The organism is Bowmanella sp. JS7-9 (assembly GCF_004329715.1).
Classification (GTDB): domain Bacteria; phylum Pseudomonadota; class Gammaproteobacteria; order Enterobacterales; family Alteromonadaceae; genus Pseudobowmanella; species Pseudobowmanella zhangzhouensis.
In genome coordinates, this window is the sequence record NZ_JXSY01000013.1 from 1 (window position 1) to 115,343 (window position 115,343).

111 protein-coding genes and 3 tRNA genes (1 of these 114 running past the window's edge) are annotated in these 115,343 nt (G+C 50.0%); 48 read left to right on the forward strand and 66 right to left on the reverse strand.

All coding sequences use genetic code 11. The features are described 5' to 3' along the window. Positions 1–22 precede the first annotated feature (22 nt). The 16 genes from TK45_RS07275 to htpX form a co-directional block, all read right to left on the reverse strand. A complete protein-coding gene (locus TK45_RS07275; protein ID WP_131257987.1) occupies positions 23–1,327 on the reverse strand; it encodes an ATP-binding protein in 1,305 nt (434 codons plus the stop codon). 7 nt (positions 1,328–1,334) lie between these two features. Further along, entirely contained in the window at positions 1,335–2,063 is a 729-nt protein-coding gene (locus tag TK45_RS07280) for a response regulator (protein WP_131257988.1), read from the reverse strand. A 51-nt stretch (positions 2,064–2,114) separates the two neighbouring features. Beyond that, on the reverse strand, positions 2,115–2,816 hold the full coding sequence (locus tag TK45_RS07285) for a porin (protein ID WP_165490728.1): 702 nt from the start codon (positions 2,814–2,816) through the stop codon (positions 2,115–2,117). Between the two features lie 155 nt (positions 2,817–2,971). Next, entirely contained in the window at positions 2,972–3,376 is a 405-nt protein-coding gene (locus TK45_RS07290) for a DUF3019 domain-containing protein (protein WP_165490729.1), read from the reverse strand. A gap of 7 nt (positions 3,377–3,383) precedes the next feature. Then, positions 3,384–4,193 carry a MipA/OmpV family protein gene (locus TK45_RS07295; RefSeq protein WP_131257991.1) on the reverse strand — a complete coding sequence of 270 codons (810 nt, stop codon included), beginning with the start codon at positions 4,191–4,193 and terminating at the stop codon, positions 3,384–3,386. A gap of 139 nt (positions 4,194–4,332) precedes the next feature. Next, positions 4,333–5,529 (reverse strand): hypothetical protein, encoded by a 1,197-nt coding sequence (locus tag TK45_RS07300; RefSeq protein WP_131257992.1) that lies wholly within the window; start codon positions 5,527–5,529, stop codon positions 4,333–4,335. Positions 5,530–5,613: 84 nt separating this feature from the next. Next, a complete protein-coding gene (locus tag TK45_RS07305) occupies positions 5,614–6,861 on the reverse strand; it encodes a hypothetical protein (RefSeq protein WP_131257993.1) in 1,248 nt (415 codons plus the stop codon). Continuing rightward, the gene (locus tag TK45_RS07310; protein WP_131257994.1) at positions 6,858–7,697 is read right to left on the reverse strand and encodes a hypothetical protein; all 840 of its coding nucleotides are present in this window, start codon (positions 7,695–7,697) and stop codon (positions 6,858–6,860) included. Before TK45_RS07310 ends, TK45_RS07305 begins: the two co-directional genes overlap by 4 nt. Continuing rightward, positions 7,690–8,364, reverse strand: coding sequence for an iron-containing redox enzyme family protein (locus tag TK45_RS16225; protein WP_165490730.1), 675 nt, complete (start codon positions 8,362–8,364; stop codon positions 7,690–7,692). Before TK45_RS16225 ends, TK45_RS07310 begins: the two co-directional genes overlap by 8 nt. Continuing rightward, positions 8,361–9,473 carry a beta-ketoacyl-ACP synthase III gene (locus TK45_RS16230; RefSeq protein ID WP_165490731.1) on the reverse strand — a complete coding sequence of 371 codons (1,113 nt, stop codon included), beginning with the start codon at positions 9,471–9,473 and terminating at the stop codon, positions 8,361–8,363. Before TK45_RS16230 ends, TK45_RS16225 begins: the two co-directional genes overlap by 4 nt. Then, entirely contained in the window at positions 9,470–10,033 is a 564-nt protein-coding gene (locus TK45_RS07320) for a diguanylate cyclase (protein ID WP_131257995.1), read from the reverse strand. The genes TK45_RS16230 and TK45_RS07320 overlap by 4 nt, the downstream gene beginning before the upstream one ends. A 63-nt stretch (positions 10,034–10,096) precedes the next feature. Continuing rightward, positions 10,097–11,440 (reverse strand): class II 3-deoxy-7-phosphoheptulonate synthase, encoded by a 1,344-nt coding sequence (locus TK45_RS07325; RefSeq protein ID WP_131257996.1) that lies wholly within the window; start codon positions 11,438–11,440, stop codon positions 10,097–10,099. A gap of 87 nt (positions 11,441–11,527) precedes the next feature. After that, positions 11,528–12,262, reverse strand: a complete 735-nt coding sequence (locus TK45_RS07330) for an ATP-binding cassette domain-containing protein (protein ID WP_165490732.1) — start codon at positions 12,260–12,262, stop codon at positions 11,528–11,530. Next, entirely contained in the window at positions 12,246–13,235 is a 990-nt protein-coding gene (locus TK45_RS07335) for an iron ABC transporter permease (protein ID WP_131257998.1), read from the reverse strand. The genes TK45_RS07330 and TK45_RS07335 overlap by 17 nt, the downstream gene beginning before the upstream one ends. Next, on the reverse strand, positions 13,228–13,689 hold the full coding sequence (locus TK45_RS07340) for a low molecular weight protein-tyrosine-phosphatase (RefSeq protein ID WP_131257999.1): 462 nt from the start codon (positions 13,687–13,689) through the stop codon (positions 13,228–13,230). Before TK45_RS07340 ends, TK45_RS07335 begins: the two co-directional genes overlap by 8 nt. 73 nt (positions 13,690–13,762) lie before the next feature. Continuing rightward, a complete protein-coding gene (gene htpX, locus TK45_RS07345) occupies positions 13,763–14,638 on the reverse strand; it encodes a protease HtpX (RefSeq protein ID WP_131258000.1) in 876 nt (291 codons plus the stop codon). 133 nt (positions 14,639–14,771) lie between these two features. On the opposite strand from htpX, the gene pepE reads away from it, so the two are divergent. Then, on the forward strand, positions 14,772–15,467 hold the full coding sequence (gene pepE, locus TK45_RS07350; protein ID WP_131258001.1) for a dipeptidase PepE: 696 nt from the start codon (positions 14,772–14,774) through the stop codon (positions 15,465–15,467). A 1-nt stretch (position 15,468) separates the two neighbouring features. On the opposite strand, the gene bioD is transcribed toward pepE, so the two are convergent. From bioD to bioB, 4 genes are read right to left on the reverse strand one after another with little or no spacing between them, the layout of a single operon-like run. After that, positions 15,469–16,128, reverse strand: a complete 660-nt coding sequence (gene bioD, locus TK45_RS07355) for a dethiobiotin synthase (protein ID WP_131258002.1) — start codon at positions 16,126–16,128, stop codon at positions 15,469–15,471. Further along, positions 16,121–16,906: a methyltransferase domain-containing protein gene (locus TK45_RS07360; RefSeq protein ID WP_131258003.1), complete on the reverse strand. Its 786-nt coding sequence runs from the start codon at positions 16,904–16,906 to the stop codon at positions 16,121–16,123. The genes bioD and TK45_RS07360 overlap by 8 nt, the downstream gene beginning before the upstream one ends. Further along, positions 16,903–18,060 carry an 8-amino-7-oxononanoate synthase gene (locus TK45_RS07365; protein WP_131258004.1) on the reverse strand — a complete coding sequence of 386 codons (1,158 nt, stop codon included), beginning with the start codon at positions 18,058–18,060 and terminating at the stop codon, positions 16,903–16,905. Before TK45_RS07365 ends, TK45_RS07360 begins: the two co-directional genes overlap by 4 nt. After that, positions 18,060–19,112, reverse strand: a complete 1,053-nt coding sequence (gene bioB, locus TK45_RS07370; RefSeq protein WP_131258005.1) for a biotin synthase BioB — start codon at positions 19,110–19,112, stop codon at positions 18,060–18,062. Before bioB ends, TK45_RS07365 begins: the two co-directional genes overlap by 1 nt. Before the next feature lie 37 nt (positions 19,113–19,149). Between bioB and bioA the strand changes: the two genes are divergently transcribed. Next, positions 19,150–20,481, forward strand: a complete 1,332-nt coding sequence (gene bioA, locus TK45_RS07375; RefSeq protein WP_131258006.1) for an adenosylmethionine--8-amino-7-oxononanoate transaminase — start codon at positions 19,150–19,152, stop codon at positions 20,479–20,481. Between the two features lie 8 nt (positions 20,482–20,489). Here bioA and TK45_RS07380 read toward each other — a convergent pair whose 3' ends face one another. After that, the gene (locus TK45_RS07380) at positions 20,490–20,864 is read right to left on the reverse strand and encodes a hypothetical protein (RefSeq protein ID WP_131258007.1); all 375 of its coding nucleotides are present in this window, start codon (positions 20,862–20,864) and stop codon (positions 20,490–20,492) included. A gap of 195 nt (positions 20,865–21,059) precedes the next feature. On the opposite strand from TK45_RS07380, the gene asnS reads away from it, so the two are divergent. Next, positions 21,060–22,457: an asparagine--tRNA ligase gene (gene asnS, locus TK45_RS07385; protein WP_131258008.1), complete on the forward strand. Its 1,398-nt coding sequence runs from the start codon at positions 21,060–21,062 to the stop codon at positions 22,455–22,457. A 56-nt stretch (positions 22,458–22,513) separates the two neighbouring features. On the opposite strand, the gene TK45_RS07390 is transcribed toward asnS, so the two are convergent. From TK45_RS07390 to TK45_RS07400, 3 genes are all read right to left on the reverse strand, one after another. After that, positions 22,514–24,148 (reverse strand): HAD family acid phosphatase, encoded by a 1,635-nt coding sequence (locus TK45_RS07390; protein ID WP_131258009.1) that lies wholly within the window; start codon positions 24,146–24,148, stop codon positions 22,514–22,516. A gap of 106 nt (positions 24,149–24,254) precedes the next feature. Next, on the reverse strand, positions 24,255–24,806 hold the full coding sequence (locus TK45_RS07395; RefSeq protein WP_131258010.1) for a nitroreductase family protein: 552 nt from the start codon (positions 24,804–24,806) through the stop codon (positions 24,255–24,257). 62 nt (positions 24,807–24,868) lie between these two features. After that, complete coding sequence (locus TK45_RS07400; RefSeq protein ID WP_131258011.1) at positions 24,869–25,477, reverse strand: DoxX family protein; 609 nt, start codon at positions 25,475–25,477, stop codon at positions 24,869–24,871. Between the two features lie 60 nt (positions 25,478–25,537). Between TK45_RS07400 and TK45_RS07405 the strand changes: the two genes are divergently transcribed. Further along, the gene (locus TK45_RS07405; protein ID WP_131258012.1) at positions 25,538–25,717 is read left to right on the forward strand and encodes a hypothetical protein; all 180 of its coding nucleotides are present in this window, start codon (positions 25,538–25,540) and stop codon (positions 25,715–25,717) included. Here the strand turns inward: TK45_RS07405 and TK45_RS07410 are convergent. Beyond that, positions 25,710–27,737: an NADPH-dependent 2,4-dienoyl-CoA reductase gene (locus TK45_RS07410; protein ID WP_131258013.1), complete on the reverse strand. Its 2,028-nt coding sequence runs from the start codon at positions 27,735–27,737 to the stop codon at positions 25,710–25,712. The genes TK45_RS07405 and TK45_RS07410 overlap by 8 nt on opposite strands. Before the next feature lie 147 nt (positions 27,738–27,884). Here TK45_RS07410 and sppA point away from each other — a divergent pair, with 147 nt between their 5' ends. From sppA to TK45_RS07445, 7 genes are all read left to right on the forward strand, one after another. Beyond that, a complete protein-coding gene (gene sppA / locus TK45_RS07415; protein ID WP_131258014.1) occupies positions 27,885–29,741 on the forward strand; it encodes a signal peptide peptidase SppA in 1,857 nt (618 codons plus the stop codon). A 269-nt stretch (positions 29,742–30,010) separates the two neighbouring features. Further along, positions 30,011–30,220, forward strand: a complete 210-nt coding sequence (locus TK45_RS07420) for a cold-shock protein (protein ID WP_131258015.1) — start codon at positions 30,011–30,013, stop codon at positions 30,218–30,220. Between the two features lie 71 nt (positions 30,221–30,291). Continuing rightward, positions 30,292–30,849: a mechanosensitive ion channel domain-containing protein gene (locus TK45_RS07425; RefSeq protein WP_131258016.1), complete on the forward strand. Its 558-nt coding sequence runs from the start codon at positions 30,292–30,294 to the stop codon at positions 30,847–30,849. A gap of 321 nt (positions 30,850–31,170) precedes the next feature. Then, positions 31,171–32,238: an efflux RND transporter periplasmic adaptor subunit gene (locus TK45_RS07430; protein ID WP_131258017.1), complete on the forward strand. Its 1,068-nt coding sequence runs from the start codon at positions 31,171–31,173 to the stop codon at positions 32,236–32,238. A gap of 10 nt (positions 32,239–32,248) precedes the next feature. Beyond that, positions 32,249–35,551 carry an efflux RND transporter permease subunit gene (locus tag TK45_RS07435; RefSeq protein ID WP_131258018.1) on the forward strand — a complete coding sequence of 1,101 codons (3,303 nt, stop codon included), beginning with the start codon at positions 32,249–32,251 and terminating at the stop codon, positions 35,549–35,551. Next, on the forward strand, positions 35,538–38,615 hold the full coding sequence (locus TK45_RS07440) for an efflux RND transporter permease subunit (RefSeq protein ID WP_131258019.1): 3,078 nt from the start codon (positions 35,538–35,540) through the stop codon (positions 38,613–38,615). Before TK45_RS07435 ends, TK45_RS07440 begins: the two co-directional genes overlap by 14 nt. 34 nt (positions 38,616–38,649) lie before the next feature. Next, a complete protein-coding gene (locus TK45_RS07445) occupies positions 38,650–39,783 on the forward strand; it encodes a GGDEF domain-containing protein (protein WP_254426561.1) in 1,134 nt (377 codons plus the stop codon). Positions 39,784–39,786: 3 nt separating this feature from the next. Here TK45_RS07445 and TK45_RS07450 read toward each other — a convergent pair whose 3' ends face one another. Both TK45_RS07450 and TK45_RS07455 read right to left on the reverse strand, forming a co-directional pair. Further along, on the reverse strand, positions 39,787–40,941 hold the full coding sequence (locus TK45_RS07450) for a cation:proton antiporter (protein ID WP_131258020.1): 1,155 nt from the start codon (positions 40,939–40,941) through the stop codon (positions 39,787–39,789). A 74-nt stretch (positions 40,942–41,015) separates the two neighbouring features. Then, the gene (locus TK45_RS07455) at positions 41,016–41,993 is read right to left on the reverse strand and encodes an integron integrase (protein ID WP_131258169.1); all 978 of its coding nucleotides are present in this window, start codon (positions 41,991–41,993) and stop codon (positions 41,016–41,018) included. Positions 41,994–42,237: 244 nt separating this feature from the next. On the opposite strand from TK45_RS07455, the gene TK45_RS07460 reads away from it, so the two are divergent. The 11 genes from TK45_RS07460 (at position 42,238) to TK45_RS07510 (ending at position 48,691) form a co-directional block, all read left to right on the forward strand. Beyond that, positions 42,238–42,519 carry a hypothetical protein gene (locus TK45_RS07460; RefSeq protein ID WP_131258021.1) on the forward strand — a complete coding sequence of 94 codons (282 nt, stop codon included), beginning with the start codon at positions 42,238–42,240 and terminating at the stop codon, positions 42,517–42,519. A 108-nt stretch (positions 42,520–42,627) separates the two neighbouring features. Next, positions 42,628–43,389, forward strand: coding sequence for a cyclodeaminase/cyclohydrolase family protein (locus TK45_RS07465; RefSeq protein WP_131258022.1), 762 nt, complete (start codon positions 42,628–42,630; stop codon positions 43,387–43,389). A gap of 115 nt (positions 43,390–43,504) precedes the next feature. Further along, the gene (locus TK45_RS07470) at positions 43,505–43,915 is read left to right on the forward strand and encodes a hypothetical protein (protein WP_131258023.1); all 411 of its coding nucleotides are present in this window, start codon (positions 43,505–43,507) and stop codon (positions 43,913–43,915) included. A gap of 517 nt (positions 43,916–44,432) precedes the next feature. Further along, a complete protein-coding gene (locus tag TK45_RS07475; protein WP_131258024.1) occupies positions 44,433–44,861 on the forward strand; it encodes a hypothetical protein in 429 nt (142 codons plus the stop codon). A gap of 118 nt (positions 44,862–44,979) precedes the next feature. Next, a complete protein-coding gene (locus TK45_RS07480) occupies positions 44,980–45,486 on the forward strand; it encodes a DUF2199 domain-containing protein (protein ID WP_131258025.1) in 507 nt (168 codons plus the stop codon). Between the two features lie 90 nt (positions 45,487–45,576). Beyond that, positions 45,577–46,110, forward strand: a complete 534-nt coding sequence (locus tag TK45_RS07485) for a hypothetical protein (RefSeq protein ID WP_131258026.1) — start codon at positions 45,577–45,579, stop codon at positions 46,108–46,110. A 61-nt stretch (positions 46,111–46,171) separates the two neighbouring features. Continuing rightward, complete coding sequence (locus tag TK45_RS07490; protein ID WP_131258027.1) at positions 46,172–46,942, forward strand: nuclease-related domain-containing protein; 771 nt, start codon at positions 46,172–46,174, stop codon at positions 46,940–46,942. A 54-nt stretch (positions 46,943–46,996) separates the two neighbouring features. Continuing rightward, entirely contained in the window at positions 46,997–47,284 is a 288-nt protein-coding gene (locus TK45_RS07495) for a hypothetical protein (RefSeq protein ID WP_131258028.1), read from the forward strand. 82 nt (positions 47,285–47,366) lie between these two features. Further along, a complete protein-coding gene (locus tag TK45_RS07500) occupies positions 47,367–47,783 on the forward strand; it encodes a hypothetical protein (protein ID WP_131258029.1) in 417 nt (138 codons plus the stop codon). A gap of 29 nt (positions 47,784–47,812) precedes the next feature. Beyond that, positions 47,813–48,244, forward strand: a complete 432-nt coding sequence (locus TK45_RS07505) for an acetyltransferase (RefSeq protein ID WP_131258030.1) — start codon at positions 47,813–47,815, stop codon at positions 48,242–48,244. 12 nt (positions 48,245–48,256) lie between these two features. Next, the gene (locus TK45_RS07510; protein ID WP_131258031.1) at positions 48,257–48,691 is read left to right on the forward strand and encodes a GNAT family N-acetyltransferase; all 435 of its coding nucleotides are present in this window, start codon (positions 48,257–48,259) and stop codon (positions 48,689–48,691) included. A 104-nt stretch (positions 48,692–48,795) separates the two neighbouring features. Here TK45_RS07510 and TK45_RS07515 read toward each other — a convergent pair whose 3' ends face one another. Next, a complete protein-coding gene (locus TK45_RS07515; protein ID WP_131258032.1) occupies positions 48,796–49,347 on the reverse strand; it encodes a DUF2058 domain-containing protein in 552 nt (183 codons plus the stop codon). Positions 49,348–49,534: 187 nt separating this feature from the next. Here TK45_RS07515 and TK45_RS07520 point away from each other — a divergent pair, with 187 nt between their 5' ends. From TK45_RS07520 to TK45_RS07535, 4 genes are read left to right on the forward strand one after another with little or no spacing between them, the layout of a single operon-like run. Further along, positions 49,535–50,812 (forward strand): efflux RND transporter periplasmic adaptor subunit, encoded by a 1,278-nt coding sequence (locus TK45_RS07520; RefSeq protein WP_131258033.1) that lies wholly within the window; start codon positions 49,535–49,537, stop codon positions 50,810–50,812. 28 nt (positions 50,813–50,840) lie between these two features. Continuing rightward, on the forward strand, positions 50,841–51,542 hold the full coding sequence (locus TK45_RS07525; RefSeq protein WP_131258034.1) for an ABC transporter ATP-binding protein: 702 nt from the start codon (positions 50,841–50,843) through the stop codon (positions 51,540–51,542). 9 nt (positions 51,543–51,551) lie between these two features. Next, entirely contained in the window at positions 51,552–52,865 is a 1,314-nt protein-coding gene (locus TK45_RS07530) for an ABC transporter permease (RefSeq protein ID WP_131258035.1), read from the forward strand. A 10-nt stretch (positions 52,866–52,875) separates the two neighbouring features. Beyond that, the gene (locus tag TK45_RS07535; RefSeq protein ID WP_254426562.1) at positions 52,876–54,096 is read left to right on the forward strand and encodes an ABC transporter permease; all 1,221 of its coding nucleotides are present in this window, start codon (positions 52,876–52,878) and stop codon (positions 54,094–54,096) included. A 50-nt stretch (positions 54,097–54,146) separates the two neighbouring features. Here the strand turns inward: TK45_RS07535 and TK45_RS07540 are convergent, their stop codons facing one another. From TK45_RS07540 to TK45_RS07565, 6 genes are all read right to left on the reverse strand, one after another. Beyond that, complete coding sequence (locus TK45_RS07540; protein ID WP_131258036.1) at positions 54,147–54,767, reverse strand: trans-aconitate 2-methyltransferase; 621 nt, start codon at positions 54,765–54,767, stop codon at positions 54,147–54,149. 65 nt (positions 54,768–54,832) lie between these two features. After that, a complete protein-coding gene (locus tag TK45_RS07545; RefSeq protein WP_165490733.1) occupies positions 54,833–56,377 on the reverse strand; it encodes a PAS domain-containing methyl-accepting chemotaxis protein in 1,545 nt (514 codons plus the stop codon). Between the two features lie 22 nt (positions 56,378–56,399). Then, on the reverse strand, positions 56,400–56,708 hold the full coding sequence (locus TK45_RS07550) for a hypothetical protein (protein ID WP_131258038.1): 309 nt from the start codon (positions 56,706–56,708) through the stop codon (positions 56,400–56,402). Between the two features lie 5 nt (positions 56,709–56,713). After that, complete coding sequence (locus TK45_RS07555) at positions 56,714–57,214, reverse strand: hypothetical protein (RefSeq protein WP_131258039.1); 501 nt, start codon at positions 57,212–57,214, stop codon at positions 56,714–56,716. A 141-nt stretch (positions 57,215–57,355) separates the two neighbouring features. Continuing rightward, positions 57,356–58,345 (reverse strand): isoaspartyl peptidase/L-asparaginase family protein, encoded by a 990-nt coding sequence (locus tag TK45_RS07560; RefSeq protein ID WP_131258040.1) that lies wholly within the window; start codon positions 58,343–58,345, stop codon positions 57,356–57,358. A 95-nt stretch (positions 58,346–58,440) separates the two neighbouring features. Beyond that, positions 58,441–60,663: a carbohydrate binding family 9 domain-containing protein gene (locus tag TK45_RS07565; RefSeq protein ID WP_131258041.1), complete on the reverse strand. Its 2,223-nt coding sequence runs from the start codon at positions 60,661–60,663 to the stop codon at positions 58,441–58,443. 202 nt (positions 60,664–60,865) lie between these two features. Here TK45_RS07565 and TK45_RS07570 point away from each other — a divergent pair, with 202 nt between their 5' ends. Beyond that, positions 60,866–61,498: an OmpA family protein gene (locus TK45_RS07570; protein ID WP_131258042.1), complete on the forward strand. Its 633-nt coding sequence runs from the start codon at positions 60,866–60,868 to the stop codon at positions 61,496–61,498. 34 nt (positions 61,499–61,532) lie between these two features. Here the strand turns inward: TK45_RS07570 and TK45_RS07575 are convergent, their stop codons facing one another. The 14 genes from TK45_RS07575 to TK45_RS07640 form a co-directional block, all read right to left on the reverse strand. Further along, complete coding sequence (locus TK45_RS07575) at positions 61,533–62,537, reverse strand: succinylglutamate desuccinylase/aspartoacylase family protein (protein WP_165490734.1); 1,005 nt, start codon at positions 62,535–62,537, stop codon at positions 61,533–61,535. Next, on the reverse strand, positions 62,527–64,002 hold the full coding sequence (locus TK45_RS07580) for a glutamate-cysteine ligase family protein (protein ID WP_165490735.1): 1,476 nt from the start codon (positions 64,000–64,002) through the stop codon (positions 62,527–62,529). The genes TK45_RS07575 and TK45_RS07580 overlap by 11 nt, the downstream gene beginning before the upstream one ends. A 94-nt stretch (positions 64,003–64,096) precedes the next feature. After that, on the reverse strand, positions 64,097–64,789 hold the full coding sequence (locus TK45_RS07585; protein ID WP_131258045.1) for a hypothetical protein: 693 nt from the start codon (positions 64,787–64,789) through the stop codon (positions 64,097–64,099). Beyond that, the gene (locus TK45_RS07590; protein ID WP_165490736.1) at positions 64,786–65,544 is read right to left on the reverse strand and encodes a hypothetical protein; all 759 of its coding nucleotides are present in this window, start codon (positions 65,542–65,544) and stop codon (positions 64,786–64,788) included. The genes TK45_RS07585 and TK45_RS07590 overlap by 4 nt, the downstream gene beginning before the upstream one ends. After that, the gene (locus TK45_RS07595; RefSeq protein ID WP_254426570.1) at positions 65,528–65,860 is read right to left on the reverse strand and encodes a cupredoxin domain-containing protein; all 333 of its coding nucleotides are present in this window, start codon (positions 65,858–65,860) and stop codon (positions 65,528–65,530) included. The genes TK45_RS07590 and TK45_RS07595 overlap by 17 nt, the downstream gene beginning before the upstream one ends. A gap of 5 nt (positions 65,861–65,865) precedes the next feature. Continuing rightward, entirely contained in the window at positions 65,866–67,158 is a 1,293-nt protein-coding gene (locus tag TK45_RS07600) for an ATP-binding protein (RefSeq protein ID WP_131258048.1), read from the reverse strand. Then, a complete protein-coding gene (locus TK45_RS07605; protein ID WP_131258049.1) occupies positions 67,155–67,814 on the reverse strand; it encodes a response regulator transcription factor in 660 nt (219 codons plus the stop codon). Before TK45_RS07605 ends, TK45_RS07600 begins: the two co-directional genes overlap by 4 nt. Before the next feature lie 24 nt (positions 67,815–67,838). Beyond that, a complete protein-coding gene (locus tag TK45_RS07610) occupies positions 67,839–68,438 on the reverse strand; it encodes a hypothetical protein (protein ID WP_131258050.1) in 600 nt (199 codons plus the stop codon). A 58-nt stretch (positions 68,439–68,496) separates the two neighbouring features. Continuing rightward, the gene (gene proB, locus TK45_RS07615) at positions 68,497–69,558 is read right to left on the reverse strand and encodes a glutamate 5-kinase (RefSeq protein WP_131258051.1); all 1,062 of its coding nucleotides are present in this window, start codon (positions 69,556–69,558) and stop codon (positions 68,497–68,499) included. Continuing rightward, positions 69,555–71,066, reverse strand: coding sequence for a sodium/proline symporter PutP (gene putP / locus TK45_RS07620; RefSeq protein ID WP_131258052.1), 1,512 nt, complete (start codon positions 71,064–71,066; stop codon positions 69,555–69,557). The genes proB and putP overlap by 4 nt, the downstream gene beginning before the upstream one ends. A 15-nt stretch (positions 71,067–71,081) precedes the next feature. Continuing rightward, on the reverse strand, positions 71,082–71,270 hold the full coding sequence (locus TK45_RS07625; protein WP_131258053.1) for a hypothetical protein: 189 nt from the start codon (positions 71,268–71,270) through the stop codon (positions 71,082–71,084). A 197-nt stretch (positions 71,271–71,467) separates the two neighbouring features. Further along, positions 71,468–72,418 carry a zinc transporter ZntB gene (locus TK45_RS07630; RefSeq protein ID WP_165490737.1) on the reverse strand — a complete coding sequence of 317 codons (951 nt, stop codon included), beginning with the start codon at positions 72,416–72,418 and terminating at the stop codon, positions 71,468–71,470. A 124-nt stretch (positions 72,419–72,542) separates the two neighbouring features. Then, positions 72,543–74,870: an acyl-CoA dehydrogenase gene (locus tag TK45_RS07635; RefSeq protein ID WP_131258055.1), complete on the reverse strand. Its 2,328-nt coding sequence runs from the start codon at positions 74,868–74,870 to the stop codon at positions 72,543–72,545. A 12-nt stretch (positions 74,871–74,882) separates the two neighbouring features. Beyond that, positions 74,883–75,575, reverse strand: a complete 693-nt coding sequence (locus tag TK45_RS07640; RefSeq protein WP_254426563.1) for a TetR/AcrR family transcriptional regulator — start codon at positions 75,573–75,575, stop codon at positions 74,883–74,885. A 226-nt stretch (positions 75,576–75,801) separates the two neighbouring features. Between TK45_RS07640 and TK45_RS07645 the strand changes: the two genes are divergently transcribed. Beyond that, positions 75,802–77,622 (forward strand): M2 family metallopeptidase, encoded by a 1,821-nt coding sequence (locus tag TK45_RS07645; protein WP_131258057.1) that lies wholly within the window; start codon positions 75,802–75,804, stop codon positions 77,620–77,622. A gap of 43 nt (positions 77,623–77,665) precedes the next feature. Here TK45_RS07645 and TK45_RS07650 read toward each other — a convergent pair whose 3' ends face one another. After that, complete coding sequence (locus tag TK45_RS07650) at positions 77,666–78,115, reverse strand: histidine phosphatase family protein (protein WP_131258058.1); 450 nt, start codon at positions 78,113–78,115, stop codon at positions 77,666–77,668. 67 nt (positions 78,116–78,182) lie between these two features. Next, a complete protein-coding gene (locus TK45_RS07655) occupies positions 78,183–80,807 on the reverse strand; it encodes a TonB-dependent siderophore receptor (protein WP_131258059.1) in 2,625 nt (874 codons plus the stop codon). 405 nt (positions 80,808–81,212) lie between these two features. On the opposite strand from TK45_RS07655, the gene TK45_RS07660 reads away from it, so the two are divergent. The 9 genes from TK45_RS07660 (at position 81,213) to TK45_RS07700 (ending at position 90,524) form a co-directional block, all read left to right on the forward strand. Then, a complete protein-coding gene (locus tag TK45_RS07660) occupies positions 81,213–81,935 on the forward strand; it encodes a glycosyltransferase family 2 protein (protein WP_131258060.1) in 723 nt (240 codons plus the stop codon). After that, positions 81,932–82,633 carry a TVP38/TMEM64 family protein gene (locus TK45_RS07665; RefSeq protein ID WP_131258061.1) on the forward strand — a complete coding sequence of 234 codons (702 nt, stop codon included), beginning with the start codon at positions 81,932–81,934 and terminating at the stop codon, positions 82,631–82,633. The genes TK45_RS07660 and TK45_RS07665 overlap by 4 nt, the downstream gene beginning before the upstream one ends. Beyond that, positions 82,630–84,342: a glycosyltransferase family 39 protein gene (locus TK45_RS07670; protein ID WP_131258062.1), complete on the forward strand. Its 1,713-nt coding sequence runs from the start codon at positions 82,630–82,632 to the stop codon at positions 84,340–84,342. Before TK45_RS07665 ends, TK45_RS07670 begins: the two co-directional genes overlap by 4 nt. A gap of 61 nt (positions 84,343–84,403) precedes the next feature. Further along, positions 84,404–84,886 (forward strand): TlpA disulfide reductase family protein, encoded by a 483-nt coding sequence (locus TK45_RS07675; protein WP_131258063.1) that lies wholly within the window; start codon positions 84,404–84,406, stop codon positions 84,884–84,886. After that, complete coding sequence (locus TK45_RS07680; RefSeq protein ID WP_131258064.1) at positions 84,876–85,100, forward strand: DUF4266 domain-containing protein; 225 nt, start codon at positions 84,876–84,878, stop codon at positions 85,098–85,100. The genes TK45_RS07675 and TK45_RS07680 overlap by 11 nt, the downstream gene beginning before the upstream one ends. Next, on the forward strand, positions 85,091–86,407 hold the full coding sequence (locus TK45_RS07685) for a DUF3570 domain-containing protein (RefSeq protein ID WP_131258065.1): 1,317 nt from the start codon (positions 85,091–85,093) through the stop codon (positions 86,405–86,407). The genes TK45_RS07680 and TK45_RS07685 overlap by 10 nt, the downstream gene beginning before the upstream one ends. Continuing rightward, positions 86,407–87,297, forward strand: coding sequence for an FAD:protein FMN transferase (locus tag TK45_RS07690; RefSeq protein WP_254426564.1), 891 nt, complete (start codon positions 86,407–86,409; stop codon positions 87,295–87,297). Before TK45_RS07685 ends, TK45_RS07690 begins: the two co-directional genes overlap by 1 nt. A 79-nt stretch (positions 87,298–87,376) precedes the next feature. Next, complete coding sequence (locus tag TK45_RS07695) at positions 87,377–88,936, forward strand: ShlB/FhaC/HecB family hemolysin secretion/activation protein (RefSeq protein WP_131258066.1); 1,560 nt, start codon at positions 87,377–87,379, stop codon at positions 88,934–88,936. Further along, positions 88,926–90,524 (forward strand): phosphoethanolamine transferase, encoded by a 1,599-nt coding sequence (locus tag TK45_RS07700; RefSeq protein ID WP_131258067.1) that lies wholly within the window; start codon positions 88,926–88,928, stop codon positions 90,522–90,524. The genes TK45_RS07695 and TK45_RS07700 overlap by 11 nt, the downstream gene beginning before the upstream one ends. Before the next feature lie 54 nt (positions 90,525–90,578). On the opposite strand, the gene purC is transcribed toward TK45_RS07700, so the two are convergent. From purC to dapA, 3 genes are read right to left on the reverse strand one after another with little or no spacing between them, the layout of a single operon-like run. Continuing rightward, complete coding sequence (gene purC, locus TK45_RS07705) at positions 90,579–91,289, reverse strand: phosphoribosylaminoimidazolesuccinocarboxamide synthase (RefSeq protein ID WP_131258068.1); 711 nt, start codon at positions 91,287–91,289, stop codon at positions 90,579–90,581. Between the two features lie 16 nt (positions 91,290–91,305). Further along, on the reverse strand, positions 91,306–92,403 hold the full coding sequence (gene bamC / locus TK45_RS07710) for an outer membrane protein assembly factor BamC (RefSeq protein ID WP_131258069.1): 1,098 nt from the start codon (positions 92,401–92,403) through the stop codon (positions 91,306–91,308). A gap of 10 nt (positions 92,404–92,413) precedes the next feature. Beyond that, the gene (gene dapA, locus TK45_RS07715; RefSeq protein ID WP_131258070.1) at positions 92,414–93,295 is read right to left on the reverse strand and encodes a 4-hydroxy-tetrahydrodipicolinate synthase; all 882 of its coding nucleotides are present in this window, start codon (positions 93,293–93,295) and stop codon (positions 92,414–92,416) included. Positions 93,296–93,493: 198 nt separating this feature from the next. Here dapA and bcp point away from each other — a divergent pair, with 198 nt between their 5' ends. After that, on the forward strand, positions 93,494–93,958 hold the full coding sequence (bcp, locus tag TK45_RS07720) for a thioredoxin-dependent thiol peroxidase (protein WP_131258071.1): 465 nt from the start codon (positions 93,494–93,496) through the stop codon (positions 93,956–93,958). 16 nt (positions 93,959–93,974) lie between these two features. On the opposite strand, the gene TK45_RS07725 is transcribed toward bcp, so the two are convergent. Beyond that, the gene (locus tag TK45_RS07725) at positions 93,975–95,051 is read right to left on the reverse strand and encodes an AI-2E family transporter (protein WP_131258072.1); all 1,077 of its coding nucleotides are present in this window, start codon (positions 95,049–95,051) and stop codon (positions 93,975–93,977) included. Beyond that, positions 95,035–95,241: a hypothetical protein gene (locus TK45_RS07730; RefSeq protein ID WP_131258073.1), complete on the reverse strand. Its 207-nt coding sequence runs from the start codon at positions 95,239–95,241 to the stop codon at positions 95,035–95,037. The genes TK45_RS07725 and TK45_RS07730 overlap by 17 nt, the downstream gene beginning before the upstream one ends. Before the next feature lie 226 nt (positions 95,242–95,467). On the opposite strand from TK45_RS07730, the gene TK45_RS07735 reads away from it, so the two are divergent. After that, on the forward strand, positions 95,468–96,940 hold the full coding sequence (locus tag TK45_RS07735; RefSeq protein WP_131258074.1) for a M48 family metalloprotease: 1,473 nt from the start codon (positions 95,468–95,470) through the stop codon (positions 96,938–96,940). On the opposite strand, the gene TK45_RS07740 is transcribed toward TK45_RS07735, so the two are convergent. After that, complete coding sequence (locus TK45_RS07740) at positions 96,932–97,402, reverse strand: TlpA disulfide reductase family protein (protein WP_131258075.1); 471 nt, start codon at positions 97,400–97,402, stop codon at positions 96,932–96,934. The genes TK45_RS07735 and TK45_RS07740 overlap by 9 nt on opposite strands. Before the next feature lie 69 nt (positions 97,403–97,471). Between TK45_RS07740 and arsC the strand changes: the two genes are divergently transcribed. From arsC to TK45_RS07755, 3 genes are all read left to right on the forward strand, one after another. After that, positions 97,472–97,825, forward strand: a complete 354-nt coding sequence (arsC, locus tag TK45_RS07745; protein WP_131258076.1) for an arsenate reductase (glutaredoxin) — start codon at positions 97,472–97,474, stop codon at positions 97,823–97,825. 70 nt (positions 97,826–97,895) lie between these two features. After that, positions 97,896–98,282 carry a DUF2069 domain-containing protein gene (locus TK45_RS07750; RefSeq protein WP_131258077.1) on the forward strand — a complete coding sequence of 129 codons (387 nt, stop codon included), beginning with the start codon at positions 97,896–97,898 and terminating at the stop codon, positions 98,280–98,282. Between the two features lie 77 nt (positions 98,283–98,359). Next, the gene (locus TK45_RS07755) at positions 98,360–100,192 is read left to right on the forward strand and encodes a hypothetical protein (RefSeq protein ID WP_131258078.1); all 1,833 of its coding nucleotides are present in this window, start codon (positions 98,360–98,362) and stop codon (positions 100,190–100,192) included. Here TK45_RS07755 and hda read toward each other — a convergent pair. Both hda and TK45_RS07765 read right to left on the reverse strand, forming a co-directional pair. Continuing rightward, positions 100,184–100,885 (reverse strand): DnaA regulatory inactivator Hda, encoded by a 702-nt coding sequence (gene hda, locus TK45_RS07760; protein WP_131258079.1) that lies wholly within the window; start codon positions 100,883–100,885, stop codon positions 100,184–100,186. The genes TK45_RS07755 and hda overlap by 9 nt on opposite strands. Beyond that, positions 100,885–101,991, reverse strand: a complete 1,107-nt coding sequence (locus TK45_RS07765; RefSeq protein ID WP_131258080.1) for a DUF2066 domain-containing protein — start codon at positions 101,989–101,991, stop codon at positions 100,885–100,887. Before TK45_RS07765 ends, hda begins: the two co-directional genes overlap by 1 nt. 135 nt (positions 101,992–102,126) lie before the next feature. On the opposite strand from TK45_RS07765, the gene purM reads away from it, so the two are divergent. From purM to TK45_RS07790, 5 genes are all read left to right on the forward strand, one after another. Further along, positions 102,127–103,164: a phosphoribosylformylglycinamidine cyclo-ligase gene (purM, locus tag TK45_RS07770; RefSeq protein WP_131258081.1), complete on the forward strand. Its 1,038-nt coding sequence runs from the start codon at positions 102,127–102,129 to the stop codon at positions 103,162–103,164. Between the two features lie 2 nt (positions 103,165–103,166). Then, positions 103,167–103,805 (forward strand): phosphoribosylglycinamide formyltransferase, encoded by a 639-nt coding sequence (gene purN / locus TK45_RS07775; RefSeq protein WP_131258082.1) that lies wholly within the window; start codon positions 103,167–103,169, stop codon positions 103,803–103,805. Further along, a complete protein-coding gene (locus TK45_RS07780; RefSeq protein WP_165490738.1) occupies positions 103,753–104,514 on the forward strand; it encodes a DUF3108 domain-containing protein in 762 nt (253 codons plus the stop codon). The genes purN and TK45_RS07780 overlap by 53 nt, the downstream gene beginning before the upstream one ends. Before the next feature lie 137 nt (positions 104,515–104,651). After that, the gene (gene fadE / locus TK45_RS07785) at positions 104,652–107,135 is read left to right on the forward strand and encodes an acyl-CoA dehydrogenase FadE (protein WP_131258084.1); all 2,484 of its coding nucleotides are present in this window, start codon (positions 104,652–104,654) and stop codon (positions 107,133–107,135) included. A gap of 148 nt (positions 107,136–107,283) precedes the next feature. After that, positions 107,284–108,366 (forward strand): MBL fold metallo-hydrolase, encoded by a 1,083-nt coding sequence (locus TK45_RS07790; protein WP_131258085.1) that lies wholly within the window; start codon positions 107,284–107,286, stop codon positions 108,364–108,366. A 129-nt stretch (positions 108,367–108,495) separates the two neighbouring features. Here TK45_RS07790 and TK45_RS07795 read toward each other — a convergent pair whose 3' ends face one another. The 8 genes from TK45_RS07795 to dnaQ all read right to left on the reverse strand — a co-directional run bounded on the left by TK45_RS07795 (position 108,496) and on the right by dnaQ (position 115,155). Then, positions 108,496–109,149, reverse strand: a complete 654-nt coding sequence (locus TK45_RS07795) for a uracil-DNA glycosylase family protein (protein WP_131258086.1) — start codon at positions 109,147–109,149, stop codon at positions 108,496–108,498. Between the two features lie 89 nt (positions 109,150–109,238). After that, entirely contained in the window at positions 109,239–111,065 is a 1,827-nt protein-coding gene (locus TK45_RS07800) for an AAA family ATPase (protein WP_131258087.1), read from the reverse strand. Positions 111,066–111,478: 413 nt separating this feature from the next. After that, positions 111,479–112,525 carry a DUF3083 family protein gene (locus TK45_RS07805; protein ID WP_131258088.1) on the reverse strand — a complete coding sequence of 349 codons (1,047 nt, stop codon included), beginning with the start codon at positions 112,523–112,525 and terminating at the stop codon, positions 111,479–111,481. Positions 112,526–112,667: 142 nt separating this feature from the next. Continuing rightward, a tRNA-Asp gene (locus tag TK45_RS07810) sits at positions 112,668–112,744 on the reverse strand. A gap of 20 nt (positions 112,745–112,764) precedes the next feature. Then, positions 112,765–112,841 (reverse strand) — tRNA-Asp (locus TK45_RS07815). A gap of 26 nt (positions 112,842–112,867) precedes the next feature. After that, a tRNA-Asp gene (locus TK45_RS07820) sits at positions 112,868–112,944 on the reverse strand. A 164-nt stretch (positions 112,945–113,108) separates the two neighbouring features. Next, positions 113,109–114,440, reverse strand: a complete 1,332-nt coding sequence (locus TK45_RS07825) for a TIGR03503 family protein (protein ID WP_165490739.1) — start codon at positions 114,438–114,440, stop codon at positions 113,109–113,111. Positions 114,441–114,450: 10 nt separating this feature from the next. Next, positions 114,451–115,155 carry a DNA polymerase III subunit epsilon gene (gene dnaQ, locus TK45_RS07830; protein WP_131258090.1) on the reverse strand — a complete coding sequence of 235 codons (705 nt, stop codon included), beginning with the start codon at positions 115,153–115,155 and terminating at the stop codon, positions 114,451–114,453. A 73-nt stretch (positions 115,156–115,228) separates the two neighbouring features. On the opposite strand from dnaQ, the gene rnhA reads away from it, so the two are divergent. After that, positions 115,229–115,343, forward strand: the start of a protein-coding gene (rnhA, locus tag TK45_RS07835; RefSeq protein WP_131258091.1) for a ribonuclease HI. The gene runs 350 nt beyond the window's last position; only the first 115 of its 465 coding nucleotides appear in the window; it begins with the start codon at positions 115,229–115,231; its stop codon lies off the right edge, out of view.

Genomic DNA, 115,343 nt, shown 5'->3' on the forward strand with positions numbered 1-115,343 from the left:
CCTTCGGGTGCTTTTTTTTCGCCTAGTGAAAACGCAGCACGAATAACGCGCCGCCAAGCGGTGATTGAGAAATCGTGATACTGCCGCCTTGCAATTCTACATAGCGTTTTACAATGGATAACCCCAATCCAATGCCACCGGACGCGCGGTCACGACTTTTATCTAAGCGCACAAATGGCTCAAAGATCGCTTCCCGTTCCGCCTCCGGAATACCAATGCCATCATCGTGGACCTGAATTTCTACCCCTCGTTCAAACGGTAGCAGACGAATCTGCACCTCAGAACAGGCATAACGCACTGCGTTTCGGATCAGATTATCCAAAATCCGTAACATCGCCGACTTATCGGTATTAACTGTCGGGCAATCCGCCTCACAACGTAATTGATACCTTAACGCTGGGTGTGTCTCACGGTAGCGGGTCAATACCATCTCCGCTAACACGGCAAAATCATTCTGTTCACGATGTAACACCGGGGTTTCGCGATCGAATCTGGCATACACCAGTAATTCTTCCACCAGCGCGTTGAGTTCCTCGATACTTTCATCGATGCGCTGTAAATATCGCGTTCTATCCGATTCGTTTTCTGCATCTTTAAGCATTTCATGAGCAAAACGAATGCGTGCAATCGGCGTTTTTAACTCATGGGATACCGCATGGGATAAGGTTTTATGTGAGGTAATCAGCGCCTGAATACGCGCGGCCATGGCATTAAAGCGCTGTGCCAGGGGTTGCAGTGTACTGGTCAGGCGTCGCGGCGCTCTGGCATCCAGATTACCTTGTCCAAACTGTTCTGCCGCACGGTTGATCGTAATAATGCCGTGAGAAATGGGCCACGCCCACACAAACACCACCAACGCCAGACCGCCCAACACAAACAGCGACATCAGCGCTTCCACCCCGCTGCCCACATCATTAAAAATGGGCCCGAATACAATGAAATCGTCAGCATCCATTCGCTGCTGCAAATACCAGCTGGCACCATCGGTATCGCTAAATACACTGACGATCCCTCCTTCTTGCAGGTACTGTGTCTGCTCCACACTTAATTGCGCATCCTGCAGCAAGGCTGGCAATTGCGCTGCACTGGCCACATGAATGCCGTAGCCAAAGGAGCTGCTGAACGCATCTAAATAAATCTGTTGCTGCTCGGCCGGATAACGCGCGAGCTCGCGGTTAACCAGAAAAAACGTGCCGCGGTGCAGATCAACGTCACTGGTGTGTGCGGTTTGTTGGCTATAAACGTCATACAGTTTATCGATTGACCAACCCAGCGCGATGAAGGTTAACAGGGCAAACAGGTAAAAGCGGACAAACAAGGATTTCATTCAGGTGTTATTCCCAGGCATCTGCCACAAACAAATAGCCCTTTTTCCACACGGTTTTAATTTTCTGCGGATGATTACCATCGTCACCGAGCTTTTTGCGCAGACGCGACACCAGTGTATCCACCGTTCTGTCCAGACCGTCATAAGCGAACCCACGCAGGGCATTGGTCAGTTCATCACGACTGACAATTTGCCCGGCTTTTTCTGCCAGTAAAGTTAACAGGGCTAATTCACTGGTGGTCAGTTCCAGTGGTTGTCCGGCCAACTCTACTAACTGTCGGCTGTTATTGATCGCCAGTTGGCCAAATTGGATTATCTCCTGCGTGTTCTTGCTGTGCGCACCTGCATCATTGGCACTGAAACGGCGTAATATGGCTTTAACCCGAGCCAACAGGAGTCTGGGTTGCACCGGTTTGCAGATATAATCATCGGCTCCCACTTCCAGCCCGACAATCTGATCAACGTCATCGGTCAATGCGGTTAACATCAGTACGGGTATTTGGCTGTGATTGCGCAGTTCGCGACAAATATCCAGGCCGTTCTTGCCGGGTAACATCAGATCCAGCACCACAATATCCGGCTTAGCAGCAAGAATTTTCTGTGCAGCCTGCTCGCCATGATGCTCGACCGTGACGTGAAAACCGTGCATCTCAAAATATTCTTTCACCAGAGATGCCAGCCCCTGATCATCTTCCACTAAAAAGAGCTTTGCGCCGTCGATATTGTCCACTGACATCATTATTCCTTTAAAAAGCCGGCACACTGTGCCGGCGAATTTGCTTAGAGATTAAAAACGGTATTGCAAATACACATTGGCGCTACGTTTAAATTGCGCATCGGCTTTATAGCCGTTAGCCACTGCATCAAAATCGGTATACGTCAGGCCAATACCCACATCTATATGCCGCGCCACGTTGTAATTCAGCCCCAAAGACGCTTCATAGGCATGATTCTGGTTAAAATCATGCAGATCCCGGTAGGTATAATCGGCACTTAGCGTCCACTTATCCATCAGATTCTGCGCAACGCCCAATGTGTAGCGCATCTCCTTTTTGTTTTGCAGTACTTCTTCATTCCAGAAGGTGTAATCCACGCCAAAGTTAACTGCTGTGTCACGGTTTAACACGTATTTACCGTACACACCGGCACCGTAGCCCAGCGCATCGCCGTTTTGTCGCGACTCATAATAACCCCGTAAACCGGCATTCACGGCTAATTCCAGTCCCATACCATTGTCACTGCGCGGTAAAAAACGATAACTCATGCCACCCAGACCAATACTGAAATCATCGGTCAAGCCATAGCCCAGACCCAGATCCAGTTCCCAGTCGTGCTTACCATCGGTATTGCCATAACTCGCACCCGCGACCAGATTCAGTTCACCATCTTTTAGTGTTAACGGGCGCAAAATGGGATTGGCCGGACTCAGTTCATTGGCAACCGTGGTCGCAGATAACAATAACAGACTTAATGCAGCAAATTTTTTCATCAGAGTTTTCTCCATAGGTGTGTTCGACGGAGAAATACTAAAAACATTTGGCATTTCAATCTGTGCGCTTTGTGTAGCGTTGTGTCCGCGGATTGTGAAAAACTGTCAACCTAACTGGGTGGTTTATGTCAAAACATGTCTAGCGACATACTTTGTTAAAATACCCGCCAAAAACCGCTGCGCCGCCGGGCACGGATACGTTGTTCTAACTCACCGATTACCCGCACCTCTACTCTGCTGACCACTTCATTGGTCGAGGCAGTCATGATGAACTCGACCTGCCCTGCGCTTCTGAATGTCATTGAGTACACACCAGTCCAACTATCTTGCCAGCACTTAAGTGGCTCTGGCTGATCCGCAATCCAAATACAATAATTACCGGCTACTGGCGTTTCCCACAGCAAGGATAAGTTCATTTCACATACTTGCTGCTCATCACCGATAACACACACACCGGGGCTGGCCAACAGGCTGGTTACCGCACTTCTCTCTGGTGCGGTTTGTGCCAGTGCATGTGATGCACTGAGCAATGTGATTAGCAGGGAAATCCGTTTCAGCATGGGCAGCTCAGAATGACCAGACCGCACCGATGCCAATGTTAAACGCATCTTTATGAGGGTTAACTATGGGGCTGTCCGCAATAGCGGCATTGATTAAATTGTATGAGGCAAACCCCACCAGTGACCAGTTATCCCCCATCGGCCGCTCGGCGTATAAACGCACCGAGCCAATCATGCCACTGTCAGCCTGATAGGCTGGGCGCTGCTCTGTTACCTCATTGGCCCGCACACCAAAATAATAATCCGTGGCTTTGGACGAAATATACGTCAGGCCAACAGACGGCAGATAAAACACTTTACGGGTGAAAATGGGCCGCGCGATTTCCAGTGTGGCAACCGTGCCGTTATGGCGATCCAGCATGTCATGCAACAACCTGACCCGCACTTCATAGCTGTCAAACTCACGCAGATACTCAATGCCGCCCTCCAGCGACGCCAGGCGATCATCGATACCGTATAACTTGTCACCGGGACGGGATTCATTGTCAGTAACAGAGACAAAATAAGACTCAGCCACCAGACTTAGTTGGGATCGTTCCGAGGTTTGTAGCTTGTAACCCAACGTCAGCGGGTGACGGGTATGGGGGCTCAGTTCCAGATAAAAGTCATCATAATAGACACCGCCAATCAGCAGTACAGCAAGGTTAACCTCGCCTTTTTCATCATAACTATCATCGATAAATCCGCGTACATAATGGGCAGAGATGCCGAGATCCGCTTCCCAGCGCCAGCCTTCGGTTTCCTCTTGCTGCGCCTGAGCCCGCGAACACAGACTCAACAACACTAAGCTGGAAATAACTAAAATTACACTGCGCACCGGCCTGCCCCTGCTCTTTCATGCCTTATCATCTGCCTGATTTTGTTAGCTTTTTAGACAGACTGGCGATTAACCTCATTGTGCCGCCAGTGTAAGGTAATCACTACCGAAAAGTTGTGAAAATTTGTAAACGGCGCTCTCAGTGGTCCTGCTCGCGAAGACACACCGGCTCGTCATTGGGGATGAGATAACACAGTGTGCCATTGATTTGCTGTGGCATGCTGCCATCCAGCGGGGATGGGATGTGTTGCATATCAACATCCCGATTACTTCTCAGAAACTGTTTCAGCAATAACGACTTAAGCTTCACCCGTAGCAAATCGGGCTTGAAATCAACAAAATGCGGGGGCACTTCTGTTGCCAAAATATCAGAAAAAAGATTAACAAAATCATATTCATACCATGGTTTATTGGTTTTGAATTTTGCTCTTTCTCCGTCTCGGTCTAAAAATAAACGAACATAATCATTGGTTGCCCGGTTTGGTTTGTACACAAGTCTGTAAACCCACTTAGGGTATCCCGCAAATGCGTGCTCAATTGGCTCTCCCTGTCCAGCGATTAGATTCAAAAACTCGTGATGATAATTATTGTTTCTGACCAGTTCCCTTTCATGCATCCTCAACCAACCATATTCAGAAAAAGCACATTCGTAAGGTTGTTCAAATCCACTTTGTAGCACGTCAGCTTGCAGATAGTCGTTGGCAGATGCGACATACAATGTTTGGATGAGGCGTTCAGAAAGCATTAAGCCATAAATCAATGGCATCCATTCATCACTCTGACAGGTAAGACTGTTAACAAGCCGAGTCACGCCTTGCATGTGCGCGTTGAAACTTGCGTAATCATTTTTTAACAAATCAATGATAAGCAGGTTTGCATAAGCGCGGGGCAACGCTGACAGGCCCAGTTGTATATCGCGCCAGTCAGGTTTGCCTAGATGAAAAAATCCATCAGCCTTGTCAAGCTGGTACAATTGGTTCAACTGTTGCTCGTTGCGCTGCAACAATTGCTCAATATTTTCTAGTTCCCGCTCCACATTTTTAAAACAATCAATGTCTGCGACTTCACAAATATTCGCCAGTTCATCGAAAACACGGTTATATCCGGGCTCCCGCTCGCCAGATTCCAGCAAGTGTTGATACACACCTTTGCCCTCAACAAGTATGTCTTGAGCACTTGTGGACAACCCAAGCAACATAAAATAACCATCGGTACCACGACTTCTGGGTTGGTTATATTGTTCTACCAACTCTGCAACCTCGGGCAACAATTCATCATCGCTGAACAGACGCCAGCAAAACAGTGCCAACAGCGTGAGCACAATGGGAATAATCAAGTAAGAAATCCGTGTCTTTGTGTGCATTATCATCCTTAATGAGTTCAGCCCAGCCGGTTGCAAGCTTGAGCTTTTTGAAAATTGCTAAACGTTGTGCTCAGGCTTTGCAAGACACACCGGCTCGTCATTGGGGATGAGATAACACAGTGCGCCATTGATTTCCTGAGGCATGCTGCCATCCAGCGGGGATGGGATTTGCCAGTTATCTACGCCCTCGGTTTTCAACAGGGTTTGTTTAAATAACAAATACATCATGTGGTTGTTCCCAAGGTCATATTCGATTTCGATAATTCGCGGAAATGCAGTTACCAGCAGAATATCTCCCACAATATTTAATGGGTCGGCTTTGTACCATCGCCAATTTTTTAATTGTTCTCTCCGTGACTGTTGCTCCGTCTCGTCCGCAAACCAAAAGCGATAGGCTTTATTTTTGGTGCGGTTAACTTTGAACAGGATGGTATGCGACCATGATGGAAACCCTTGCAGACCCGAACCGACCATTGCTTCATTTTGAGAAGTTGTACGCTTAACCCAATCCATCATATTCAGGGTAATAACAAATTCACGCTCAACTATGCGCAGCCTGCCTGACGGTGCTAATGCGCAATCGACTTGCCAATTCTCGTCATTCAAAAATGAGGGATCGGGTGCCATGCCATGCTGGACGGCACGCTGTGCTGTTTGAATCAGGCGCATACGCAGGACAATCCCCATAATCAGTGAGATTGGTGTATCACTTTCACAGACTAACTTGCCGGCTAATTGTGCGGCCAGTGAAAAGTGATATTTAAACGCCTGGAAATTGTGCTCCGCAATATTGAACAATAACAAGTTACTGAAAGCCTTGTGTAACTCGGTAAAGGGCTGGATGTCTTCCTCAAAACTGGGGATGCCCGGATGAAAAAATCCTTCTGCGTTACTCAGTTGGATCAATTGCTCAATGTGCTGCTGACTGCTCGCCACTATCGCCCGTATTTCGTTTAGGTTAGTGCGAATATCCTGTAAACACGCCGCGTTGGATTCCTCGCAAATCGTGTTTAACCCTGCGCCGGTTAAATCTTCCAGTCGGGGCTTATTCGCTAATGTCTGTCGCTGCTGATACACCCGTTTGCCGGCCGCAAGCAAATCCTGCTCGTCCGTGGTCAAACCAAATAGCATATAAAACCCATCGGTACCGCTGCTTCCGGGCTGGTTATACTGGGCTTGTAATGCTGCCACTTCAGGCATCAGCGGATCATCGCTCAACAACCGCCACCACAATGCGCCAAACAGGCAAATAACGCCGCCAATAACTACCCAACGGAAAGTATTACGAGAAACCGGTAATGTCACACAGCCTCGCTGCTTTGGCGTTTCGTTTCGAGGGCGGCATACAGGTATTCGGTGAAAAAACCATGCATTAAAAAGCGCTGTCCCAGATTCCACGGGCCGACCAGATACAAGGGGAACTTGTTATAGGCCATTTCTGCCAGTGCCGGGGTGGCCAGAATATCACTCAGGCGTAACGCAATGGATTGGTCGAGATTAAAGCCATTGATAGCATCCCGGTATTCTTCCCGGGTCAGCAGCAAACAAAACAGGCACATAAACAGCGCATGTGCGCTTTCAAAATCAACCACCTGTGTCCAGCGTTTTTTGACCTGGAACTGTTGCATATCAATGGGTTGCCAGGCTTGCCAGTTTAACGAGTTGGCATGGGTAGCGTTGCCCTTGTCCCAGTAACCCAGCGCCTTAAACACCCGGAACAGTTCCTGATCATGTTTAACAAAGCTGTCTTCGCGCATATCGGCAATGGTTTTGGGATACAGGCGCAATAACTCAGGCGGTGTTTTGCCTGAATTAGTAGCAAGAAAATTCAGTAAATTTGACTCAGTGGCATAGTGTCGCAGGATCAGCAAATTCGCCTCGTAACTGACAAAGTGCTTACAGAACCAGCAAATCGTCCACTGTAATACTCCATGGGCTCGAAACTGGGGTAACGGCAGACGCTTAAAAAACCATGTCAGGTGCAACAATATGGCAAACAGAAACTGCAAAATGGGCCTGGCTGTCCAGCGAAACGGGTTATCCAGATCCTTCAGCCATAAATCGACGGCCGCTTGTTCGATAGGAAAACTGTTGTCATATTGCAGCGCCTGCAAGTAGGCACTGCGCTGCTGATTATTCATCGATATGCTCCAGTTGTAAGCAATACAAACGAGCGACGACTTGTGCGGTCATGGTGATATCCTCAGCTGCCTCCTCACTCACACATACCCTGTCTAACATGCTAAATAGCTTATCCATGTGTGCATCGTCATTGTCACCGTGGTACTGCATAAACGTGGTTGCATTCTCGATAGCCAACAACTCTGTAATACGTTGCGCCCAGCTTTCGGCCATTTTCTGGCCCAGCCCCTCAATGATCCACATGGCACCAATGAGTCCAATTGGATTTGGTTGTGATGCGCGATACATCATATATCCATGCAACGCCTCGCTACCCAGATTACGGGATTTGCTCTGAATCGCGGCCAGTTCGCCGCCAACCGCCTGATAATCCCGTTCAAGGAATTCATAGTCTCGGTGTTCTTCTTTGGCGTGACCAATCACCATAGAGCGCACATCGGCATAATCACGATCAAAACTGGATGCGCCGCGGCTAATCCAGCGTGAACCTTCGATAACCTGCTGACGCAGGTTCAATAACAGCGCCCGATAGTCATTCACATCAAACTGGCCCATTTCGAGGCGGCGAATAATCGGCACGCGGTTGAGATCCCGCTCAAATGCGAACCAGATCTGCATCAAATTTTGCAAACACTGCTGTGCATGCGGGTTTAGGGACTGCGTCATTCGTTCTCCACCACCGTCAGGTGCATATAAGCCACATTAAAACGCCCGCTTTCGGGCACCATACAGATAATGCGATCGCCAACCTGATAGGACTGAGTGCGCATAAACTCGTCCAGCATAATCAGGATAGATGCGCAGCCCGTGTTGCCGCGTTCATACAAATTGGTGTACCACTTTGACTCCGGGATAGCGACGCCAGCCATGCTCATCAGTTGAAATATGCGGCTCTTGAAGTAGGCCGATGAGAAGTGACACAACACATGATCGATATCCCCGGGTGCGGTCATCCCGTCGCGGATGAGACGTAAAAAGCCATCTACGCCCATCTTGACGATATTCTCTAATAGCCGCACATCCTGACGCAGTAACAGCGCGCCGGCTTTTTCCGCATCGGCATACTGCGGATAATCCTGCCAGGTGCGTGAGTCTGTGGCGTCGCGCCCCTGCCCGACACTCATACAGGTTGGGTAAGCATCGGCATGGGAATAACTTTTAATCCAGTCAATCCGAAAACAGCGACCGCGTGGTGCATTCTCCAGCAATATTGCACCGGCACCGTCGGATAACATCCAGCGCAGAAATTCGGCATTGAAGTCCACGCTTTCGTCACTCAGCACCTCATAACGCCCCGCTTTAAACAATCGCGACACCAACTCACTGCATACCACTAAGCCACGGCGATGCTCCCCACACTGAATTGCCATCCAGGCATACTTAACCGCCATCAGGCTGGACGAACAGATGCCATGGGCGCTGTTAATCTCGGCGTGTGGCAACGCCAATTCAGCCTGCACCAAACTGGCAAAGCCCGGCAACACCATATCCCCCTGACTGGTAGCACAACTGAGCAGTGGGATATCCGCGGGAGTAAAGGGGCTATGCTGCAAACAATCTCGCGCGGCTTCGGCGGCCATCGCCTGGTTGCTGATCAAGGTGTTGTGCGCAGCATCAATCGCATAATGGCGCTGTTTTATGCCGTTTGAACTGAGTATTTTGTTTTTAAGACGACTGGGCTTACCGTGCACCTTACCCAAAATCGTTTCCATCTCGTCGTTGTCCACGGCTGGGCCAGGCAAAAAATGCCCGCTACTGGTGATATACACCGTCATGCTGTGGCTCCTTGCCATTTGGCCCACAGACACCGCAGTATTTCCTCGCAATAAGGGATCACACAGACGATAGCCATAAAGCCCAGATAGACAGGCAAATAACTGTCCCCGCCCCAGGGTTGTTCAATCCTTTCAAAGGCAAAGGCGCCGGTAAAATCGAACTGGAATAATTTCAGCGCTACCGGCCAGTTAATAATAAAAATGATCGACAACATATACAGCGGCAAGGTGGCCAGATAACTATGAGCATGCATTTCCCAGATACTGATATGCCGTTTGGGCGCCGCATAATGCACATCATAATGAGCGACCGCTTCGTGCAATAACCACACGGCAATACAAATCAGTAAGATGCCCTGATCGATACGAAAAACCAGACAAAGAATGATTGGAATGGCAATTTGAATGCCCATTACTGAATGCAAAAAGGATTCAAACAGGCCGGAATTGTGTTCGATGTGGGTCGCCCGGTGACACAGCCAGTCAATAAAGCCAGCAATGCCCCATAAAGGCAGAAACAAAAATAACAGTAAATTGATCAGTAAATCGCTGGTATCCACGGCGCAACTCCTTATCACTGCGACGCTAAAAGGTGCCGGAGAGTTCCTCCGGCACTAGCTAACTTACTGATTTTTTAAATAATCCGCTACCAAAAATGCCAGCTCTAACACCTGGTCGGCGTTCAGACGCGGATCACACTGGGTTTTGTAGCACTCCATTAAATCAGACTCGCTGATTTTATACGCACCACCAACACATTCCGTCACGTGTTGCCCGGTCATTTCCAGATGGATCCCGCCGGCGTGAGAACTTTCCGCGCGGTGAATCTGGAAGAACTGCATGATTTCACGCAGGATGTCGTCAAAGTTACGGGTTTTCAGACCATTGGAAGCACTGCGGGTATTGCCGTGCATCGGATCCGAACTCCACACCACATGACGCCCTTCGGCCTGTACGCGACGAATCAAGCGCGGAAGATTTTCTGCCAGATTGTCCGCGCCCATGCGGGTAATCAGTGTCACTCTGCCCGCTTTGTTAGCTGGGTTAAGTGCATCAATCATGCGGATCAGGTCATCTTCCTGGATAGTCGGACCAATCTTCACCCCAATTGGGTTATTGATGCCGCGGAAAAACTCCACATGGGCATGATCCAACTGGCGGGTACGCTCACCAATCCACAGCATGTGCGCTGAGCAGTCATACCAGGTATCGGTCAGTGTATCCTTGCGCGTCAGTGCCTGTTCATAATTCAGCAACAGTGCCTCATGGGAGGTATACAGCGAAGTCTCACGAATGGCTGGATGGGTATCGGAATTAATCCCGACTACCGACATGAATTCCAGTGCATCGGTTAAACTGCTGGCCATGGCCTGATAGCGTTCTTTAAGCGGATTATTCTCCACAAACGCCATATTCCAGCGATTCACTTCGTGCAAATCAGCCAAACCACCCTGCGCAAAGGCGCGCAACAGGTTAAGGGTCGATGCACTGCGGTGGTACGCCTCAATCAGACGATTTGGATCCGGGCGCCGGGCTGCTTCGTTAAATTCAAAACTGTTAATGATATCGCCACGATAACTAGGCAATGAAATACCGTCGCGGGTTTCAAAGTCACCACTACGCGGTTTCGCATACTGCCCGGCCATCCGCGCCACTTTGGTCACATGGCACTTACCGGCGAAGGTCAGCACAATGGCCATTTGCAGAATAACTTTAAAGGTATCGCGAATCTTCGGCGCGTTGAATTCATCAAACGACTCTGCGCAGTCGCCGCCTTGTAATAAAAAGCCATTGCCATTGGCAATATTGGCCAGCTCCGCATGTAACTGCCGCGCTTCAGCAGCAAAGACCAGCGGAGGATACGATTTCAACCTGGCTTCAACGTCAGCCAATTGGGCCGCATCGTCATAGGTTGGTTGTTGCAGGATCGGCTTTTGCCGCCAGCTATCCGGTTGCCAGTCGTTCACGGGAAATTCCTCAGTTCGGTGATCCATCGGCGGGAAAAGGTGCCGATGACCAAACAATACGCACCTCGCAGGGCATTTTCAACGCTGTTAAGGCCGACTTTGGTCTATCTGTCGCACAACTGGTTGAAAAACATCCAGCGGGCAGGCAAACACCTCACTTAACAGGCTGGCATTGAGCGTATCAGCAGGCTTTCCCTGCTTCACCAGTTGCCCTTGATCAAGCAGCAACACCTCATCTGCAAATCGTGCCGACAGCGCCAAATCGTGGCAACTCATCACAATCAGGTTACCTCGTTTGGCAAAATACTGTAACAGTGCGAGCAAACTGTGCTGATGACGAATATCCAGTCCCTGCATGGGTTCATCCAGCAGCAATAATCCATTACCGGCATTAAGCTGCGTGAGTAACGGCGCGAGTGTCATCGCCAGATGCACACGACGCTGTTCGCCGCCGGATAATTGGTTAAAGGGTCGTGACCAGAATAAGTCGATTTCCAATGCCTGATTAAGCACATCCGGGCAGCGTTGTTGGCCGGCAAAAAACGCCATAACGTCGGCAACAGTCAGGCTAAATGCAGTGTGCAGACCCTGCGCCTGATAACCGCGGATGGCGGTCAAATCTGCCGGACTTAACGAATCAAGCGGGATCTGGTTATAACTTACCTGCCCGCTATCTGGCGTTAATACACCGGCCAGCACAGACAACAAACTGCTCTTGCCCGCGCCATTTGGCCCAATTAGGTGCACACACCGGCCACCGGCAAGGGTCAACGAGATCTCCCGCAGGCGCTGCGCCAGGCAGATGCTATCCGCGTGCAACAAGTGCCTGACTCCCACGATTGCGGTACAGCACCCAGATAAACCATGGGGCCCCTAAACTGGCAGTGATCAAACTCACCGGCAATGGCATACCCTGATTGAGTCGGCTACACCACAGCACGAATAACATCAGCGCTGCGCCACTCAGAGCACAAAACGGCAATAAATAACGATGATCGTGCCCGACCAACTGGCGTAAACCGTGGGGCACCAACAAACCAATAAACGCTACCGAACCGGCCAAAGACACCGCAATCCCGACCAATAATGCGCTGCACAGCAGCATGATTTTTTCAAATCGGGGCAGATTAATCCCATGAATTCGTGCCTGCAGTGGGCCAAGGTAGAGCAAATTAAAGGCGGCGCGGCGCCACATCACATATCCCAGCACCGGCAACATTACCCCTGCGGCCGCCAGCGTTAATGGCAGATCGGCCTGATCCAGACTGCCCATTAGCCAGAACGTCAGGTTACGTAGTGATTGTGCATCGGCAACCCAGAATAGCCAGGCAATGGCAGCACTGAGCAAGGTGGAAACCGCAATGCCAGCCAGAATTACCGCAGCCGGTGACAGATCGCCAATACGTCTGGCTAACAGGAAAATCACCAGGGTGCTGAACAATGCGCCGATAAAACATGCCAGTGGCAGCCAGTATACCGGCAGCGATATTCCCACACTGCCTAAGCCCAGCAGACATATCGCCGCCACAAAACTTGCGCCACTATTGATACCAATGATGCCGGGATCCGCTAACGGATTCGCCAGAATGATTTGCAGGGTTGCCGCGCTGGTGGTCAGTCCGGCACCGACCAATATGGCGGTCAGCACCTGTGGCAAACGCAGTTGCCAGATGATTTGGCCCTGAACGTCAGGGGCTAAGGAACCGGGTAATGCAGTAAACAGATAACTCAGTGCCAGCGCAACACATAGCCCGCATAGAAGCAGTAATGCCCTGGCATGGCGGTGTTCAGACACGGGTTAAATGCTGTATTAGGCCATCACTGGCCTGCTCAATTAAATCCAGCACGTATTCAAACCCGCCAGTGCCGCCGTAGTAAGGATCAGGCACATGCTGCTCTTCAGCGTCGGCAAAGCTCAGGAATAAACGGATTTTGTGTTGATGATCTGGCGGGCATTTACGCATTAGATCATCAAAATTTTGCTGGTCCATCGCCAGAATCAAATCGAAGCGATGAAAGTCATTGTCTTCCACACGGCGCGCATGCAGCCCGCTGAAATCATATCCGCGGCGTTGTCCCGCTTCTGCGGAGCGCGGATCGGGTTTCGCCCCACGGTGATAGCCTTGTGTGCCGGCAGAGTCAATATCCAGTTTTAGTCCCGCATCACGGGCTTTATGGGTAAAAACGGCTTCTGCGGTAGGAGAACGGCAAATATTGCCTAAACAAACAAACAAGACAGAACGAATCATGGTAGCTGGCTTCCCGCCGATTTATATTTCGAAAACCGGATAGTAACCAGCCACCAAGAGATTGAAAAGCCTGTTAATTTAAATTTTGCAGGGCGGCGATCCGCTTATCCAGCGGCGGGTGACTCATTAACAACTCGCTGATACTGCGTTTATTGATAATACCCAGTGCCATCATCGTGCCATCCAGTTGCGATTCCTGGCTCATTTTCAGGCGTTTCAGGGCACCAATCATCTTATTGCGCCCCACTAAGCGCGCAGAGCCTGCATCGGCGCGAAACTCGCGTTGACGGCTGAACCACATCAGAATAAAGCTGGCCAGGAAACCCAATACTAGTTCCAGCACCATCACAATCCCATAATACGCAAAGGTGCCGAGCCCTTCGCCACTATTGTTGTTGCCTCGGGTAGCGTTATTGATTGCACCAGCAATTAAACGGGCGGCAAAAATTACGAAGGTATTGATGATGCCCTGCAGCAAGGTCATGGTGACCATATCACCATTGGCAATGTGGCTGACTTCGTGGGCCAAAACCGCTTCCACTTCGTCGCGGCTCATATTGTCTAGCAGTCCGGTCGACACCGCGACCAGTGCATCATTACGGTTGGCGCCGGTGGCGAACGCATTCATATCCGGTGACTGATACATCGCCACTTCCGGCATACCAATGCCTGCTTGCTGCGCCTGACGGCGTACGGTATCGACTAACCAGCGCTCAGTGTCATTGCGCGGTGTCTCAATCACATACGCACCCACGCTGCGCTTGGCCATCCATTTCGACATCAACAGTGAGATAAACGCACCACCAAAACCAAAGATACTGGCAAAGACCAACAGGCCGCCGGTGTTGTCCATGCGCAAGCCGGTAAAGGCAAACACAATATTCATCACCATACTGAGTACCAGAATCACTGCCAGGTTAGTGGCAATAAATAACATCACGCGTTTCATAGATTCCTCGGTTAACAACGTCGTCTCGCCCTATTTTGTGGGCAATTTGCCAATTATCAAGGTGATAAACTGTCAACAAATGTGTCACCAAGTTGTTATACTCAGCCCACTGCTATTTCTATTTGCTAACCCCATGAATTTATTATTGTTAAGTAGCTCCCGCGCCGGTAACACCGGTTATCTGGAACATGCCCGCCCGCTGATCAACGACCATCTCAATGGCATCACCGATGTGTTGTTTATTCCTTTTGCCGGCGTCACCATTGACTGGGACACCTACACACTGACTGTGCAGGATGCTTTGCCCGAACTGACTATTCACGGTATTCATCAGTGTGAAGATGCCAAAACCGCCGTGCAGCAGGCTAAGGCCGTGCTAATTGGCGGCGGAAATACCTTCAATTTACTTAACGAACTGTATAAACAGGATTTGATTCAGGTATTGCGCGAGCGCTGCGCTGCCGGCATGCCTTATATCGGCTGGAGCGCGGGATCGAATGTAGCCGGGTTCAGCATTCGCACCACTAACGATATGCCGATTATCCAACCGCCGTCCTTCGATGCGCTGCAGTTTTTGCCGTTTCAGCTCAACCCACACTACAGCGATTATCAGCCTGAAGGTTTCCATGGTGAAACCCGCGCTCAGCGCCTTGCTGAATTTATGCGAGTCGATCCGGATATGCCCGTGGTTGCCATTCGTGAAGGCAGCGGCTTAAAACTGCACAAGGATCAGTTACGACTGGTGGGTGACAAACCCGGCGTGATTTTCCACGCTGGCCGTCAGTTAGACATCGAAGCAGGCTGCGATTTGTCAGAATTGCTCGGTTGACTTACAGCAGTGGTACGGTATCCAGATAAGGCAACGCCTCCGCCGGAGTCGCCACATTCGGCACTGTACCCAGCCTTGGCGCATTGAGTAACCGTTCCAGTGCGCGAATATTTTCCTCCACAAACGGCATATCTTTATCCAGCATATTCGCCACCCAGCCGCGTAGCCTGAGTCCATCATTGCGAATAGCTTCGGCCGTCAGGCGCGCGTGATTCAGACAACCGAGGCGCATCGACACGACCAGTACCACATCCATGTTTTCAGCAATCGCCAGATCGGATAAGAAACAATCATTGTTCAGCGGTGTTCGCCAGCCCCCTGCTCCTTCGGTCAGGATCACATCAGGTTGCATGGTGGTAAGCTGACTGTAGGCCGTGAGCAACGGCGTCAGGCCAAATTGCATACCGTGTTTTTGCGCCGCCAGATGCGGTGCCACGGCTTCATGTACAAACAACGGGTTCACCTGCTGGTAAGTCAGAGGGAGTGAGCTTTGCGCCATTAATTCCAGTGCATCCGGATTGCCGTTCGAATCGCCACCGGCGGCAACTGGCTTAAAGCCGACCACACTTAACCTGCGCTGACGCAGAGACTGCATAATCGCCGAACTGATAAAGGTTTTGCCCACTTCGGTATCCGTACCGGTAATAAATAGCTTACGCATCCTGATTGATTTCCATCTTGCTAAAGGTAAAAAAGCTCACTTCATAGGTGAGCGGTAAACGCCCATCCTGATCGCGCAGGCGCTCGTAACAACGCACAAACTCTTTTAATTCACTGCGCGATAGCGGCGCGACAGAGTCTCTGGTAGCGACCGCTCCAGCACCAATTTCTCTAATAGAATCAAACATTTCGCTCACTGACAAGTGATACGTGGTGTATTGGCGAATATCACAGTTAACCTCAAGCCCAACGCTCTGCAACGCCTGTTGCCAGCGACTGGCAGGCATAAAGCCAACCATACGCGCGGGACTGTTGCGCCAACAATGCTGCCATTGTGGGAAGGAACCGGCAGTCATAATCGTGACCACCCCACATCCACCCGGTGCCAGTATTCGCGCAATTTCAGCCGCAACGGTTTCAGGTTCACGGCTCCATTGCAGTACCATGGATGAAAACACCCTGGCACATTGCCCGCTCGCCAATGGCAGCGACTCGGCATCACCGCACAGCCAGCCAATCGTATCGCCATGTTGTTGCTTCGCGTAATCCAGCATACCCAACGCCAAATCCAGTCCAACCACACGACGGTGATGGCGACGCAATAATGCGGTAACACGGCCGGTCCCCGCGCCAATATCCAGCAAGACACCATCACTGACCGGTAACAGGCTGGCCGCCTGCTGCCCAATCAACCATTGCACCTGGGCTAATGCGTCGTAATCACCGGCGTGACGGCCAAATTGTTGGGCAATGCGCTGTTTCAACGCCACATCACTCATGCTGTCCACGCCTTACCAATCTTTTCAATTAACTGATTGATTTCATTATGGTTATGCAGCGCATTAAGCGTTATGCGTAACCTCTCCGTACCTTTTGACACGGTCGGAGAACGCATCGCGCCTACTAAAAACCCGTTCTGTTTGAGCATTGATGCGATTGTCATCACACGCTGATTGTCTCCAACCACAATCGGCTGAATTGCACTGTCTGATGGCATCAATTTAAGTCCGGCAAGCTCTGCTCGATGACGAAAGTGCGCAATATTTTGCTGTAATGCGGTACGCCGCCATGCATCACTTTTCACCAAATCGACAGCATGCAACGTGGCAAGCGCCTGATGCGCCGGCATGTGGGTACTGTAGATATAATGACGCGCACTGTTGCGGATAAAATCAATCACTTCGGCACTGGCGGCGACAAATGCACCCGAGGTGCCAAGCGCTTTGCCAAACGTGCCCATCAGGATAGCGACCTGTGAAGATGATAACCCTTGCTGATGACATGCACCGCGCCCCTGCTCACCACACACACCCAGACTGTGGGCTTCATCCACCACCAGCCAGGCGCCGTGATGACCGGTAACCTTGGCCAGTTCAGCTAACGGGGCTGTATCACCGTCCATGCTGAAAATCCCTTCGGTCAATACCAGCATATCTTCGCTCTGGGCGTTCAGCAGACGATTTAACTGCGCGGGATCGTTATGGGCAAAGCGGCGAAATGGCCGCCCGGACTGTTGCATCCCTTCAATACAGGATGCATGGATCAGTTTGTCCGCGAAAAAGCGAATATCGCCTTGCGCCAGTGCACTGCAAATGGCCTGATTAGCGGCAAACCCACTGTTAAACAACATTACAGATTCATAACCCAGCCACTGGGCAAGTGCCTGTTCCAGCGCAAGATGGGCATCGGTATAACCGCATACCAGCGGGCTGGCGCTGGCGCTGGGTGGAGTGTCGTTCAGCGCCTGTTGCCAGGCCTCACGTAACGACTCTGACTGGCCAATCCCCAAATAATCATTACTGGCAAAGTTGCACAGGCGGTGACCTTCAATTGCCAGCTGATTAGGCGCAAGCCACTTAACCGGCTGGGTTTGGCGATAAAGCCCATCTTCGCGGCGTTGCGCCAGCTGGCGGGCAATGAATTCAAACGCCATTAACGCCCTGCTGCGTCATAAAACAGCGCAGGCTCGCTTTGCTCGGCAATGGACTCACGGATCACCTGTTCATGCACCGCATCGTCGAAGCCACGATGTGGCTCTGGCGTGATCCCCAGGCGATTAAATAACTGTTGATCCTCATTGGCTTCCGGGTTCGGCGTGGTCAGCAATTTGCAGCCATAAAACACAGAATTCGCACCTGCCATAAAGCACAGCGCCTGCAGTTCGTCGCTCATGCCTTCACGCCCGGCTGACAAACGCACATGAGAGTGCGGCATCATGATGCGTGCCACCGCAATGGTGCGGACAAATTCAAACGGATCCAGATCTTTCTCAGACTCAAGAGGCGTACCGCCAACTTTAACCAGCATGTTGATGGGAACCGATTCAGGATGTGCCGGCAGATTAGCCAACTGCACCAGCAACCCGCTGCGATCGCTGGCGCTCTCACCCATTCCCACAATACCGCCGGAACACACTTTCATGCCCGCATCACGGACATTTTCAAGGGTGTTTAACCGATCCGCATAGGTACGGGTAGTAATAATCTCACCGTAGAATTCAGGCGAGGTATCCAGATTGTGATTGTAATAATCCAGTCCGGCCTGACTGAGCATGGCTGCCTGCTCTTTACTCAGCATACCGAGCGTCATGCATGTCTCCAGCCCAAGGGCTTTCACACCTTTGACCATCTCCAGAATGTAAGGCATGTCGCGATCTTTCGGGTTACGCCAGGCTGCGCCCATACAGAAACGGGTTGAACCCTGTGATTTAGCGCGCTCGGCCTCTTCCAGTACCTTTTGCACTTCCAGTAAACGCTCTTTTTCCAACCCGGTGTCGTAGCGCGCACTTTGCGGGCAATATTTGCAATCTTCCGGACAGGCGCCTGTTTTGATTGAAAGCAGTGTGCTGACCTGTACGTGGTTTGGATTAAAATGCTGACGATGCACAGTCTGCGCCTGAAATAACAAATCATTAAACGGCAGTGCGAAAAGTTGGTTTACTTCTGCCACTGTCCAGTCGTGGCGTACGGGGGATTGAGCTGTCATAGCAGGCCTTTACTTGGTGCGAATGCTGGCTTAGTCTATGGCCACCCTTAACGATGTCAACCTTGTAATTTTTCCAAGGTTTACATCTGACTATTATTTGAGCTTCGTGGATTTACAATTCGACCAACGCCACATCTGGCATCCCTATACCTCTGCCTTGTCTCCGCTACCCTGCTACGGCGTAACCCATGCCGATGGTGTGTATTTGCATCTTGAGGATGGGCGTCAACTGGTCGATGGTATGTCCTCCTGGTGGGCTGCCATTCATGGTTATAACCACCCCCGTCTGAACGCCGCAGTCAAAGCGCAGGTGGACAAAATGTCCCACGTGATGTTTGGCGGGTTAACCCACGAACCGGCCATTGAGTTATGCAAAAAATTGCTGGATATGGCGCCAAGCGGATTGAACCGGGTATTTTTAGCCGACTCTGGCTCGGTGGCGGTAGAAGTGGCGATGAAAATGGCTATTCAATACTGGGCTTGTCAGGGCAATACCAGTAAACATCGTTTTGTTACCGTCAGAAATGGTTACCACGGCGACACCTTCAACGCCATGTCGGTATGTGATCCGGTTAATGGCATGCACAGTTTGTTCAGCAAAGCGCTGAGTCCGCAACTGTTCGCCCCTGCACCGCAAACCCGCTTTGGCCATGCCTGGAATGAAGATGATTTCAGTCCCATGGTTGAGTTGGTCGAGCGCCACCACCATGAAATTGCCGCATTGATCATTGAACCTGTGGTGCAAGGGGCTGGTGGTATGCGGTTGTACCACCCCACGTATCTGCAGCGTTGCCGACAATTGTGTGATCAGTACGATATTTTGCTAATTGCTGATGAAATCGCCACCGGCTTTGGTCGCACCGGCGAATTGTTTGGCTGCGATCACGCGCAAATCAGTCCGGATATTATGTGTTTAGGCAAAGCACTGACCGGCGGGTATATGACGCTGGCGGCGACCCTGTGCAGTGAAGATGTGGCATCTGGCGTCTGTCAGGGGCAGCCCGGTGTCTTTATGCATGGCCCCACCTTTATGGGCAATCCACTGGCCTGTGCAGTGGCCTGCGCGAGTTTAGACATTCTTAATGAAAACCACTGGCAGCAACAGGTACAGCAGATTGAACAACAGCTAAAACATGAGCTCGCCCCGTGCAAAACGCTGCAAAGCGTTGCTGATGTGCGGGTGTTAGGGGCAATTGGTGTGGTGGAAACCCGTCAACCGGTGGATATGGCGAAAATTCAGCGTCAGTTTGTCGAATTGGGCGTGTGGCTCCGGCCCTTTGGCAAACTGGTGTATGTCATGCCGCCATACATCGTCACCCCGGCGCAACTCAGTCAGCTAACCAGTGCCATCTTTAAGGTATTAAGTTAACGCGGCGTTTACCTGGCCATCCAGATCAACATCAGGCCACTACCGGCAGCGAACAACAGAAACACCACATTACTCCAGCTTGAGTCGGTAGCTCGGCGTGCGCGGACACGGCGTAACACAGTGCCGGCGAGCGACAATAATACACAAATAGCAAGCAATCCTTGCAGGTAGGGTAACAAGGTGGCATTCCATTCTGCGCGGGTTTCAATCCCCCAGAAGCGCTGCACCCCGGTCTGCAACTCAGGCCGGGCGAAATGAAAAATAATTGAGGCGATAATAAACATTATCCAGCCGCCAATACTGGCTAGCTCTAAAAATCGGACCCCGGCATCCTTACCCTGGCGCCGCTCGTCTGCGGACGGTGAATTTATTGGCTTTTTCATATTATTTTTCTTGTTTCTGACAATTAGCTAAGTAACATAAGCGACCTGCTTTTATCCAGGCTGCCGCGCGCCTAACTGATTATTTTTTAGCTAGTGTGTCAAAGACGAGGTGCAATTGCATCCCCTGCGGTAAGCTTTCGAACAAAAATCATAACCTAAACAGGGATCACCTTGGGATGATCCACGGAGAAACACATGGCGCATGCCCCGGTAACTGATGTCTTAGCGGGTAAATTCCCGCTGGGTAGCGATGTAACCATCAAAGGTTGGATCCGCACCCGCCGCGATTCTAAAGCGGGCCTTTCATTTTTGGCTGTTCACGATGGTAGCTGCTTTGACCCTGTGCAGGTCATCGCATTGGATACCTTACCCAATTATGAAGACATCAAACGCCTGACCACCGCCTGCTCTGTGGTCGTCAGTGGTGTGGTAAAACCGTCTGAAGGTCAGGGTCAGGACTTCGAAATCGAAGCCACTGCAGTCGAGGTTATCGGCTGGGTAGAAAATCCGGATACCTACCCCATGGCACCAAAACGCCACAGCATGGAATACCTGCGTGAACACGCGCACCTGCGTCCACGCACTAACGTCATCGGCGCGGTTGCCCGCGTACGTAACTGTCTGTCACAAGCCATTCACCGCTTTTTCCACGAGCAAGGCTATTTCTGGGTCAGCACCCCGATCATGACCGCCAGCGATACTGAAGGTGCCGGTGAGATGTTCCGCGTGTCTACGCTGGATATGAACAACCTGCCCCGCACCGACAAAGGTGACGTGGATTACAGCCAGGACTTTTTTGGCAAAGAAACCTATCTGACGGTATCGGGTCAGTTAAACGGTGAAACCTACGCCTGTGCCCTGTCCAAAATCTACACCTTTGGCCCGACGTTCCGTGCGGAGAACTCCAACACCAGCCGTCACCTGGCGGAATTCTGGATGATTGAGCCAGAAGTGGCGTTTGCCGAGTTGAGCGATATCGCCCAGCTCGCCGAAGACATGCTCAAGTATGTGTTCAAAGCCGTACTGGCAGAGCGCCCGGATGATATGAAGTTCTTTGCCGAGCGCATCAACCCGGAAGCCATCTCACGTTTAGAAAAAGTGATCGGTCAGGACTTCGTACGCATGGATTACACCGATGCCATTGAGATCCTGCAGGCCAGCGGTAAAAAATTCGAATTCCCGGTTGAATGGGGTATGGATTTGGCGTCAGAACATGAGCGTTATCTGGCGGAAGAGCATGTTGGCGCCCCTATCATCATGCAGAACTATCCCAAAGACATTAAAGCATTCTATATGCGCTTAAATGACGATGGTAAAACTGTCGCCGCGATGGACGTGCTGGCGCCGGGCATTGGTGAAATCATCGGTGGTTCACAGCGTGAAGAGCGTCTGGATGTGTTCGATGCTCGTCTGGACGAGATGGGTCTGAGCAAAGAAGATTACAGCTGGTACCGTGACCTGCGCCGTTATGGCACCGTGCCGCACGCTGGTTTTGGTCTGGGTTTCGAGCGACTGGTCGCCTACGTGACTGGCATGGCCAACGTGCGAGACGTGATCCCGTTCCCACGTACCCCGGGCAACGCAAGCTTCTAAAGCATTACACATAAAAAAGCCGCGACGATTCGCGGCTTTTTTGTATCTGCAACTAACTACCAGGAGCCATACATAGGATTGGGCAGCACAATCACGTCCCCGCCCCAGCGTTTTAGCAACGCATCCACATCGGCATCTTCCTGCGTAATGAATTCCACATCTTCAATATTATCTCCCACCTGCATCAGAATTTGATGAGGTTGCTTCCAGCTTGCCGGCATTTGCTTATCTACGACTAAACAATCCGGGTTACCTTGCCTGATTTGCTGACGGCGCAGATCTTTATCATTAATAATGGTTTTATGGTCGATGGCCTGCTTATCTTGTGCACGACGCCCTACCAAACAGGTATTATCCGCAGATAAAGGTAAGCCCAGCGCCAGCAGGTTAGCCCAGGTATGGCTATCCAGCGATTTATCCCGGTTAGTGATCAGCATTAACTTACCGCCACCGGCCAGCACCGCATCAATAAAACCAGCCACCCCCGGCACCAGACTGGCTTTTTCACTGATTACCCAGTCTTTCCAGCTTTCGCGTGAATAGCCTTTACCCATGCGCTCACGCATCGCCTGATACGCACTGTTATCCAGCACGGTTTCATCGATATCCATCACCACCACCCACGGGTTTTGTGGCAGGCTGCGGGCGCGAACAGAGTCGGCAGCGCTTTGATAAATCGCGCTGGTGATCACGCGGTACTCTTTACTGGTGGTCTGCCATTTTACGGCGTTGCTCAGCGGTTTGGGCGCCGCTTTTAATGTCAATGATACCGGGCAATGGTCGCTCAGCATCGCTTTGCGCTGCATATTCTCATATACATGTATCTCGGCTGCAGGCACCTGCACATCACCGGCCCAGCCACCGGCAAGAATATGATCGATAGGTGCCGGATAACGGGCGTCGCAGCCAATCAGGTCACGGGTTGTTATCTGCAGGCTCGACGCAGAACCATCGCTATTTTGGGTTAATGTGCGGGTCATGCGGTTATAGCTGGCGGACAAACGATGGTTAAAATCGCCCAGCACCAGATACGGTTTGCCGGCCTTTTCACGCTGTTCTACCCAACTGTCCAGTACAGGAGCCTGTTGCGCATAGGTTTGGCAAGCCGGAGAGTCCGCCTGACTGAAGTCATCGACAAAACATCCACTTTTCATATGCACATTAAGCAATTCAACCTGACCCAGAGCAGTGCTAACGGTTAAGCCAAGGCCAAAACGCAGACCCGGATTATTTAATGCCAGCGCATCAAATTGCTCAACCTGTACAACCGGTACAGATTTTTTAACTGCATAGGCGACTTTCTGTGGAGTAGACAGGTTGCCACTGCCGCGGCATTCGTACGCAGGACTATCGGCGCGCGCTGACATAATTACCTGCCAGTCAGACTCAGGAAAGACCGCTTTTACTGCGTCGGCAGATGCCACTTCCTGCAGCGCAACGATATCGGCACGTAACCCCGCAGCGTAAGCGCGTAATCTATCAAAATCGGCGGCCTGGCGCGGACGGCAACCGCCCTCAGCCGGCAAAGCCAGATGTTCCATATTCCAGGTAACGACCGTTAACCCTGCCAGCGATTGCGCGGTTGCGACCGGTTCGTTAACCGGTGCCAACGGCTTGGGCTGGCTAACCGCACAGCCGACTGTGGCCAGTACGCAGCTGCTTAGTAAGGCTGCACGTACAATGTTTTGCATGTTGAGAATTCCAATTTCGAAAAGCGGCAGGCTATTACATTTTCAGTGTAAATTCACCGATATTCGCCGTTAATTAATCAAGATAAGATGAATTACAGCGGCGCGCCTAGCGCCACTGCTCGTAGGTAGGCAGGCTCACTTCGCGGCTGCGCTGAGGCGATTCCCCTTGGGCGGTACCCACATACAAAAAGCCTACGATATGTTCTGACTCGGCCACCCCTAATGCTTGTTTAACCTGATCAAAATGTGCGTAAGGGCCAGTGCGCCAGATGGAATCAAAACCTTTGGCTCTGGCAGCCAGTTGCATGGCATACACAGCGCAACTGGCAGCACTGAATTGTTCACTGGCGGGTACTTTGGGATGCTCTGTCAGACGTGTAGTAATCACAACGACCATAGGAGCACGTAACGGTAATTCTGGCGCGCGGGCAATATCACGCTCGGATAGGTCATTATCTATGGCCGCCTGTTCGAAGATATCGCCCAGACGTTTTAATCCAAGCCCTTCACAGACAATAAAATGCCAGGGTTTGAGGCCAGCGTGATCCGGCACACTGGCTGCGGCTTGCAACATGGTATTGAGGGTGTGTTGATCAGGTGCTGGGGCCTGTAAGCGTGGCATAGAAGAACGGGCCAATAAAAAATCTACAAAATCCATAGTGCCTCATAACAATGAAAAGATCGGACGTCCTGCCTAAAAATATCAGAACTGCCCACATTCTAAAGCGGTTCTGCAAAATTTTTATTCGACGCCATCAGCCGACGTTTAATCCAATAGTCGACACTGGTGTAGCGACCGCCGCCACTGAATAACAGCATCAGGAGCATTAAAAAGTAGGTAGCTGCGAACTCTATCCCATTGTTTAGGATGACAAAATTACCACTACTGGTGAGCCAGTCATAATGGCCATACTGTTGCAAAATATCGCGGGCCATGTTGAGTTTTTCAGCCGAACTGGCTATCGCCTCATTACCGCTGGCCAGCCAACTGGAAGGATCCGCGATGGCCAGCCAGCCATTCTGCCAGTGCACGATAAAGGCCGCGACCAGCATCGTCACCATCAAAGGAATGGCGCTTAACCGGGTGGCAAGCCCCAGCAGCAATAAAATAGCGCCGATAATTTCCGTGCCGGTCGCCAGCGCAGCCATCAGGCCCGGCAATGGCAGCTCTAACGGATGTTCAAACCAACTCACCGTATCGCCGAAATGCATGGCTTTGTTCCAGCCGGCCTGCAATAACACCGGCGCCAGATACAGACGTAGTAGTAATGGCCCGATGCCATCGAAATGTGAAAGCTTTTGCAGTGATTGCTGATATAAGGCGAACATAACGTCCCTGTGCTGTAATGAGTGTTTTGCATAGGAGCGTGTTGAGCGGGGATTTATTTCATGACAACACCAGAAAAACCGCATAACGCTGGTGCGTTAGCCCAATTACATCAGGCTAAACGCCAAAACGTCGCGCACCGCAGCGGCAGTGCGCGCTTTCTTGCTCGCCTGGCAGATGAAGACCATCAGCGAATCGCCTTATTAATTCGCAAATGGCTTGAACAGGACGCGCTTAAATAGCCGCCGCCAGTTCTGCGCCCTGACGAATCGCGCGCTTGGCATCCAGTTCAGCGGCCACATCGGCACCACCAATCAGATGCACTTTCACACCGGCATTGTTCAATCCGTCATATAAGGCACGCAGCGGTTCCTGACCGGCACAGACAATCACGTTATCGACTTCCAGCAGCATTGGCTTGTCGTTAACAGAAATATGCAGGCCCGCATCATCAATTTTGTGGTACTCAACACCCGGGATCATTTTCACCCCTTTGTGTTGCAGTGAGCTGCGATGGATCCAGCCAGTGGTTTTACCCAGCCCCGCGCCGACCTTAGTCGTTTTGCGTTGCAGCAACGTCACGTCACGGGCAGCAGGTGGATGCTCGGCTTTGGTCACCGCGCCGCGCTGCGCATATTCTTTATCAATGCCCCAGGCTTTCATCCACTGCTGGGGTTGCAGCGCCAGTGAATCTGGCTCTGTCAGATATTCAGCAATATCGAAGCCGATACCACCGGCACCGATTACCGCAACTTTTTGTCCGACCGGTTTATGATCACGCAGCACATCCAGATAGCTCAGCACTTTGGGATGATCCGCGCCTTCTAACTTCAATGCACGTGGCACGATCCCTGTTGCCAGAATGACTTCATCGAATTTGCCTTCCAATAAAGACTCAACGGTTTGTTCGGATTGCAAATGTACCTGTACGCCAGTGGCCTCAATTTCATATTTGAAATAGCGCAGGGTTTCGTAAAACTCTTCTTTGCCCGGCACCTGTTTGGCAAAGTTAAACTGCCCACCAATTTCACTTGCCTTATCAAATACATGCACTTCATGGCCACGACTGGCAGCGTAACAACTAAACGCCAGACCGGCTGGACCTGCCCCCACCACCGCCAGACGTTTCTTGTGATTGGTCAGGGTGAAGTTCAGTTCGGTTTCATAGCCCGCCCGTGGATTGACCAGACACGAGGCGCGCTTTCGCTCGAACACATGATCCAAACACGCCTGATTACACGCAATACAGGTATTGATACGCTCGGCCTGCCCCGCCGCCGCTTTATTAACAAAGTCCGGATCGGCCAGGAAGGGTCGGGCCATCGAGACCATATCAGCCTGACCGCTGGCCAGCACCTGCTCAGCCACGGCCGGATCATTGATTCGGTTAGTGGTAATCAATGGCAGTGACACTTCGCCTTTGAGCTTTTCCGTCACCCAGGTAAACGCCGCGCGAGGCACGGACGTCGCAATGGTAGGCACCCGCGCTTCGTGCCAGCCAATACCGGTGTTGATTATCGTGGCGCCGTCCTGTTCCAGCCATTTGGCCATTTGCACCACTTCTTCCCAGCGGTTACCACCGTCAACCAGATCCAACATGGATAAGCGGAAGATAATAATAAAGTCATGACCGACAGCGTCGCGCACGGCCTGCACGATTTCGCGCGCGAAGCGGGCGCGATTTTCAAACGAGCCACCATATTCATCGCTACGCTGGTTGGTGCGTGGACAAATAAACTGGTTAATCAAATACCCTTCTGAGCCCATAATCTCAACGCCGTCGTAACCGGCCTGGTGCGCCAGTTTGGCGCACTTGGCGTAGTCTTTGACTGTACTGCGGATCCCGAATTTGGACATAGCACGAGGTTTAAACGGGCTAATCGGCGCTTTAATAGCCGATGGCGCAACCGCCAACGGATGATAACCATAACGCCCGGTGTGCAGGATCTGCATACAAATTTTGCCATCGTGGGCGTGCACCGCGTCGGTAATCACCTCATGGGCTTTAGCGTGCTTACTTTTCGCCATTCGCGCGGCAAACGGCATAACCCAACCTTCGCGGTTAGGACTGATACCACCGGTAACGATAAGGCCAACACCTCCTGCTGCACGTTCGGCGTAAAAGGCAGCCATTTTTGCATGACCATCCTTTTCTTCCTCTAAGCCGATGTGCATCGAGCCCATCAGGGTGCGGTTTTTCAGTGTCGTAAAGCCTAAATCTAACGGCGCAAATAAATGTGGATACAGGGCATTTGTTGTCATAATTTTCTACTGGTCTTACCTGTGATTGTCTCAGTGTATCGAAAAAATCAGCAAAGCGGTAATTCATAATTGATTACATTTGATTGATTTCACTATGCAAAAAATTTGTTAGGATTCAAGGTCTGTAAAAAGAGGATACGTGCCCTTATGTCACAAAACAGTAGTTGGACGAAGCGAATTTTCGTGGGTTTATGGACGGCCCTGAACTTCTGCCGTAAAGCATTTTTCAATATTATCTTCCTGTTAATCGCCGGTTTTATCCTTATCAGTTTATTCAGCGGCGAAGAAAAAATGGTGGTACCGAAAGGCTCTGCTTTGGTGCTCAACCCCTACGGCAATCTGGTGATTCAGAAACGTTATGTGGATCCACTGGATAAATTCCTGCAAGAAGCGTTCAACCAACCTGAAGACGAGCCGGAAGTTCTGTTATCGGATGTCATCTTCGCCATCGACAATGCCCGAGAAGACAAGCGCATAAAAGCACTGATACTGGACTTAGGCGGTCTGGCCGGCGGTATGGATAAGCTGGAACAGGTTGCCCGCTCTATCGACAAGTTTAAAGAAAGCGGCAAACCAGTCTATGCCATCGGCGACTACTACAGCCAGGGTCAGTATTACATTGCGGCGCACGCCGACAAAGTGTATCTCAATCCCATGGGCGTGTTGCTGTTTGATGGCTACGGCAGCTACGGCATGTACTTCAAATCCATGTTGGAAAAAATCAAAGCCACCACCCACATTTTCCGCGTAGGTACCTACAAATCATTCGTTGAGCCATACATTCGTGACGATATGTCACCGGCCGCCAAAGAAGCAAATCAGGCCTGGTTAAGCGAGATGTGGAGCCTGTATAAAACCAATGTGGCCACTGCCCGTGGCTTAGACATTGCCCAGTTCGATGAAAAGATCGAATCCTTCCTGGCTAAATTTGATGAAGCCAACGGCAGCTTTGCCCAGTATGCGTTAGATAATGGCTGGGTAGACGCCCTCGCGACCCGTGATGAAGTGATTGCCAGCATTACCGAAGTCGTCGAACCGGCGGATAACAAGCGCGGTTACACCCACATTACCTATCACGATTATGATCAGGTGATTCGTTCTCCATTCCCAAAAGTACACGGTGACAACAATGTGGCGGTTATCGCGGCACGCGGCAATATTCTTGATGGTTTCCAACCAGAAGGCAGCATTGGCGGCGACTCTACCGCTATGTTACTGCGCAAAGCACGTCAGGACGACAGCGTTAAAGCTGTGGTGCTGTATGTGGACTCGCCGGGAGGCAGCGCGTTTGCCTCAGATATCATTCGCCGAGAAATCGATTTAATTAAAGCCGAAGGCAAGCCAGTGGTGGTTTCCATGGCCAGCGTGGCGGCCTCGGGTGGTTACTGGATTTCCTCCGGCGCAGACCAAATCTGGGCAGCCCCTTCGACCATTACCGGCTCAATTGGTGTGTTCGGCATGTTCCTGACATTTGAAAACTCGCTGGATTACCTGGGCGTTCACGCTGATGGCGTAGGCACTACGGATTTCTCTGGTATGAGCATCGCCCGCCCACTGGATCCGCGCATCGGTCAAATTTTCCAGCGCAGTGTCGAGCACACCTACCACAACTTTATCCAGATGGTTGGTCAGGATCGTGGCATGAGTCCGGAAGAAGTCGATCATATCGCTCAGGGACGCGTGTGGATTGGCAGTACGGCCAAAGAAATCGGCCTGGTTGATGAATTAGGTTATTTGCCGGATGCCATCAAAGCGGCGGCTGATTTGGCCAAACTGGATAAATTTGACACCAAATATATCCAGCGCGAGCTGAATGAACACGAAATCATGATGCAAAAGCTGTTTGGTAATGCCGCTGTTTGGCTGGATAAAGCCAATGTGACCACGCCACATACTGGTCTGCTCACTTTAGCCAGACAGGCACTGTCGCGTTTCGATTCGTTAACCCGCTTTAACGATCCGCAGGGCACCTACGCATTCTGCCTGCCCTGCAGCGCCGAATAAATTATCTGTATGACGCAAGGCAACCCCCGGGTTGCCTTTCTTTTACACAAAAAATAACAATTTTTAGCCTTTCTCAAACGGTTTAGAAATTTACACGAGATTTCAGGCTGTTATGATGCACCACAGGTATGATGTAAATGCCTGCTGTAGTTTTGCTTGGATATTGAAACAGATTTTGTCATCGCGACACACCTACCCCAATACCAGTAATTTTCGGTTCTCTACATCGACCTTACTCACTCAACGAAAAAATACATTTAGGAGATGTTATGTCCAAACAAACTGGCACCGTTAAATGGTTTAACGAAGCCAAGGGCTTTGGTTTTATTACCCAGGACAACGGCGGCGCAGACGTTTTTGTTCACTTCCGTGCTATCACCGGCGACGGTTTCCGCACTTTAGCGGAAGGGCAAAAAGTGTCGTATGATACTGAGCAAGGTCAGAAAGGCCTGCAGGCGGCTAACGTACAAGCACTGTAACAGCTGCTTTAAGGCTAAAAAGGATGCGCTGGCATCCTTTTTTTTTCCCCACAAATGAGGTGAGTTAAACGATGTCATCAACCGATTGGTTTCTGTTGCTGTTATTACTGTTGGTGTATGTGATTACCCGCAGCTGGATTGTCGATGCAATCGAGCGCATCGCTATCAGTAAAAATACCCCAATGCAGCGCAAACTGATGATTCGGCAAATCATGCATGTGGCCCATTCTGCATTGTTTATCTTTCTGGCCAGCGTGATTCTGGGAATTGATTACGGCAAATTCGTGGTATTTATGTCGTCCGCGTTTGCCATTTTAGGTGTCGCGCTATTTGCGCAGTGGTCGATTTTGTCGAATCTGACCGCAGGTGTGGTGATTTTCTTTAAATTTCCGTATCGGATCGGTGACCGCATCCGCATAGTTAACAAAGACTTTGATCTGACCGGCATGATTGAAGAAATCACCAGTTTTCATGTACTGATTCGTCACGCTAACGGTGAACTGATCACCTATCCGAATAATCTCATCCTGCAAACGCCGGTGATTAAATTAAGCAATACCCCTGACTCTACCTTGCAGCTAAACCCAGCCGATAACGAGAAAAAGCGTCCGGCTATTGAGTCTGATTAATTTTCATTCAAAATCAGTTGGTTATATCAAGATGTAACACGAGTTGTTACATCTTTGTTTACCTAAAAAGCATCATTACAAAAAATCTCTCCGTACAATTAAACCATTCGCGTTGGACAGACGACTTAGTGCTATCAGGGGATTGGTTGTTTTTGCTAATTAGTAGCGATAATCGCTAAAAATCTGCCTCATCCTCGCACAACATATTGTCCATAACAGTTTAACTTATTGTATTTATTGACTTTTTAAGTATGGCACACACTGTGCAATGAGTGGTGTAAACACACTAATCAGTGTCACGACTTAGATCAGGGGAAGAACATGCAACACAAATTCGTAAAATCACTGCTCGTTACCGCCATGCTGGCCAGTTCAGGATTATTAACCGGTTGCGGCGATGCCGAAGCGGTTAACACCACCGAATCCAAAAAAGAAGCCGTGCTGGCGATTCCGGTTGAAGTTGCCACCCTGAGTCGCGCGTCCATTTCGCAAAACTATGCCACCACAGCCGTGTTAGAAGCCAAAGAAGAAGCCTTCGTGGTCGCGCGTGCATCGGGCATCGTTGATCACATCATGGTGGAAGAAGGCGATTACGTAGAGCAGGGCCAGGTACTGGCGCAACTGGAAACCGAGCGCTACGAGCTGAATCTCAAGCGTGCCGATGCCAACCTGGTTGGGATCCAGAAAGAATTGCAAAAAGTGCGCGATATGCACAAAAAGAACCTGATTAGTGATGATGCGCTGGATAAACTGCAAGCCCAGTATGACGCGGCCAAAGCGGCACTGGAGTTGGCGAAACTGGATTTAGCCGAAACCACCATCAAAGCCCCAATCGCCGGTTTTATCGCCGAGCGTAACGCTAAAGTAGGCAACCTGACTGAGTCATTCCAACGGGAGCGTATGTTCCATATCGTGCAGCAAAAAGTGTTATACGGCATTGTGCATTTGCCTGAAAAAGAATTGGCCAGCGTGCACAAAGGTCAGCAAGCCACACTGCAACTGACTGCCCTGAATAACACCACGGTAGATGCGTTCGTCGAGCGCATCAGCCCGGTAATTGATGCGCAAACCGGCACCTTCAAAGTGACCCTGCGTGTACCGAACGATGATGCCAAGCTCAAATCCGGTATGTTTGCCGAAGTAAAGCTTAACTATGACACCCACCAAAACGCGCTGGTGATGCCCCGCGATGCGTTGCTGGATATCGACCAGACCCTGAACGTGTTTGTGGTGAAAGAAGGTGTAGCAACCAAGACCCCGGTTAAAGTTGGTTATCAGGAAAACGGTATGGTCGAGATTCTGGACGGTTTAAGCGACGGTGTGCAGGTCGTTATTACCGGTCAACACAACCTCAAGGACAACGCCCCGGTTGAAGTGGTAAAAGGCTAAGGAGTCAGCCATGAGCATCGTAGATATTTCGGTAAAACGTCCAGTCACCATCTGGATGTTTACCTTCGCCGTACTACTGTTCGGCTTCGTGTCGCTATCAAAACTGTCGATTAATCTGTTACCCGAGTTGTCATACCCTACCCTGACCATCCGCACCAATTACACCGGTGCAGCACCGGGTGAGGTGGAACAGCTGGTATCTAAACCCATTGAAGAAGCCATCGGCGTGGTAAAAGGCGTACGCCGCGTAGAGTCCACCTCAAAAGCCGGCCAGTCAGACGTGCTGCTGGAATTTGAATGGGGCACGGAAATGGATATGGCCAGCCTGGAAGTTCGTGAAAAGCTGGACATACTGCAACTCCCTCTGGATGTGGAACGCCCGGTGTTACTGCGTTTCAACCCTAATCTGGATCCTATTATTCGTTTTGGTCTGGGGCAAACCGCCGAAGATGGTGGTGCCAAAGCCATGGATATGGCTCAGTTAAAGGCCTTGCGTACCTACGCCGAGCAGCAACTTAAAATTAAGTTGGAATCTGTTTCCGGCGTCGCATCGGTGCAAATCGGTGGAGGTCTGGAAAACGAAATTCAGGTACTGTTTGACCAGCAGCGTATTGGCCAACTGGACATCAGTGCCAACGACATCGTTACCCGCCTGCGTGCTGAAAACATCAACAGTGCCGGTGGCCGTGTAGAAGATGGCAATCAGGAATATCTGGTGCGCACGCTCAACCAGTTTGAAAGCCTGGATGAAATGCGCGACTTGTTTATCGCCACCCGTAATGGTCGTCATATTCGCTTAGGTGACATTGCCGACGTGCACGATGCCCACAAAGAGCGCACCTCTGTCACCCGCTTTGAGGGGCTGGAAGGCATCGAAATTGCCATCTATAAAGAAGGCGATGCCAATACCGTGGAAGTGGCAGAGAACGTCGGCAAACGTTTGCAAGCCATCAATAAAGATTTGCCGGCGGGTTACAAAATTCAGTTGGTGTATGATCAATCAACTTTTATTGCCAATGCGATCAGCGAAGTAAAATCTGCCGGTATTGTTGGCGGTTTGCTGGCCATGCTGGTGCTGTATCTGTTCCTGCGTAATATCTGGCCAACCCTGATCATCTCGATCTCCATTCCGGTGTCTATCATCGCCACCTTTAACCTGATGTATGGTAACGATATCAGCCTGAACATTATGAGTCTCGGTGGTATTGCCCTGGCGATTGGTTTGCTGGTGGATAACAGCATCGTGGTATTGGAAAACATCGACCGTCTGAAAAAACGCGGTGTTTCGATTCAAACCGCGGCCAGTGAAGGTACCAAGGAAGTCTCAACGGCCATCGTTGCATCAACCCTGACCACCATTGCGGTGTTTTTCCCACTGGTGTTTGTGGAAGGGATTGCCGGCCAGTTATTCCGCGATCAGGCGCTGACGGTAACCTTCGCTCTGGCCGCGTCGCTGGTGGTGGCACTGACCATCATTCCTATGCTGGCAGCCCGTGAAATTGGCCAGCGTAAAAACGCTGAGCCTGACGCCCCCGTTGATTTAGGCAGCCGCTTTACTCTGGATAAAAATGTACAGCGTGGCTTTTTTGGCAAGTTGTTTTACTACCTGCGCCGCTTTATCAATGCGATTTTCTGGGCGATTGGTCAGGTGTTTAAATATGTCTTTATGGCTGTCAGCTTTGTTGTAGTCACGATTGCAGCCTTGATCAGCAAAGCGTTTGGTCTGGTATTCAAACCGTTCGCGGCGCTGTTTAACAAAATTTATGATGCACTGGAAGGTGTGTACCAAGGTGCCCTCAAACGTGCCATGCAAGCCCGTACCCTGGTATTTGGCGCGATTGTGGGCATCAGTGCCTTGTCGGTTACGTTACTGCCACAATTAGGCATGGAATTAATCCCGTCCATGGCACAGGGTGAGTTTTATGTGGAAGTCACCTTGCCATCCGGCGCCCGTTTAGAAAATACCGATGAGGTGTTAAGTGAACTGGCAGGCTTTACCCAAACATTACCTCAGGTTGCACGTACCTACTCTTTAGCCGGTACAGGTAGCCTGATGAATGCCAGCCCGGGTCAGGGCGGCGATTTCTGGGGCCGCTTAAATGTGGTGCTTAAGCCTGAACACAAAGATCAAACCACCGCGGTGATTGAAAAAATGCGTGGCTTCCTGCGCAATCAGGCCGGTATTAACGCCAAATTTGGCGAACCGGCGCTGTTTAGCTTCGCCACGCCGCTGGAAATTGAAATCGTCGGCTATGACCTAAACAGTCTGCGCCGCTACGGCGACCAGATGGTGTCATTGCTAGAACAAAATGACCGCTTTGCAGACGTAAAATCCAACCTGCAGGCCGGTCACCCCGAACTGCGTATCCATTTCGATCATGCCCGTCTGGCGCAGTTAGGTCTGGATGCACCCAGCGTATCTAAACTGATCGCCACCAAAGTTGGCGGTGAAGTAGCGAGTAAATTCTCACTGGATGACCGCAAAGTCGACATTCTGGTGCGCGCCGATGAAGCCCAGCGTGACTCCAGCAGCGACATTGGCAATATGATTGTTAATCCGGGTGGATTCCCTGCCGTACCGTTATCGGCGGTGGCTGATATTCAGGCCAGCGTTGGCCCGTCAGAAATCAGCCGCATTGGTCAACAACGTGTGGTCGTGGTGTCTGCCAATCTCGCCTACGGTGACTTAGGTGAAGCAGCCATTGAAGCCGATGCGCTGGTAAAACGTCTGAATCTGCCGGCCAGCATGTCTGCCCGCGTCGGTGGTCAGAATGAGGAAATGGAAAGTTCGTTTAACTCACTGTTGTTCGCGCTGGGACTGGCAATTTTCCTGGTCTACATCGTGATGGCGTCGCAGTTTGAGTCGCTGCTGCATCCGTTCCTGATCCTGTTCACTGTGCCGCTGGCCTGTGCCGGGTCGATTTACGGCTTGTTCCTGACCGGCGCTAATATCTCAGTGATTGTGTTTATCGGCCTGATAATGCTGGCGGGGATCGTGGTCAATAACGCGATTGTCCTCATTGACCGCATCAATCAGTTACGTGAACAAGGCATGGATAAAGCCGAGGCGATTTTCCAGGCTGCCAGTTCACGATTACGTCCGATTCTGATGACGACACTGACCACCACGTTAGGCTTATTACCAATGGCGATGGGCGTCGGTGAAGGGGCGGAAATTCGTGCGCCGATGGCCATTACCGTTATCTTCGGTCTGATGTTTGCTACCTTGCTGACCCTGTTCCTTATCCCGGTACTGTACAGCCTGTTTGACCGTAAAGCCTTTGCTGTGGAGGGTGCGTATGAACAAGCTTGAGTCTGTTAGCGCCGGGCTGGCCACGTTCGCCCTGCGCCGCCCTGTTACCATCGGCATGCTGTTTTTCTCACTGCTATTGCTCGGCATTGCGGCCAGCCGCCTGTTGCCACTGGAAAAATTTCCGGCCATCGATGTACCGTTTATTGTGGTGGTGACCCCCTACCCCAATGCCACCCCGGTGGAAATTGAGAAGATGATCACCAAACCGGTCGAAGAAGCACTGGCGACTATGTCCGGCATAGAGCGGATGCAATCGTTCTCATTCGAAGACCGCTCTGAGGTGATGATCGAATTCAAATGGGATGAAAACCTCAAAGCGAAAAGCGTTGAGGCCCGTGAAAAAATCGATGCGATCCGCCATTTACTGCCGGATGACGTGCAACGTGTGATGGTTTACAAATGGAACACCTCAGACGAACCCATCGTGCAGTTGCGCGTCTCGTCAGAGAAAGATCTGTCTAACGCCTACGACCTGCTGGATCGTAACCTGAAAATGCAGCTAGAGCGTGTGCCGGGTGTCGCGCGGGTAGAATTATACGGTGTGGATAAACGCCAGATCTCTATCCGCATCGACTCCGAGCGTATGGCGGCTTTGCATGTGAACCCCAACACGCTGGCGCAAACTCTGCGCAACGCCAACTTCTCGATGACGGCCGGGCATTTTTTCGATAACAACGAAAAAATCACCATCAACCCGCAGGGTGAATACCGCTCCATCGATGAAATCCGCGAACTGTTTGTGGCCAAAGGCATTCGTCTGCAGGATGTGGCAGACGTGCGTTTAGAAACGCCGGAGCGCACCGAAGGCCGCCATCTGGATCAAACCTATGCGGTGGGTTTTAACGTCTATCGTGAGTCTGGCAGTAATCTGGTCGAGGTCGCGGATCGAGTCATGGCCGTCATTGATGATGCCAAGACCAATCCAACCTTTGATGGCATTAACCTGTTTGTCATGCGCAATCAGGCCGATAACGTCACCCAATCGCTGAGCGATTTGCTGGATGCCGGTTTAATTGGTGCGCTGTTATCGGTGCTGGTGCTATATGCCTTCCTGCGTCAGTTCCGCGCCACCCTGATTGTGGTGCTGTCGGTGCCGTTCTCGGTGTGTATCACACTGGGCTTTATGTACTTCTTTGGCTACTCGCTGAATATTCTGTCGATGATGGGGCTGCTGCTGGCGGTCGGCATGCTGGTGGATAACGCGGTGGTAGTCACCGAGAGTATTTATCACGAGCGTGAAGGCAACCCGAATCCCCGTTCTGCGACACTGGCTGGCGTGAGCAAGGTGAGCCTGGCGATGATCGCCGGTACGGCCACCACTGCCATCGTGTTTTTACCGAATATCGTCGGGGAAAAAATGGAGATCACCATTTTCCTTGAACACGTGGCCATAGCGATTTGTATCTCGTTGTTCGCCTCGTTGCTGATTGCGCAAACGCTGATCCCGTTACTGTCGACCAAAATCACCTTCCGCCCCAAAGCCGAGCAAAAGCCATCACGGATGCTGGCCTGGTATAAATCAGCGGTGGAATGGACCTTGTTCTATCAGTACCGCGCCTTGTTTATCGCGATTTTGCTGGTTGCCGGCACCATTGTGTTACAAGGCATGGTGAAGTCAGATCAGGATGGCGATCACGGTAATAACCGGGTGTGGCTGAACTACAACATCAACGCCAGTTACTCGCTGGAAGAGGTGGAAAAAACAGTCAGTGCGGTTGAAAAGTACCTGTACGACAACCAGGAAAAATTCTTTATCACGCAGGTGTATAGCTGGTACACGCCGGGTCAGGCGGTATCGGGTATTTCCCTGCAAAAAGACCTACCCATTCCGCAAGCAGAGTTGCGTGACATGATCCTCAAAGACATGCCCAAACTGCCCCGCGCCAACCCCAGCTTTAAATGGGATGACAGCAACGGTGGCGGCGTGCGCCTGACCCTGCTGGGCACCTCATCTGACGTACTGATGAAAATCGCCGATAACCTGGTACCCGTTTTGGGCAATATCGAAGGCCTGCAGGACGTACGCACCGATATCGGTGAGAAAAAGTACGAACTACAACTGACCATCGACCGCCAAAAAGCCTATCGATTCGGGCTGGATGCACAAACTATTGGTTCAGTGGTGTCCACGGCGCTGCGGGGTTCCAACCTGCGTACGTTCCGCAACGATGAGCGTGGTGAAGTCAACATTCGCATGTTGTTTGATGAAAACCTGCAACATTCGGTGGCCTTGCTGAAAAACCTGCCGCTGACCCGCGTCGGCACCCAGAATGTCACGCTGGATATGGTGGCTAGCCTGACGGTGTCACCCCGTCTGTCGCAGGTTAATCGTTTCTATCGTCAAACGGCACTGAGCATCGGCGCCAACCTCAAGGAAGACTTTACCCTGGAGGAAGCGCGTAAGAGCATCGAAAACGTGATGCAACACATTGCCCTGCCCGATGGCTACAGCTGGACGCTGGATGGCAGCTTCCGCCGCCAGGAGCAGGCGGAGAACGTGATGCTGACCAATATGTTACTGGCGGTATGCATGATCTATGTTGTGATGGCGGCACTGTTCGAGTCCATTTTACTGCCCACCGCCGTGATCACCTCACTGGTATTCTCCTTCACCGGGGTATTCCTGGCATTTATTCTGACCGGCACCAACATGGGTGTGATGGGAATGATAGGCATGCTGATCCTGATGGGCATAGTGGTGAATAACGGCATTGTGCTGGTCGATCGCACCAATCAGTTGATTGACAGTGGCATGGATGTACGCACAGCCATCGTACAGGGCTGTTTGGATCGGGTTCGCCCGGTACTGATGACCGTTGGCACCACGGTGCTTGGGCTGGTGCCGCTGGCCATGGGGGGCACGCAAATCGGTGGCGATGGCCCACCCTATGCGCCAATGGCTATTGCGATTATCGGCGGCCTGATCGTTTCCACGGCAACCAGTTTGTTGCTGCTGCCACTGACCTATCTGTTGTTACTGAAGTTACGTCAGAAGACAGCAGGCGTATTGGGCTCGGTACGGCGTACCATTCGTCAACTGCCCGTGATTGGCACCCCACAGTAATAAATTAAAACAAGGCCACCATCAGGTGGCCTTTTTGTTTAATCCGGTTGTTACAACCCCCTATTTATTACTACGCTTTACCTATCTTCCCGCTACCGGAAAACCCAGTTTGGATTTGTCGTTCTGGCATCATTTTCAAGAATCTAATTCCGCATTAAATGCCGAAGAAAAGCGTCGCCGTCTGACGTTTTATTTTATTTCCTACGTGGGTGGCAGTTTTATGCTGCTATTCGCTATCAATGACTTCAGTAGCCACAACTGGCCGCTCCTGACGATGTTATTTGCGGGCGCTATTCTGGCGTTTGCCAATGCGGGGCTGTCGAATATCTACCAGCACAAACCGATTTTTTACTACATCGCAGCGGTGCTGGACTCGCTTATTGTACTGGGGCTGACATATTCAGGGGGGCATCAGAATACCGGCCTGTACTGGATATTCCCGTTAATACTGATTCAAGTTTTTATTGTCGGCTACAAAATCGGCATTGTGTTCGTTGCCCTGACAGTAGCGGGTATGCTGTATCTGATTGCTCATCAGGCAGATATTCCTGCCAGTTACCCGCCTGAGCACCTGAGCCGTTTTTTTGCGGCGTTTACAGCGTTCATATTTACCGCGTTTATTGGCGAATACTTTTGGCAGCGCAGCCATCATGAGCTCACTAAAGACAATCTGGAAAAGTTGCGTCAGGCCAATACCGATCCCCTCACCCGCCTGCCCAACCGGCGGTTTTTAGACTCGGTATATTTAGAACGCGCGATGGAAAACCCGGTGGATTATTTCCCGCTAAGCGCAGTGGTGGTCGATGCAGATCATTTCAAAGCAATTAATGACCAATTTGGCCATGACGTAGGCGATAACGTACTGATTTATCTTACAGAATTAATGAAAAACAACATTCGCCAATCGGATCTGGTAGCGCGCACCGGTGGTGAAGAATTTTTGATTTTGTACCCGAAAACTAGCTTAAGCACCGCAGTTAAACTGGCTGAGAATATCCGTCAGGAAATCGCCAATAAACCCTTCAAGCAAGGTGACATCAGCTTACCGCTTTCTGCCAGTTTTGGCGTAGCAACCGCGCTAACCGATACCAACATCAATGCCGCATTAAAACTGGCTGACGAGAATTTGTATCTGGCCAAACAGCGCGGCCGTAATCAGGTGGTGTAACCCCTACTGGCTGCGTTTAATACCTTGGTAGGTAAACAACGGCCCAATCAGCTCAAATAAAATCGTCGCCGCCACCGTAACGGTAATCAGCACATCCTGATGCTCGGGAAAATACTGGCCGGCCAGTAACGCCATGCCCAAGGCCACACCGGCCTGCGGCAAAAGAGACAAACCCAGCCAGGAACGCTGCACATGGCTCAACTCTGTATTTGGCGCAATCCATGCCGCAATCACCCGCGACGCAATCCGCAGCAGCACATAGGCCAGCAGAATATCCACCACCAGCCAAACCTGATCCAACGTGGCACTGGCACCGGCCAGAATAAAAAACAACACCAGTAAGGGCTGCTCGACGAATTCAATATCGTGCAAATGCTCCTGACTTTCCCGGGCGCGGTTAACCACGACCATGCCCATCACCATGGCAGACATCAGAAACGACACGTGCAGGTAAAACGCCAACCCGCCGCATAAAAAGATCAGGCCAAGTGACTCCACAAACACGTTATCACGATCATCCTTCATGCCCAGCAGATAAACCAATACCAGCCCCATCACAGCCCCCAGAGTTACCGCACCGCCTAATTCCCACAGCAAGGTAAGTAATGGCGAGCCGGTATCGTTTTGCCCCATCAGGCTCAAACCCGCCATCACCAGTGAGAAGAGAATCAGCCCGGCAGCATCGTCCAGCGCCACAATGCCCTGTAAAAGCCGGGTAAAACGGTTGTCGATGCCAGTTTGGCGAATTACATCATAGGTGGCGGCAGGATCGGTCGCGGCGGCCAGTACCGCAAAGATCGCCGCCATAGAAAAAGGTAAACCCAGCCAGTACAACCCAAGGGTAACGATAAAAAACGTGCCCAGCGTGACGCTCAGGGTAATCAGCGTCACACTGCGGGCATATTGCTGCAGGTAGTCCAGGGTAAGTTTGGTGCCGAGCAAGTAGCCGACAATCAGTAACGTTACCGAGCTGATACTGTCAAACCACAAGGTGGTATGGCCATTTAACGAGTCACCCGCAAGCTGCCCCACCAACATACCACTTAAGATAAACAGCGACGCCCGGGGAATATTAAATCGACGTGCCAGGGGACTGATCAGCAACGTAATCAGAAAAAATCCGCCTATCAACATCAACCAGCCAGCTTGTTTGTCCATCGGCCCTCCTCATTCACAACCATTAGAGCAGAATGTGCAACAAGGAGGTAGCATCAGGATCAAGTATTGTCGGGTTACGCCTGCACCAATCGGCTCAACGGGCTTACCACACCATTTGCTCCCTGCTGCAACACGTGGGTATAGATTTGCGTAGTTTTAACATCAGAGTGCCCCAACTGCGCCTGTACTGTCCTTATATCAGCGCCACTTTGCAGCAGGTGGGTGGCAAATGAATGCCTGAGCGTATGAGGCGTAACGGGCTTAACCAAACCCGCAGCTTCTACAGCACGCTTTATCGCTTTACGTACGCCGGTGGGATGAAAATGATGCCGCCTGATTTCTCCGGTTGCAGGGTCCGCGCTAAGATAATGGGAAGGAAATAAGTATTGCCAGGCAAGTGATTTATTTGCAGAGGGATACTTCTTCGCCAGTGCATGAGGCATCCATACACCTGCATAGCGTTTATTTTGAATATCCAGTTGCAGATACTCATTCACCTGAATGATTTGGTTTCTGATTAAGGGGACAAGTTCAACTGCCAAAGTAACGATGCGGTGCTTGTTGCCTTTACCATTCCAAACCCTGACACATTTGTAGTCAAAGTCGATATCCTGAACCCGCAGTTGGACTGCCTCCATACTGCGCAGACCGCTACCATACATGAGTGCGGCTATTAAATAGTAACGCTTACTCAATCTGGACATAAGCAACTTTACTTCATCCGGGGTGAGAACAATAGGTAGCTTTGGCTGGCGGCTGCACTTGGCAAAATTCAGACTCGGCGACAGCTCGTTTTTAATAATATGCTTGTACAGGAATGATAAAGAATTTAGCGCCGTGGCCTGGGTACGTGGTGGCACATTGGCGTTTAGAGCTAAATACTCTAAGTATTGCTCTACCTCATTATCCCCCATTGACGCTGGATGGCGTTTCCCATGAAAACAGATAAATGCCGAAATCCACTTTAAGTAGGTTGACACCGTCCTGATAGAATAATGCCTAAACAGCATGTACTCCGAGATGTGGTTTAAGAAAGGAGATCTTGAGTTCATGATCTTCATACATGCAACTGTACATATATACAGTTATAGTAGCATTTCCCCTATATTCAAGAAAACGACCCATTGGGTCGTTTTTGTCCCGTTGCAAATTGGCAACACAGATAAAAATTCACTGTATAGCAATCACTTACGGGATCTGTTAAAAATGGCGAAGGAGAAAAACGCGCGACGCGTCGGCAGAAAAACGACCCAATCGCGCACTATTAAATTGTTATAAATTGTTGAGGTAACGCGCTTGCGATGGATGATGATTTCACTATTAGTTGCTATTGGTACAGGGTGCTCAATGAACCCTCGAGTAGAGCAGCAAGACGATAGATTTAGTGTAGATATCTTTCGCTTCGATGGAGATCATCAGGCGATAGTAGAAGAGGAAGTTGATAAGGCCAAAATTTGCGAAAATGGATACGAAATCTTGTCTACAAAGCAGTTTGCCTTTGGTTGTCCTGTTTTTGGAATTCTGCCGGCAGATTGCGTCGGTACGAGTTACATCGGGCAGTGTAAAAATATTGAATAGAATTTATAACAAGGGTGGCCAATATGCGGCTATCGCCGCGGGACTCGCATTCGCTCGCCCTTGCCACCGGCGTTAAACGTCATTTCGATATCAGGATAAAGCGACAATATGGATAAAGGCCTAGTAACAACCAGCAGTCTTTTGGATAAATCAGTAAATGGCCTGTTGGACGACTTTGGCGCGGGAAACTCTGCACCGGGATCAGGAAGCGCAGCTGCGCTTATGGGAATATTGGCTGGAAAGCTAATAATTACAGTTTGCAGCCTGAGCATCAAAAAAGCCGCCCAAGAAAAACGCGCAATTGATGACGGTACTATTAAATCAAATCAATTAAAATTCATTCCTTTTGAGAATCAATTTCAATTCATAATTGATGACATTAAGAATAATATTGAGCCCGAGTTGAAATACCTTTTCGAAGAAGACTCTAAGGAATTTGAACAAGTCGTCGAGCTAAGAAAGCAGAGGATTCAGGCAGGAAATGACGGCAACAAAGAATTGCAATCAAAATATAGCAAAGAATCATTAGATAAGTTACAACATGTAACTGGCTTTGTTTTTCGAATTTCAGATCAGTGTTTTAAATTGATTGATCATGGAAATTTCATTTTCGATAAGGCCTATACTGCCGTGAGAGGAGACTCCGGTGCAGCAATCAGCGCGGCAATAGCCGGTGTTACGTCTTCGATATTTATCATCAATTTAAATCTCGTTTCACTTAGCCGAAGAAATTGGTCTAAAGATAAAAAGAAAGCTTGTGATGAAATGTACGAGAAGCTCCAGAAAAAGCAAATCGAAGCTTTCACAAGAGTAGGCGCACTAAGCTCTGAAGTTGTAGAAACAATGCAGTTTAATATAGATGACGTTTAACAAGCAGCAGCAACGGACTGTCAAACCTGTCACTCAAATTGCTGCGCAATTACGTGCCAGCTTTTCCAGCCGCTGTGCTGGGCGTTATATTTACTCTCAGACATTGGAGGTTTAAATGAGAATAGTGCTTTTCCTTAGTTGTTTCATTTTGCTTGCCGGATGCAATTCTTCAGACAATATTCATCCTGATTACACTTTTCAAAAAAGCTTGAATTATAGTGAGTTGGTCGAACGTCACTATAGCCAGTTAGCATCCACACAAGGCTATAAATATGAATCAAAGGCCTTAGTAACAGAGCACAATAAGCATTGGCCTCCACTAGCTAAAAAGTGCCGAGCTATGTTGGAAGATGAAGGCAAAGATGCATTTCAGTTCGTTTTTGTACTTGATAGCAAGGGGAACGTTATAGACTCTCGTTCTCCAACCTCAGGTAAAGCAGCGGCTTGCTTCTTAAATGGAATAAAGGAAATAAAATATCCATCACCTCCTTTTGAATACTGGTATGAACTCGTTAACGTTAAATAGTAAATATAACAAGTTAAATCAGCGGAAAACCACTCGCTACGCTCGCGTTTTCCGCTGTTTAAAGCGTTATACGGATTAGTATGAAAAAGCCAGAAAGTTACGAATTACGAAAATATGGCCGACTCCCCATAAATCTTATTGCGCATTTAAGTCTGAGCTACAGCTTTCTTTTTGATTGGGACTATAAATTATTCACATTTTTCTGCAGCCTATTGTTTATTTTATTCTCCGAACTAATTTTATTTAACAAAGAATGTAGGTCATACATGAAACATCTGAAAGAGGTTCGCTTGGAGGAATACAGAATTGCTACCGAAGAAAGATCTGTTTCAGAAAACATAGCAATTTACAGAGAGAGACAAAGAGAATTGCGCAATTCAAAAAAGTGGTGGCAGTTCTGGGTATAAATCCGTATAACAACGCCAGTCTAGCAAGGACTGCGCTACACTAAGTTTCGCTCCGCCCTTGCTGTCGGCGTTAGCTGCCCTCTAAACTCAGTCAATTTGGAAGACTAATTTTGAGCTTTGTTTTTCTTGCTACTTGCTTTGTAGCTCTATTTGCACTGACAAACTTTTTGCAAAGCTACCTTGGCCTTTTTCCTAAGATTGCTCGAACCTATAAAACAAGCATCAATGTGCCCGATGATTCCTTACTTAAAACGAGTAGTATTTACCTTTCCGACAATACTGCAATCCAAGACTCAGATAGCGAATATCGCCCCTGGTTAACAATAAAAGCAATTGAACAAGGCATTTTCATAGCGCAAAAGAAGTCTCTTATCCTTTTATTTCCCCAAAAATGCCTAATCCCTTGGAATAAAATGACTTTAGTCAATGAAAAACAATCTGCACTTAAAAAGCAGTACCTGTATAAGGTAGAGTGCGGAGAAAAGAACATATACATTCTCGCCAAGGAGAAATTTGAGAAGGGTGTATATGGCAGCTAACAATACACTATTGTCACTCACTTCGTTCGCTGGGACGCACACACAGGGCCGCTTCGCGATTATAGCCCCGTGCCTGCGCCCCAAAGCTTAGCGTTAGCCAGCAATAAGAGTCAGAGTTATGGCAGGAATATTTAGTTTTAAATGCTCATGTTGCGGTGAGCTTCACGAGGGTTCACCGAGCTTTGGATTCAAAGCCCCGGATCCTTGGCTTTGGCAACCCGACGAAGTAAAAGAGCAAGGAAAGATTAGTGATGACCTTTGTTTTTATACTGACGAAGACGGTACACACTATTTTGTGAGAGTAATAATTAAAATTCCTATTCACGGAGTTACCGAGCCGTTCATGTGGGGCGTATGGGTTTCTCTTAGTAAAGAAAGTTATGAGCATTACCTTGAAACTTGGGATGAACCTGATTTAGAACGTGGGTATTTTGGTTGGTTTTGCAGTGCACTACCATATTATAAGTCCACACACTTTCTAGCGACGGATGTGCATCCACAAGCAGATGGAGCTCGTCCATATCTTTGTCTGCAAGAAACTGGTCACGAGCTTTACCATGACCAAGTTAATGGAATCAGTATTGAAAAAGCGCAGAAAATTGCAGAGTCGGCAATGCATGGCTAACAAGGCGCATCACTCGCTCCCTTTGGTCGCTAGGACGTCAAACGCTAACGCGTTTTTACGCCCGATTGCTTTGCGTTAGCGAGTAGGTATATGCGTCGAATTTGGATCGTAGCTTTATTAACAGGCATTTTGGCTGGATGTGCCAATGTTTCCCGCTTTGAGAAAGACGCTTTAGTCGCCCATGGAGAACATCTTAATGACGCTCCTGAGACTCTTTATTACTCACTATTTATAGAAATTGGAAGGGTAGCTGACGCTAAAATAATGCAAGTGTTAGTGAAATTGACACCAGATGCGCCTCCCATATTGCTATCAGAAGTGAAACCAGAGTCAGCCGCCAAGTATTTGTCTAGATTTATACCCCCGCCACAATGGCCGGAGCATTTGAAGAAAAAAGCAACAGAATATCAGGCCTATGTGGGCGGCGGTTTCCACATCACATTTGACGATGGTCGGTTTATATCTATAGGAATATGTTCGCATTGTTCCGGAGGTCGTGAGTATCCCGTTATCGGAACTCCAAATGGAAATGACCTTTATACATTGCCACTTACAGAGCAGCAGCTTATAGATGTGTTTGGTTCGCCTAGCCGACTCTATAAGGTCAATGAAGTTAGGTATTGATGCTAACAAATGCATGCAGTGGGACGCGGCCACGCCGCTGATATGAGCATTAGGTGAAAAAATGGACTTCTCGCCAATTATCAATGAAGTGTTCAAGATGTGGTGGCTTATTCCCATCTTCCTTGTACTTACTATCATTAAAACCCCTTGGTTCAAAGGACTTTTCGGGGAAACATTCGTTAAGTTATCAGCGAAAATCTGTCTTCCAGCTTCAACTTATCATTTGGTTCACAACGTCACCTTACCCACTCCTGACGGAACGACGCAGATCGACCACATTATTGCGTCTCCCTACGGGATTTTCGTCGTTGAAACAAAGAACATCAAAGGTTGGATTTTTGGCGGGGAAAAACAGGCCCAGTGGACCCAGAAAATATTCAAAAACTCATTCAAGTTTCAGAATCCTTTGCGGCAAAACTACAAACATGTAAAAGCGCTGGAAAATGCGCTAAACATTGCGCCAGAATTGATTCACTCAGTTGTCGTTTTTACGGGTGAAAGTACTTTTAAAACAACTATGCCAGCAAACGTAACCCGCGGATTTGGCTACATTCGATACATCAAATCATTCAAAACGCCCGCATTATCAGAAACTGAGGTTCAGAATGCCTTGATGCAAATACTAGATGTTCGCCTTGCGCCATCGCTGGAAACGCATCGGAAGCATGTGCAACAGTTGAGAAAACGCGCCGATACTACAGCAGATCGGATATGCCCCAGGTGTGGTGAACAATTGGTGTCACGTACAGCCAAACGAGGAGCAAATGCTGGAAATCAATTCTGGGGTTGTTCTGCTTACCCGAAATGCAAGGCTATGCAGAGTGTTACCTAACAAAGCAATAAAATCCCGCCTTAGCGGGCATGAGTTAACTTTCGGAAAATTACAATGGATGAAATAACAAGGAAATCAATCATCAACACCAGTTGGGAGCTACATAGTGTTGTAGAAAGTAGCTACCTCAGCCACAACGCGCGCCAGGGTGATGACCAGTGGCTTGAGAAACAGCGCATTCTGTTAGCCGATATGGCCATTCATTTATTGCAAACCGCGTTAAAGCCTGGCGAGATAGAACTGGATAAGTTAAAAAACAATCTGAATGCGATTTTAACGATTACGGATCCGTTTTTACCTAACGCGGAGCTGAAAAAAGCAACCGATAAGCTTTACGAATAGCGGTATAACGGGGCTTCAAAGGCTTAGCTAAAGCCCTCCCCCTACACTAGAACAACTGAGTTTGATGCTTACAGGAAAAAACATGGATGTCATTTTTGACCTAGAAAAAGAGTCTACTGATTGGGCAGCTGAACTAAATACAGAGCTCGAATCGTCGTTTCCAGAATTTTTAGCAACAAGCCCCCGAATTGGGTCTTCGGCATGGTGGGCTGCGATGTCACCGGATATCTTAAAAGGCAAAATTACCCATGTTGGTCCTGTTATCGAAGATAACGAGCGTTACGACATAGTTGCCATCAAAGCATTAGACGAAGATTTACATGGTGATGAATTTGGCGGAAACGGCCAGCCGGAGTATTCGTTATTACAGGAAGATTATTGGCTGTCTGAGCATGTTCGCGAAGGTAAATTTGTTCAAATTGAATCGATTACCCTGCTGCCTACTGGTGAGCTGGACGAGCATTCAATCTACATCGAGACAAAGGTCACTGTTTGGTAAACAACATTTACTGCCACAACGATTGATTAATGAAATTAGAAAAAGCTACCAATGCGGACTACCTCTGCTTAATTGAAATCTGGGAGGCATCCGTCAGAGCTACCCATGATTTTTTAACAGAAGACGATCTCCAAGCGTTAAAGCCGTTGATTCTGGCGCACTATTTTGACGCCGTTGACTTATGGTGCGCCAAAACTAGTCAGGGTGAGATACTCGGTTTTTGCGGGGTGCATGAGGATAATATTGAGATGTTGTTTATCGCACCGCAAGCGCGTGGCAAAGGGGTTGGCAGCGTGTTAACCCAACATGCAATCACTGCGTTGGGCGCATCAAATGTCGATGTGAATGAGCAAAACACGCAGGCACTTGGCTTTTACCAGCATATTGGTTTTAACGTTATCGGCCGCTCGCCATTAGATGGGCAAGGCAAGCCCTACCCGCTTTTACATCTGGCTCTGTAGGAAAAGCCCGCGATGACCTTCTCTTTACGCCCTGCCACCCAGCAAGATTTACCTTTTTTGCTGAAGCTTCGCATCGACAGCATGGAATCCCATCTGCATACCGCGGGGATCTATTTAACTACTGCGCAGCATGAGGCGCGCATCTTACATCAGTTTGAACACGCTAATGTGGTGTTGTTGGCAGGTACGCCGATTGGATTACTTAAGTATGAATCGCGCCAGAACTGCGTGCATATTATGCAGTTTCAACTGGTACCAGCGTGTCAGGGCAAAGGTTACGGCCGCACGATTCTCTCGCAGGTCATCGCCGCAGCTGGGCAAAAGCCCGTGACCCTTAAGGTGTTGAAACAAAATCCGGCCAAGCGCCTGTATTTGTCGATGGGATTTGAACAGGTGGGTGAAGATGCGGATGAATATCACCTGCGCTACACGCCCGTGGAACAGTAAAATCCAATCATTGGCAACTCCCTGTCAATCACCACTGTGCACATTCAACGAACAGTACAAAAAAGCCCGCATTGCGCGGGCTCAAAAATTACAGCGTGTGTGCGTTACCACATCAAATCATCAGGGATTTGATAATCTGCGTACCAGTCGTCTTCTTCTTTAGGGGCTTCGCTGATGGTGAGCTGATCGGCGCGGTACAGCACAATGCTTTCGTCGCGCTGAGCAATCTTGTCTGCCACCGGCATCGGCACAATCTGGTAGCCATTTTCCGCTTTCACAATCGCCAGTTTGCCCTGGCTCAAACGGTTTTGAGTCTGTTTGTTTACCATCAGGCGTTTAATCGTGCTGCCGTCGGTAAAGTTAAACGCGATATCGCCATTATCTTTGGGCTGCGCATTTACCTCGATCAGCTGGCGAATTTGTGCCAACAGAGCTTTTTGATCCGCTTCGGCTTTTTGCGCGGCGTTTAGCTGGCGATCCTTTTCCGCTTTAGCCATGCGAGCCTGTTCAGCTGCTTGTTTCGCCTCATCCACGCTTTCAACTTTATGTTTTTGTTTTTGCTTAACTTGTTTGTGCTTTTCGCGCTTGATTTGGCCGGCCTTTTTTTTATCCGCCAACCCGGCTTTTAATAGCTGTTCCTGTAAGGACAATGCCATGGGGTGTCTCCTGAATCTGTCTGGGCGGTATTTTGCCACGCAGCGCCCGAAGTGCAATGCCTGTATCACCGACAAATATCATAACTGACACAACTGGTTACATTCCTCTGCCGTTGGCAAATAAACCTTTGCCACTTCGGTTTCGACTTACTCAGTGATTGTTTTGCAAAATTTTAGGGAAAGCACCATGAAAATAGCCGATACCAGCGGCCAGGATGTCGTGATCCAACGGCCCAAAAACACCACCAAACGCAATGTGTTGGTGATCAGTGGCGTGGCCGCCGCATTGTTACTGGGAGCCTGGGCCCTGCCCGGCATCAGCAGTTGGCAACAGGCCGAGATGAGCGTGAATATGTCGCGCTTGCGCTTAAGCACAGTTAGTCAGGGGGATTTTACCCGTGACTTATCAGTTCAGGGTCAGGTGGTGGCCGCCATCAGCCCCAGAATGTATAGCCCGGCGCAAGGCACCATTACCTTTGAGGTAGACGCCGGAGACAGCGTCAGCAAAGGTCAGGTGCTGGCGCATATCGACAGCCCCGAACTGACCAACGAGCACAAACAGGAAAGCTCTACCGCGATGCAAATGGCGCTGGAGTTAGATCGCCGTAAAATTCAGGCCAAAAAGCAGGCACTGGAAAACCAAAAGTCGGTAGATCTGGCCAAAGTGGCCCTGGTTGCCGCTGAGCGCGAGAAACGTCGCGCCGACAGTGCCTGGGAAAGCAAAGCGATAAGCCAAATCGACTTTGAAAAGGCGCAGGATGAGCTGGAAAACGCCAAACTGGTCTATCACCACGCAGTGGAAGATGCGGCGCTGAACAAAGAATCACTAGCGTTTGAAATTCAAACCCAGGAATTGATGTTAACCCGCCAAAATCTGCTGGTTGAAGAACTAACCCGCAAGGTAGACGAACTGACCCTGCGCTCACCGGTCGATGGCATCGTAGGCAATCTGGCGGTAGAGCAAAAGAATCAGGTCGCACAGAATCAGCCAATTTTATCTGTGGTGGATCTATCCGTATTTGAACTGGAAGTTGCGATCCCGGAAAGCTATGCCGACGACCTTGCCATTGGCATGCCGGCAGAAATAACCCTCAATGGCGAAACGCACCAGGCCACGCTGGTTACCATTTCCCCTGAAATTGAAAACAATCAGGTGACCGGTAGGGTGCGTTTCGCCGCCCAATCCCCCAGTGGTTTACGTCAGAACCAGCGGTTAAACACCCGTATCTTGCTAGAGCACAAAGAAGATGTGCTGATGGTACAGCGCGGCCAGTTTCTGGAAACCGGCAACGGCAGCATTGCTTATGTGGTTGATGGCAATCTGGCGCAAAAACGCACCATTCGCACCGGCGCACGCTCATTATCGAGCGTCGAGATCCTGGACGGATTGCGTCCTGGCGAACAAATCATTATTTCCGGCACTGATCAGTTTCAGGGTGCCGACACCATCATGTTAACTCAATAACGGCACATGCTGCTTTAAGGACATCATCATGCTAACCATGACCAATGTGAAAAAGATTTTCCGTACGGATTTAGTCGAAACCCATGCCCTGAAAGATTTCAGCCTGCAAGTCAATGAAGGCGAATTTGTCGCGGTGACCGGCCCATCCGGTAGCGGCAAAACTACCTTTCTAAATATCGCCGGCCTGTTGGAAACCTTTGAAAGCGGGCAATACATGCTCGATGGTAACGACGTCAGCCAGTTAAGTGACAACGCCCGCAGTAAGATCCGCAATCAAAAGATCGGCTTTATTTTTCAGGGTTTTAACCTGCTGCCGGATCTTAACCTGTTTGATAACGTTGATGTACCGCTGCGTTACCGTGGTTGGTCTGCCAGCGAGCGCAAACAGCGAATCGAGCATGCATTGGAAACCGTGGGCTTAGCCAGTCGTCAAAAGCACCTGCCCTCGCAGTTATCCGGTGGACAACAACAGCGCGTTGCAATTGCCCGTGCACTGGCCGGTGAGCCACGTTTTCTGCTGGCGGATGAACCAACCGGTAACCTAGACTCGAAAATGGCTCACAGCGTGATGGAACTGCTGCAGGACATTAATCAGCGCGGTACCACCATTGTCATGGTAACCCACGATCCATCACTGGCAGCCGAAGCAGGCCGCAATATCTTTGTACGCGACGGGCAAGTCAGTGAGTTACATGAGGTCAACACCTTCGCTGACGTGGTCAATGGCTAAGGAGGCCGTATGTTTCGTTACTATTTGCGCCTGGCGCTACTAAGTTACAAACGCAATCCGATTTTAAGCAGCCTGATGGTGCTGGCGATTGCCATGGGCATTGGCGCGTGTATGACCACCATTACCGTCAATTACATTATGTCCTCTGACCCGATCCCACAAAAAAGCGAACAGCTATTTTATGTGCAGTTAGACAGCTGGGATCCAAACTCCCCTGCCCGTGAACCAAACGATCCACCCGATCAGGTGACCTGGACAGATGCCACCAATCTGATGAAGGCCAAACAGGCGTTTCGTCAGTCTGCAATGGCAAGATCCGGGGGTGTGGTGGAGCCGGAAAATGGCGACAGCAAACCGTTTATGACGGATATTCGCCTCGCCTACAGCGACTTTTTCGCGATGTTCAATGTACCGTTTCAATACGGCAGTGGCTGGGACAGTCAAAGTGATGACAACCGCGATATGGTGGTGGTTATCAGCCGCGCCATGAACGATCAGTTGTTTGGCGGAGAAAATTCAGTAGGTAAAACCGTTCGCCTGGCGGGTCACAACTTCCGCGTCGTCGGCGTGTTAAAAGAATGGCGACTGGTGCCGCGTTTTTATGATGTGACGACCGGCGCATTCGATAACACCGAAGATTTCTATATGCCCATGCCGCTCAAAGAATCGCTGGAGCTGACCTCAAACGGCAATGTGAACTGCTGGAAACGCCCGGCGGAAGACGGTTTCCTCGGCTTTCTGTATTCCGAATGCGTGAACTTCCAGATGTGGGTTGAACTGCGTGACGACGCCGAAAAACAAGCCTATATGGCGTTTTTAAACAGCTATGCCGACGAGCAACGGGCGCTGGGGCGCTTTGAACGTCCGAATAACAACCGCCTGAGTAACGTTATGGAATGGATGGCCTACAACAATGTGGTGGCGGATGACGCCGAAATTATGTTGTGGCTGAGCCTGATGTTCCTGCTGGTGTGCCTGCTCAATACGATTGGTTTATTGCTGGCTAAATTCAGTGGTAAAGCTGGCGAGATCAGTCTGCGCCGCGCAGTAGGTGCCTCCCGTCGCGATGTGTTTATGCAGCATTTAGTCGAAACCGGTTTAATTGGCGTGATCGGCGGTATCGCGGGATTAGGTCTGGCGATGCTGGGGTTATCCGGCATCGGTGTGTTATATGGCGACCTGGCCAACGATCTGACCAGCATGGATCCAAAACTGGTGGCGATTGCCCTGGGCCTGGCGCTGGTATCCAGTATTCTGGCCGGCCTTTACCCCACCTGGCGCAGTACCCGTGTGGCACCTGCCAGCCAACTGAAGTCCCAATAAGGAGAGCGATATGAACTGGGAAATCGGTCCAATATTTCGCGCAGTCATGCGCAATAAGGTCGGGGCGGTACTGATCGCCCTGCAGGTGGCAGTGACCATGACAATCATCGTTAACGCCATTTTTATCATCAACGAGCGAAAAGAATTGCTGGCCAGAGAAAGTGGCATCGATGAAGCCAATACTTTTTATCTGTCCAGCAGCGGCTTTGGCGATAACTACAACGCGCAAGTCACAGTTGAGGAAGACCTAGCCAACCTACGTCAGATCCCGGGCGTGATTAATGCCACGCAGACCAATGCGATCCCCATCAGCGGTGGCGGTTGGTCAATGGGCTTGAAAACCGAGCCGGGCGTAGAAAACGAAGGTGTCGGAGTGGCGGTGTATTTTACCGATCAGCATGGCCTGCAAACCTACGATGTGGAACTGCTGGCCGGGCGTAATTTTACCGACGCGGATATTACCTGGCGTGATCCGGTCAAAGGCGACTGGCCGCAAATGACTATCCTGACCCAGGCCATGGCCAAAGATCTGTTCCCTGACCTGCCTTATCAGGACGTGGTGGGCAAAACCGTGTTTATTAACGATGATGAGCCAATTCAAATCATCGGCATTATCGATAAATTGCACGCGCCCTGGATTGGTTGGGATGGGCTGGAACGCGTAATGTTGGTGCCACAGCATCTGCTGTTCGACAGCTACCGCTACCTGATCCGTACTGAGCCTGGCCAACTGGATCGCCTGATGCCGGAAATTGAAGCTCTGCTGGCCGACAGCAACCGCAATCGCATTATCCGCAACATGAACTCCATGACGGATACCCGCGAGCGGACCTATCGCGGCCATTCCGCGATGGTAAGCATGCTGACTATCATCATTGTGGTACTGACCATAGTGACTGCGCTGGGGATTGTGGGGCTGGTAAGTTTCAGCGTGAATCGCCGTCGCAAGCAAATCGGTACCCGCCGGGCACTGGGCGCTACGCGCTTCGCCGTGATGCGCTATTTCCTGGTAGAGAATTTTATGATCACCAGCGTTGGCGTACTGTTAGGTGCAGCAATGACGGTGGGCCTGAATATCTGGCTGGTAAATAGCTTTGAAATGCAGCGTATAGACTGGTACTACATTCCCATTGGCATGTTGTGCTTGTGGCTGATTGGCTTGCTGGCGGTGTATGGGCCAGCACGCAAAGCGGCGTCTATTCCGCCTGCACTGGCCACCCGCACGGTATAACCCATCTGACTAAAAGCCCCATTTACAGGGGCTTTTTTATTGCCAATTTTTTAGCTGACTGGTTTGGTCGCAATCAAATAACAATGGGTGTCCGGCGCAATCGGCCGCTGCAGAAACACCAGATTGAGTTTATTGGCCGCCAGCACTGACAAATAGCCGGTAATACCTAATGTGGCGTAATACAATTGTGGCCCCATTGCGGCATTGCGATGTTCATCCGGGTGTTCTAATCCCCCAAATGAAAAGATCAATACACCACCGGGGTTAAGCCAATGACTCATGTTATTGATTAACTGGGTCTGTTGAATGGGTGACATATGCCACAGGCTGTCCCAGGCGCTGATAAAATCATACGTGCGTGGAGGCTGCCAGATCAGTACGTCCTGGTGGAAAAAGGACACATCGGGCAAGGCGGCGCGGGACAGACGAATCATTTCCGCTGATACATCGATACCATGGCACTCAAAACCGTGAGACTGCACCAGTGAGATCAAACGCCCATTACAGCCACACCCAATATCCAGCGCAGTTTTACCCTGCGTAACCGAATTCAGCGCCTGTTGGTGAGCGCTGATTCCATTGCTGCGGTCAAAGTCGTCCCGTAACCAAAGGTGGGTGATTTGATCATAAGCCTGGCCTATTTGCACTGGGGTCATGCTGATGGGCTGCATACTTTATTGAGATTCCTCATAAAAAAGGCCGCTGTCTCGCGGCCTTATCATAACGCTGCACGGGTCTAGCGTTTAAAGGTTTTACTGATCCCGGCAATTTTGTCGATGCTGACTTTAAGATTATCGGCGTTTTCGCGCATCTCACGCGCCACATCATTGTTCTGATCGGCCACCTGCACAATGTTATTGATATTGCGTTCAATCTCACTGCTGGCAAGTTTCTGTTCACTGGTGGCTGTTACGATCATGGAGGAAAACTCAGTGACTTTGTCGATCATGCTGTAGATATTTTCAATCTGCTGAGCTGACACTTCACTGTCCTCAGCACAGCTCAGCGCCCTGTCGCGACTTTCCTGCATCACCTTAACCCACTCCTGTAGCGTGCTGCGCATCTGTTGCAGGTTTTCTTTGATGGTCCCTGCCGATACCTGCGTGCGGGTCGATAATGCCCGTACTTCATCTGCCACCACCGAGAAGCCGCGGCCACTTTCACCCGCCCTTGCCGCCTCAATCGCAGCATTTAGCGCCAGCAGATTGGTTTGATCGGCTATCGCCTCGATTTCCGACATCGTACTGGAGACTTTATCCGCCTCGGCCATTAACGAATCAGCCGAGTTGGCGGCGGTACTAACTATGTCCGCTAACTGGTTCACCTTATCGCGACTTTCCAGCACACGACTCTTGGCCGTTTCACAAAACTTACCGGTTTCATGCACCTGACCCGCGGTTTGCTCGGCGTTTTGCGCCACCACCTCGCTGGTTTGCGCCAGTTCATCAATCGCCGCAGCAATGGACTCAACTTCGCTTTTTTGCTGGCGGATCCCTTCTGTGGTTTGTTTCACCAGTGCCACGGTATTGAACACGATATCCTGCAAGCTGTTTCCGGCATCTTGCGTGCGACCCAGTAAAGTGCGCTGCATGCCTTCCTGCATGGCCATATGGAAGCGAAACTGCCCTGCCGCGCCATGCCCGCCGTAAACCAAGCGGCTGACACTGTCGAATTGCTCACGCAATTTATTGGCAATGGCTGGGGTAACAAATAATTCATTGCGAAACAGCAATAACAAAGCCCCTGTGACCACTAAAAAGATCAAAGCAGGCAAGACATCCGCCATGGTCCATATCAATGCAAAACCAATCAGACCAATCACTGCGGCACTTAACTGTTTAACCGACTGACTAAACTCACGGCCTGGCGATTTACCACTATTGATGGCTTGGTACAGGCGCTGCGCCCGCGCTTTGACTTTGGCGTCCGGTTTGACCCGCACCGACTGGTAACCAACGAGTTTGTCACCAACAAAAATCGGCGTAACAAAGGCATCCACCCAGTAATAACTGCCGTCCTTACACAGGTTTTTCACAATTCCGCGCCAGCTATGACCCTTTTGCAGGTTGTCCCACATGTCTTTAAAGGCGGCTTTTGGCATATCAGGATGGCGCACCAGATTATGGTTCTTACCGACTAATTCTTCTGACGTGTAGCCCGCCACTTTGCAGAAAATGTCATTGGCGTAGGTGATCACGCCTCGGGTATCTGTGGTAGATACCAGTTCTTCATTTGCCGGGTAGGTTACTTCCCTATCGGTGACCGTTTGGCCTCGTCGCATTGCTATCTCCCAATTTAGCGCTTCAAATAAGCGCTTTAACGGCATTGAAAAACGCCGCTGTTGCAGCTTGTGAGGCTCGCTGAACAGCCGCTTTACTCATCACACTGACCGCCAGCATTTGTGCTTCAATGGTCAGGCGTTCATCCTCCAGTTCCATTTGTAATTCCTCGTCGGTGATCTCACCTCGCAATCGTTGCTCTGCAAGTTGTTGCAGCGCGGCGCGTTCTCCGGCGAGTATCTGTTGACCGTAACTGCCCAGTGCAGCGGCATCCTCGCGCAGCGAATGAACCATTGCCCCGAGCATTTGTTGAATCACTGCTTCCAAATCCATGTGCATCAACCCTGTTGTGGATTAAAAGACTTTTTCGCTTCCTCGCTTAATGCCATCGCAATAAACAAACGAAAAAAGCGTTGCCGATGGTTGCCGAGCAACGCATCTTTATACACCGCATCAGCCGCCAGCTTCTGTGGATCATCATCAAACAGAATATACCTGGCCCAGTTATCCTTATGGCGCTGCTGATAGCGTTCGAAAAACTGCAAAATCTGCTCACTGATGGCGATACTTTCACTGTTCATGGGTCGGATTTGGTTACGCATAACCAACATTCGTAACGCCACTGTGATTTCCCGGTAGCGGGGCTCCCACTGTGAATAAACCCGTTCAGGTGCCGGCGTTGCCAGCATATCGGCATAGAAGGTGTCCACCGCTGCCGCCACCTCGACGATTTGCTCAGCCCCTTTTTCATCATATGGTGCGACCGTGCTGATGCAGCCAGTCAGAACGGCGAATAGCCCTAATCCAGAAATTACACCTAACAACTTGTTTCGCATCATGTTTCCCTACTCATCGCCATCGTCAACCAAGCATAGACAAGGCTCTTATGGCTTGCCTGTGTTTTGTCCTTTTTTGGCAATTTCGCCAGGTAAAAATACAAAAGCCGGCAGTCAGCCGGCTTTGACGCGCCTTGGGAGAGCTTATCGGTAGATTTGTACCGAGACTTTACCGTTTTTATCGATGCTGGCCCGATACATGCCTTCGGAGTTGAATGGCATACTGATATTGCCCTTTGAATCGAGGATGATTACGCCGCCTTCGCCCGCATCGGCATTCAAGACCCCATTTATGACCTCATTACCAGCTTGCTCAATGGTTTTACCCTGATATTTCACGCGTGCGCAGATATCCGCCGCGACCTGATAACGTATAAAGTATTCACCATGCCCGGTAGCACTGACTGCGCAACTGGTATTGTCGGCGAAGGTACCCGCACCAATGATGGGTGCGTCGCCGATTCGCCCCCAGCGCTTGGCGGTCATCCCACCGGTTGAGGTGCCTGCAGCCAGGTTACCCTGTTTGTCCAACGCCACAGCCCCGACCGTACCCATTTTATAATCACGGTGTTGCTGCCACAGCGACGCATGGTCGTTTTTGATCATTTTCGCTTTGGCTTTTCGCAGTGCTTCACGCCGACGTGGCGTATCAAAATAACTGTTGTCGACCATGTCCAACCCCTGCTCGCGGGCAAACGCGTCGGCACCACTGCCTGACAGCATTACGTGCACCGATTGCTCCATTACCGCACGGGCCGCATTAATCGGGTTTTTAATTTGGGTAACACCTGCAACTGAGCCCGCGGCGCGGGTTCGGCCATCCATAATAGATGCGTCCAGCTCATGTATCTCATCCCAGGTAAACACGGCGCCCTTGCCAGCGTTAAACAGTTCGGAGTCTTCCATCACATTAATCGCGGTTTGGACTGCTTCGAGACTTGATGCGCCCTGCTGCAGGCGGGCGTAACCGGCTTTGACCGCCTCTTCCAGTTTGGCCCGGTAGGCCGCCTCCTGCTCTGCAGTCATACTCTGGCGCGTGATTGTGCCGGCTCCACCATGGATGGCGATGGCAATATCATTGGCGCTGACAATGGGTGTGATAAACAGTAATGCAGCTAACGAGAGTGGTTTCATGACGGAGTCCCTGTGATTTTTCAACGACCATAAACAACACAGCCGGACTAAGCTAGTCCGGCTGCGATAAAAGGTGGGCAAAAACTGCCGAAAAATCAGTATTGCCAGGCGTAACTAAACTTAGCGAAGACCTGACGATCGGTGCGGCGATAGCCATTTGACTCGGCGGTATCCAAACCAAAATCACCATAACCCACATAGATCAGGGTTTGTGGATTGACCTTGTAGGAGTACAACAACTGCGTTTGCACATAAGACTCGCTGTCAGCATAGTCCTCAGGCTGCAAATACAGGCCCGGGGTACGATTAATATGCGTGTACTGCACGTTTAAACGGATCTGATTGCGCATATCGAATTGATAAGACAGCACCGCATCGGCCAAATAGGCGTTATACAGATTGCTACCATCAATATCTAACGTATCGTAATAGTTACCTACCAGCAGCTCCCATTCATCGCTGATTTGCCAGTTGATCACAGACTCAACGTACCAGTTCTGACCCAGACGTACGTTGTCGTAATCAATGCTGTCACCATGGCTGACATACAGGCTCACATATAAATCGGCAATCGGACGACCTTCCAGCCAGGTACTGACCTTGTATTCGTCAAACAACTCACCCGCATAGTGACGCTCGCGCGCCAGCACACCGGCACTAACGAACGCTGAGTAGCTGTTAAACCACAGATTGATATACCCCTCGATTTCCTGTTCGAGCAACTGGTCATCACTGAGACGATAAGTTTTGTCCCAATCGCCGTTAATGCGTACCCGATTGACGGTTTTATTGTCTTTCAGGTACCAGTTGTGACCACCACCTACCACCAGCTTCTGATAATCAGATTGACCAACGAAGCCCATATCGGCACGAAAATCCTGACCTATGCGGTTGTACTCCACATAAATATTGTCATCGCCGGTAAAGTACTGGTAATTCAGCGACACCGCGTTGTCGGTTTGCTGTGCCGCCAGACTATAGTCTTGTTGTACCTGCAGCGGGTTGTCGCTTTCTGAGCGGGCCACCAGATAGGTAATCTGATGGGCATCATTGATGTTGTACACACCATCCACTGCCAGCATATCGTTGCGATAGTCATCGGCACTGCGGCTTGTCAATAACACGCCCGCACTGCTGCGTTCACCCACATCCGATTTGTATCGTCCGACAAAACTCTTTGAGGCGCTGTCCAGTTGCACAATATCGCTGCTTTCACTGAAGGGTAACAGGAAGTCGGTACGTTTATCGTCTGCCATCATCACCCCAAAGCTATGGGAATTAATTTTACCGGTGATCTTTGCGCCAACATCCGGATCGACAATATTACGGGTATGCACCAGATTCAGCTGGTTACTGCTGAAATAATCGCTGCCATCAAGGAAAAACGGGCGTTTTTCGTTGTAGAACAATGCGAAAGTTTTATTAATATCCAGTTGACCATCATCCGCTTCCACATTGGAGAAATCCGGGTTGATGGTGGCGTTTAGCACGATGTCCTGGGTCATCCCCCAACGAATGTCCAGACCAACATCGCTTTCCACATCGCCGTTTACCCAATCGCCCTGCGCGTTTTTGCTGTCGGCACGGCCTAGTGTCAAGGTTGGGGTCAACTGCAGGTTGTGGCCTTGCTTGATATTATTGAAACCGCGGATCTGATCGAACTGACAAATTGAACATTTGCTATCCCGATCACGCGGGAAATTCGTCGCAGAGGATTTTATATCGCGGGGATGGTTACGCCATAACGCGATATTCCAGGTTTGCGGCTGGCCGGTTTCCGGGAAACGCAGGGCTTTAAATGGGATCGCCACTTCGACCTGGTAACCAAACTCGGTGATTTGGCCGGCACTGTCCCATATAGCATCCCAGCTTTCGTCTTCTGCCCAACCATCGTTGTCGTCCATCAGCATATCTGCCTGCGCACCATATGGATTGACAAAAAATTCAAAACCCGTGCGCTGAGCGCCGAATGTGTCAATGATGATGCCGACGTTGTCATCCTGAAACAAACCATCGTGTGGACGGAATGCACTGCGAATCAACTCAGGATTATCATCATAAGCTTTAAATGCGATATACAGGTACTCACCATCTTCGTATAAAAACGCTTCAGTCCTGATACGCGCGGGATCACCGTGATTGGGATAGGCTTCATAAGCCAGATTGATTTGCGTGGCATGCTGCCACACGGCCTCATCTAGCTGACCATCTACTTTGATTTTGCTGCTGTCGTGTAACAGCTCATATTGTGCCGCTTGAGCAGGCACAGCCAAACAGGCTAATGCCAACAGCATTCCTGCTTTATTATGCTTTTCCATCTACGCTACTACTTGTTGTATTTCGTTATAGTTTTAGTCGCGACAGATGCTACCAAAGTTTGCCCAATTGCTTAAATAAAAATCATATTTTTTACGGACTTATTGGCGGGTAGTATTCACACCTTGGTACAAACTTTGCTCCCTTATTGTTTTTGGCTTCGTTGTTTCAGGCCATAACGACCATAGATAAAGTGAGAGGATCATGAAAAAACTGATTATTGCGACAACCATTGCAACTCTGATGATGACAGGTTGCGCCAATGATATGAGCAACGCGCAAAAAGGCGCAGGCATTGGCGCGGTACTGGGTGCCGTGTTGGGTAAAGCCACCGGCGATCATGATAAAAGCCGTCTGGCATGGGGCGCGGTTGTCGGCGCGATTGCCGGTGGTGCAATTGGCAATTACATGGATAAACAGGAAGAGGAGTTCCGCAAAGAATTGGCCGACAGTGGTGTCGAGGTGTATCGGGATGGCGACACCATTACTCTGCGGATGCCGGGCAACATTACTTTCGATACTGACAGCAACCGTATCGACCCACGCTTTTACCCGGTGCTGAACGATGTCGCGCTTGTGCTAAACAAGTATGAAAAGACGGTGCTAAAAATCACCGGGCACACCGACAGCACAGGGTCAGATGAATACAACCAGTCTTTGTCTGAACAACGTGCCGCCAGCGTGAAAAATTATCTGCTCAGTCAACAGGTGGATAATCGTCGTATCACCACAGTGGGCATGGGTGAATATGAGCCTTTGGTCAGCAACGATACAGCAGAACTGCGCCAGCAAAACCGTCGGGTGGAGCTGCAAGTTTTTCCATTAAAGAACAGCTAACCGGTAAAAATGACCGCCCCGCCTTGTCGGGGCGTTATTTTTTTACGCAGTAAAATAAACAATCCTCAGTCGCCGCTTTGACAGACGTAGTCGCCATAAAAATATGCAATGATTGATTAAAACGCACCTGATTATTGTCCAGCGTAAATAAGTCCAGGTGCAGGTCATTGCCCATTTCATCCCGCACCCGAAAAACGCTTAAATCTGCGCCATTGATCCACCCAAGTAAATCACCCTGTTCAACCCCGTCATAATTATATTGTGTGACCTGTTGGAGGATGCATACATCGGTCAGGTGCTGGCGCTGGTTGGCGTAGCTTAGCGACATGCCGGGGCGCAACTCTACCCGCATCGGATGACTCAGGACCTGAGCGGGAAACGCACATTCATCCAGGGTCTCGCTGATGGCCAATCGACATATTCCCTGATAAGCAATTTGGTGTGATTTGGCATCATCGCTGCCGCCGCACTCAATCGTCAGGGTTGGACAGTCAAATTCCTGCTCCATCAAAGAGCCCAGGCGCAAACCCGTATGAATTAAATAATCGCTCCATAGCCCTGCCAGTTTTCGCGTCGCGAGATCCTTTTGCAGTGCCACCGCAAATGCAGGTCCCTGACCTGAGGTATTGTGTAAATCAACCACGCATTCCGGGGTAACCTCGCGAATCGCCTTCACAATGCGCTGCGCACGCAGGGTATCCGCCTGATTGTCATCCAGGGCAAAGCAGCGGTTGAGATCCCTTTCCCCCTCAATATACCGTTGGCTAAACCATTTTGCTGTTTTGGCGGCAGACACGGATGCAACAATAAAACGTAAATTTACCGCAGGTATCACGGCTGAATGCCAATAGCGACACATGGCGTAAAAACCCGACGGTTCATTGCCATGGATCAGCACCGACACAGCGCGCCACCTGGTATTATCCTGACCGGCGACATCAAATACACTGACGTCCTGCAGGCGAGAAAGTACCTCTAATGGCTGGGCAAATTTCTGATGCCCCTGCAAATCCGCTCGATGTAATGCCTCAGCCCGCATGCCTGATACTCCATTCACTGACGGGCAAACCACTTTGTACCCAGTGGGCATATTGTTCAACTAACTGCGCTAATGCCTGTTGCTGAGGATATTGCTGGCGTAGCGCCTCCAATTGTTGTCGCTGCCAACGGGCGCCAGTCTGACCAACCTGCAAACGTTTCTCGATGATACTCAAAAAGCGTTTTTGCTCTAACTGGTCAACCCCCAGCATGGTCAGGCCCTGATACGCCTTGGGCAACACACTTTGCAGAATGTCGCTTATCGGCAACTCTTCAAGCACGCCGGTGACACCATTTGGCCATAACAATTTGGCATCCAGTCCCTGCTGCGCCGCACGATAAAAATTGTACTCAGCCAGCTTAAATGGCAAACGCGCGGTGAAATCTTCGATTTGGGAGGCCAATCCCATGGCCAGACCTATGCTGAGCGCAGCATTTGCCACCATATCCAATATCGACGGGCCAGCCGGTAACGCGCGAAATTCAATGCGCACGTGACCGTTTCCGGTATGACTGTAAACCGGCCGCAACCAGGGCCAGGTAGTACCCATATGCAGATTTAATTCTGTCAGGCGAGGTAAATCAGACGCACTCTCGTCACAGCACACAGGCAACAGTGGCGGAAACAGCGACACCACCTCAGCATAGAGCTCCCAGGCATCGCGTCTGACCCACCCCAGCCCAAATGACACGCGCGCAGGCTGTTGCCATTCAAATTCGGCGTCTTTACGCACATCCAGTGATTGTTTAAACAGTGCAACCCGGGTTTCATCCCATAATAATTTGCCCATTAAGGCGGGCGAATTGGCGCTGATCGCAATTACCAGGGGTAAGGTCAGCAAGGCTGCATTAAACACATTGGCGAATTGCTGGTTTGGCACCATCATATGCACCTGAAACGAGGTGTTAGCGCCTTCCGCGGTCACATCATCAATTTGCATATTTAACGATTCAACTCCATTGATACGCAGGTTAAAGGGTTCACCACGGCGGCGGCTAAGTTGCTCGACCAACGCTTGATATCGCATCAACGGGGTCATATTCGCTACGCCCAATTGTTCAACGCATAAAGTAGGTAAAATACCAATGGGGATGGCGCGGGTCTGCTGAGCGGCACACACTGTTTGCAAAAAGGCGAGTTTATCCTGCAGTTCTTTTTGCAAGGCCAGAAATGGCTGCCCGGCCAATGGCTGGGTGGATAAATTAAGTTCGAGATTGTAGCGATTAAGTTCGGGTTGAAACTGGGGATCATCCAACGCAGACAGAATGCTCTGGTTGTTCATCTGGCACTGGGCATGATCATTGATCAAATACATTTCCAGTTCGGCGCCCATACAAAGCGCCATCTGGCCAAAAGATGGCTGACGAATGATGTGCTTTAACTGCGCCAGTTGACTGGACAATCGTTGAGAAAACGCCTGATTGTCCTGCTCGGTAAAGCTGGTTTGACTGATGTTGCCACCCATTACCATCTCCCTTGCACGGTTTAGGACAGTATGGATCGAATCTCCCGCTTCGGGTTGACCTACATCAATCTAACTGTTTGTTTTATATGCAGTCTCAGAACTCCCACTCCAGTGCGAAGCGTAATGTATGATCCTTAGTATCGCCATTAATGCCGCTGATAAAGGCAATTTCATACTTGAGTTGTTTCTGTCCTTCGTAACGGTGCACCCCCATCAGCCCCGGCCCAATTCCAATAAAATCTTCGCCGGTATACAACTCAATGGCGGGCTGGAAGGCGGGGTGGAGACGGTAGCGGTATTGAGCGCGTAATTCCGTTTCAAATTCATCGCGGATCTGACTGCCAAACTCATACACAGTGAATAAATTCACCGTCAGACTGCTGCGGTAAAATTCCTTTTCCATCAGCAAGCCGACGTTTGCTTCCCACACTTCGGTTTGATGCTGTTTTTCCACCTCAAACAGCACACCCCAGTCTGCCCAGTTTTTACCCTGCTCGGATAATTGCCAGCGTACTTCTACCTCATAGGCGGCTAACCCAAAGTCGTCTGACGTATCTCGTTCAAAGGCTAAATAGCCCTCCATAATCAGGTTCTCACCCAGCGCCTGACCATAGGCAAGCCGCTGACCCAGCAAGTTACCATTATCACTTTGCCGCGACATAAAGCGCCATTCCAGTTTCCGCTCATTGGGCAGAATGTAAGGATGATAAACCTTATCCACCACAATGCCGTCTGCCATCGACAGACTGCTATACATAAGTGTCAGCAAGGCCAATAACTTTCTCATGAGTGAAATTTCCTTTTGAACCGACTCGCGCCCAACGCGCTCACGCACCCCAATAGCGCCGCAAAGTAACTAATAACCTGCCATTGCCCTGGTGTGTCCTGGTAACCCAGCAATACCGCCAAAAATTGTCCGATTAACGAGTTTTCCGGTAAAAATTCTGCTGTATTCCACCAGGGATCGCTCTGGCTTAACCAATCGATTTGCACAAGTAAATGCGAGGTATGCGCCAGTTGCCCGGCAATAAACAGACTCAACATCAGTGCAGCCACCAGCGGCAGATGTCGTCCGCCGAGCCAGCTTGCCAGCGCATACAGCAAAATTGCGGCACTGAGGGTGATACCCAGCCCAAGTAATGCACCAAGCACAATCGATTGCGACGAGGTGACGGCATACAAATAACCGGAAAGATAAAAAATGAGGTTGGCGCCATTGACCATTAATGCAATCGCCAGCGCCATCATCGTCACGCCGGTGCTCATCTGTTTAGGTTGCCACAAGGTCAGCAATACCATAACAAACAAGCCTAGTTGTAAGCCCACAAACACCAATTCCATGCCGGCGCCGTCGGCCAACTCAGTAATCACATCGGCATAAACGACCAACACTGCACTGCCAGCGACCCCACACAGTAACGCCAGCGACAAAGCTCGCCAACCGCCGGCCGCCGGCCTTAACAATAACAACCAGACCAATAACATCAGCACTGGCATCAAATCCCGTACAAACAACAATAGGGTATTAATCAACATGATCATTACCCTCCGCGACCGCTATAACACTGCCCTGCGCACTGTTGGGATTAAACTCGCCAAAAAAATGGTATTCGCCCGGCTTAAGCGGGCCGATGTAGATAATTGAGCGTCGCCCCGGAAACAACACTTTCTCCCGGTTGAGATCGAAACTGTCAAACTCTTCGGGTGTTGGGTCCTGATTAATTATGACCAGCTTGATCTTTTTATCTGCCGGCACCTGTATTTTGGAGGGAATAAACAAGTGATCCTTCAACGTAATCACCACTTCGGGTGCCGCAAACACACCCGAACTGACTAACAGCAAGACAACGCCGAGCATTTTTATCATGCGGGATGTCCTTTGAATACTACCCGGGCGGCTAACCCACCCAGAACCTCGCTGTCATCCAATTCGAACTGCGCCCCATGCAATTGCGCAATTTGCTGCACAATCGACAAGCCCAGACCACATCCTTCAGTATCAGATGTATGGCGATCTCCGCCAATCCGATAGAAACGCTGCAACGCACGCTGACGCTCGTCAGGCGAAATCCCCGACCCCGAGTCTTCCACCGACAGCGCAACCTGCCTGCCCTGGTTGACGATGTTAACCAATATGTTGCCGCCAGCCGGGGTGTATTTACTGGCATTGCCTATTAAATTTTGCAACAACGTGCGCAATGTAAACTCGTCACCTGCCACCGTCGTTTCAGATGCCTGTAATTCGATGCTTTGCTGCTTGCCATCTATCTGTTCAAACATATCGGCGATAACATCCTGCGCCAGTTTATCGATACGCAGAGGCAATAAGCGCTTGGTAAAGTGCTCAGGGTTGGTGCGATTGAGTAACAGAATCTGATCGACCACATGGCTCATACGCTCTACCCCTGCCTGCAATGCTTGAATCAACTCAGGTGGTGGTGACTGCATAACACTGATGTTATGCGCCGTTATGCGCAGGATACTCAGCGGAGTGCGCAATTCATGGGCCGCATCGGATGCGAAGCGCTTTTCGCGGGTAAATGCTTCATCTACCCGGGCAAACAAACGATTAATGGTATCCACCACCGGCTTCAGCTCGCCCGGTACGTAGGCGCTGTCAATTTCGCCTAACTCCTCTACGCGCGTGGCACGCAAACGTTCGGCCAGTGAGGTCAGTGGCTTCAATGCGCGGGTAACAATCAAGCCAATTATCATCGCCAGTAACGGAATACTGATAATTAAGGGCGTCATAGCAGACAAAATCAGGCTTTCAGCCAAATCGAAGCGCTGCGCTAAAGGCTGGGCTACCTGCACCATGCTGTCGGCGTCATGCAGACTAAACACGCGCCAGCGCTGCCCCAAAAAATTCCCCTCATCAAAACCTTGTTGAATGTCAGTCAAAGGACGATCACTGACGTGACCGCTATCGCTGACCAACTCGCCCTGATGCCAGATTTGCCAGGCGAATAAACTGGTTTTTACCTGTGTCTGCGGTCGGGCGGATATCAGCGTTTGCGCCAGTGCCTGCAACTCCGAGTCGAACAAGGTAGACGCGCGGCGCATACTGCTCTGATAGCCCTGCACAGCAGCTAAAAAGGTCGTTAAGGTAATGGCAGCCAGCAACACCCATAACAGGCGGCTGAGAATAGAATTCATGTTTTACTGATACTGTAACCAACACCGCGAATAGTGCGGATAGTATTGTCCGGTAGTTTTTTTCGCAAATGATGAATATGCACTTCAACTACATTACTGGCGATTTCCTCGCCCCATTCATACAGGCGATTCTCTAACTGGTCACGGGATAGCACACGCCCTGCCTGCTCCATCAGCGCTTTAAGCAGCATATATTCGCGGCGGGACAGATTCAGTACATCATCACCCACGCTTACCGTGTGCGCCGCCGTGTCCATCTGGATCTGGCCGCAGGCAATCACTGCACTTTGTGCCGTCCCCAGACGACGCTCGATTACCCGCAGACGGGCAAACAGTTCTTCCGGAGCAAAAGGTTTAATCAAATAATCATCTGCGCCAGCATCCAGCCCGGATATTTTGTCCAGCGTACTATCCCGGGCGGTGAGAATTAATACGGGCAGTGCCGGGCAGTGGCGGCGTAATTCTTTTAACACCTGAAGCCCGTCCATGTCCGGTAGGCCAAGGTCGAGAATAATAATGTCACATTGCTTGTTGCGGGCGGCTTCCAGCGCTGGCTTACCGCGAGTTAAGTGATCGACAGAAAAACCCTGGTGACGTAACGACGTCAGTAACCCATTGGCAAGTGCCAGATCATCTTCCACCAACAATACTCGCATGCTTACTCCCTGATTTTGCTTCTTTTATTGATTATTTATCATCGCAAGTTGCCCACGCTGACGCAACGCCAGCAGAACATTTGACGGGATCTCACCGGAGTGTTGTGCAAGCTGCATAAACTCGGCTTCAGCCGCGCGAAATTGCTGGTGATTGAGTAAATACATGCCGTAAAGATAATAGTAAACCGGTCCGGGGTGATGCAAAGCGGCATAATCAAACAATTGTCTGGCTTTATCTTCATTACCAAAACTGATTGGCCAGCCAGGCGCATTATCATAAAGCGTCGCCAGATACGCGGCGAAGACATCCTGAAACTGCTCAGCGTCGAGCGCCATACATAAGTCCTGTCTGGCTTGTTTCAGCATTTTTAGTTTATCGGCACCCTGGAGCTGAGAAGCGAGTTCCACTTTGGTCACCCCGCGCCAGCCCGTCAGCACGCTATCGGCAGCAGCATCACCTTTTAGTTGGGTATTCAACTCGCTGATTAGATTTTGCAGTTCGGTGGTTTTGCTGTCGCCCTGATGTAAAAAGCTGGCGGCGTAGAAGCGGCGCGGCCAGTCGTCAGCTTGCTGAGCAGCAACGTTGACTACCCACAGACTGAGTATCAATAACAAAAAACGCATACTGCCACCTTGTCAGACTACCAGATGGCAAGCATGCGCTTTCGATCTTAACGGTCGCTTAATTTAGCGCCATCATACAATCTTGCTGCACAATCGGTTCATCAAAGCCTAATGCATTGATTCTATGCGACTGCCCTGCAATAAAATTCAACAGGCAACTGCTGTAACGGCTGCGCGCCTTGGCGAGCTTCTCGCCGTCATCATTGCGCACTAAAATCGTGTCACCGGCGGAAAACTCCCCTTTCACCGCAAGCACGTTGCTGGCAGTAAAATCCTCTTCACCCGCGTCACGAATTACCACTTCGCCCAGAGCCCGGGTGGTATGCGCCAGCCAGTGCAGTTCTTCCTGCATGGGTTTTTCGTAGGGACTGAAGCAGGTACCTGGATTCTCACCCGCCAGCAAGGCGGCAAACGTGCTGTCTAGCTGGCCATTAACGATATAGGTGGTAATGCCGTGTGAGGTGGCCTTTTCCGCCGCTTCAACCTTGGTACGCATACCACCTGTGCCAACCGAGCTAATTGCCCCACCGGCCATGGCATAAATATCACTATTGATTCGTGGTACATTTTTCAGCAACTGCGCATCCTGATGTTGGGCAGGATTTTTATTAAACAGACCATCCACATCGGTACACATAATCAGCGTATCGGCATCGGCCGCGGTGGCAACCATGGCGGAAAGGTTATCATTGTCACCAACCCGCAGGTGGTCGGTGGTCACCGCGTCATTTTCATTTACGATGGGTAATATGCCATTTTTCAGCAATGCAAATAGAGTGTCGCGAATACTCTGATAACGATCACGATTACGTAAATCGGCGTGCGTCAGTAACACCTGCGCCGTTTTGAAATCGAAGAAGCGGTCCCAGGTCGCCATCATCTCGTTTTGCCCGGCGGCCGCCATAGCTTTTTTCAAGGTAATATCATTCTGATCGCTGGCACTGAACAGGTGCCGGCCTGCAGCAACCGAGCCGGACGACACCAATACGACGTCAATACCCCGTAAGCGACAACGCTGAATGAACTGGGCAATTGCCAGCAGATAACGTGAACTGCAGCCTTGTTTGTCGGGTGCAATCAGTGCACTACCTACTTTTACCACGATTCGTTGGCTGTTCATGCGTTTACCTCCTGCAATGCCTCTTTCACGGCTAACTGTGTTTCCGCAAATTCGGCTGTGACAGCTTTACCTGGTGCCTTATCAATCAAGCTCACCAGCACTATGCTGACAGTACTCACGATAAATCCGGGTACCATTTCATACAGCAGGCTGTTTAACGCCTGCCCATCACTCATCACCGGCGCATAACTCCAGATTAGAACCGTGACAGCACCACTGATGATTCCTGCCATGGCACCTTTGTGCGTCATGCGCGACCAAAACAGACTCAACAGCACTAACGGGCCAAATGCCGCCCCGAAGCCTGCCCAGGCGTTACTCACCAGAGAAAGAATGGAACTGTCCGGATTCAGCGCCAGCCCAAACGCACTCACACCAACCACGACAACCCCAACCCTGCCAAGCAGCACGGTCTTATCTGCTGAGACCTGATGTTTCGACAACGCACGATAAACATCTTCGGTGAGTGAACTGGACGACACCAACAATTGCGACGAAATGGTACTCATAATCGCCGCCAATATCGCCGCCAGTAAGAATCCACTGATAAGCGGATGAAACAGGATTTGCGAAAACAGGATAAAAATGGTTTCCGGATCGGCCAGTGATAAATCAAATTTATTTACATAGGCGACCCCCACTAAACCGGTGCTTACCGCGCCGGCAATCGTCACCAGCATCCAGCTCATACCGATGTTGCGCGCTACCTTCACGTCTTGCACGCTACGAATGGCCATAAAGCGCACAATGATATGCGGCTGACCGAAATACCCCAGCCCCCAGGCCAAACTGCTGATAATCGCCAATGCAGACATGCCAGTAAGCGCGCTTTCCAGTGGTTCGATAGATGAAGCCGCCTGACGCAGTAATTCCTGACCGCTGGAAAATTGTTCAAACGCTACCCAAGGCACCAGAATCAGGGCAACGAACATGATGCAGCCTTGCACGAAATCGGTCAGGCTTACTGCCAGAAATCCCCCTAGTAAGGTGTAAGCCACGACCACCGACAGCGTAATCACCAAGCCCAGTGTGTAATCCAGCGAAAACGCCGATTCAAACAATTTACCGCCCGCTACCAGCCCTGCTGAGGTATACAGGGTAAAGAATACAATGATGACTAAAGCGGATGTGACACGTACGGCACTGTTTTCTAAGCCAAACCGCTTGGCGAAAAAATCTGGCAAGGTCAGCGCATCGTTAGCGATCTCGGTATAGGCGCGCAAGCGCGGAGCGACCAGCAGATAATTTAGCAAGGCGCCAATCAACAAACCCAGCGCGATCCATAAGGTGTCATAGCCCATGACAAACATGGCACCCGGTAATCCCATCAGCATCCAGCCGCTCATATCTGACGCACCTGCCGATAATGCGGTGACTTGGGGGCTTACCTGCCGCCCGCCGAGCATATAGCCCTTTAAGTCGTCATCATTAGTTCGGTAGGCGAATAAACCGATAGCGAGCATCGCGGCAAAATAAATCGCCAGCGCGATGTAGGTAGATATGTCCATGTACTGCCCTCCGGACTATACGGAAGGTTTATTGCTGCGGAAGAACTCCCGGCACATTCCCAGCGGGTATGTGGCCAAAACCAGCCAGAAGCAGGCATGTTCGGTCAGGGTTTTAATAGGTTTAGTGCGACGCTTACTGACTTGCTTTTTGGTGGCCGCGATAAGTTTTTTGGTGCGTTCGAGTTGGGCTCGTTTCGCGTTCATTACTTCCTCTGTTGGTTGCAAACTACTTTGTTCACTAATTATTCTTTCACAAACCTTTTTAGAAAACAAATTTGAATACAAACTAATTTATTATCATTATGGCGCAGAATTTCTCTTTTTTGGTGCTGATTTGCCAGACATTAGGCACAAAAAAAGCCCTGTCGGGCTTTTTAAACGATTACGCAATTAGTTATACATCAAACAAACTTGAGTCGACGAAATACCAATAACACACCGGCGCTGATAATACCCATGGCAATACAGAAAATCGTAAACGCATCGCCATTTTCCACTCCCGGCATGCCACCGATATTGATGCCAAAAAGGCCGGTGAGGAAGCCTAACGGCAGAAACACCCCGGCAATAACCGACAACATATAGGTATTTCGGTTCATGCGATCCGCTGTAATCTGTTGCATGCTTTCGCTGACCAGATTGATTTGCGCCAGATCGAATTCGATGCCTTCCAATATGCGCAATAAGGTATCGCGCTGATGATCGAGGCGAACCTTAAACTTCTTAAAACGACTCAGATTGGCTTTGTGCAATGCATCCAGCGCATAGCTCTGCGGCTTGAGGAAGCGATTAAGCTTAAGTAACCGGCGCTTCACATCGTTAAGTTCCTGAATGCGTTTGCTGTTGACCACGTCACTGTCCAGCTCATCAATAAAATCCTCAATGGGATCGAGGAAATTTTCGATACGCATATGCAACTGTTCAATAATGGTGGTAATCAACTCTTCCAGCGATTTGGGGCCCTGCCCTGTAGCGAGCAATTCCCGCACCCCGGTCACCGCTTTAGAGGGCACCCGACGCATTGAATACAAACGGTTGCCCACAAACAAAAAGCGAATGCTCAGCATATCATCTGGCTCACTGCCCTCATTGAGGTTTACCCCACGCACGATCAGCATGCTTTCGCCATCATCGAACTGCTGGAAGCGCGGACGGGTATCCTCCGCCAGTAACGTGGAGATAATGCCGTGATCAATCCCTTCACTTTGTAACCAAGCTGTCAATCCTTTGTCATTGCGGTCGCAGTGATACCAGATCTGCACATCCGCGGCCGGTGCGTGTTCAGCACTGTAGCGCTGTGCTTTACCTTCATGAAACTGCCAGGCGTCGATTAAAAAGGCTTTGTTATGCATTGTATCTTCCATGCAATCAGTACATTTGTCACAGAGTAAACATACACGCTCGTAGCTACCAGCATTTTCAGGCATAAAAAAACGCCGCAATGCGGCGTTTTTGGATTAATAGCACTGATTGTTATCAGGCAACAGATTTTTCATCCTGCTTTTTAACTGCCAGTGATGTTAATACCTCAGGCTTGAAGCTATCGGTAGCAATCGCTTTGACACGCAGAGATTCTGCACGTTTCAGCTGGCTGGCTTCATGCTCAGAAATAACACCCGCTTCCAGCGCATTAGCAATGGTCGTTGCGAACACGGTTTTACGCGGGATAGTGCCGGCCTTTTGTGCGGCGAAGATTTTCTTCTCAACCGGCACAACGTCGTGCATGGCGATAAAGGCGTCTTCGATCATACCAACTGGATCATCTTCACGACCATTACCCAGGTAGCACAGGTGGCTCAGACGATCACGCATCACGCCAGGTTGCAGCAAGGCTTCGCTGACAGATTGAGTAATCTCATCTTCTGGCAGTTTGTAGTTAATACCGTATGGGAAGATTACGCGTTTCAGCGTACCTGCCACAAAACGTGCCGGGAAGTTCTGGAAGAAACCATCAAACGCCACACCAATTTTGAACAGACAGCGTTTCAGCGCGTAGTGTACGAACGGCAGATCTGATGCCTGACGGCCGTCATCTTCATAGCGCTTGAGTACCGCAGAGGCGATATACAACTGACTTAACACATCACCCAGACGCGCAGAGATCATCTCTTTACGCTTCAGGTCACCACCTAAAATCAGCATGGAGAAGTCAGCCGACAGCGCCAGGCCTTTAGACATGCGAGCCAGTTGCTTGTAGTAACCTTTGGTTTCGCCTGATACTGGTGTGCTATTGAACGCACCCGCAGTCAGCCCCTGGAACAAGGCACCGAAGAAGTTACCCATGGCAAAGCCAACGTGTTTAATCAACAGGCCATCGAATGCCAGCAAACCGGCTTTAGTGTCAGGATTCGCAGCGGCTTCCATTTCACCAAATACATATGGGTGACAACGGGTTGCACCCTGACCAAAGATCATCAGGTTACGGGTCAGGATATTGGCACCTTCTACCGTGATAGCAACCGGGGTACCGAAGTACTGGTGACCAATGTAGTTTTTCGGACCTAACTGCACCGCTTTACCGGCGTGGATGTCCATTGAATCATTCAATAATTCACGTGACATTTCAGTCATGTGGTACTTAGCGATGGCGGTAACGACCGATGGGCTCTCACCCAAGTCAATGGCGCCTGCGGTCATAGTACGCATGGCTTCTAACGTGTACGTCAGACCACCGATACGGCCCAGTCCTTCCTGCACACCTTCGAATTTACCGATAGACAGACCAAACTGCTTACGAATGGCACTGTACGCGCCTGTCATACGGGTTGCCAGGTGCGCTGTAGCTGTGCCCAGTGCAGGCAGTGAAATACCACGGCCAGCAGATAAACACTCAACCAGCATACGCCAGCCGCGGCCTGCGTAATCTGGACCACCGATGATCCACTCCAACGGAATGAACACGTCCTGACCTTTGGTGGTACCGTTCATAAATGCCATGGCAACCGGATAGTGACGATCACCGATTTCCACGCCTTCATGGCTGGTTGGGATCAGCGCACAGGTAATACCCAAGTCTTGCTTGTCGCCTAACAGGCCGTCCGGATCGTACATTTTGAACGCCAGACCCAATACTGTCGCAACCGGTGCCAGCGTGATGTAACGCTTGTCCCAGTTCAGGCGCAGACCTAACACTTCTTTACCTTCGTGCATGCCTTTACACACGATACCGGTATCCGGGATACCGCCAGCATCGGAACCGGCTTCCGGGCCAGTCAACGCGAAACACGGAATATCTGTACCGTTAGCCAGACGCGGTAACCAGTAGTCTTTCTGTTCTTGCGTACCATAATGCATCAGCAACTCACCCGGGCCTAATGAGTTAGGCACCATCACGGTTACCGCCGCGCTCAGTGAGCGGGTCGAAATACGCGATACAATTGTTGAGTTGGCAATAGCAGAGAATTCGCGACCACCAAACGACTTAGGAATAATCATCGCGAAGAAACCTTCGCTACGCAGGTAATCCCATACAGGTTTTGGCAGATCTTTCTGCTCGTGTACGATTTCGTAATCGTCCAGCATGGACAGCAGGGTTTCCACCTGGTTGTCCATGAACGCTTGCTCTTCTTCGCTCAGCGCAGGTTTCGGATAAGCGTGTAACTGTTTCCAGTTCGGCTTCCCTTTGAATAGCTCACCTTCCCACCAGATAGAACCAGATTCCATCGCTTCACGCTCTGTACTGGACATAGGTGGCAGGATTTTTTTGAAAATGCTGAAAATAGGTGCGGTGATCAGACTGCGTCTGATACTGCCAACGCCCAGAATAACAGCGAGAGCAACAAGTAGGATAATCACAATAGACATATCAATAACCTCTTAGGCAATGTCGAGTGTTGGTGTAGATGTAATTGTAGTCACCGATGCCGCAACAGGTGCTGCGGTACCGGCAGAAATGTATGGAATCAGGCGGTTAATAATGCCGGCAACATCGACCGGTTGGTCGTAATCGGCGGCGGAAATTTCACACAATGCTTTGCTGGAGGCCATGGTGAAAACAAACGTACCAATGGCAAAGTGCAAACGCCAAAACAGTTCACTGGGTGGTAAATCAGGCGCGGCCAGATGCACTGCATCGACAAAACGCTTCAGTACTTCGCCCCAATGGAACATGATGTACTTACGCAGGTGCCCCTGAGTTTCGGAGTAGCCTCGCCCCAACAGACGCACAAAAATTGACGTCCCCGCGGGTCTGACTTTATTCAGCAGCAACAGCGGCGTAATGAGTGTGCCGAACACCTGTGGCATGCCCGGTTGCGGATTTTTCGCCAACATAGCTGCCACTTGTTTGTCCACCTCGGGCATCATCACATCCAGATAGCGCTTGAGCACTTCCTGAATCAATTGTTTCTTCGAGCCAAAATGATAATTCACCGCAGCCAGATTCACTTCGGCTTTAGTGGTAATCGCGCGAAGCGATGTGTCACCAAAACCATGCTCAGCGAACAACAGCTCTGCGGCGTTAAGGATATCCTGTTTGGTTGAACTGCCCATATCAAACACCCATTTCATACATACGTTTGAATTTATACGGTGAATTGGCAAAATTCAAGCGCGCGTTTGAAATTTTTGTTTGAATTTTATTGCTTTGTTTAATTATCAAGCACTTGCATCACCTGTTTAGTACCCTACCGCTGATTCTGATAGTGGTTTATGGCGCAGACTGTTCTGATATACTCACTCTGATTTACGTTTACATAACAAATAATTCGGTCCACATTAACCAGGGACATACCTTATGAAACACACACATCTTTCCGTGCTTGCGGTGTTTATTTCCGCAGCACTGACGGGCTGCGGCCAGAGTGAAAAAGCTCAGACCGCGCCGCCAGCACCCAGCGCAGCAGACGCTAAAGCCTTTTTAACCGAAGCGCAGGCGGACATTGAGAAAGTGCAGTTCCCCGCAGCGCACGCTGAATGGAGTTACGCTACCAACATCAATTACGATACCGCAGCTGTATCTGCTTATATGAACGAGGTACTGTCGAGTAAGGTAGCGCAATATTCAAATGAAGCCGCCCGATTCAATAATACCGAAGTGGACGCCGATACCCGTCGTCAGTTAGACCTGTTGCGCAATAGCCTGACCATGCCACCACCGGCTGATGCTGAAAAATCCGCACGTCTGGCCAAAATCAGTTCTGATTTAGGCGGTATGTATGGTTCTGGTAAATATTGCCGCAGCGAAAATGATTGCAAAACCTTGGTCGAGATGAGCGCAGAAATGGCCACCAGCCGTGATGCTGACTTAATGCTCGAATACTGGGCCGGCTGGCGTGAAGTGTCTAAACCCATGAAAGACATGTATGCCGAACAAGTGGAATTGGCCAATCAGGGTGCACGCGAACTGGGTTTCAGCAATGCCAGTGAGATGTGGCGAGGTAAATACGACATGCCTGCGGACGAATTCCCGAAAGAACTGGACCGTTTATGGGGCCAGGTAAAGCCATTTTATGACGCCCTGCACTGCCATGTACGCGCAAAATTAGGCGATTACTACGGCGAAGACGTAGTTCCACAGGATAAACCGATCCCAGCGCACCTGTTAGGCAATATGTGGGCACAATCCTGGGGCAATATTTACGATATCGTGAAACCAGAGCAGGAAATGCAGGTACCCGATGTGACCGCTGCACTAGTTGAGCAGGGTTATGACGAAATCAAAATGGTTAAACAAGCCGAGTCGTTTTTCTCTTCTCTTGGCTTTGCTCAGCTACCCGAGTCATTCTGGGAACGTTCAATGTTCCAGCAACCAGAAGGCCGGGATGTGCAATGCCATGCATCCGCTTGGGACCTGGATGATAAAGATGACCTGCGGATTAAAATGTGTATCCAGATCACCGGTGAAGAATTCAACGTAATTCACCATGAATTGGGACACAACTACTATCAGCGCGCTTATAAAGATCAGCCATTGTTGTATCGTAATTCCGCCAATGATGGCTTCCATGAAGCCATCGGTGACACGATTGCGTTGTCAATAACGCCTAAATATCTGAAGCAAATCGGTTTAATCGATGAGATCCCGGATGCGTCTAACGATATCGGTATGTTGATGCAGGTCGCGCTGGATAAAATCGCCTTTATTCCGTTTGGCCTGATGGTCGATCAATGGCGCTGGAAAGTGCTGGCAGGCGAAGTAAAACCAGAAGATTACAACAAAGTCTGGTGGGAACTGCGTGAAAAGTATCAGGGTGTGATGGCACCGCTAGCCCGCGGTACAGACGCATTCGACCCGGGTGCAAAATATCACGTACCTGCGAATGTACCCTATACACGCTATTTCCTGGCGCACATTCTGCAATTCCAGTTCCATAGAGCCTTGTGTGATATTGCAGGAGACGAAGGTCCGCTTAACCGCTGCTCCATATATGGCAGCAAAGAAGCGGGTACTGCGCTGAATAACATGCTGGAAATGGGCTCAAGCAAGCCTTGGCAGGATGCGTTAGCCACCTTAACTGGCTCGCCGCAAATGGATGCCTCCACTATCGCAGATTATTTTGCCCCGCTGAAAAGCTGGCTAGACGAGCAGAATAAAGACCGCAGTTGCGGCTGGTAAGACACGAAACACATAAAAAAAAACCGGGGTAACCCGGTTTTTTTTATTGCGGTGAACACTGTTCCACAGCACTGGCGCAACCCTGTGCCAATGCGTTTGTGCGCAGTTGCACATAGCACGATGTTTTGAGCGTAATTTGTTGACTGGTGAAGTACTCAGCCAGTGTCTCTAATTGTGGATTGTGCCCAAAGATCCACAGCGGTTCCTCGGTTACTGTCGAGATAAGCGCCAGCACCTCCTCAAGAGGCGAGAAATACAGGCATTCATGCAAGGTCATTTGTGGTGCTGAAAACCAGCCAGCCTGTTGATAGGCCAATGCGGTTGCATACGCGCGACTGGCAACTGAACACAATACTCGCGCTGGCTTATCTAACTGACAGTTTTTAGCCATCTGTTGAGATTGGCGCAGTCCTCTGGCGTTAAGCGGCCGGTGAATATCTGCCACCGGATAATCCCAACTGGATTTGGCATGTCTGAACAGCACTATCTCCATTTGCTTCTCCTTTAATGGATAAAAAAAGGGGCGCAAGGCCCCTTTTTAACAACTAACGTAAATTAGCTTAGAAGGTATAAATACCGCGTACGTAGTAGAAGCCACCGTTGATACCAATTGGTGAAGTAACCGGGTACTTAGCACCGGCCACTTCGGTATCCCACAGGGTGTTCTCATCTGGCGTATTATCCAACAGGTTCTTCGCACCAACGACCACACTCATGTTGTCACTGAAGTTGTATGCGACTTCTGCATCGACAGTCACTTCAGAACCAACTTGTGGAATTGGCAGACCGGAATCCAGGTGATCCTCGAAGATAGAACCGAAATAGCTCATGCGAGCCAGCACGCGCCAATCACCATTGGTATGGTTAGCGGTAATGCTATAACGCACTGGTGGCAGGTTATCTTCAATCATGTGAATTCGGTCAGCAGAGATGTTAGACACCATGTCACCGTTAACTTCGAACATTTTTACATCTGTGACTTCTGTCTTGGTCCAGTTATATGCAAGCTGGAACATCGTTTCACCACCGAGCATATCCATGCTGTAGTTCGCCACTACGTCAACACCTTTGGTGTTAGTGGAGAAGTCATTGGTGAAGAAACTGACTTCAGAGAAGCTGGATGCATCTGTCACACCCTGAGCCAATAACGCATCGATGTCCGCTTGGGTCAGAGAAATACCAGATGTGGTACTAATACGATCATCAACATCAATATCGAAATAGTCGACAGTCACAAACAAGCCGTTTTCGAATTCAGCAACAAAACCAAAACTCATGCTGGTTGATTCTTCTGGTTGCAGCGGTGTCGCACCTTTCTGGATTGAAATCGGATCGGTAGGCGGTAACGTCGCACGGTCAATCAAACCACTTGGCGAAAACGCCGTGGTCACGTTACGCACAGTACTCTGACCAATGGTCGGCGCTTTGAAGCCTGTCGCATAAGCACCACGCAACGCTAACGTGTCCGAAACCTGGTAGCGAGCAGAAAACTTACCTTTGGTGGTATTACCGAAATCGGAGAAATCCTCATAACGGATAGCCGCGCCAAACAACAAATCGTCAGTCGCTGCCCATTCTGTATCGAGATAGAACGCTTTACTGTTACGGCTATCTTTACCCTGGAATTTAGCAGACAAGCCAGGGAAACCATTGGAACCGATACCGAATCCCTGCGAAGCGAGTGGACCAACTTCATAAGATTTGGCGTCACCTGCGATAGCTTCAAAGCTTTCGTAACGGACTTCCATACCGGCTGCCACGTTCACGTTTGACGCCTCAAAGAATTTTGAGAAATCCAGGTTAAAACTCTTTTCTTCCTGAATATATTTTCCAGGTTTGAATTCATTCGGAGAGTCTGGGCCCAATGATGGGTTAATGGTATTGCGAATAAAGTAATCAACGGTATTTGAGCCCATTGACATACTCACATCGTAGTTCCATTCATTATCCAACTCACCGCGTGTCCCCATTACGATCGAGTGATCAACGATGGTGCCACCAAATTTAGGGGTAAAACCACCAGGGAACATTTCATTGAATGACCAGCAATCAGGGTTATTCGCTACTTCGGCCTGATATCGAGGATTCAATAATACATTGTCGCCGGTACGAATATCGGTAGGACAATTGCCAGACATATCGCCGGTTAAGTCGCCAACCAGCAGTAACTGGTAACCCTCATCCTCATCAATATTGCCATCACCGTCGATATCTGCGGCTTCGATGCCACCATTGTACACACCGCCCCGAGTGTGCGGATTACGGTAATAGAAACCACCTTCAACTTCACGCTCAGCCCAGTTAACAAACATGTAGGCTTCTTTATCATCACCTAAGTCCAGACCAAAATTACCGAAGAATTTAAAGTCATATTTGAACTCAGGGTTACCCCATACCTGTGCCGGATCAGCTACAAACACATTGCCACCTGCCACTAGTCCTGCGGCATCGTCACGCTGAACACTGCGACTGGTTGGCTCTGCTTCTTTATATTCCATCGACAAATTAGCAAAACCAGACTTAGTCAGCGGTAAACCAACATTGCCGGAGAACTGCCAGGTGTCACCATCACCTTCATAATATGAGCCGTAACGCGCTTCAAATGTGCCGCCGGTATCACTGTCGTCCAGTACAAAGTTAACCACACCGGCAATGGCATCTGAGCCATATTGCGCGGCTGCGCCGTCACGCAGCACTTCGACTTGTTTCAGCGCAACAGCAGGAATAACAGAGATGTCCGGGCCTTGAGCACCATCAGACAAACCACCACCCAAGAAAGTAATTACCGCGCTGCGATGACGACGCTTACCATTGACTAATATCAGGGTGTGGTCAGAAGCTAAGCCCCGCAAGTTGGCCGGGCGCACTAACGTAGAAGCGTCGTTGATCGGTTGTTCATTAACGTTCAGTGAAGGCACTACTGTTTGCAACATGGAAATCATGTCGGTAGAGCCCTGATTCTCAAACTCATCCCCACCGATGATATCGACTGGTACTGGCGAGTCACCGATTGAACGCGGTGCGGCACGGGTACCAACAACCGCAATTTTCTCTAAACTTTTATCTTGTTGCTGCGCAGCCGCATCATCTTGTGCGATGGCAACATTTGACAGTGCCAGCGAAGCTGCACCACCACATAGAATCGCTCCAATAGTCTGCGCCAGGTAGGATCTGGAATTCTTCATGCATTTCTCCAAGTTGTTGTTTATTTATACTTATTCACCAACCATCAATACTTTTTTACGTTCGCTGTAATTAGGATGCTTTTATTGTTTTTCGCCATTCAAGAGAATATTTCACCCCTTAAAAAGCTCACCTCTGGTTAGCTAGTCCAATTTATAGCGCTCAAGTCGTTGTATTGCAAAGTATTTGTCATGCACAAAAAGCAGCCGATTGACTCATTTTTCAACCAGCCGCCATCCTCGAATCGCAACGAAACAGGAGTGGTAACAGCCTTGGAAACTCGATCAGTTTGGAGAGAAGAAATAATCTGTTACCATTTCGGAATTATTGGAGCGCGACCCGGAGCATTAAGAAATATTTAATAATCCGCCGTTACACTCGCTACTTTTTTATGTTCAGGGTAATAAATGAAAGCAGTTTCCGTGGTGATCCCCGCCAAAAATGAACAAGACAACATCCGTCCATTAGTCACCGAAATCGTGACGGCGCTGACGCCGGTACAGGAAAACTTCGAGATCATCTATATCGATGATGGCAGCGATGACAATACCCTTAATGTACTGAAAGAATTGCAAACGGAAATGGGCGCACAACTACAAATCGTGCGGCATAAAAACAGTTGTGGGCAGAGCACGGCGGTACGTTCCGGGGTTAAAGCGGCCAATTATCCGTGGATTGTCACCCTGGATGCAGATGGTCAGAATGACCCGGCTGATATCCCGGCAATGTTAGTTAAAGCTGCACAGTGCCAGGCACAACACTTCGCCGTATGTGGTTACCGTAAAAATCGTAAAGATACCGCCTGGAAACGATTTCAAAGCCGTTTTGCCAATAAAATCCGCTCAGCCATGTTAGGTGATGGCACGCCCGACACAGGCTGTGGACTAAAAATATTTCCTCGTGAAACGTTTTTAGAACTGCCCTACTTCAGCCATATGCACCGCTTTATCCCGGCATTGGTAAGACGTGCAGGTGGTGAAATCATCATCAGTGTGGTGCACCATCGCGACCGCATGGCCGGCGTCTCTAAATACAATATGCTCAATCGTGCCTGGGTCGGTCTGGTGGATATTTTCGGCGTGATGTGGTTACAAAAACGCAGCCGTATTGCCGAGTACATCGAGCCATGACACAAAACTCGGTGCAACTGCGCCAAATTTTAAAAGGGGTAGGATTAATTCTTACCCTTTCCGTTGTCGCCATATTCTTGTCCAGCGTTGATTGGGGCGGTCGTTTCGGGGTTGAGTGGCTTAAATCTCATGTAGAGCAAAATACGTATACCGGAATGCTGCAATTCGTATTGTTATGTGCCGGTCTTAGTGCCGTGGGTATGCCCAGGCAACTATTGGCATTTGCCGGTGGATTCCTGTTCGCAACCTGGATGGGCACGTTACTTAGTACCTTGGGCGTTACCCTTGGCGCGGCTTGCTCTTATGCAGTTGCCAGACTGATATTGTCCCGCACCATCGCTGCCCGGTATTTCGGGAAACAACGCAGTATTGGACGTTTTTTGCAGCAACAGACGTTTCGCAAAACCCTGACAATTCGACTATTGCCTGTCGGTAATAACCTGCTGACGAATTTAATTGCTGGCACCAGTCACACACCCGCGCGACGTTTTCTGGGTGGTTCCTTCGTTGGTTACTTGCCACAAATGCTGATTTTCGCGCTGGCTGGCTCAGGCACCTCAGTAGGCTCTTCGGCCAAACTTTTCCTCGGTGTTGCCCTGTTTATCATTGCAACGTTACTCAGCTGGCACCTGTACAATAAAACACGCAAGCAAGTACCGCTTGATTGGCAGGAAGAATCGGAAGTTTCCCAATCATGAGTCCATCCCAACACGTATCTGCCGACACACTGCGCAAACTAGGCTGGTTATTGGTGGCAGTTGCCATCGTAGTCATCTTCGCCGGGATGGGGATGCGCGCGCCCTGGCCGGCTGACGAGCCCCGTTTTGCCCAAATTGCAAAAGAGATGGTCGAAACGGGCCAGTGGTTTTTCCCAGCCCGCGGTGGCGAGTTATACCCGGATAAGCCGCCCGTGTTCATGTGGACAATTGCACTGTTTTACAAACTGACAGGCAATCTGTCGCTGGCCTTTTTATTGCCCTCGGCCTTGTGCGCATTGTTAACGATATTCCTGGTATATGACCTGGGCAAACGTCTTTGGTCAGCGCAAACCGGGTTGATTGCCGCGGCATTATTACTGCTGACACTGCAATTCACCTTACAAAGCAAAACTGCGCAAATCGATGCCATGGTGTGTTGTTGGATCACGCTCGGTTGTTATGGCCTGATGCGCCATTTCTGTGACGGGCCAAACTGGCGTTGGTATTTTATTGCCTGGTTTTTTATGGGGCTGGGCGTGATTACCAAAGGCGTCGGTTTCTTACCGTTACTTATGCTGATCCCTTTTTTCGCTATGCGCAAATGGCGTCCGCAGCCTCGGGAAATCACCGGCAAACCTAACTGGTGGCTCGGTCCGTTATTTTTCCTGCTGGCTATTGGATTATGGGTTGTGCCGATGCTGCTGTTGGTTGAGCAGGCTAATAATCCGGCATTCGATGCCTACCGCGACAATATTTTGCTTAAACAAACTGCCAAGCGCTATGCAGACTCCTGGCACCATATTAAGCCTTTTTGGTATTACCTGGTCGAAGTTATTCCTGTCTTCTGGCTGCCGCTCAGCATGATGATACCCTGGTTAATTAAACCCTGGTGGCAAGCCATTAAGCAAGGTGACCGCCGCATTGCCGTTCCCCTGATATGGGTTATGCTGGTGATCCTGTTTTTCAGCCTGAGCCCAGGGAAACGTGGCGTTTATATGTTACCGGCGGTGCCCATGCTGGCGCTGATTTGCGCACCATATTTGCAACAACTACTCAGTCGGGCATGGCCTAAACGCATTCTGTGGAGCATAGTGCTGTTGATTGCTGCCCTGCTCACATTAGCCGGCGTCTTAGGTTTGCTGGATCTGCATCTGATGGCGAAATTGAACGACCAGTACCCTGTCAGACCTTGGTGGATGCTGGTGACACTGGGTACTATTGGACTGATAATTTCTGTGGCCACCTACCGTAAACCGGCAAATAGCTGGCTGTTGTTCGCGCCTGCGCTGTGGCTCATATACAGCTTGTGGGGTTATGCCGTTTTACAACCGGTCAGAACCCCGGTGAATGTCCTGCAGAATTTAGCAAAAGTGCATGATGTCAGTCGCCCAGTTGCGATGCTGGATTTCCGTGAACAGTTTTTATTGTTCAGCCGCTGGCCAACCTATCACTTTGGCTATCATGCCGACCATAATCTGGAATACCAGCAAGCTTGGCAATGGTTGCAGCGCTATCCGGATGGTGTAGTGCTTGCCCCCGCAGACTTGCCGCTCGTTTGCTTTGATTTAAGTAATGCAACCTCGCTCGGCAATGCCCATCGCCGGGATTATTACGCGCTGACTATCAATAACGCCCTGCCCAGCTGTGCAGCCCCCACTGATTATCGCGAATATTATTATTTACCCACCGAGCAATACGGCAATTTTTAAGAGACAATTAAGAAACCACTAATACACTGATTTCCATCATCAATGTATTAGTGGTTTTGTAATGAGAATACTTGCCAGCCTGTTTGCCCTGTTTAGCCTATGTGCCAGTGCCGTCACTGCGCCAAATTTTGTGTTAGCCCACCCTCAACTGCCGGGCAGCTTGCAGGACTTGCAGGGTAAAGTCGTTTATTTGGATTTCTGGGCGTCCTGGTGTAAGCCCTGCGTGAACTCTTTTCCATTTATGAACCAGCTGCAGCAAGACTACGCAGCAAAAGGTCTGGTTATCGTTGCCGTGAATGTGGATGCCAATCAGGCGGACGCAAACCAGTTTCTTAAGCAATTGCCCGCCACCTTCCCCGTGGTGTTTGACCCACAGGGTGAGATTGCCGGCAAGTACCAGTTACCCGGTATGCCTACCAGTTACCTGATTGATACCCAGGGCAATATCCGTTTCGCTCACAAAGGCTTTTTGCAAAGCAAACAAGCGGACTATCGCCGTGAAATTGAAACCCTGTTAGCCGAGGAGTCGTCTGATGCGCAGTAAACTTCAAAAACTCGCCCTTGCTCTTTTAATTGCCCAACTCGGTGGTTGTGCCTCATTAGGCGTTCAACCTTGGGAGCGTGACTTGTTAGCCAAAGATGAAATGGCGCTGGATGCCGAAGGCGTCGACATTGGTCTGGATGATCACATTTACTTCAGTAAAGAAGCGACCAGTGGTGGACGTTCGTTTGCCGGTGGAGGTTGCGGATGCAATTAACCAAATCATCATCCATTTCACTGGCATTAGCTGCGGCCAGTGCGCAATTGCTTAGTAATGGCGCGCACGCAGAGGAAACCAATCAGTGGCAGTTCGATACCGCAGTGCTGTATTACGGAGAACAGGATCGTGTCACCGCCGTTGAGGGTGTTATTAATGCCAAAAAAGACTTTGGCGATAACCACATTTTTAATGGCAAATTGGTCATCGACGGTTTAACCGGCGCGTCTGCCAATGGTGCCGTGCCGCAATCGACACCGCAAACCTTTACCCGCCCGTCTGGTAAAGGCGCGTACACTGTCGCCGCGGGTGAAGTACCGCTAGATGATACCTTCCACGATACCCGCGTTCAGGCCAGTGCCCAATGGACCCAACCGTTGTCTGATACCCTAACTGGCAGTATCGGCACCAACATTTCCGCCGAATATGACTATTTCTCTGTGTCGGTGAATGGCTCATTGGCAAAAGACTTTAATCGCAAAAACACCAATTTGTCCGCGGGGCTGTCTTTAGCTTACGACACCATCAAGCCTGAAGGCGGATTACCCGTGCCGTTTAGCAGCCAATATGTGTTTGGCGGGTTCAATGACGACGAGTTTGAGGATCAGGATGATAACGGGATTGATGATGATCGCGATGAGTACGACGCGACGCGCGCTAAAAGCAGCGACAGTAAAACGACTGTAGACCTGTTATTTGGCATCACTCAGGTCATCAATCGCCGTTTATTAGTGCAGGCCAACTATGGATATTCCCAGGTAGATGGCTATCTGACCGACCCATTTAAAATGGTGAGCGTGGTGGATAATCAGGGACTGTTGCAGCAGAACCTGTATGAAAACCGACCGGATTCGCGCACCAAACACAGCATTTTTGTGCAGGGTAAATATGCATTTGATCATGCTGTAGCAGACGTATCGTATCGCTTTGCAACCGACGACTGGAAAATCGACTCCCATACTATCGATACGCGTCTGCGCGTAAATCTGGGGGATGGCCACTATATCCAACCGCATCTGCGTTTCTATCAGCAATCGGCAGCAGAATTTTACCGCCCATTCCTAAATGATGGAGAGGCCTTACCGGCCTACGTCAGTGCCGATTATCGTATTGGTGAAATGGATACCTATACGGTCGGCCTCAAGTACGGCATGCCGTTAAATGGTGGTGATGAACTGGCATTCCGACTGGAGTATTACCAACAGTCTCCAAAGAACGCCGGATTCGACGCACCGGGTGACTTAGCCAATCTGGATCTGTATCCTGCTGTTAAGGCATTGATATTTCAGGTCAGCTACCACTTCTAATGCAACCCACAGTTCAAATCAGCAAGGAAAACGACCACATTTGTGGTCGTTTTACCGCCATGGCCAGCCCGTGTGAAATCTTGCTGGAGGTGGACTGTGCCGATGCAGACGCCATTATTCACATGGCGGCACAGGAAACCTGGCGAATTGAGCGCAAGTTCAGTCGCTATCGCAACGATAACCTGATGCATGCGATCAACAACAGTGATGGCCGGCCGGTCCCCATAGATGCAGAAACTCATAAGCTATTGATGTTTGCTGATACCTGCTATCGCCTCAGTGACGGTCTGTTTGATGTAACCTCAGGGGTATTGCGTAAACTATGGCGTTTTGACGGTTCAAACGTTATTCCAAGCCAGGCTGAAGTAGACGCCCTGCTACCATTTATCGATTGGCAACAAATTAAATTTGATGAGGACTTTGTTGTTGTTCCTGCCGGCGTTGAGCTGGATTTTGGCGGCATCGGCAAAGAGTATGCGGTGGATAAAGTCGCACGATTAGTTCATTCGTTGTCACCCGACCACTCGGCACTGATTAACTTTGGCGGTGACCTGCAGGTTACCCAACCACGTCAGCACGATAAAACCTGGTTCATTGGGGTGGAAAACCCATTGGAGCCAGGACAGGCCGGCAAAGTGTTACAAATCCAGTCGGGCGGGCTTGCCACTAGCGGCGATACAAATCGTGTCATCGAACACAATGGCCAGCGTTACGGTCATATTCTCAACCCAAAAACCGGTTATCCGGTCGAGTTCGCACCCCGCTCCGTAACTGTCGCCGCGCAATTTTGCGTGCAAGCCGGCATGCTGGCCACCCTTGCCATGCTGCACGGTAAGCAGGCGGAGTCCTTTCTCAACGAGCAAAACGTTCACTACTGGTGTATTCGTTAATAGATTGTTGAATTTTTAAGTTATTGCTAAGTTTCTAGGTTTATCGTTAACACTGACATGACCAATTTGTGGAGACTCTGTGGTAACTGTTTCGCGAAAATGGCTGTACGCTAGTTTACTGCTCGCTGTCCCTCAAGCGTTTGCGTGTGAATCAACGCCACAGCGCGAATATATTGTTCATCCCATATTCGATGAGAATGAGGCAGAGACCTATTGGTTTCATCGTCTGGCCAATTACCTGCATATCGACACTCGCCAAAGCACGCTGGAAAACGAGCTGGCTTATCTGGCTACCTGTATCGAGGGCAGCATCGATCTCGATGAAGTCGCCCGGCATTTACGCAGCAAGCGCTATATTCGCGACGCCAAAGTAACGCTGGATAACAGTAGTGAACAGCCGGTGCTTAAAGTAGAAACCTGGGATAACTGGTCATTGCTGCCCACCCTCGATTTTGGGCGCAAAGGCGGCAAAAACCATTTCGCTGTAGGGATTAAAGACCGCAACCTACTTGGTTATGGCATCGACGCAGATTTTGAATATTTTAGTGATGCACAACGCACCGGTTACAAGCTGGACATGGATATACCGCTTTATCTGGGTTACAACGCCAATGCCTTAGTACGGCTGGTAGACAATGACGATGGCGAACAAATCGGCCTGGGCATCAATAAGCCCTTTGTCAGTCTGGGCTCTCGCTGGGGCGGATTGGTCTACACCAACCATGAAAAACGTATCGACACCCTGTTTTATGGTGCCAGTGGCGAAGTTAACTTTGCGCAGGAGGTGCACCAAACGAACCTGAGTTATGGCCAGTTATATGCCGCTGATGATTTTGTAAAGCGCTGGCATATCGGTTTCGAGCAGGAAAAACACAGCTTCACCGACATCCCGGCTGAACTCGCGCTGCAAGACCGTGATCTGAACTTTATCTGGGCGGGCGTGGAATGGCTGCAAAATGACTTTCATGTCTTACAGGATGTGCATTTAATCGGGCATATCGAAGATTTTAATCTGGGTTGGCAGCTAAAATTATCTGCCGGCTTCAGCCCGTCCAACAATACCACAGCGCAAACCTGGCAAACACGCGGGAGTGTCAGCAAGGGCTTCTCTCTGGGTGAGAACTGGCTATTACTCAGTAAAGCCAATTGGCGCTGGCGCTACAACAACGATATGGGCCATCAAGTTCTGGCGTCGGTGCAAAGCGAGTCGTTTTATACCCTCAACAAAACGTTTGCCTGGTACACCGGCGTGTCGCTGGATGTCCTGAATAACGCCTATGCGGATGAGCCTCTGACTCTCGGCGGCGACAGCGACTTTCGCGGCCTGCCACTGCAATATCAGCACGGCGAGCGTACAGTAAAAATCACTAATGAGCTGCGGTATTACCCGCATATCAATTTGTGGCGTCTGTTTGAACTGGGCGGTGCGGCGTTTTATGACGTCGGACGCGTCAGCGGCGACGCGCAAATCATGCCCGCGTATCCCGGCTGGCTGCAAAGTGTGGGTATCGGCGCACGCTTTTTTTCCACCCACTCCAGTGACCGTCAAGTCGTGCACATCGATCTCGCCCACCCCATTGGCGATGATCCCAACCTGGATAATTTTGAAATTCGCGTAGAGGTAAAACATGCGTTTTAAGTGGTTTAACGCGTTACGCGAACGTCCCTTGCAAAGCCATTGGATGATTGCCCTGTTAGCTCTGCTCTATACCGGGATTTATAATTTGCCGTTTTTTAAACGGCTGATTCAGGTATCCAGCGAAGACGGCATATTGCCTGTCGGTTTTCTGCTAGCGGCGGTGGGGCTGATTTTCTGCCTGCAAATGGTGCTGTTCAGCCTGTTGCTGTGGCCCAAAATTGGCAAAGGTTTGATTGTCATCACCACCCTGCTAGCTGCGCCCGTGATGTATGCCGGATGGGCATATGGCACGCTGTTTAATTACGACATGATCGAAAATATCATGCAAACCAATCAGGCCGAAGCCAGCAGCTATTTTAGTCTCAGTGCCACATTGGTGTTTTTGTTGACTGGCCTGTTACCGGTCGTCTGGATCATGAATCAGCGCGTTCAGTATCGCCGCTGGTATAAAGAACTTGCCATGCGTATCGGCATGATTGCCGCCGCCGCGATATCGCTGTGGGGGATTGCCCAGTTTTATTATCAGGACTTTGCCATAACCGGGCGTAATCATACGGAATTACGTCGTTTACTCTCACCGTTCGAATTCAGCAAAAGCACAATCAAATATGTGCGCGCCAATTACTTTATTGACCCTACTCCATTTAGCGTATTGGACGAATCGCCGACGCTGGATCCTCAGCAAGCACCGGATGTCATGGTGCTGATGTTAGGCGAAACCGCGCGGGCGCAGAACATGGCGTATTATGGCTATGGGCGTAATACCAACGAATACACAGCAAAACACACGATGCGCGTATTACCGCCCACGCAAAGTTGTGGCACAGCCACGGCCGTATCCGTGCCCTGCATGTTTTCATTCTTATCCCGCAGTAATTACGATGCGGATATCGCTCAGAATCAGGACAACATCCTAGATATTGCCCAGCGCGCCGGCTTTGCGGTGAGCTGGATTGATGATGATGGTGGGTGTAAAGGAGTGTGCGCGCGGGTGCCGACCATTACCGTCCCTGTTGACGCCAGTGATCCTTTATGTGACGGCCATACCTGTTTCGACGAGGTCTTAGTCCGTGAATTACAACAGGTGCTGGCTACCCCATCGGAAAAACCACGCCTGATTGTGATGCATATGATTGGCTCCCATGGCCCCACCTATTACAAGCGTTATCCGGCTGATTTTGCGAGATTTCTACCAGATTGTCCGCGCGCGGATATCCAGCATTGCAGTCAGCAGGAAATCATCAATAGCTATGACAACACCCTGTTGTATACCGATTTTGTGTTAAGCGGCATCATCGACACACTGGCAGCGCATCCGCAGCTAAACAGCCAGTTTGTCTACATCTCAGATCACGGTGAGTCGCTGGGTGAAGATAACTATTATCTGCACGGTTTACCCTATGATATGGCACCCGAGGTACAAAAACGTGTGCCTTGGTATCTGTGGCAAAATCAGGGAGTCTCGCCGGATTGCCCGGTCGATGCTGCTACCATCAGCCACGATAATTTGAGCCACACCCTGCTTGGTTTACTCGGCGTGCAGTCCAGTGTGTACGACCCCGCGCTGGACTTATTCAACGGTTGCTAATCGCTGCAATAAAAAAGCCCCGCAAATGCGGGGCTTTTTTATATTGATAGCAGATTAAAGTTGCACACCCAGGCGGTTGGCCACCTCTTCGTAGGCTTCTACTACGCCACCCAGTCCCTGACGGAAACGGTCTTTATCCATTTTTTGCATGGTTTCTTTGTCCCACAAACGGCAACCGTCCGGACTAAACTCATCACCCAACATGATTTCGCCGTTAAACACACCGAATTCCAGTTTGTAATCCACCAGAATTAAGCCAGCCGCATCAAACAACTGTGTCAGTACCTGATTCACTTTAAAGGTCAGCGTTTTCATCTGAGCCAGTTGTGCTTCTGTTGCCCAACCGAATGCAATCGCATGAGATTCGTTGACCATTGGATCATGTAACGCGTCGTTTTTCAGGAACAATTCAAACGTTGGTGGATTCAGCGTCATGCCTTCCTGCACGCCTAATCGACGCACCAGTGAGCCTGCCGCACGATTGCGCACCACACACTCTACCGGGATCATTTCCAGCTTTTTCACCAGCGATTCTGTATCGCTCAACAGGGCTTCCAATTGAGTCGGAATCCCGGCTTCCTGCAGCTTGGTCATAATGAAATGGTTGAACTTATTGTTCACCATGCCCTTGCGTGCTAACTGCTCGATACGCTCACCATCAAACGCTGAGGTATCGTTTCGAAATTGCAAAATCAACAGATTAGGATCGTCTGTGGTAAAAACTGTTTTTGCTTTACCACGGTACAGTTCGGCGCGCTTTTCCATTAATCGGGTCTCGTAATTAAAGATCGAGGTTGTCTTCTGCCATTACCGCAGAAAACGGCGAATACAGGTCTTTTAATGCTTGCGCATCAAACACCTGATTGTCTTTGTTCAGGAAGGTAATTGAGGTTTGACGGCCCAAATCACCCACCTGTAAATGGTATTCTTTCTGTTCCAGTTTAAGTCCTTTGTCAGAACCAAACAGGCTGTCCCACCAACTGCTTTCCTTGCCCTGGAAATCAGCATAAATCAGGCCGCTGGATTGATCCAAATCGGTGACATTGAAGCCAAGTTTTTTCAGCACCAGCAACAGGCGCGGCCAGGTTACCTGGAAGTCACCCTCAACCAGCACAGCCGCCTGACCTTTGGCGTCAAAGCCCAGCTCAGATTGCAGGCCTTCGCGAATTTTCGCTGCTCGCTCAGCATTGGCAATCAGCAATTGATTCTCATAGTGGGCCAGCACTTTATTCAGCATATCCACTTCGGCACGACGGGTATCAATGTCTTCAATGGTGGCATTGATCTGCTCGTTCAGGGTTTCCTGATAATCTCGCAGGTGCGCCGTCAATACTGCACTGCGCCCGTGTGGTTTCATTTCCAGACGGAATTCAAACTGCTGCGCCACTTTGCGATCTACGCTACTGGTGCTTAGCCATGAGCTGCTTTGCTCCTGATACACCAGCCAATCTGTTACCAGAGCCTGTTGGTCTTTATCAAAGCTCATTACGCCGATATTTTGCTCTTCCAGATAACTTAATAAGTTATCCCACACCTGGGTATCTAACGGTTTGCTGTCGTCGACTTTGTCGAACATTACCATGGCATCACGACTGCCTTCTTCAACGTGTGAGCCGCTAACGGTTGCCAATACCAGATGTGGGGAAGAAATATCCAGCTTCTCACCGACCAACTGACGCGGCGCATCTTTGCCTATCTCAGGAATAGCATATTCATTACTAAATTCGGGCTTATCCAGACCTGCTGGCACCTGCAACGCATCACGTTGTTTCACTTTGGTATAGTCAAAGTCCCCATTTGCCGTGCGGCGACTTTCCATAGAACTACAACCGGCGAGTGCCAGACCAATGGCTAACGACAGTACAACTTGTCGATTCATGCGAACTCCTTTAATCAATCAGGCCCATATCGAGCATGACCCTTTCGATAATCTTCTTGTTATTTGGTTCCGCACATACCATGGGTAAGCGGATAAAGTCCGATTCCGTCAGCCCCATACGGTACAAAGCGTACTTCGGCATAACCGGATTCGGTTCAATAAATAATGTTTTGTGTAGCGGTATTAGATGGGCATTGATCTGATTAGCAACCTCATGCTCCCCAGCCAGCGCCGCATTGACCATTTTTGCCATCAATGCCGGTGCAACGTTATTGGTAACAGAAATAACGCCATCACCACCTTGGCAAATAAACTCACAGCCGGTTTCATCGTCGCCACTTAACAATACAAAATCGTCAGTGACACCCGCTTTGATCTTGCCAATCCGCGACAGGTCACCAGTCGCTTCTTTAATACCGACAATCTTTGGGTGCTGTGATAAGGCAATCACGGTTTCCGGCAGCATATCCGCGACTGTGCGACCCGGCACATTGTAGAGCAGTACCGGTTTATCCGTGCTATCGGCAACGGCCTCGAAGTGGGCAATCATGCCACGCTGTTGAGGTTTGTTGTAATACGGCACGACACTGAGAAAACCGTCTACGCCCAGCGGTGCCATAGCCTGACTCAGTTCGATGGCTTCGGCGGTGGAGTTAGCACCACTGCCGGCCAATACCGGAATCCGCCCGGCGGCATAATCCACGGTCGCCTTGACTACGGCAATGTGCTCATCAACCGGCAGTGTTGCTGACTCACCGGTCGTCCCTACCGAGACGATACCATGGGTGCCTGCGTCAACATGAAAATCGACCAGCCGCTGCAATGCGACGAAATCAACATCGCCGTTTTCATGCATGGGGGTGATTAGCGCAACAATACTACCTTTGAACATAGGGGCTCCGTGCTAAATACGCGCCCGATGATACTGACCGCCCCCCTAAATTACAAGGCGAGCGCAAGCGAACTGCGCAATCTTTAGGCAAATTTGGCCGATTAATTTTCACGCGGTTTTGAACACAATTTTATCCATGCTTGATCTGTTCGCCTGCTGTCACCATATCAGGCCCTGACAAGTTAAAAAGGAGCCATCATGCAAATGCTACAAGCGGGCCAAACTGCCCCCGATTTTACCCTGCCAGATGAAAACAATACGCCAACAACATTAAGTCAGTTTCGTGGTCAGAAAGTGCTGGTGTATTTCTACCCCAAAGCCATGACCCCGGGTTGTACCGTGCAGGCGCAGGGTCTGCGTGACAGCAAAGCCGACCTCGATACCCATGGGGTCAAAGTACTGGGAATCAGCACCGATCCGGTTAAGCGATTGCCAAAATTTATTGAACGGGACAATCTCAACTTCACTCTGCTATCCGATGAAGATCATACCGTGGCCGACAAGTTTGGAGTGTGGGGACCGAAAAAATTTATGGGCCGGGAATTTGATGGACTGCATCGCATCAGTTTCCTGATCGATGAGAACGGCACTATCGCCCATGTGTTTGATAAATTTAAAACCAAAGACCACCACGAGGTGGTGCTGGCTTACTTAAATCAGTAAACCAGCCTCAGGCGAATTACGACTCGCTAACTGCAACGCTTGGTTGGGATGTTTCCGACCAGGCGGTGCCCACCGCTTTAACCAGTGTGGCCAGCGGGATAGCAAAGAACACCCCCCAAAAGCCCCACATACCTCCGAAAAACAACACGGCAATAATGATATACACCGGATGCAAACTCACCGCTTCGGAAAACAGCAAAGGCACCAGCAAATTGCCATCTAACGCCTGAATGATGGCGTACGCGGTCATCAGATACCAAAAATCTGCCGTCACACCCCACTGAAACAACGCCACCACCGCGACCGGAATGGTCACCACTGCCGCGCCGATATACGGGATCAACACGGATAATCCGATCAATACACCGAGCAACAACGAATAACGTAAATCCATCAGCGCAAAAGTAACCGCAGACGCAGAGCCAACAATCAGGATTTCAATCACTTTACCGCGAATGTAATTGATGATTTGTCCATTCATCTCTACCCCAACCTGTTTGATCAGGCGGCGTTCACGCGGTAACAACCGACCAATGTGAGTCAGCAATACCTGCTTGTCCTTGAGCATAAAGAACACCATCAAAGGCACCAGAATGAAATAAATCAACAAGGCTGCCACATTCACTAATGATCCAAACGATTCGGTTATCAACTCTTGGCCGTATTGCACAATATGGTCATTAACTGATTGCCATAACTGCTGAACCTGCTGCGCATCGACAAAATCCGGGTAGCGTTCAGGCAACATCAGCATCCATTGTTTGGTTTTGGCCCAGATTGCAGGGGTTTCACTGAGCAGATTAACGCCCTGTTTAAAAACCAGTGGCGCCAAACCCAGCAACATAAACAGGAATAGCGTGACGGCAATCAATACCACCAGGCTGGTGCCCAGCGTGCGCCCCACGCCCAAACGGGCCATACGTTCCACCGGCCAGTCCAACAGGTAGGCCAATACAATCGCCACAATCACCGGCATCAGCATATTGCCCCAGAACGCCAGCACTAACACCGACACCAGAATCAGTGCTGCGAGTGTCGCGGCATCCGGATCAGAAAACTTACGTTTGTACCACTGACTAAAGATCTGGAACATCTGGCTCATCCATCGTTACAAAAAGTTTCAGCTCTATCCCTTGTGGGACAGGGTTATAACAAAAATCGATATTTTCTCGGCGCAACCAGTTCACAATATCCTGATGCTCACGCCGTTCACTAATCAACAGTCTGGCTGGGTGATGACGAGGCAAATCGGCAATCCAGCGTTTGCTGGTCAACAGCGCCATAGGACAGCGCATCGCCCGAATATCCAACTGTGCTATCAACGGCTCGTCTCATCGTCATTTGGTGGAGATAGCATATCATTGTTCCGTAATGAAGCTGAACGCTTCATCGAGCTTATTTATCGCTTTACAGCATTGTAAAATGCTAATGAAGTCCGTACCTTAGGTGAATAAGAATCAGCGGCTAAAGGGAACTTTGCCGTCGTTAGCCGCTCAAACTGGCTGCAGTATGAAACGAGTTGCAGGAATGTTTCGAACCTCTTTAATTGTTCTGGCCCTGTTTGCCAATGGCGCTATGGCGCAAACATCTCCCCTGGGTCACCAAAAAAACCAGCTGCCGGAAATTGGTGTGGTTGCGTCAAATGCAATCAGCATCGATCGTGAGCGTACCATTGGTGATGCCTATATGCGGCAATTGCGCGCTCAGGCACCCATCGTCAATGATCCCTTGTTGGAAGAATACCTGCAGGATCTGGGTAACCGGCTGGTCACCCAAGCTGACAATGTAAAATTCCCTTTTCGGTTTTTTTGGATAAACAACAGCGACATTAATGCGTTTGCCTTTTTTGGCGGCCACGTGGCCGTGCATACCGGATTATTGATTGCCGCCGACAATGAAAGCGAACTAGCGTCGGTGCTGGCGCACGAAATTACCCACGTCACCCAGCGGCATATCGCGCGCTCTATCGAAGCCAGTCAGAATAATAGCCCTCTGCAAATGTTATCCATGCTGGGCGGTGTATTGGTGTCGATGGCCAATCCCGAGGCGGGGATGGCGATTTTAGGTGCCGGTATGGCGGGCGCGCAGCAAGCTGCAATCAATTACACCCGCGATAACGAAAAGGAAGCCGACCGCATTGGCATCCAAATGTTATCTAAGTCCGGCTTCGACCCCAACGCTGCCGGCACGTTTTTTGGAAAATTGGCCGAGCGTTATCGGTATAAATCCAAACCGCCCGCTTTTTTGTTGACGCACCCATTGCCCGAGTCGCGTATTGCCGATGCACGCTCTCGTGCCGACATGTATGCCGTACCACCGCAATCGAGACAGGTCAGTGAAAGCTTTGCCCTGGCAAAAGTAAGGGTTTTGGCGCGCTATAGCGACGATGTGGCCAATAACCGTGATTACTTTGAAAAAATACAAAACCACCCGCTGCCAGCATGGCAACAGGCAGGCACCTATGGTTTGGTATTGTTGGATTTTGCCGACGAAAAGTATGCTCAGGCTGAGAAAACCTTAGCCGGTTTGTTGGCGGCACAACCAGACAACCTGTTTTTTATCGATGCGATGACTGACATTCTGCTGGAACAAAAACGGGTCGACGACGCCATCGCCCTGCTCGACCCCATGGCAAAACGTATGCCGCGCAATCGTGTGGTGAGTCTGAATCTGGCCAACGCCCTGATTAAGGGCCGTCAATATGAGCGAGCCATCGCGCTGCTTAAAGACTATTTATTGATTAATCCGGAACACACGCTCAGCTACCAGCTTTTGGCTGATGCCTATTCGGAAAGCAAACAAAAAATGGAAATGCATCAGGCCCGTGCCGAGTTTTTCGCCTTGCTATCGGTTTACCCTAAGGCCATCGACGAATTACAAACCGCGTATAATTTTACCGGCGAACAACGTCTCGAACAGCAACGTATCCGCGCGCGGATCGATCAACTAAGAGAAGCGGAGCGCAAACTCAAATCACTGTAATTCGGCCAGTTTGGCGTCGATACTGGCTGCGGTTTGCTCTCCCCACAAAGTGGCGGCGAGCTCACCATCCGGCCCAAGAATAAAGGTGGCAGGTAATTTATCTGGTCGGGTAAAAGGAATCGGCATCTTAGTGTCGTCGCTGACCACCGAAAAACGCATGTCTAACTCATCGATCATCGCCTGCATTTTATCTTTCGGCAGACGATCCCAGTCGACGGCTAAAAACGCGGTTTGGCGGGTATCCATGCCTGCGACGAAGGCGTTAAGTTCAGGAATTTCACGCAGACAAGGCGCGCACCAGCGGGCGAAATAATTGATCACAAGATAACGCCCGGCGTAATCGTCCAGGCGCCCGGTTTGCCCATTGACCAATTCAAACTGTGCCGATAAACGGCTACTAGCCATAATTCCCGCCAGCAAAGCGGCCAGCGCCGCAATCAGAATCAGGCCTTTTTTGAGCATTGTGTGTATACCTCTGTGGGTGTGTTTGGCAAAATAACCGCCGACATTTGCCAAAAAAACTACAGACTAATGACAAAAATTACAATCCTGCACAATCCACGCTGCTCGAAAAGTCGCGAAACGTTGAGCCTGCTGCAACAACAAGGCATTGAGCCAGAGGTTATTGAATACCTGAAAACCGGTCTGGACGAAGATCAAATCCGCCATATTCAAGCCGCTTTAAATGTCTCCTCATTACGCGACTTTATGCGTCGCAAAGAAGACCGCTACAAAGAGCTTAATCTGGATAATGCGGATGTCACTGAACCGCAACTCTTGGCCGCTTTGTTAGACAACCCCGGATTACTGGAACGCCCGATTGTCATCAATGGCAGCAAAGCTGCTCTGGGCCGTCCGCCCGAGCAAGTACTCGAAATTCTTTAAGTCATCGATTTTCCGGCTCTGCGCGTACAACACACACTGAGCCGGGTGTGTTATTTATTTCAGGAATGTTATGCAACCCAAGACAAAACGCTTTCGCGCACTGGCACTGATCGGATACTTCGGATTACTGAGCTTTGTGACCCTGTGGCAGTTGGTATTACGCGCCGAACAGCCTTACAGCTACTTTTTTATTTTTCTGGTGTTTATCCTGCCTTTGCTGCTGCCGTTACCCGGCATGGTGGCAGGAAAACCCTATACCCACGCGTGGGCCAATTTCATCGTCATGTTTTACTTTTTGCACAGTTTAACCGCGCTGTATGACCATCGCGGTGAATGGTTTTATGCTCTGGTTGAATTATTGTTTGCCAGCATGATGTTTATCGGTTGTAGCTATTTCGCCCGCTTACGCGGTCGGGAATTAGGTTTAGGTCTGAAAAAAGCCAGCCAACAGGAGTAACTATGTACAAGTTAACTGGGTTAGTAACAGGAAGTTTATTGCTTGCAGGATGCGGCGGCGGAGGGGGTAGTCTACAAATGCCACCTCCGACTAGCGGTAGCACCGATCCATTTACACTGTACGCACAGCAAGAAATTGTCGAGGGGCAAACCCTTGGGCTAGCAGCGGTATTTAACCGGGGACTGGAAGGGTCGGATTTTAGCTGGCAACAACTCAGTGGCCCGGTACAACTGGAGTTTCTGGCAGGCAACAGCAAAGTCGTCAGTGCCGATGTAGACGTCGCGGGTAACTATACCTTCCGCTTTTCCAGCCAAATAAACGGCACCCTGCAATCCGCCGACATCAGCGTCAACGTGCAAGCCAGTTCATCACCTGCCGCGCAATTACGTCTCGACCACACGGCGGTGGAACAACTGCCTGCCAGCAATGCATCACGGACCGGCAAGCAAACGGTTTCTTTACGAGTCGATGGCGATCTCGCCATTAGCAATGTCAGTTGGCAACAAGTCAGCGGCCCGGCCGTAACTACCACCACCAACGGGCAATACCTGTTTTTTACTGCCCCATCGGTAAGCCGCGATACGCTGCTGGAATTTAAAGCCACGGTCACCTTTAGCTCTGGTCAAACCGCCACTGAACAGGCTTTTGTTTTGATAGACGATACGCCGATAAACAGCACAGATGGCTATTTCCCGGTTTACGCCGAGCAGGTGATGAGTAGTGATATTCATCCCTACCGCGCCGACTCACCTTATGCCGATGTGCTGGTCGATTGCGTGGTAAGCAATACGCTCAATAATACCTGCCGCTTCAGCACCCTGCCCTTGCTGGCCATGGACAGCGAAACGCCCACTGTCGATGACGTGATGAACCGCGTGGTGGTTTCTCATGACTGGATGGGCCAGCGATTCGAGGAATACTTGCGTAATTCTGCCGCCGGCAGTGATGTGATGCGTTTATTGCGCGCCACCACCGCAGTGGTGATTTCCTATGACGTTACTCCGGCGTTTTTCTGGTCGGCGACCGGCGCCATCTATCTCGATCCTGTCTATTTATGGCAAACCCCACAGGAGCGCGACACCTTGCTGGATGCACCAGATTATCGCGCCGCGTTTGGTGATGCACTGCAATTTGACATGTACACCACTTACACCCAAAACGATGAATTCTTCTTCAAAGGCTACAGCGCGTCCCAACGTCAATCCCGCCCTTTTGAGGAAATGGCTAAAGATATCAGTCGGTTACTGTTTCATGAACTGGCCCACGCCAACGACTATATTTCACCGGCGCGCTGGGCGTCACTGAGCACTACCAGTGATCCCTTTTCTGCATCACGTAGCAATCGAATTAATCAAACGCTGGAGTCGTCCTATCCGCTCACCTCAGTCGAAATGCAGGCGTTAGCAGACGTACGCTTTGGCACGGGTGCGGGTCAAACACCCAACTACAGTGCTACCCAATTAAGCTACACAGCCGCTGACATCGGTGGTTTCTTTGCGCCGGACTCTGGGGTGGATTTTTATAACTACTCAGCCATCGCAGAAGACCTTGCCATGTACTTTCAGCACATGCTGATGGTCAAAACCTTTGGCGTCGACACCGTTACGGTTATCTGGGATCAGGACACCAACATCACCGGATGGGCAGAGAAAAACCGCATCGGCAAAGATGCGTTACAAGGTAAAGCGGCATTTATTCTTGAGTCGATCATTCCCGAACTGGACGGCTCAGCTACCGTTGCCGCATTTAGCGATAATCAGGCCATCGCAGCGGGTGAAGATTATTTATGTACCTTCGCACCGGCGGATCCACGCTGTACAGCGTCTGGCAAAACCACGCAACCTTGGTTACCGCAAGAATTCACTCAGCGTTTGCAAGCCCACGGCACAGCGAAGCTGCCGTTACAGTGATAACACCTGTTTAACGAACGGGATGGTCAGCTTTTTTTGCTGCTGCAAAGAAAGCTGATCTAACCGGGCCAGTAAGTCCATCAGGCGATGGCTGTGACGGGTATAGCGGGTCAGAATAAAGTGCGCGACTTCCTGGTTCATCACCATGCCACGCAATTGCGCACGTTTGATCAGCATGGTTTGCAGTTCATCATCCTGCAAAGCACTCAGGGAAAAGGTGGTGCCCCAACTCAGGCGGCTTTGTAAATCAGCCAGCTGTAACGGCAGCGACTTTGGCCCACTGTTGGCCGTAACCACCAAATGCGCGCGCCCCACCTCAATGCAGCGATTAATCAAATCGAACAGGGCTTCCTGCCATAATTGGTGACCATCCAGACAATGCAGATTATCAATACAAATTAAATCGTAATGTTCGAGACCGGTTAACATCGCCGGTTGCAGCTGGCCAAGCAACTGCAAATCCAGATAACCCACCTGCTGCTGCGCCGCGGATAGTTGATGGCACATGGCATATAAAAGATGGCTTTTGCCGCTACCGGCATCACCGGCAATAAACGTCAGGCAAGCGCCGGACTTTCCAGCCTGGCGAGGGGCATGCAAATGCGCCAGTAAAGCCTCATTGCCCGCCGCAATAAAGCTATCGAACGTCTGGTCATCAGGCAGGGTAACTGGCAGCGACAACTGTTCCTGCATCAGGGCTCCCAACTAAATTCCAGTTCAGAGACCGGCATGCCGAATTCGTCCCGCGCCGTTTTGAGTTTGTCATCCAGTGCCAGAGTGCGGCGCAATTCCTGCGCAGAGCTGTATAGTCGCAGGGAAAATGTCACCACATTGCCATTCACTTCAGCGGTACGAATCTCCGCCACCGAGGTTAAGCCCGCCAGGTAACGTCTGGCATTTTCATAACCTAACAAGTCAAATACATTGGTGATCTTAAGCTGAACTGTCTGCAACTCGGTCTGATCCTGACTTAGGCTCACCGCATAGCGCTGCGCCTGTTGGGTTGCCATCGCCGCGACAAATTGGCGAATCAACAGTTGCGGGTTGTCACCACTGATTTGCTCACGGGTCAGTTGTCCCATGGTCAAATTTTGCCATTCTAGTTGCCAGCCAGGCATGGTATCAGTACCCAGCGCATCGGCGTTTTGTTCAGCGGTTTCCATCGGCGCTTCCGGTGTCGCTTTATGCAGGCGGGCCAGCACCACCATATCGGGTTGGTAACGTTGACTGGCTTCCAGCACCGGCAGACTAAACCGTCCCCAAATATCGTACAAACTCACCACGGCTAAATCGGTCAAATCCATCAGCGGCAAACTGACGTCCAATCCACGTTGTGATACTTCGGTCAGCAGCACCGATTTCAGCGTTTGCGGGCTGTCTTCGTTAATAACGACACGCTCGCCTTGTTCATCTTCCACCGCCAGCCACACCAGTGTGTGTGGACGAATGGATGACCACAACGGAAAGTCCGCGGTATTAATCAAGGCATCAACTTTACTTTGATCGAAAGTGGCCAGATAAACGCGCTGCCCATCGCGCACATCGAAGCGAAAAGATAACAGCAGGTCGCTGGCTCTGCGCATCGCACTGCGCACTGCGGGGTGTTCCAGTATTTGTTCTTTACCGGTGACTTTTACCAATACCGTCGCCAGTGCTGTTTGATTGCGCTTGCTGTCATTTAAGCTGGCATCGGTTTGCGCGCTGTACAGATCCTTTACCTCAGCCGCACACAGCGGCAAGGAGACCAGCATGATAATCAGTGTCAGAGGAGTAAGGAGTGAACGCAGCACAATCTTCATAATTAGTTTTTTGTGTATTCTTATAGATTTACACGCAAATTGCACCTGTTAACTGCGTATTAAGCGTTACCTTTGGTGGCGTAAACTGCTAAAATCCGCGCAATTTTTCTCCCAGCCCATATAACGAGGTACCCTGTGAGCGACACTTCCCCTTCCCTGAGTTACAAAGACGCCGGTGTAGATATTGATGCGGGTAACCGTTTGGTAGAGCGTATTAAATCTGTTGCCAAACGTACTGCGCGTCCGGAAGTGCGTGGTGGTTTAGGTGGCTTTGGTGCGTTATGCGCCATTCCGGAAAAATACAAACGCCCATTATTGGTTTCGGGTACCGACGGTGTAGGTACTAAATTGCGTTTAGCCATGGATTTAAAGCGCCACGATGGCGTAGGGATTGACCTGGTTGCCATGTGCGTCAATGACCTGATTGTACAGGGTGCTGAGCCACTGTTTTTCCTTGATTATTATGCCACCGGCAAACTGGATGTAGATACCGCAGCGGCCGTAGTCGGCGGTATTGGCGAAGGGTGCGAGCAGGCTGGCTGTGCGCTGATTGGCGGCGAGACCGCTGAAATGCCGGGCATGTATCACGGTGAAGACTACGATATCGCGGGCTTCTGCGTAGGCGTAGTCGAACAGGACAATCTGATCGATGGTACCAAAGTGCAGGCGGGTGATGCGCTGATCGCGTTGGGTTCAAGCGGCCCGCATTCAAATGGTTACTCGCTGATCCGCAAGATTCTGGAAGTCAGCAACGCCGACACCAATGAAATGTATGAAGGCAAATCGCTGGCAGACTGGTTATTAACCCCTACCCGTATCTACGTGAAATCAGTATTGGCGTTGTTAGAAACCACCCCGGTACACGCTATTTCGCATATTACTGGCGGTGGCTTCTGGGAAAATATCCCGCGCGTATTACCTGACAACTGCAAAGCCGTGATCGATGGCAGCAGCTGGCAGTGGCCGGCCATTTTCAACTGGTTACAGCAACAGGGCAATGTGACTACCCACGAAATGTACCGCACCTTCAACTGTGGTGTGGGCTTAATCATCGCATTACCTCAGCAGCACGCTGAACAGGCTGTCGCGGCACTGCAGGCATCGGGCGAAAATGCTTGGGTTATCGGACATATCGCCAGCAAAGATGGTGCAGACGCGGTAGAGATTAACTAAGCATGAAAAATATCGTTGTTGTCATTTCCGGTAACGGCTCCAACCTGCAGGCCATTATTGACCAGTGCGCCGCCGGGAAAATTGATGGTCAGGTGCTGGCGGTTATTTCCAATAACGCCGACGCCTATGGATTAGTGCGCGCCGAACAGGCCGACATTTCCACCGTGGTGCTCGACCATAAAGCCTATTCCGATCGTGACGAATATGACCATGCACTGGCCGCTACAATTGATATCTTTCAGGCGGATTTAGTGGTGTTGGCGGGCTTTATGCGCATCTTAAGTACCGGATTTGTCGAACATTTTGCTGGACGCCTGTTGAACATTCATCCATCTTTGTTGCCTAAGTACAAAGGATTGCACACCCATCAGCGCGCCATTGACGCCAACGACGAAGAACACGGTTGTTCGGTACATTTCGTCACAGCAGAACTGGATGGCGGGCCGGTTATTCTGCAGGCACGGGTCCCCGTGTTTGAAGAAGACACCGCCGACACGCTGGCAGAGCGCGTTCAGGAGCAGGAACGTCAAATCTACCCATTGGTGTGCAACTGGTTTTGTACCGGACGTCTCAAAATGGAAAATGATCATGCCTATCTCGACAATCAGCTTATTGGCCCACAAGGTTACGCAGCCGATTAAAGCCCTGTGCGGACTGCTGTTATTTATCAGTCCGCTTGCTGTGGCGTTGGATTGGCATCCATACCACGCCAGCTATGATGCCCTGCGCAGTGGCCGTAAACTGGGCAGCGCACAACAAATTCTGGAATACGCAGGCGATAATCAATATCGCCTGTCCTACCACTCCGAAGCATCCTTTTTGTTTTTCTCTGATGAGCGCCGCGAATTCAGCTTGTTCAGGCTCGACTGCGAAAAGCTCATTCCGCTGGAATATCAATATCAGCGCTCCGGCACCGGTAAAGATCGTGCCACCCATATCCGTTTCGATGACGAATTAGGCAAACTATTTGTTAACGATAAAACCCACCCCTGGCAGGCCGAACTGGATAATCAGTTGTATCAGCTTGCCATGCGCGCCGCCCTGCAACAAGGCCAGCGGGAATTTCACTTTCCTATCGTCAATGAGCGGGGTGACTTTCGCACGCTGGATTTTAAAGCCGTTGCCGAAGAGAAATTAACCCTGCCCTACGGCCAAATCGAAGCGATTAAAGTCGCCAGAATCCGCGAAGGCAGTGATCGCGAGACCTTTTACTGGTTTGCCCCGTCCCTGAACTATCTGCTGGTGCGCATTCAACAGTTTAAAGATGGCGATGAACAGGCCGATTTGTTGCTGCGTCGTTATCAACCTGCCCAACTGGCCGACCAAACCGCCCAAAAAAATAACCCATAATCCGGTTAAACCTGCCACGAAATCGCTACGTATCAACTAACCTGAAATTAACAATCCACTGCGCAGATCTTGATTTTTCTGCCCCGGCGTAATAGCTTAATGCAGAATCTGGTCTGACCTCTTATCAAGGAGCCCTTATGCAAGGCTTAATCTGGGTTTTGATTCTGATTGCCACCATCGGTGTCGTCAGTTATCAACGCTTTAAATTGCAAACTGCAACGTTCACCATTGGCGCGGTTATGGCGCTCGGCACTATCATCAGCGGTACCTTTGGTATGTTCAGCTGGTTGGTGTTTGCCGTTATCGCCCTGGCCCTGAACGTGGAATCGTTCCGTAAATCCAATCTCACCCTGCCTGTTCTGAAAATCTTTAAAAAGATCATGCCGGAAATGTCCCGCACTGAACAGGAAGCCATCGATGCCGGTACGGTATGGTGGGACGGTGATATCTTCAGTGGTAAGCCAGATTGGCACAAGCTGCACAGCTTCCCGCAGGCGCAGTTAACCCCTGAGGAACAGGCTTTCCTGGATGGCCCGTGTGATGAAGTGTGCCGCATGGTTGACGAGTGGGAAGTGAACCACAAGCTAGCCGACCTGCCACCGCATGTATGGGAATACCTGAAGGACAACAAATTCTTCGCCATGATCATCAAGAAAAAATACGGTGGTCTGGAGTTCTCTCAGTATGCGCAATCCCGCGTACTGCAAAAGCTGTCTTCAAAAGGTGCCGTGTTATCCAGTACCGTAGGTGTACCTAACTCATTAGGCCCGGGCGAGCTGCTGCAACACTATGGAACCGAAGAGCAAAAAGACTACTACCTGCCTCGTTTGGCGGAAGGTCAGGAAATCCCCTGCTTTGCCTTAACCAGCCCGGAAGCTGGCTCTGACGCCGGTGCCATCCCGGACGTTGGTATCGTCTGTAAAGGCGAGTTTAACGGCGAAGAAGTGTTGGGTATGCGCCTGACCTTTAACAAACGCTATATCACGCTGGCGCCGGTGGCGACGGTTGTCGGTCTGGCGTTTAAACTACGTGACCCGGATGGTTTATTGGGTGATCAGGAAGACATCGGTATCACCTGTGCCCTGATTCCACGTGACACCAAAGGCCTGGATATCGGCAACCGCCACTTCCCGCTGAACGTACCATTCATGAATGGTCCGGTACGCGGCAAAGATATCTTTGTACCGCTGGATTACATTATCGGTGGCGCCAAAATGGCTGGCCAGGGCTGGCGTATGCTGGTTGAGTGTTTATCGGTAGGCCGTTGTATCACACTGCCTTCTAACTCAGCCGGTGGCACCAAAACTGTCGCTGCTGCATCTGGCTCTTACGCCCGCATCCGTCGTCAGTTCAAACTGCCGATTGGTGCAATGGAAGGTATCGAAGAAAAACTGTCTGTGATTGGCGGTAACGCTTATCTGATGGACGCGGTCACCACCATGACCACCGCTGCACTGGGCATGGGTGAAAAGCCGTCGGTTATCTCGGCTATCTGTAAATATCACATGACGGAAAAAGCCCGTCAGGTGATGGAAGCAGCCATGGATGTCCACGGTGGTAAAGGGATCTGTTTAGGCCCGAACAACTACCTCGGCCGTGGTTATCAGGCAATTCCAATCGGTATCACCGTAGAAGGTGCCAACATTCTGACCCGTAACATGATGATTTATGGTCAGGGCGCGATGCGTTGCCACCCGTACGTACTAAAAGAATTGTACGCGGCCAACAGCGATGATCGTGAACAGGCACTCAACGACTTTGATGCCGCGCTGTTTGGTCATATCGGTTTTGCCATCAGCAACTTCTTCCGCTCTGCGTGGTTCTCACTGACCGGTGCCCGCCTGGCATCTGCGCCATTTAGCGACAGCACTGCCAAGTACTACCGTGCGCTGGAGCGCTACTCAACCAACCTGGCATTGTTATCTGACGTTGCCATGGGCGTGTTAGGTGGTGAACTGAAGCGTCGCGAGCGTCTGTCTGCGCGTCTGGGTGACATGCTGAGCTACATCTATCTGGCCAGCTGTGCGCTGAAACGTTTCGACGACGAAGGCCGTCAGCAGGAAGATTTACCTTTGCTGCACTGGGCTGTGCAAGACTCACTGCACAAGCTGGAAGTAGCACAGCACGAACTGTTGGCTAACTTCCCGGTTAAAGCGCTGGGTTGGTTTATGCGCGCCATCGTCATGCCATTTGGCAAACAGTTTGACCGTCCATCGGACGAGCTGGATTACGCCGTAGCCAAGCTGATTCAAACGCCGGGTGCCGCGCGTAACCGCCTGATCCGTGGTCAGTACCTGACTCGTGAGCCAGAAAACGCCGTAGGTATTCAGGAGCAGACGCTGGAAGACATGATTGCCGCCGAAGCACCGTTCAAGAAAGTCTGTAAAGCATTGGGCGAGCGTCTGCCAATGACGCAGCTGGATGTGCTGGCAGATAAAGGTCTGGAACTGGGCGTGATCAGCGCCGAAGAAGCCGACCTGCTGCGTCGCACCGAAGCAGGCCGTTTACTGGCAATCAACGTGGACGACTTTGCCCCACAAGAGCTGCCAGCTCAGGGTAGCAAGCCGGTTAAACGTACCAAAAAAGCCAAAGCCAGTGATGAAGCCGAGGCCGTCGCCTAAGCGACCCGTTTACTCCATTTAAAAGGCGCCCTGTGGCGCCTTTTTTGTTGCCGTAAACACATACTTTGTAACAGCCCGGGTGTTGCCAGCTAATGTGATTAACGTAACATCCGCTTAGGGATAGTTTTACGCTAACAAACAACGACTTATGCAACGGATTATTTTGGGCTTGCTGCTGACAACACTAACCGGCTGCGCGGCAAATCATGTCAGCCGCCTCGATGGTGAAGGCACAACCATCAAACATAGCAGCCACGAGGGCCAGCAGCAGCGCGTTACCAACCTGTTTACCGGCAAGCACGATTATCCCGTCACCTGTAGTGCAGATTGCTATCCACCCCATCCGCAGGTGGTATGTGAGCAACCGGCAGAAAACTGCCAGTACACCGGCCCTAAACGCCCGGCTATCAGCGGCAGCGGTTTTACCGTGCGCTGGTTAGGCCATGCCAGCTTTTTGATTCAGACCGCCAATAACACCTCATTACTGCTCGATCCGGTCAGCGATCAGTTCGACTGGCCAGTAGACTGGGCATTCCGGCTAAGCGATGGTTTTTTCCGTAACCCGCCCGCCTGGCCAGCCGACGATGAATTACAGCAGGTCGAAGCGGTGCTCTATTCCCACGTGCATTATGACCATTTCAACAAGGCCGACATCAACGCGCTGGGCACCAAACCACACTATCTGGTGCCGTTAAACTTCGCTGAACACTTCCCATCCGGCGGTTACCACATCACTGAAATGGCATGGTATGCCAATACCTCGCTGAACGACCTCACCATTCATTTTGTACCGGCCAATCACTTCAGCAGCCGCATCTGGGTGCCTTACCTGTATGAAGATCAAAACAAAACCCTGTGGGGTGGCTGGGTAATCGAGCAAGGCGGTAAGCGATTATTCTTCGCTGGTGACACCGGCTACTCACCCCATTTTAAAAAAATTCAGCAACGATACGGCGATATGGATGTATGCCTGTTGCCGATTGCCTCTTATTACCACCCGCAGGACGGCGAATGGTACTGCTACGTGCACACCACGCCAGAAGACGCGCTAATTGCCGCGCAGGAATTAGGCTGTAAGGTCATGATCCCCTGGGGTTATGGCAATGCCAGCTGGAAAATGGGCGACATTAGCTCCCACTCCCCACTGTTACGATTGCTGCATATGCAGCAAGAAATGAACGCCACCACACCCTTGTTGATATTGAACGAAGGCGATGAAGTGGCGTTGTAGAGCAATGGCTTAATTAGGTGAAGTAACGCCAAGCATGAGGGGCGTCCCGGAGTGATGTGAGGATTGAGGCATTCTGCAACGAACGAAACACCGCTGAGAGCAAGTCCCCTCAATGCAATTGTTAAATTTTTATACCACAATTCTCAACCAATCTTGCTTTTGAAGATCTAGCTTTCTGTTAGCGAGGCCCCGCCCTCCGCAATGAAACCTTGGGCAAATTAATTTGTTCTCAATGGAAATTTCCGGTGAGGATGCGAGTATGTTTTTAAGGGAGGACTTCTTAAGTCCGTATAAATATGCAACCTCAGAGAATGCGTGTGTGCCAAGTGTAATAATTATTTTTGGTTCAATTATTTCAATTAAGGGTGTTAAAAACTCTTTGGTACATTGCCTTGCCCATGACTGATTAACTTTACCAGCCATTTTACCTTCCTCCTTAATCCCAAGAATAGAATTCGTAAAGAACACCGGAGCTGATTTATTTGGAGTAGAAGGGGTTCCAATTTCGATTCCAATACACCGGAAAAGCTCAATCAGATTCTTGTTCGTAGGATTTTGATCTATATCCTGCCCCTTGTTATCTGTGAAATAGTCGATATCCCCCCAATCCTGACCAATTAACAGAATCTTTGCATCCAAGTTGCCTTGCCATTGTGACCATGCACCTATTTCTTCGCAGTCATATATTCCATCGTTAATTTCTGATGGATTTAATAGACCATGTCCAAAATCGAATTCTTTTCGTTTGTTAACTAAACGCTTGTATTTTTCTAATTTATTCATTTTTACTGCTAAATCATCCAAAAATATAACGCTTTGCTCATCGGTAAATTAGGAGCGCAGCGAGTAATTTATCCGCGTAAAGAAACTTGTTAGCCATTTGCCAGCTGTGAGACAGTTTGAATAATTTCTTCGATCTCACATCTGTCTGCACCGTCGTCACCACAATATTTTGATCTTGCTTTAATTTGTTCAGCTGTCATCCTTGGCCAGAATCTTTCCAATACATCATCTTTTCTAACAGTTAATGCTGTTGCGATTTTCTTTTTCGCATCACAGGTATCTGTGTACTCAATGTTGACACCATGAGAAACTTGAAAAAGGGCAGGATCTAGATAGTTCTCAGGCTCTCTTTTCCTGGTAAGTAGCGCAATTTTTCCTTGCGCCTTCAGTTGAGAGATCGTCTCCACATTTCTTGGATTTTGAATTGGATCCCCTAGATCAGAATCCATCAATATCCCCCACTCCAAACCCAGTTGATCAATAAGCTTCTTGGACACCCAATGCTTTAGATTTCCACAGCCACCTATAGGAATACAAGCTATCCCGAGTTCAGACAGGGTGTTTTCAATATCACCATTAATCTTTAATTGCTCAGCGGAATGGTTAACAAATGTCACGTCGCTATGACCCTCTACAAGGAGGACACCCCGTGATGATGCAATTTCACTTTCAGGGAGTACCCCTAGACTGATTGCCACCTTTTCAAGGACTTCATCTGAGCCGCTGGTTATATTAGGAGTGTTATTTTCGTCTTTCTCGATAAAGCGAATAGATTCTATAGGCAGAAGTCCAGCCAACGCTGGGACATGCGTTGTTAATAATATTTGGCAGTCAGGTCTGCATGACAAAGCAATTAGCGCCTCAATAAGCATGATTTGATAGCTTGGGTGTTGTGATGTTTCAGGCTCTTCAATAGCGTATATAACCTTAGGAGAGCTTTTTTCCACCCGAACCTTTTCCGCTTCAGCTCTAAAAAAGTTAAGCAAAATAAGCCTTCTAACACCGCTACCACGCTTATTTATCGGAACCCCTCCCTCACCATCTAACGTGAAATTGAAAGTCCACTTTGGCTTATCCTTGAACCTTGGGTGTAATTCCGAAGCGAGCGCCGGATCCATTTCCCGTAATTTTTCTTTCGTACGCTCTGCGACTTCCAAAACAGACTGTTCGATTTTTTCTTGCAGCTCATCTATTTCTTTCTGAAGTGATTTTTTTGCTTGATCTACCGCAACCTGAATTGGGTTTTTTGCCTCAGGATCAGAATCGTTACTCTCTCTATCAGCCTTGAACAAGGCAAAAGTAGGCATTTCTGCCTCAATTTTCTTATATATATTCTTTGATTCTTTTTCCAGCGCACTGACATCCAAATAGAAGTCCGCCAGTTGTAAGTTATCAAATTTATTCCAGATAGCAGAGCGCCATAAACTTGAAACTCGCTTATCCTCCACCTCTCCGTCGACACCTAACTCTTTACCTCGAGCCTTTAATTCCGCTAGTTTTAAGCTGTGTAGATCATTAGCGCCTTCGAGAGAAGGGTGCATGCACCGAATTAAAATGGAAGGCGATGAGACTGTTTTTTGTACCTTGTATACCTTCGATATTTCGATATCACCATTGCTATTTAGTAGGTATTCATTTTTAAAGCTTGTAGGATAATTCTCATCAACAACAACTTCTTCAGATAATTCGTCAAAAATACACGATATTTTTATGTCAGAATCATCAGACTCTACATTTTTATCATCACTATCTATTTTCACAGACTTGTTATTAAAGAAAATCTCGAGCGCCTCAAGAATCGTGGACTTTCCTGCGTCATTTCTTCCGGTGATACCCGTTAATCCATCTTCAAATGTTACGGAGGTCTCCTCTTTATAGCCTCTAAAGTTTTTTATCTTTATTTCCTTGAGTCGCATAAAACCTCCTTAATATGACTGTGTGGCTAACAATTTATTAGAGAGCGATTCGCTCCTTTTTCTGCTGGCGCGTCGCTCGTTTTTCTCCTTTAGCATTTTTAACAGATCCAGTAAGTGATTGCTATACAGCGAATTTTTGTCGGTGTTGCCAAATGGCAACGGGCGAAATTAGAGCGTTTCGCTCCTTATCCTGAATATGCGAGAAACCTTTAAAATCTGTATATGAACAGGTGTAATCGTCTTTTTTCAAAACTGTAATCTGCGTGTAATCCTATCGCCATTTGTCGCGGTGGCGACAGCAGCCAACCGCTTTTCTCTCCCGGCTGCGCGCCCCGTTTAAATCGCCTGCTTTACCTCTTATCTGGCATGGTTTCATTCACTCTATGTGACCGTTTGACACCCTGCTAACGGTTTCAAACGGGGTAACTCAGCGCCTGATAAAAGCGTAAGGTTAATGCTTGTTGCTGCGGGTTTATCGCGAGCCGCCCTGCCATCTCCCTTAATACATCCATATGTTTTTGCAGTCTGGCGGCATAGGCGCTGTTGCCCTGCACCGCCGACTCGGTAAACAAAAAATAGATCCTCGATGGGCGATGATGTTCCGACCAGTAACACTGGACTTTTTGCCGGGAATCGCGGGCAAGCGATAAGCGTATGGTGTCGCCCTGCTCGCTAATATCTGCATTATCCGCCTGCTGCACCACAATTTCCTGATTGGCCGCAATCAGATACGCAGAGTCCACGCCATGCTGTTGGCAACTGAATGCAAACTGCTGAAACAAGGCTTCAAACGCGGTTTTCCCTTGGTGGCTGCGCAACAGTTGATCATCATCCGGCAACTGATTCATGCAGCAATGGGCAACGCTGTATACCAGTGACCCGGCAACTGGCGGCAATGAAAAGCCGCGCTGCTGATATCGCGCCGGCAGCGCCCGCAAGTAATGCCCGGTTACCGACTTATGCCCTTTTTGCGCGGCCAGCACGTCAAACGTCAAATGTTGTCGGTCACTGAGCTGCCCCGCGGTGGGCATCATCACCCTTTGTTTCAGCTCGCTTATGACCAGCAACACCCGCTGATGAAAATCACAGGCACCTTCACGGAGACTGCCGCCCTGGGCTAAAAACAGGATCTGTGCATGTTGGCTGTTTTGCCCCGAGCCCAACACCTGTAAGCCAATCCGGTGCAAAGGTGAGTAAAACACTCTTATTTGCGCCGGCGTCTCAAATAAATGAAATTCGTCGGCAAAACGTACCTTTACTGCCTTGTCGGAAAACACCACGCACGCGTTATCTATGCCATGGGTTTGGCAACTACGTGCCAGATAGGTCAGCCAATCGCCCTGATAGTCATTGGCAAACTGATACAGCAGGTAATGGTTTTCCCGCACACTGGTGGGTAAATACACTTTTTGAGATTGGTAACGTCCGGCAAAGTAAATTGGGCGGGAACGAGCTAGCATAAGGCCTCCGTCTGGGTTTAGTCGGCGCTACGCTATGCCTGATGAATGAATATTCGGTGACAGATTCACGAAGGTTTAGTGAATTTCAGGCACAAAAAAAGCCTCTTGAGAGGCTCTTTTGCTAACAATTCGTTAAATCCGTTGGCGGAGCGGACGGGACTCGAACCCGCGACCCCCGGCGTGACAGGCCGGTATTCTAACCAACTGAACTACCGCTCCAGCAGGATTTTTGGATTGAGTGGCGGAGCGGACGGGACTCGAACCCGCGACCCCCGGCGTGACAGGCCGGTATTCTAACCAACTGAACTACCGCTCCATCTCAATCTGGGTGTGTTGTAAAGGTGGCGGAGCGGACGGGACTCGAACCCGCGACCCCCGGCGTGACAGGCCGGTATTCTAACCAACTGAACTACCGCTCCACCCTTTACATCACTGCAGTTTAACAGGGCTCCCTGCTCAACCGCGGCGCAGATAATACGGTTTCACCTATAGTGAGTCAACCGATTTTTCCGGCAGATTTCACATTTGTGAATCGTTCGCTGAATTATTCACCAAAGCGTGCAAAATCCCAGCAAATCAGCGCTTAATCGGCAGGAAGTTTCAGTTCTTTTAGCTCTTCCTCGCCATCCGGATTGCCCGCTGACGTGCCTTCCTGCGCCGCCAATCGCTCTTTTTTCCGTTTTCGCCAGATCAAAAAGCCCAACACACCAATCACGAGTAAAATCACCAGATTTACTGCCCCGATGATAATGACCGTCAGTGTATTGTCCGGTTCTTCCGGTGGTGGTGGCGGTGGCGTATCCATCACATCCGTCTGGCCCGGTGGTACCACAACTGGTTCTGGCACGGCCAATTGCGGAGATTCCACCAGGAACGAATACTCAGGCACATCCAGAATAAAGTTGCGTCCGTCCGGCGTATTACCGAACGCGGTTAACTTGATACGGAATACCCCATAATCGAAGGCCGGAATCGCATATTGGCGGGCATCGTCACTGGTTTTGGTAATTGAGAAGTTCTGCGACTCACCATTGGGGTACTTAATTTTACCGTCCACCAGTAAACTACTGATATCAATCAGGTTACGTACCGCATCTATGGTTAATTGGTGATATTTTTCGTCTTTTTCGGTATCCGCCAGTTTCACGTCTAGCTTGATGGGATTAGGGTATAGACGTACCTTCGGCCCCTGCTGCTCGCGCGCATACAAGGGGGTCACCACTTTATACACGGGCACCCACTCACCCGGCTTAATACTCAGATTGTACTGCCCGGTAAACACACCATCATTGGGGTATTCATCCATGCCCCGGCCGTTATCGGTAAAGCGTGCCACCAGTTCATTATCCACCCCAAAGTTATCAAAGTTAGGGTTGTTGGCACTGGCAAACTCCACGCTTAAATCCACCACTTCGCGAAATTCACGCATCTCGATGGGTTTGCCTGCGTTAGTGAGGTAACCGGTTTGCTTGAGAATTTCGCCGGCAAAAAGCACGGTTGGCAGAGGCGCGACATTCAGCGCGACCTCAGACAGGATCATGATGCGGCTGCCTGGCAAAATTTGCCCCATCGCCTGCCACGGGCCTGGTACAGGTTTGCGGATTTTAATCACGTCCCAGGTGGAGGAGTAGGTCCACTGCACCACCTCGGGATTTTTACGTGACTGGAATAGTTTTGACCCATCGGGTTTTACCAGCACCACCGGCGCACTGCCGAATTCACGGAAAAACACCATGGTGACCTCTTCGACTTTAAAGTCGATACGGAAGCGGTTTTGCAGGATAGGGATGGAATTTTGGTAATCATCACCTAATTCAGTAATGACTTTACGCCGATCATCCGCGGAAATGTTCGCATCCTGCCCGTGCACCAGCATAGGAATACACAGCAGGAGCATAGACAAGATGGCTTTCATGGCACTCCGTTTATTGTCGCCACAGGCTCGGAACTTTTTTCTCGATCCGATCCAGATACTTTTCATGCTCAGTCAGTTCATCGGCGCTGGCCTGAATAATCTTTAATGCTTTTCGATCAGCCGGTAAGCGACGGATGCCTTCCTGCCCTGCATGCTGACCCTCCGCGTTTTTACCACCCAGATTTAAGTCCGTCTGGCCACCTGTCATTAACAGGTAGACGTCGGCCAGAATCTCCGCATCGAGTAATGCGCCGTGCAAGGTACGGTGCGAGTTATCAATATGGTAGCGGCGGCACAAGGCATCTAGGTTATTCTTTTGCCCCGGGAACAATTCACGGGCCATGGCCAGGGTATCGCGCACCGCACAGATATCACGGGTAATCACAGGCTGACCGGGTTGCCAAAGCGCAAACTCATGATCCATAAAGCCCACGTCAAACGCCGCATTATGAATGACCAACTCAGCACCACGGATATATTCGACAAAATCTGCGGCCACATCACGAAACTTAGGCTTATCGGCCAAAAACTCATTGGTGATACCGTGTACTTCAATCGCTTCCTGCTCAACGATCCGCTCCGGATTGATATACACATGGAAGTTATTGCCGGTGTATCGGCGGTTGATTAACTCAACACATCCAATTTCGATTACCCGGTGACCTTGCTTTGGATCGATACCGGTGGTTTCGGTATCCAGAACGATTTGACGCATGAATTTACTGCAAACTGTGGCGAATTTCTTGTTACCATACTTTATCGAAATTCCAGCAATAACAACAGCATCTATGAAGCAAGTGAGTATTTTCACCGACGGCTCCTGCCTCGGTAACCCGGGCCCGGGCGGCTATGGCGCCGTTTTACAATTTGGCCGTCATCGTAAAGAGTTGTCACAGGGCTATA

What these genes read in the sequence shown, in the direction of transcription:
- TK45_RS07495 (WP_131258028.1), top strand. Translation starts at nt 46,997, where the DNA reads ATGGATGAAATAACAAGGAAATCAATCATCAACACCAGTTGGGAGCTA.
- TK45_RS07290 (WP_165490729.1), bottom strand. Translation starts at nt 3,376, where the DNA reads ATGCTGAAACGGATTTCCCTGCTAATCACATTGCTCAGTGCATCACAT.
- TK45_RS07585 (WP_131258045.1), bottom strand. Translation starts at nt 64,789, where the DNA reads ATGAGAAAGTTATTGGCCTTGCTGACACTTATGTATAGCAGTCTGTCG.
- TK45_RS16230 (WP_165490731.1), bottom strand. Translation starts at nt 9,473, where the DNA reads ATGACGGTGTATATCACCAGTAGCGGGCATTTTTTGCCTGGCCCAGCC.
- TK45_RS07735 (WP_131258074.1), top strand. Translation starts at nt 95,468, where the DNA reads ATGAAACGAGTTGCAGGAATGTTTCGAACCTCTTTAATTGTTCTGGCC.
- TK45_RS07685 (WP_131258065.1), top strand. Translation starts at nt 85,091, where the DNA reads ATGCAATTAACCAAATCATCATCCATTTCACTGGCATTAGCTGCGGCC.
- TK45_RS07395 (WP_131258010.1), bottom strand. Translation starts at nt 24,806, where the DNA reads ATGGATTTTGTAGATTTTTTATTGGCCCGTTCTTCTATGCCACGCTTA.
- bcp (WP_131258071.1), top strand. Translation starts at nt 93,494, where the DNA reads ATGCAAATGCTACAAGCGGGCCAAACTGCCCCCGATTTTACCCTGCCA.
- TK45_RS07565 (WP_131258041.1), bottom strand. Translation starts at nt 60,663, where the DNA reads ATGGAAAAGCATAATAAAGCAGGAATGCTGTTGGCATTAGCCTGTTTG.
- TK45_RS07795 (WP_131258086.1), bottom strand. Translation starts at nt 109,149, where the DNA reads ATGAATAAATTAGAAAAATACAAGCGTTTAGTTAACAAACGAAAAGAA.
- TK45_RS07640 (WP_254426563.1), bottom strand. Translation starts at nt 75,575, where the DNA reads ATGAAATGGGTGTTTGATATGGGCAGTTCAACCAAACAGGATATCCTT.
- TK45_RS07535 (WP_254426562.1), top strand. Translation starts at nt 52,876, where the DNA reads ATGAACTGGGAAATCGGTCCAATATTTCGCGCAGTCATGCGCAATAAG.
- dapA (WP_131258070.1), bottom strand. Translation starts at nt 93,295, where the DNA reads ATGTTCAAAGGTAGTATTGTTGCGCTAATCACCCCCATGCATGAAAAC.
- TK45_RS07690 (WP_254426564.1), top strand. Translation starts at nt 86,407, where the DNA reads ATGCAACCCACAGTTCAAATCAGCAAGGAAAACGACCACATTTGTGGT.
- TK45_RS07680 (WP_131258064.1), top strand. Translation starts at nt 84,876, where the DNA reads ATGCGCAGTAAACTTCAAAAACTCGCCCTTGCTCTTTTAATTGCCCAA.
- TK45_RS07280 (WP_131257988.1), bottom strand. Translation starts at nt 2,063, where the DNA reads ATGTCAGTGGACAATATCGACGGCGCAAAGCTCTTTTTAGTGGAAGAT.
- TK45_RS07660 (WP_131258060.1), top strand. Translation starts at nt 81,213, where the DNA reads ATGAAAGCAGTTTCCGTGGTGATCCCCGCCAAAAATGAACAAGACAAC.
- TK45_RS07755 (WP_131258078.1), top strand. Translation starts at nt 98,360, where the DNA reads ATGCCACCTCCGACTAGCGGTAGCACCGATCCATTTACACTGTACGCA.
- TK45_RS07655 (WP_131258059.1), bottom strand. Translation starts at nt 80,807, where the DNA reads ATGAAGAATTCCAGATCCTACCTGGCGCAGACTATTGGAGCGATTCTA.
- TK45_RS07425 (WP_131258016.1), top strand. Translation starts at nt 30,292, where the DNA reads ATGTCATCAACCGATTGGTTTCTGTTGCTGTTATTACTGTTGGTGTAT.
- TK45_RS07595 (WP_254426570.1), bottom strand. Translation starts at nt 65,860, where the DNA reads ATGCTCGGCGTTGTCTTGCTGTTAGTCAGTTCGGGTGTGTTTGCGGCA.
- TK45_RS07560 (WP_131258040.1), bottom strand. Translation starts at nt 58,345, where the DNA reads ATGAAACCACTCTCGTTAGCTGCATTACTGTTTATCACACCCATTGTC.
- TK45_RS07570 (WP_131258042.1), top strand. Translation starts at nt 60,866, where the DNA reads ATGAAAAAACTGATTATTGCGACAACCATTGCAACTCTGATGATGACA.
- TK45_RS07635 (WP_131258055.1), bottom strand. Translation starts at nt 74,870, where the DNA reads ATGTCTATTGTGATTATCCTACTTGTTGCTCTCGCTGTTATTCTGGGC.
- hda (WP_131258079.1), bottom strand. Translation starts at nt 100,885, where the DNA reads ATGCAGGAACAGTTGTCGCTGCCAGTTACCCTGCCTGATGACCAGACG.
- TK45_RS07545 (WP_165490733.1), bottom strand. Translation starts at nt 56,377, where the DNA reads ATGCGACGAGGCCAAACGGTCACCGATAGGGAAGTAACCTACCCGGCA.
- TK45_RS07525 (WP_131258034.1), top strand. Translation starts at nt 50,841, where the DNA reads ATGCTAACCATGACCAATGTGAAAAAGATTTTCCGTACGGATTTAGTC.
- TK45_RS07360 (WP_131258003.1), bottom strand. Translation starts at nt 16,906, where the DNA reads ATGAGTGATGTGGCGTTGAAACAGCGCATTGCCCAACAATTTGGCCGT.
- TK45_RS07340 (WP_131257999.1), bottom strand. Translation starts at nt 13,689, where the DNA reads ATGATTCGTTCTGTCTTGTTTGTTTGTTTAGGCAATATTTGCCGTTCT.
- TK45_RS07510 (WP_131258031.1), top strand. Translation starts at nt 48,257, where the DNA reads ATGACCTTCTCTTTACGCCCTGCCACCCAGCAAGATTTACCTTTTTTG.
- TK45_RS07670 (WP_131258062.1), top strand. Translation starts at nt 82,630, where the DNA reads ATGAGTCCATCCCAACACGTATCTGCCGACACACTGCGCAAACTAGGC.
- TK45_RS07590 (WP_165490736.1), bottom strand. Translation starts at nt 65,544, where the DNA reads ATGATCATGTTGATTAATACCCTATTGTTGTTTGTACGGGATTTGATG.
- TK45_RS07725 (WP_131258072.1), bottom strand. Translation starts at nt 95,051, where the DNA reads ATGTTCCAGATCTTTAGTCAGTGGTACAAACGTAAGTTTTCTGATCCG.
- fadE (WP_131258084.1), top strand. Translation starts at nt 104,652, where the DNA reads ATGCAAGGCTTAATCTGGGTTTTGATTCTGATTGCCACCATCGGTGTC.
- TK45_RS07310 (WP_131257994.1), bottom strand. Translation starts at nt 7,697, where the DNA reads ATGAATAATCAGCAGCGCAGTGCCTACTTGCAGGCGCTGCAATATGAC.
- TK45_RS07650 (WP_131258058.1), bottom strand. Translation starts at nt 78,115, where the DNA reads ATGGAGATAGTGCTGTTCAGACATGCCAAATCCAGTTGGGATTATCCG.
- TK45_RS16225 (WP_165490730.1), bottom strand. Translation starts at nt 8,364, where the DNA reads ATGACGCAGTCCCTAAACCCGCATGCACAGCAGTGTTTGCAAAATTTG.
- proB (WP_131258051.1), bottom strand. Translation starts at nt 69,558, where the DNA reads ATGAACAGCCAACGAATCGTGGTAAAAGTAGGTAGTGCACTGATTGCA.
- TK45_RS07800 (WP_131258087.1), bottom strand. Translation starts at nt 111,065, where the DNA reads ATGCGACTCAAGGAAATAAAGATAAAAAACTTTAGAGGCTATAAAGAG.
- TK45_RS07750 (WP_131258077.1), top strand. Translation starts at nt 97,896, where the DNA reads ATGCAACCCAAGACAAAACGCTTTCGCGCACTGGCACTGATCGGATAC.
- TK45_RS07550 (WP_131258038.1), bottom strand. Translation starts at nt 56,708, where the DNA reads ATGGATTTGGAAGCAGTGATTCAACAAATGCTCGGGGCAATGGTTCAT.
- TK45_RS07540 (WP_131258036.1), bottom strand. Translation starts at nt 54,767, where the DNA reads ATGCAGCCCATCAGCATGACCCCAGTGCAAATAGGCCAGGCTTATGAT.
- TK45_RS07465 (WP_131258022.1), top strand. Translation starts at nt 42,628, where the DNA reads ATGGATAAAGGCCTAGTAACAACCAGCAGTCTTTTGGATAAATCAGTA.
- TK45_RS07645 (WP_131258057.1), top strand. Translation starts at nt 75,802, where the DNA reads ATGAAACACACACATCTTTCCGTGCTTGCGGTGTTTATTTCCGCAGCA.
- pepE (WP_131258001.1), top strand. Translation starts at nt 14,772, where the DNA reads ATGAATTTATTATTGTTAAGTAGCTCCCGCGCCGGTAACACCGGTTAT.
- TK45_RS07380 (WP_131258007.1), bottom strand. Translation starts at nt 20,864, where the DNA reads ATGAAAAAGCCAATAAATTCACCGTCCGCAGACGAGCGGCGCCAGGGT.
- TK45_RS07765 (WP_131258080.1), bottom strand. Translation starts at nt 101,991, where the DNA reads ATGAAGATTGTGCTGCGTTCACTCCTTACTCCTCTGACACTGATTATC.
- TK45_RS07610 (WP_131258050.1), bottom strand. Translation starts at nt 68,438, where the DNA reads ATGCGTTTTTTGTTATTGATACTCAGTCTGTGGGTAGTCAACGTTGCT.
- TK45_RS07780 (WP_165490738.1), top strand. Translation starts at nt 103,753, where the DNA reads ATGCCTATCTCGACAATCAGCTTATTGGCCCACAAGGTTACGCAGCCG.
- TK45_RS07520 (WP_131258033.1), top strand. Translation starts at nt 49,535, where the DNA reads ATGAAAATAGCCGATACCAGCGGCCAGGATGTCGTGATCCAACGGCCC.
- dnaQ (WP_131258090.1), bottom strand. Translation starts at nt 115,155, where the DNA reads ATGCGTCAAATCGTTCTGGATACCGAAACCACCGGTATCGATCCAAAG.
- TK45_RS07455 (WP_131258169.1), bottom strand. Translation starts at nt 41,993, where the DNA reads ATGAACTCAAGATCTCCTTTCTTAAACCACATCTCGGAGTACATGCTG.
- TK45_RS07515 (WP_131258032.1), bottom strand. Translation starts at nt 49,347, where the DNA reads ATGGCATTGTCCTTACAGGAACAGCTATTAAAAGCCGGGTTGGCGGAT.
- TK45_RS07600 (WP_131258048.1), bottom strand. Translation starts at nt 67,158, where the DNA reads ATGAATTCTATTCTCAGCCGCCTGTTATGGGTGTTGCTGGCTGCCATT.
- TK45_RS07505 (WP_131258030.1), top strand. Translation starts at nt 47,813, where the DNA reads ATGAAATTAGAAAAAGCTACCAATGCGGACTACCTCTGCTTAATTGAA.
- TK45_RS07630 (WP_165490737.1), bottom strand. Translation starts at nt 72,418, where the DNA reads ATGCATAACAAAGCCTTTTTAATCGACGCCTGGCAGTTTCATGAAGGT.
- TK45_RS07575 (WP_165490734.1), bottom strand. Translation starts at nt 62,537, where the DNA reads ATGCGGGCTGAGGCATTACATCGAGCGGATTTGCAGGGGCATCAGAAA.
- htpX (WP_131258000.1), bottom strand. Translation starts at nt 14,638, where the DNA reads ATGAAACGCGTGATGTTATTTATTGCCACTAACCTGGCAGTGATTCTG.
- bamC (WP_131258069.1), bottom strand. Translation starts at nt 92,403, where the DNA reads ATGAATCGACAAGTTGTACTGTCGTTAGCCATTGGTCTGGCACTCGCC.
- TK45_RS07485 (WP_131258026.1), top strand. Translation starts at nt 45,577, where the DNA reads ATGCGTCGAATTTGGATCGTAGCTTTATTAACAGGCATTTTGGCTGGA.
- TK45_RS07390 (WP_131258009.1), bottom strand. Translation starts at nt 24,148, where the DNA reads ATGCAAAACATTGTACGTGCAGCCTTACTAAGCAGCTGCGTACTGGCC.
- TK45_RS07405 (WP_131258012.1), top strand. Translation starts at nt 25,538, where the DNA reads ATGACAACACCAGAAAAACCGCATAACGCTGGTGCGTTAGCCCAATTA.
- bioD (WP_131258002.1), bottom strand. Translation starts at nt 16,128, where the DNA reads ATGCGTAAGCTATTTATTACCGGTACGGATACCGAAGTGGGCAAAACC.
- TK45_RS07420 (WP_131258015.1), top strand. Translation starts at nt 30,011, where the DNA reads ATGTCCAAACAAACTGGCACCGTTAAATGGTTTAACGAAGCCAAGGGC.
- TK45_RS07285 (WP_165490728.1), bottom strand. Translation starts at nt 2,816, where the DNA reads ATGAAAAAATTTGCTGCATTAAGTCTGTTATTGTTATCTGCGACCACG.
- TK45_RS07580 (WP_165490735.1), bottom strand. Translation starts at nt 64,002, where the DNA reads ATGGGTGGCAACATCAGTCAAACCAGCTTTACCGAGCAGGACAATCAG.
- TK45_RS07730 (WP_131258073.1), bottom strand. Translation starts at nt 95,241, where the DNA reads ATGGCGCTGTTGACCAGCAAACGCTGGATTGCCGATTTGCCTCGTCAT.
- TK45_RS07400 (WP_131258011.1), bottom strand. Translation starts at nt 25,477, where the DNA reads ATGTTCGCCTTATATCAGCAATCACTGCAAAAGCTTTCACATTTCGAT.
- TK45_RS07805 (WP_131258088.1), bottom strand. Translation starts at nt 112,525, where the DNA reads ATGCTAGCTCGTTCCCGCCCAATTTACTTTGCCGGACGTTACCAATCT.
- TK45_RS07480 (WP_131258025.1), top strand. Translation starts at nt 44,980, where the DNA reads ATGGCAGGAATATTTAGTTTTAAATGCTCATGTTGCGGTGAGCTTCAC.
- TK45_RS07435 (WP_131258018.1), top strand. Translation starts at nt 32,249, where the DNA reads ATGAGCATCGTAGATATTTCGGTAAAACGTCCAGTCACCATCTGGATG.
- TK45_RS07700 (WP_131258067.1), top strand. Translation starts at nt 88,926, where the DNA reads ATGCGTTTTAAGTGGTTTAACGCGTTACGCGAACGTCCCTTGCAAAGC.
- arsC (WP_131258076.1), top strand. Translation starts at nt 97,472, where the DNA reads ATGACAAAAATTACAATCCTGCACAATCCACGCTGCTCGAAAAGTCGC.
- purC (WP_131258068.1), bottom strand. Translation starts at nt 91,289, where the DNA reads ATGGAAAAGCGCGCCGAACTGTACCGTGGTAAAGCAAAAACAGTTTTT.
- purN (WP_131258082.1), top strand. Translation starts at nt 103,167, where the DNA reads ATGAAAAATATCGTTGTTGTCATTTCCGGTAACGGCTCCAACCTGCAG.
- asnS (WP_131258008.1), top strand. Translation starts at nt 21,060, where the DNA reads ATGGCGCATGCCCCGGTAACTGATGTCTTAGCGGGTAAATTCCCGCTG.
- TK45_RS07470 (WP_131258023.1), top strand. Translation starts at nt 43,505, where the DNA reads ATGAGAATAGTGCTTTTCCTTAGTTGTTTCATTTTGCTTGCCGGATGC.
- TK45_RS07625 (WP_131258053.1), bottom strand. Translation starts at nt 71,270, where the DNA reads ATGAACGCGAAACGAGCCCAACTCGAACGCACCAAAAAACTTATCGCG.
- bioB (WP_131258005.1), bottom strand. Translation starts at nt 19,112, where the DNA reads ATGACAGCTCAATCCCCCGTACGCCACGACTGGACAGTGGCAGAAGTA.
- TK45_RS07530 (WP_131258035.1), top strand. Translation starts at nt 51,552, where the DNA reads ATGTTTCGTTACTATTTGCGCCTGGCGCTACTAAGTTACAAACGCAAT.
- TK45_RS07440 (WP_131258019.1), top strand. Translation starts at nt 35,538, where the DNA reads ATGAACAAGCTTGAGTCTGTTAGCGCCGGGCTGGCCACGTTCGCCCTG.
- TK45_RS07365 (WP_131258004.1), bottom strand. Translation starts at nt 18,060, where the DNA reads ATGGCGTTTGAATTCATTGCCCGCCAGCTGGCGCAACGCCGCGAAGAT.
- TK45_RS07605 (WP_131258049.1), bottom strand. Translation starts at nt 67,814, where the DNA reads ATGCGAGTATTGTTGGTGGAAGATGATCTGGCACTTGCCAATGGGTTA.
- bioA (WP_131258006.1), top strand. Translation starts at nt 19,150, where the DNA reads ATGGCCACCCTTAACGATGTCAACCTTGTAATTTTTCCAAGGTTTACA.
- TK45_RS07500 (WP_131258029.1), top strand. Translation starts at nt 47,367, where the DNA reads ATGGATGTCATTTTTGACCTAGAAAAAGAGTCTACTGATTGGGCAGCT.
- sppA (WP_131258014.1), top strand. Translation starts at nt 27,885, where the DNA reads ATGTCACAAAACAGTAGTTGGACGAAGCGAATTTTCGTGGGTTTATGG.
- TK45_RS07450 (WP_131258020.1), bottom strand. Translation starts at nt 40,941, where the DNA reads ATGGACAAACAAGCTGGCTGGTTGATGTTGATAGGCGGATTTTTTCTG.
- TK45_RS07825 (WP_165490739.1), bottom strand. Translation starts at nt 114,440, where the DNA reads ATGAAAGCCATCTTGTCTATGCTCCTGCTGTGTATTCCTATGCTGGTG.
- TK45_RS07790 (WP_131258085.1), top strand. Translation starts at nt 107,284, where the DNA reads ATGCAACGGATTATTTTGGGCTTGCTGCTGACAACACTAACCGGCTGC.
- TK45_RS07410 (WP_131258013.1), bottom strand. Translation starts at nt 27,737, where the DNA reads ATGACAACAAATGCCCTGTATCCACATTTATTTGCGCCGTTAGATTTA.
- TK45_RS07555 (WP_131258039.1), bottom strand. Translation starts at nt 57,214, where the DNA reads ATGATGCGAAACAAGTTGTTAGGTGTAATTTCTGGATTAGGGCTATTC.
- TK45_RS07665 (WP_131258061.1), top strand. Translation starts at nt 81,932, where the DNA reads ATGACACAAAACTCGGTGCAACTGCGCCAAATTTTAAAAGGGGTAGGA.
- TK45_RS07740 (WP_131258075.1), bottom strand. Translation starts at nt 97,402, where the DNA reads ATGCTCAAAAAAGGCCTGATTCTGATTGCGGCGCTGGCCGCTTTGCTG.
- putP (WP_131258052.1), bottom strand. Translation starts at nt 71,066, where the DNA reads ATGGACATATCTACCTACATCGCGCTGGCGATTTATTTTGCCGCGATG.
- TK45_RS07490 (WP_131258027.1), top strand. Translation starts at nt 46,172, where the DNA reads ATGGACTTCTCGCCAATTATCAATGAAGTGTTCAAGATGTGGTGGCTT.
- TK45_RS07430 (WP_131258017.1), top strand. Translation starts at nt 31,171, where the DNA reads ATGCAACACAAATTCGTAAAATCACTGCTCGTTACCGCCATGCTGGCC.
- TK45_RS07275 (WP_131257987.1), bottom strand. Translation starts at nt 1,327, where the DNA reads ATGAAATCCTTGTTTGTCCGCTTTTACCTGTTTGCCCTGTTAACCTTC.
- TK45_RS07675 (WP_131258063.1), top strand. Translation starts at nt 84,404, where the DNA reads ATGAGAATACTTGCCAGCCTGTTTGCCCTGTTTAGCCTATGTGCCAGT.